The organism is Clostridia bacterium, from assembly GCA_017620395.1.
GTDB lineage: Bacteria > Bacillota > Clostridia > Oscillospirales > RGIG8002 > RGIG8002.
The window spans coordinates 1-84,005 of record JAFZQJ010000006.1; the positions used below are offsets into that span (position 1 = coordinate 1).

Sequence of the window (84,005 nt, forward strand, 5' to 3'; positions counted from 1 at the left end):
CGTGCCGGTGAAGAGATTGACGTCCTGCAGAACGATGCCGAGCGAGCGGCGCAGGTCGGCCTTCTTGATCTTGTTTATGTTGATGCCGTCGTAGCGGATCTTGCCGTCCTCGATGTCGTAGAAGCGGTTGATGAGGTTGGTTATCGTCGTCTTGCCCGCGCCGGTGGCGCCGACAAAGGCGACCTTCTGCCCGGGATTCGCGTAGACGGAAACGTCGTAGAGCACCTGCTTGCCCTCGACGTAGGAGAAGTCCACGTCGAGCAGCTGCACGTCGCCGCGCAGCGGGGTGTAGGTGAGCGTTCCGTCGCCGTGGGGGTGCTTCCACGCCCACTTGCCGGTGTGCTCAGCGGTTTCGGTGACGGAGCCGTCGGGATTTTCGACGGCGTTGACGAGCGTGACGTAGCCGTTGTCCTCCTCCGGCTCCGCGTCCATCAGGTCGAAGACTCTGCCAGCGCCGGCGAGTCCCATCGCGATGGAGCTGAACTGCTGCGTGACCTGGTTGAGGTTGCCGGTGAACTGCTTGGTCATGTTGAGGTATGAAACGATTATGCCTATCGAGAAGGGCAGACCGGAAATGCTGATATTACTCATGCCGGAGAGCAGGAAGAGCCCGCCGACCGCGGCGCATATGACGTAAAGCACGTTGCCGATGTTCATGATGACGGGGCCCATGCTGTTGGCGTACCCGTGGGCGCGGTAGGCGTCGTGATAGAGCTCTTCGTTCAACGCGTCAAAGTCGGCGTTTGTTCTGTCCTCGTGGCAGAAGACCTTGACGACCTTCTGGCCGTTCATCATCTCCTGCACGTAGCCCTCGACCTTGCCGACGGACTTCTGCTGCCGCACGAAGTACTTGGCGCTGCCGCCGCCGATCTTCTTGGAAACGAAGAGCATCGCGGCGACTCCGAGCAGAACGATGAGCGTCATATAGACGCTGTACCACAGCATGATGAATAGCACGGTGATCACTATTATGCCGGAGCGCAGTATGTTCGGCAGCGACTGCGAAACGAGCTGGCGCAGCGTGTCGATGTCGTTGGTGTAATAGCTCATTATGTCGCCGGTCTTCTTGCGGTCGAAGAAGCGGATGGGCAGCGACTGCATATCGTCGAACATGGCGCAGCGCATCTTGTTGAGGAAGCCCTGCGTCATTATCGCGGCGACCTGGCTCTGCACCGTCATCAGCACGAGCGAAACGACGTAAAGCCCGATGAGAAGGAAGACGAGGGGCAGTATCTGCGTTTTCGCGACCTCCCAGGTCAGACCGTCCTTCAGCGCCTTAACGAGTATGTCGAGCACGCGCTGCTGGAATGTGGCGGGTATCGCGGTGACGAAGGCGGAGAGCAGCACGCATACGACCGTCAGCGTCGCGTAGCCGGGGTACGCCTTGAAGAGCGCCTTGACTATCCTGCCGAAAAGCCCCTTCTGAACGGGCTGGCGCGGTCCCTGCGGACCTCTCGCGCCTCTCGGCGCGGGCATACGGGAGTTACTCATCGAGATCACCCCCGTTCGTCTGCTGCTGATAGATCTCGCGGTAGATGTCGCTCTTTTCGAGCAGCTCGTCGTGAGTGCCGACGGCGGTTATCGTGCCGCCGTCCATGATGATTATCATATCCGCGTCCATGACGGAGGCGACGCGCTGGGCGATTATTATCTTGGTAGTTTCGGGTATGTAGCTCTTGAAGCCGGCGCGTATGAGCGCGTCGGTGCGGGTATCGACGGCGCTGGTGGAGTCGTCGAGGATGAGTATCTTCGGCTTTTTCAGCAGGGCGCGGGCGATGCAAAGGCGCTGCTTCTGACCGCCGGAAACGTTCGTGCCGCCCTGCTCGATGTAGGTGTCGTAGCCGTCGGGGAAGGAGGTGATGAAGTCGTCCGCCTGCGCGAGCTTGCACGCGGCGACGAGCTCCTCGTCGGTGGCGTTTTCGTTGCCCCAGCGGAGATTATCCTTTATCGTGCCGGTGAAGAGCAGATTCTTCTGCAGCACCATCGCGACGGAGTTGCGCAGCGCGTCGAGGTCGTATTCGCGCACGTCCCTGCCGCCGACCTTGACGCAGCCCTCGCTGACGTCGTAGAGGCGGGGGATGAGCTGCACGAGCGTGGACTTGCCGACGCCGGTGCCGCCGATGATGCCGACGGTCATGCCGGATTCGATCTTCAGATCGATGTCGTCGAGCGCGTAGAGCTTCGCGGTTTCGGAATACTTGAAGCGCACGTCGCTGAACTCTATCGAGCCGTCCGGAACGTCATAGACGGGGTTCTCGGGATTGGTCACGGTGCGTTCCTCGTCGAGCACCTCGCTGATGCGGCGCGCGCTCTCGGCGGACATCGTGAGTATGACGTAGATCATCGAGAGCATCTGGAGCTGTATCAGTATCTGCATGCCGTAGGTCAGCATCGCGGTCATTTCGCCGACGTTGATGTAGCTGCCGGAGAACTTCAGCACGAGGTAGGAGCCGACGAGCAGCACGAAGATCATATTGAAATAGATGCATACCTGCATCAGCGGTGAGTTGATCGCGACTATGCGTTCGGCGCGGGTGAAGTCGCCGCGGATATCCTCGGCGGCGGCGTTGAACTTCCGCTTCTCGAAGTCCTCGCGGGCGAAGCCCTTGACGACGCGCATCGCGGAGACGTTCTCCTCGACGGATTCGTTCAGCCGGTCATACTTGCGGAAGACGCGGCGGAAGGCGGGCATCGCCTTCTTGGCGATCATGATGAGCCCGAAGACGAGGAAGGGGATTATCAGCACGAGCGACGCGGCGAGCCAGCCGCCCATGATGAACGCCATGATAATTGAGAATACAAGCATCATCGGCGCGCGGACGGCGATGCGGATTATCATCATGAACGCCATCTGCACGTTGTTGACGTCGGTCGTCATACGCGTGACGAGGGAGGAGGTGGAGAACCTGTCGATATTCGCGAATGAGAAGCCCTGAATGCGATGGAAAAGATCGTGCCGCAGGTTTTTCGAGAAGCCGGCGGACGCCTTCGCGCAGGTGAGTCCCGCAAGGCCGCCGCAGGCGAGCGAAGCGATCGCCATGACGAGCAGTATCGCGCCCGTCCTGATGACGAAGCCCATTTCGACGCCGTTCTGTATGTTGTTGACGAGCCGCGCCGTGACGAAGGGGATAATGCATTCGATTATCGCTTCGAGCACGATGAAAACGAGCGTCAGTATCGTCGGGCGCTTGTATTCGCGGATGCTTTTGGAGAGTTTTCGGAGCATCTTTCTGTCCTTTCTGTTTTTTTGCAAACGTATTACCTCATTTTTACACATCCTATATTATAGGTATATTATTTTTTAATGTCAATGAAATTTTTGTAAAAAAACGCGCCGCCCTCGCGGGCGGCGGTTGATTCCGGTTGACTCCTCGTGAAAAACAATTATAATAGAAAGTGACGGAAAAATAAGGATTTTCCGCCGCCCGTTCGTATAAGGAGTGAAAGGGCGAAGACGATTCCGATCAGAAGGAGGGCTGCAAATGGACGACTGCGCCGCCAAATACCGACGTTACCTCGAAGGCGACAGAGACGCCGCAGCCGGGATAATGGAGGAATTGTTTTTCGGCCTCGTATTCTTCGTCGACCGTTACGTTGCCGATATCCACACCGCGGAGGATATCGCGCTCGATGTTATGAGCGACCTCTTCGTTTATAAGAAGTTCAACTTCAAAGCCAGCCTGAAGACCTACGTTTATATGCTCGGCAAGAGCCGCGCCCTCGACTGCATAAGGCGCCGCAGGAGGGTAACGTTCACGGAGCTTTCCGAGGCGGATAACGCGGCGGAGCAGGCGGAGCTCGAGGAGAAAGTGCTCGCCGACGAGCGCAAGCGCGAGCTTAACGCCGCGCTCGGCAAGCTTCCGGAGGAAATGCGCGTCGCCGTACACCTCGTCTACTTTGAGGATATGACCTACGAAGAGACCGCGAAGGTGATGAAGAAGAGCAAAAAACAGGTCGATAATCTTATTTATCGCGCCAAAAAGGAGCTTCGTTCTCTCTTGGAAAAGGAGGGTAAAATACTATGAAAGATATTTCTGAATATACAAGCGAGCTTTATAAAAGGATCGACGAAAAAAACGAAGCACTGGAAAAGCGTCCGTTATTCAAACTGCGCGGGAAGGATAACGATTCTTCCGAAAAGGAGGTAAGGGTTATGTCTGTGAGAAGAAAGAGCCTGATAATCGTTACGATAGTGCTTATAGGAGCGATAGTATTGGGCGCAACGCTCGTTGTAAGCGGCAGGATGAGTATTAAGGATCCGAATTCGGAGAGAGCGTCGGACCCCGACAAAGAGTGGATCGGCAATAATGAGGCGCCGAATAATTACGATTTCGTTAAAGAAAACGTGCAGGACGTAACGTATAGGATCGACGGAAAGGATATGGTTTTCACTTATGTCAAGTCGACTTGCAGCGAGTTTGATAAGGAGTTTTGCCTTGAAGAGAATATGGAACCGCTCGTGACGGACTATTATGACAGCGCTGAGGGGTACACAGTAGTGAAATACGAGGGTTCCGAGAGGATAAGCGGATTTTATACAAACGATTATTCTCCCGTAAGAGGCGACGAAAACACCGAATTCGTGGGCGGCGGAGCGATCAAGGAAAGGGCGTTGGAAATAATAACCGGCAGCGATACGGATATGCAGGGATTGGAAAACGCAAAAGTCGCATGGGACGATCAAGGCACGAATTATTCCGTAACTCTGACTTGTAAAAGCGGAAGAGTCCATATGTATATGGCTACCAACGGCGCGTTGCAAAGTTTTTCTTTAAGTAGGAGTTCGACCGCGTCCGACGAACGCAAAGAAGCGGCACGCGAAAAACTGAGAGACAGGATTGAAGAGCTCGAAAAAGAAAACCCGCAATTGAAGTATAATTTTGAGGAAGAAGAATTCTTCATGCTGGGCGATGAAAACTATGCTATGTTCACTGTGACGTGTTATGAAAAAGAAAATGAAAGCGCATCTTATGCGATACACTCGGATGTAATCAGTTATTTCTGTATTGTCTGACGAGTGGTTATAATCAAAGAATAGGCACTAAAAAGGAGGAGACAAAAATGAAAAGGATAATATCACATATGCAGAATACAGACAGATATAGAGTGTTTTGGTGCAGATTAAAAGCCGCCTTCGCGTGAAGGCGGCTTTTGCTTATGCTTTTAGTTTTACAGCGTCGCTATCAACGCACTTACGTCTTCTTCGCTCGTCGCCCAGCTTGTGACGAGGCGGAGGGCGGTGTGCTCCGCGTCGGTGCGCTCCCAGACCTCGCAGGCGACCTTTTCGCGGAAGGCGGTTGCCGCGGCGTTCTCCATAACGACGAATATCTGATTCGTCGGCGAGTCGATGAGGAACTCATAGCCCTTTTCGCGCAGCGCCGCCTTTATCCGCGCCGCCGCGTCTATCGCGTTCCGCGCTATTTTGAAATAGAGCCCGTCGGTGAAGAGCGCGTCGAACTGCAGGCCGAGCAGCCAGCCCTTCGCGAGCATCGCGCCCCTGCGCTTATAGAGCGTTACGAAGTGAGCCGGAGCGCACTCCTTTTTGAAAACGACGGCTTCGCCGAAGAGCGCGCCGACCTTCGTTCCGCCGATATAGAAGACGTCGCAGAGGCGGGATATATCCGCGCCCGTGACGCCTCCGGCGGCGAGCCCGTAGCCGAGCCGCGCTCCGTCAAGGAAGAGCTTCATCCCGTATTCGTTGCAGACGGCGCGGAGGGCTTTCAGCTCGTCGAGCGTGTAGAGCGTGCCGTATTCCGTCGGGTGCGAGATATAGACCATTCCCGGGAACACCATATGCTCGTGCGCCTCGTCGGCGTAGAAGCCGGCGCAGAGCTTTTTGACGTCTTCGGCGCGGAGCTTGCCGTCGTGATGCGGCAGGGCGAGTATCTTGCGCCCGCAGGCCTCGACCGCGCCGGATTCGTGCACGTTGATGTGGCCGGACGCGGCGGCGACGACTCCCTGATACTGCGCGAGGACGGAGTCGATGACGATGGCGTTCGTCTGCGTTCCGCCGACGAGGAAGTAGACTTCGGCGTCGGGGCAGGAGAAGGCGGCGCGGATCTTATCCTTCGCGGCGGCGCAGAGCGCGTCCTCGCCGTAGCCGGTCATTTTCACGAAGTTGTTTTCGCCGAGGCGGCGCAGTATCTCGGGATGCGCTCCCTCGCAGTAGTCGTTGACGAATGAAAGCATGGGTTTCTCCTTTCGCGTCATATCGCGGTTTCGGCCTCCGCCTCCGCTTCACGCGGAGCCGCGTCGAGCAGGCGGTTTTTCAGTCCGGCGTGTTTATAGTAGATCAGCGTCGCGGTGCTGCATACGAGCCAGCCGGCGGGGTAGCCGAGGATTATCGGCAGTTCGGTGTATGAAATATAAGTCGAGAAAATGAAAAGATATACCTGCCGGAACAGCACGAAGGACGACAGCATTATTATCATCGGCACGCGGCTGTTGCCGCTTCCGCGCAGGGCGCCGGCGAATATCTGGTTGACGCAGCAGAGGACGTAGAAGGGGGATATCCACCGCAGCATCATCGTGCCGTATTCTATGACCTCCGGCTTGTCGTTGAAGAAGGCGGTCAGCGACGGCGCGAAGGCGATCACCGGTATCATCAGCACCGCCGTGGAGAGCACGGAGGCGAAAAGCGCGACGCGCACGCCCTTCTTCGCGCGCTCCTCGAGCCCGGAGCCGAGGTTCTGACCGACGAAGGTGGTCGACGCCAGCGCCAGCGACTGCATCGGGAGCAGTATGACCTGGTCGATCTTGCCGTAGGCGGTCCAGCCGCCCATGCAGTCGGCGCCGAAGTGGTTGATGTAGCCCTGAACGAAGACGTTGGAGAACGCCGTCACCGCCATCTGCAGCGCGGCGGGCAGGCCTACCTTGAGTATCTTCTTCATTACCTCCCTGTCGAAGTGGAACGCTTTCGCGGTCAGCTTGACGCAGGAGTCCGTGCGCGTCAGCGTCAGCAGCAGGAGCAGCGCGCTTATCGCCTGCGCGATTATCGTCGCGTAGGCGACGCCTTCCACGCCGAGCCCGAAGACGAGCACGAAGAGCAGGTCCAGCCCCGTGTTCAGCAGCGCCGACAGCACGAGGAAGAGGAAGGGGCGCGTCGAATCCCCGACGGCGCGGAGTATGCCGGAGAACATATTGTAGAGCATCAGTCCGGTGATGCCCGCGAAGTATATCGTCAGATACGCGGTCGATTCGGGCAGCACCTCCGGCGGCGTGGACATCGCCTTCAGCATCAGCGGCGTGAAGCCGATGCCGATGCCGGTGAAGACCGCGCCCATCGCCAGCGTGATTATAACGGAGGTATGCACCGTCTTTTTCACCATATCGTAGCGCTTCGCGCCGTAATACTGCGAGATGACGACTCCGGCTCCGCTGGAGAGCCCCATGAAGAAGCCGATGAGCATATTTATTATCGGGCCGACCGTTCCGACGGCGGAGAACGCCTCGTCGCTGACGTAGTTGCCGACAACCCAGGTGTCCACGGTGTTGTAGAGCATCTGGAATACGTAGCCGATCAGCAGCGGCAGGGCGAAGGTTACGAGATGCTTGGTTATCCCGCCCGTCGTCATATCGCGGTCGCCCGCGGTTATGAGTCCCTTGAGTTTCACGAAACGCCTTCTTTTTATGTCTTTGCGGGTATTGTAGCATATAAAAACGCCTATTTCAATAGTAAATGAAAAAATTGACACCGCGCGTATTATGTGGTAAAATGTATTCGTGTTAATTTGGGTAAATGTTGGGAGAAGGATTATGAAACGGTCCTGCGTAAAAGGGTTCATATCGCTGATATGCAACGTCGCGGTGGTGGCGTTCACGGTCGTATGCGTCGTGGGCTTTTTCACGAGGGGCGGCGACGGGAATATGGAGGTCGCCGGCTTCACGGCGTTCAAGTATTTCACCGTGGATTCCAACGTGCTGGCGGCAGTCGCGGCGCTTTGCATGCTGCCGTGGTCGTTCAAGACGATGCTCGGCGGGAGAAAGGCGATAAAGAAGAGCGTGCTGCTTTTCAAGTTCGTCGCCACCGCCGCCGTGACGCTGACGCTGTTTACGGTGCTGTTCCTGCTCGGGCCGAAATACGGCTACAAGGTCGGGATGAAATACGGCTACGCCCTGATGTACGACGGGAACAACATTTTCATGCACATGATATCGCCGCTGCTGATGATAATTTCCTTCTGCTTTGCGGAATGTAAGGGCGAGATGCGCTTCAGGGACACCCTCCTCGGGCTTATCCCGACTGTGGCGTACGGCGCGGTCTACACCGCCGAAGTTATGCTTTTCAAGGGCTGGGAGGATTTCTACCTTTTCAACGACGGCGGGAAGTGGTATATCTACATGCCTGCGATGATAGCGGGCTCGTATCTGATATGCGTACTGCTCTGGCTGCTGCGGCGCGTCGGAGTCGTCTTTTCGGAAAGATAAAACGGCGTTATGCCGCTGAGGCGGCTCGCCGAAAAAGGGAGATGCGGATATGCTGCTGAAGCGGCCGATGCTTGCGGCCGGAGCCGCGATAATGCTTTCGCTTCTGCTGCTGCCGGCCGGATGGCTCTGGCTCGGCGCGGCGGCGGTATGCTTCGCGGCGTTCTTCTTCTGCGGCAGGCGTTTCCGCTTCACGCTGCTCGCTCTGCTCTGCGTTTTCGCGGGCTCCGGCGCGTGGGGACTTCTGCGCGCGGAGGTCGCCGACTCCCGCGCCGCGCGTTTCGACGGCAGGACCGCCTACGTGGAAGCGTACGTCTGCGAGCTTCCGCGCAAAAGCGAATTCGGCGCGACCTATACCCTGCGCCTGCGCAGTATGACCGTCGACGGCGAAACGTACGAAACGGACGATAAGGCGCAGGTCTGGCTGAACTCTGGCTTCGAAGCGGATTATTACGACGTTCTGAAATTCACCGCGCGCGTCGACGCGATCCCCTCGCTTGAAAGCGACGGCGGCGCGCTTTACCGGCTGAACGCCTCCGAAAAGCCGCACGTCGCCGGCAAGGCGGAGCGCACGCCGTATTACTACTGCCTGACGCTGAAAAAGTATATGCTCGGCAAGCTCGCCGCGGACGGCGAAAACGAACGCTCCGGTCTGCTTTCCGCGCTGCTGCTCGGGGATAAAAGCGGCATAGACGCCGATACCGAGCTCGCCTTCCGCAAATGCGGAGTTTCGCATTTGACCGTCGTTTCCGGACTGCACGTGGTCACGGTGACGATGTTCCTGTTTGAGATAATGCGGCGGTTTACGAAAAGGCCGCCGGTGATACCCGCGCTCATACTCGTCTGGCTGCTGGCGGCGCTGACGGCGTTCTCGCCTTCGGCGGTCAGGGCGGCGTTTATGCTTTCGATCGTCCTCTGCGCGACCTTCTTCGGCAGGGAGGGCGACGGGCTGAACTCGCTCGGCGCGGCGGTTTTTGTGATGTGCGCGTTCTCGCCCTCCGTCGTGCGCGACGTCGGCTTCCTGCTCTCCGTTTCCGCGACCGCGGGACTGCTTGTCATCGCGCCGCGCATCCGCGGCAGGATGATGAAGGGGATGAAGGCGGAAGAAAGACCGCGCCCCGTGCGCGGGCTGATCGCGGGCTTTTCGGAGATAATCGCGCAGTCGGTCGCTGCGTGGCTTGCTACGCTGCCGGTGACGGTGCTGTTTTTCGGGAGCGTTTCGCTCATTTCGCCGCTGGCTAACCTGCTGGTGCTGACGCCGGCGGCGCTGACGCTCACGCTCGGGCTTCCCGCGGCGACGCTGCCGTGGATAGGCGTCGGTTTCCTGCGCGTGGCGGGGGTCGGAGCCGGCTGGCTGATATGGGTGACGAAGGCGCTCGCCTCGCTGCCGTTCTCGTATTCTTACGTCGCCTACCCGTACTTCGCGGTGGCGGCGCTCGCGGCGGTCGCCGCGTATATCGCGTTCAGACGCGGGCGGCTGCGCGGACTCACCGCGGTATCGCTTTCGCTCGCCGTGCTGCTCAGCGGCGTCTGCGCCAACGCGTACGCTGAGGAACGCTGCGTGCGCGTCGACTCGGTCTACGCGGGCGTCGGGCAGGCGGACTTCGTTTCCTGCGGAGGCAAGCGCGTGCTTTACGTTTCGGGCCTGCCCGAGAGCTCGTTTCCGGGCGTGCTGAACCGCGCGGGCTACGTCGGGGTAATCTCCGCCGACGCGGTCGTCGCGGGCGACCTCTACTCCGTCCGCGCCGCGAAGCGCCTTGCCGAGCGGCTCGGCGCCGGAGCGCCCTTCGTGCCGGAGGGCTGCGCCGAAAGCGGCGTCGCGCCGGTAACTTCAAGCGAAGCGCGGCTCGGCCCGTCTTCGCTGACCCTCGTTTCGGACGGCGGCATACTCGATATGTATCTGACCTGCGGCGGAACGCTCGCGGCCTTCACGGGAAGGAACCGCGCCCGCAATTCGCCCGACGCGGTCTTCTCCCGCCTCGGCTACGCGGGAAGTCCGGCGCTGCTCGTGACGGGGCGCCCGTCCGACTACGGCGGGGAAAAGGCCGCGAAAGCCCTTTACTCGATAGACGGCGGCGTCGTTACGCTGCTGATAGATAACGACGGTATAAGACAAGGATAAGGAACGCTTATGAGAAGGATCGACTCGGATACGCTGAAAAATCTGATCCGCCGCAAAGAAGCGGGCGGCGCGATCGTGCTCTACGGGCAGGAGGACTACCTGAAAAACCTCTCCGCCGAGCGCGTCGTTTCCGCATACGTCGAGGAGTCGGCGCGGAGCTTCGACTTCACGGAGCTTTACCGCGAGCTCGACGTCGGCCGCCTGCGCGATCTGACCATGGCGCTGCCGATGCTTTCGGAAAAGCGAGTGATACTGCTTCGCGATCCGGATATCTACTCCGGCGGCGACGAGCAGGCGGAGGCGCTCGCGAAGCTCATCGCGGAGCTTCCCGACGAATGCGTGCTGATATTCGTCTTCATCTCCGAGCCGCTTTCCTTCGAGCAGCCGAAGGGGCGTACCGACCGCAAGGTGACGCGCGCGCTGAAGGTGTTCGACGGCGCGACCGCCGTATCCTGCGACCGCCTCCCGCCGGACAAGGCGGAGGTGTGGATAACCTCGCTGCTTTCGGAACGCGGCGTAGGCATAGACAGACGCGCCGCGCGGAAGCTCGCCGAGATCTGCGCCGGCGATATGTACGCGATAAAGAACAACGCCGAGATCCTCGCCGCGTCCGGCAGGGACACGGTGACCGAGGATATGCTCTCCGTAGTCACCTACAACACCGTCGAGGAGGACTCCTTCCGCCTCGCGGACGCGATCGCGGACGCGAAGTACTCCGAGGCGTATTCGATAATAGACGAGCTCGCCGCGACGAAGGCGGACCCGCGCGAATTCATGCCCACGGTGCTCAGCGGCTTCATCGCCATGTACCGCGTCGCCGTAGCGAAGGAGAGCAAAGGCGGCTGGAGCAGTCTCGAGGGGCAGTTCACTTATATCAAATCCAACTACCCGCTGAAAAAAGCGGCGGCGCGGCTGAAGGGCAGACCGACGGAGTATTTCCGCCGCGCGATACTGCTCTGCGCCGACGCGGAACGCCGTCTGAAGCGCGATTTCGCGGGATTCGAGGTCTATTACGAGCTTATCGGCGGCCTCGCCGCGCTCGGGGAGAAGAAATGATAAAGCTGAAGCAAGCCGTCGTCGTCGAGGGGCGCTACGACAAAGCGCGCCTGGCAAATATCTTCGACGCTCCCGTCATCGAGACGGGCGGCTTCGGCATATACAAAAACGCCGCCAAGCGCGAGCTGATAAAAACGCTTGCGCGGGGCGACGGCATAGTGATAATCACCGACCCGGACAAGGCGGGCTTCCGCATCAGGAATTATATTAAGAGTTTCTGCGCCGGCGGCAAGGTCTGGGACGTCTACCTGCCCGACGTACCGGGCAGAGAGCGCCGCAAGCGCGCGCCCTCGAAGGAGGGGCTGCTCGGCGCCGAAGGGCTGGACGACGCGGTCATAATCGAGGCGTTCCGCCGCGCCGGAGTCGGCGAAGGCGAGGGAGCCGCGCCTTTCACGAAGGCGTTTCTGACCGGGCTCGGCGTCTGCGGCGGCGCGAACAGCGCCGCGCTCCGCGCTTCGCTCGCCCGGCGGCTCGGGCTGCCTGCGAACATGAACGCGAACACGCTCGCGCAGGTGCTCCCGCGGCTCGTGACGGCGGAAGAGCTCCGCGCGCTCGCCGCGGAACTCCGGAGGTAGCGTATGGCTGAGAAAAAAACCAAAACCAAAAGGAAAACCGCCCGCGCGAAAAAGACGAGAAGATACGGAACGCGTTACGCGGCCGACGGCGACACGCTGAAGGGGACTCTCCTCGGGCTTGCGATAGTGATCGCGTTCGTCGCCGTCATCGCGGGCATAATCTGGCTCTGCGGCGGCCTCGGCGGCGAAGGCGAAAGCGGCTCCGGCGGCTCCGTTGAAACGCCCGCCGCAGTAAGCGACGTCAAAGTCCACTTCATCGACGTCGGCAACGCGGACTGCGCCCTCATCGAATGCGCCGACGGCGCGATACTGATCGACGCCGTCGAATACGACGACTTCCAGAAGATAGCCGCGTACCTGAACGGGCGCGGCATAGAGCGTCTGAATTACGTTATCGCGACCCACGCCCACGGCGACCACATGGGCGCCATGGACGACGTGATACTGAAATACAAGGTCGACGAGCTGATCATCCCGACAAAAGCAGTCGATGAGAAGTTCTACAACGACGTAATAAGCGCCGCGCGGAGCAGGGGAGTGCCGTACCGCATCGCCGCGCCGGGCGAAACGCCGGCGTTCCCGACCGGAACGCTTGAGGTGCTCGACGACGGCAGCGACACCTCGGTCGACGAGAGCAAATCGGAGGAGCTCAACAACAACTCCTACGTGCTGAAGTTCACCTACGGCAAAACGTCCTTCCTCTTCACCGGCGACGCCGAGAGGAAATACGAGCTCGAGATGCTTGACAAGGGCGAGGATCTCGACGCCGACGTGCTGAAGGTTTCGCACCACGGCAGCAACGACGCGACGTGCAGCGACTTCATCAAGGCGGTGACGCCGAAGTACGCGGTCATACCCGTCGGCAGAGACAACAGCTACGGCCATCCGTCGAAAAAGACCGTTTCGCGCCTCCAAAACGCGGGAGCGAAGGTCTACCGCACCGACGAACTCGGCGACGTAGTCGTCACGACGGACGGCAAAAAGATTTCGATAACTTACGACGGCGCAAACTGAAAGGGGAGACCCGAATGAACGGAAAACCGAAGATTAGTTTGATAGGCAACGCGCACCTCGATCCCGTCTGGCTCTGGCGCTGGCAGGAGGGGCGCGGCGAGGTCATGCAGACCTTCCGCAGTGCGCTCGACCGCCTGCGCGAGTATCCGGATACGGTCTTCACCTGCTCGTCCGCGGCGTACTACAGGTGGGTAGAAGAGATCGACCCCGGTATGTTCGCGGAGATCCGCGAGCGCGTGAAGGAGGGGCGCTGGGTCCCCGTCAACGGCTGGTGGGTGCAGCCGGACTGCAACCTCCCGTCGGGCGAGAGTTTCGCGCGGCAGGCGCTGTATTCGCAGCTTTACTATTATGAGAAATTCGGCAGGATATGCCGCGTCGGATACAACGTCGACAGCTTCGGGCACAACGGAAACATGCCGCAGCTGGTGAAGCTCGGCGGCATGAGTTCATACGTTTTCCTGCGCCCCGACCGCAAAGAGAACCCCGATATCCCCTTCGCGTTCAACTGGGAGGGGACGGACGGCACGACGATTCCTGCTTATAAGGTGCTCGATCTGTACTGCGTCAGCGGAGCGGAAAATATAGACTCCGCGCTCGCGGAGCTGACGCGCATAGGCGCGGAAGGCGGTCACGGCGTTATGCTTTTCTACGGCGTGGGCAACCACGGCGGCGGCCCGACCAAAGCCGATATAGAGCACCTTGAGGAGCTGAAAAGGAACGGTTTTTCCGAGCTTGAGTTTTCCTCGCCGGAGGGGTATTTCGCTTCGCTCGGCTCCGCTTCGCTCCCGACGTGGAGGGGCGAGCTGCAGCACCACGCGAGCGGCTGCTACTCCGTGACGGGCATGATAAAGGCGCTCAACCGCCGCGCCGAGAATTCGCTTTACGCCTCCGAGGCGTTCGCGACTGTCGCGGGCGGAGCGGGCATGGGCGAAAAGACCGCCGACTACCGCGAGGCGTGGCGCGAGGTCTGCTTCAACCAGTTCCACGATATTCTCTGCGGATGCGCGATAAAAGAGGCGTATACGGACGCCGCGGATTCCGTCGGCGGCGCGGTGAACGTTTCGGAGAAGCTTTATAACGAGGCGCTGCTGCGCGTTTCGCGCCGCGTCGACACCTGGCTGGACGGCGTGAGCGAACCGCGCGAAAGGAACTACGGCAGTCCCTTCCCGCGCCCCTTCGTTGTCTTCAACCCGCTGCCGTTCGCGGTGAAAACGACCGTCCGCATAAGCGGCGCGTCCAAGCGCGTGACGGACGAAAACGGAGCCGACGTGCCCTTCGGAAGCACGCGCTCCTCGCGCATGAACGACTCCCACCTCGACACCGTCTTCACCGCCGACCTGCCCGCGCTCGGCTACGCGACCTACTGGGCGACCGCCGACGCGGAGGCGCACGCGAAAAACGAAAAGCCCGCCCGTCCGGACGAGCTGACGCTCGAGAACGAATATATCCGCGCGGTCTTCGACGAAAAGACCGGCTATATAATATCGCTCACCGACAAGGCGAGCGGCTTCGACTACGCCTCGCCGGAGCGTCCGGCCGCCGTTCCCGTCGTCCTCGACGACACGGAGAGCGACACCTGGGCGCACGGCGTCTTCAGGTTCGATAAAACGCTCGGTACGCCGGAGCTGTGCGAAATCGAGGTCGCCGAGCGTACCCCCGCGCGTGAGATCATACGCGTAAAACACGCGTTCAAGGGCTCGTCGCTGACGCAGGAATTCATTCTCGCGAGGGGCGTTAAGACGCTCCGCGTGCGCTGTAAGGCGTTCTGGAACGAGCCGCACACGATACTGAAAACATCCTTCCCGTATTCGGGGAGCGGCGCGGAGAATATCTGCGAGATACCCTGCGGCTTCATCAAGCGTCCGCCGAACGGCGAGGAATGGCCGCTGCAGAAGTGGTGCGCCGTCAGCTTCAATAACGGCGGCAGACGCACCCTCGCGCTTATGAGCGACTCGAAGTATTCCTGCGACTGCCCCGAGGGCGAGCTGCGCCTGACGCTGATACGCAACGCGATCTTCGCCGACCACTTTTCCGACCGCCCGTTCAAAGATTACGACTACACCGACGAGGGCGTCAGCCGCTTCGAATACGGCGTTTATCTTTCCGACGGCTCCGCCGAAAAAACGGAAGTAACGCGCGAGGCGCTGAAGCTGAATATCCGCCCCGTCGCGATCCCGGAGGGCTACCATAAGGGCGAAGCGCCGCGGCGCGCGTCTTTCCTTTCCGTCAGCGCGGAAAACGTTGTTATGACGGCGCTGAAACGCTGTGAGGACGGCTCCGGAGACGCCGTCATACGCCTTTACGAAACGCGCGGCGAAGCGGCGAAAGCGCATATAACCTGCGCCGCGGTCGGCGCGGATTTCGACGCCGACTTCCGCCCGAACGAGATAAAAACTTTCAGAATAAGCGCGTCCGGTCAGGCGCGCGAGACAGACTTCCTTGAAGGCGCCGTCCCCGCGGACGCGCGGAGGTGAAAGCTATGGAAGAAATGAACACGAACGCCGCATACGATATGAGCCAGCCGCTTCCGGCGCGGATGCGTCCGCGCACCGTCGAGGAGATCGTCGGCCAGCGGCACCTCGTCGGAGAGGGCAAGCTCCTGCGCCGCATGATCGAGCAGGACTCCGTTTCGTCGATGATATTCTGGGGGCCTCCCGGCGTCGGCAAAACTACGCTCGCCGGCGTCATCGCGAATCAGACGAAGGCGAAGTTCATCAACTTTTCCGCCGTCACGAGCGGCATAAAAGAGATCCGCGCCGTAATGCAGCAGGCGGAGGAAAACCGCAAGTTCGGCGAAAAGACGATACTCTTCGTCGACGAAATCCACCGCTTCAACAAGGCGCAGCAGGACGCGTTCCTGCCCTTCGTCGAGAAGGGGAGCATCATAATGATCGGCGCGACCACTGAGAACCCCTCCTTCGAGGTCAACGGGGCGCTGCTTTCGCGCTGCCGCGTCTTCGTGCTGAAGGCGCTGACCGAGGAAGACATAACCGAGCTGCTGAAGCGCGCCGTCACCGACCCGCGCGGCTTCGGCGAGATGAAGGTCGATATTTCCGACGACGTCATCCGCATGATCGCCGTCTTCGCCAACGGCGACGCGCGCACCGCGCTCTCCACGCTGGAGATGGCGGTGCTGAACGCGGAAACGGAGAACGGCGTCATAACCGTAACGACCGAAACGGTCGAGCAGTGCACTTCGCGCAAGTCCCTGCTTTACGACAAAAACGGCGAGGAGCACTATAACCTCATCTCCGCGCTGCACAAATCCATGCGCAACTCCGATCCCGACGCGGCGGTCTACTGGCTGGCGCGTATGCTTGAGGCGGGGGAGGATCCCCTTTACGTCGCGCGGCGCGTCGTGCGCTTCGCGAGCGAGGATATCGGCCTCGCGGACCCGCGCGCGCTGGAGATCGCGGTCGCGGCGTATCAGGCGTGCCACTTCATCGGTATGCCGGAGTGCAGTGTGCATCTGACGCAGGCGGTCGTCTACCTCTCGCTCGTGCCGAAGTCGAACGCGCTCTATATGGCTTATGAGACCGCGAAGCAGGACGCGATGAAGATGCTCGCCGAGCCGGTGCCGCTGAATATCCGCAACGGCGTGACGAAGCTGATGCGCGACGTCGGCTACGGCAAGGGCTATCAGTACGCGCACGACACGGAGGATAAGCTGACGGATATGCAGTGCCTGCCCGATTCGCTGCTCGGCAGGCGGTATTACAACCCCACCACGCAGGGACTTGAAACGAAGTTCAAGGACCGCCTCGAGCAGATACTGGAGTGGCGGAAGGAACATAAGAAATGAGCGTTGCGTTTCTGTCATCCTGAGCGAGCGAAGCGAGCCGAAGGATCTCACGCAGCGCAGCGGTCGGTTTGTCATCCTGAGCAAAGCAACCTAAGGTTGCGAAGTCGAAGGATCTTAAAGAAAGCGGCCTTATATAAACCAAAAGTGTGTATTCGGAGCAGACGGTAAACTGCCGATTCCGAATACACACTTTTTCTTTTATACTGCCGTTACCGACAAGATCCTTCGGCTTCGTGACGCTAAGCGTCACTCCGCTCAGGATGACAGAGTCGCCTCATTCTTCTACGCATCCGTCGCAGACCTTGACGGCGGGGCCGGTCATGATCACGCGCTCGTCGGTGTAGTTTATCGTCAGGTCGCCGCCGAGCAGGTGGACGGTGATATCCTCGCCCTTGCCGCAGAAGCCGCAGAGCACGGCGGCGACGGCGGCGGCGCAGGCGCCCGTTCCGCAGGCGAAGGTCTCTCCGCTCCCGCGTTCCCAGACGCGCATCTGCAGCTCGTTTCCGCCGAGCACGCGGACGAACTCCGTGTTCACGCCCTCGGGGAAAAGCGGCGACTTCTCGAACCGCTCGCCCTCGGCGCGTATATCCATATCCTCCACGCCGTCGCGGAAGACGACGCAGTGCGGGTTGCCCATCGAAACGCAGGTCGCATTATACTTCCTGCCGCCGATCTCGATAACGCCGTTTATCACCGGCGCTTCCGCGAGCACCGGCACGGCTTCCGGCGCAGTTTCCGCCCTGCCCATATCGACGGAGAGCGTCTTCGCTTCGCCGTCCGCGGCGTGAACAGTCAGCGTTTTTATACCGGCGAGCGTTTCAACGGTGATGACGTCCTTTTTCGCGATGCCGTTGTCATAGAGGTACTTGCCGACGCAGCGGATGCCGTTGCCGCACATCTTCCCCTCTGAGCCGTCGGCGTTGAACATACGCATCTTTGCGTCCGCCTTGTCGGAGGGGCAGATGAGTATAACGCCGTCCGCGCCGACGGAGAAGCGCCGCGGCGAAAGCCGCACCGCGAGCGCGGCGGGATCGTCCACCGTCTGCCCGAAGCAGTTGATGTAGATATAGTCGTTTCCGCAGCCCTGCATTTTTGTGAATTTCAGCATAGTATGCACCCCGCTTTGCCGCTGCATTTGAAAGATGGATCGATATTACTTATTGATGATACCGCTATGCGTTCTGCTCAAAGAATTCGCAGTTGCCGATGCGATAATCGTCGTCGTATATATCAAATCTGCGGGCGGAGATCGATCCCATCGCCTCACGCGGCTTGATGAATCTCACGTCACATGATTTGTCCTTGCGCGAATAATTCGACATAGCGACGACGTATTCGGGACGCGCGTCGTCTGCGCTTCCGTTTTCTTCGCTCGGTTTTAATATGTAAATACGATTCTCCGCAAACACGACGTTTATTTTTATGTGCGCACGGGCGACAACGTCGTCCGCGGAGTGTTGTTCGGTTCTTACGAATACTTTGTATCTGTAATCGATAAGTTTGATAATAAGATTTGAAATTACAGTTGCTGAAAGCAGCGCAAGCGCTCCGGGGAAATAATTCAGATCATTCGGTTTAATCACTATGATTACGATGCAGGTTAACGCGAAAAGTATACTCAAAACCGTGGTGATCGTATTGATCTTTTTTACGCGCGGGCTCATCCATTCAACTGCTTCTTTGCCGCAGCCGGCGCAGCCCCAATGCGTTTTACCAAACAGGCGGCCGCGCTTTTCTCCTGCCGGCTTTTTGAGGGGAGACAACGATTTTCCGCCGCAATACGGGCAGTAACACTTCTTCATTACGAGCCGTCCCTTCCGTTTCTTTCTTTGCCGCTATTATATTGCAAAAACCCGCCGCTGTCAAGTAATATCCGCGCCGGACGCGGCATAGTATTCCGCGGAGGGTGAAAACGGTATGTTTGTGTTTACGTTCAACGTCAAAAAAGCGGCGAAGTACGCTCTTATAGTCGCGCTCGCGGCGGCAACGGTGATCTTCGCGGCGGCGCGGGTGCGCGATTCGCGGGCGGTGCCCGCGGCGAAGTCCGCGTATCAGGATATCGCCGGCAACGAGGCGCGGCGGGAGTTTCTCGCCGGCTTCGGTTGGGAAACGACGGCGGAGCCGGAGGAAACGGTCGCGGTCTCCGTGCCGGAGGAGTTCGAAGGCGCCTTCGCGGAGTACGCGGAGCTGCAGCTTTCGCAGGGCTTCTCGCTCGAGAGTTTCAAAGGCAAAACGCTCACGCGCTACACCTACGGCGTGACGAACTACGGCGGCGAGCCGGAGGGGAGCGTCAAAGCCAACCTGCTTATGTCAGGCACGACGGTGGTCGGCGGCGACGTCTGTTCCGTCCGCTCGGACGGCTTCATCCACGGCCTCGCCAAGCCGCGGGAATAAAGCTGTAACGGCGAGTATAAAAGCGCGAGTTGTCTCGCGCTTTTTTGTGTGTATATTTGTCATATTGATTAATGAGTGTATAGGAATAGAATAACAGAATAAAAGAATACTAAAAAATACTGAAAAATATTGAAAAAACAGTTAATAACTAGTATAATTAATTATTGATAATATAAATGTGGTGGGGTTTCTATGAAAACAATTACGTCGAGTTTATTGTTGATAGCGGCGGATGCCAACCACGACGGCGTTGTTGACATTTCTGACGCCCAATTAATTGTTGCTGAGGACGCAGGTATTCCATCGATAAATCAGAATCCACTTACTGAGCCTGAACTTCCGGATGATGTGTATTTTGAGCTTTCGTGGCTCGACTTTGATGATTAGCGGGAGAAATAATCATTCCGGTAAGGAGATGATACTATGAAAAAATGTATAGCAACATTCTTAGCGCTTTCATTGGCCTTGTCGCTTTTCTGCGGGGCGTCTGCTTTGGCTTCCGATTTTAAGAAGTGCGGCGAGGATCTGACTTGGTCGGTCGTCGACGGCGTTCTCACAATAAGCGGTACGGGCGATATGTATGATTACAGCAGCGAAAACCCCGCGCCGTGGACGAATGTTTTGAGAGAGATCATTATCGAACCCGGAGTGACGTCGATAGGGGATTACGCTTTTCATCACGTTGAAGGCAATATTACTTTTACCAAAGATCCCGACACCGGCGAATGGATCGTCGCAAAAGGACCCGTAGAGGTCGTTTCTATCCCGGAGGGCATGAGGCGCATAGGGGAACGCGCGTTTGCGCATGTGCACATCGAAGAAATAGAAATACCGGCCACCGTTACCGAAATAGAAAGTGATGCTTTTGCAGGCTGCATATTTCTGAAAAAAGCGGTTTTTCTCGGCGCTCCGGAAACGATTGGCATCCACGCGTTTGGAACATCGGGACTGGAGGAGATAATCATTCCGGAGAGGTTAAAAACGATAGGCGACTACGCTTTTTCCGGATGCCGGTGGATCAAAAGGATATATATACCGGCAAGCGTTGAATCGATAGGTAAAGATGCGTTTTTTGGCACGGCGTCAGTCGAGAGCATAGAAGTTTCGGAGGATAATGAAAATTATAAAGCCGTCGGCGGCTGTTTGATAGAAACGGAGGGAAAACGCCTTTTGGCGGCTGCTTCGGACTGCGCTATACCTGCCGACGGCAGTGTTGAGATAATAGGCGGCGGCGCATTTGCCAACAGAACAGGTCTTGTATCTCTTGAGATCCCGGAAGGCGTGAAGGAAATAGAAGACAACGAATTCGCGTGCTGCGAAAATCTGGTGAGCGTTTTTATTCCGAAAAGCGTCGAAAAGATCGGAACGAACGCGTTCCGTTGGTGCAATTCGCTCGTCATTCGCTGTTATAGCGGATCGTTTGCACACAGATTCGCCGAAAAGAAGGGCATTGCTTTTGAGCTTGTGTACGAAGGCGATTTCGATAACGACGGAGATATCACCGTTGCGGACGCCCTGTCCGCGCTTCGCATAGCCGCGAGGTTGGCTGATCCGGTTGAAAAGTTCGGTTCGCTTGTGGGCGATATGGACGGCGACGGCGAGATCACAGTCTCGGATGCGCTTGATATACTGCGTATCGCGGCAAGATTGACGAAATAAGTTTAACACATAAAAAAAGACGCCCCGCGGGGCGTCTTTTTTTATCATTCGTTTACAATATCTATCACGGCGAATTCGCTTATGCAGCCGGTCTTGAAGGGGATGCCCCAGCCGGAGATGCCGCTGGTAACGTAAAAGTCCGTTTCACCACGTCGCTCGGAGCCGTATTCGCGGTCGTTCGAGCCGCTCCAGAGCCCGATCAGTCCGGCGGGGAAGATGTGGCCGCCGTGAGTGTGGCCGGAGAGCACGAGGTCGACTCCGCATTCCGCCTCGGCGGCGTAGTCGTTCGGCTGATGATCGAGCATTATCGCGTATTTCGTGCGGTCGAGCCCGCTCGTCAGCTCTGCGGCGGAGAGGCGGTCGCGCTCGCTGCGGTCGCGCCGACCGACGATATAGAAGCTGCCGTTCACCAGCGCCGTTTCGTCGCGCAGGACGGTGACGGAGTTCTTATCGAGCGCGTCGAGCAGCTCCTGCGTCGAGAAGTTGCGGTATTGGAAATAGCCCCTGTCGTGGTTGCCGAAGACGAAGTAGACGCCGTATTTCGACCTGACCTCGCCCAGCGCGTCGCAGGCGCGGAGCATATCCGCCTTTTCGGTGTCGTCGTCGACGAAGTCGCCGACGATTACGACGACGTCGGGTTCGACCGCGCTGACGCGCTCCATCTGCTCCGCGAAGCCCTCGCCGTCGAGCGTTATGCCGAGGTGCGAATCCGCGATCTCGACCACGCGTAGGCGCTCCGCGCCGAAGTCCTTGCCCGTCGTGAAGGTCTCGTGCGTTTCAAAGACGTGGTGCGCGAAGAACCAGCCGCAGGCGAGGTATACGACCGCGAGCGAGAGCGAGATGATACCCGCCAGATCGCCGCGCGGACGCTTCCGCGCCTTGCGGATGACAAAGCCGATAAGGTCGCCGAGCGCGAGGAAGATTATGACGTGCATCCAGACTATGATAACGGCGTAGAGATTGACGAAGAAAAACGCCGCTATCGGCAGCAGCGCGGCGGAAGCGATGAGCCATTCGAGCCACTTTCTGCCGCCCGCGAGCCGCTTGACGAAGCCGAACCTGCGGCACCGCCACACTATGTAAAAGCACCCGACCGCCAGCAACGCGGTGAGTATCGTGATTATCGTTCTGAACAAGCGGCGCGTCCTCCTTTGCGGGATTATGGAAAAAATATAGCATAATTCCCGCGTTTCAGCAAGTGAAAAATCGTTATTTCACAAAATATTCAGCGATTCGACACATATTCTGCCGCGTCCGCTTATTGACAAACCGAGCCCGTCGGGTTATAATTACTTAAAACAAACCCGAAGGAGATATAATATGAAAAAGTTTCTTTCGATACTGCTCGCGTGTCTGACGCTCGCCGCGCTCTGCGCCTGCGGAAGCGGAAACGGAAGCGGCGACGCCGAAGCCGTCAAGGGCGAAACGCAGGAATGGGGCAAGCTCTCCCTCTTCGTGCCGGACGGAAACAGCCTCGTCGGCGGCAGCCTTATCGACGCGGAGGACCCATATTCCGCGTGGATCCTGCTTGACAGCGACAATATGCACTACTACCTCGTCGGCGTTGTGGACGGCAGAGAGGCCGCCGAGACCAACCTCGCGGCGGCGCAGGAGGTCAACGACGTCAACGGCGGCGAAGGCGCCGTCACCATCGAAGTAAACGGCGTGACCTGGACAGGTTATTCCTATAAGTACAACGGCGCGGACTGCTTCCAGCTCTTCGGCGACGTTGGCGGCAAATGGGTGACCGTCAGCGCGGCATACCACGCTTATGACTCCGCCGAGACGAAGGCGGTGCTCGAATCCATCAAGGTGTTCTGACGGAGGTTGGCTTTGCTGCAGATGACTCAGGGTTTTCCGCCTGTATTCAGGATACTTCCGGTGCTGATGGTGGTGTGCATCATCGTCATGCGCCTGCTTCGGCACAGCTCCGAACGCGCCGAGGAGCGCGAGAACGCGGTGCGCGGCAACAGCTTTATGTGCGAATACCGCAAGCACGGCGGTATGGACGGCGCTTTTCTGCTGATGAAACTCGTTTCGGACGCGGACGGCGTCAAGCTCTTCGTCGGCGAGCGCCTGCCGGACGCGGAGGAGACGGAAGAGATCTACCCGCTGCCGGCGAATGCCGCGGATCCGCTGATTGATATTTACTTAGACCGCGGCGTCTTCAAGTGGGGAGAGCTGAAGCGGTCGGAGCTTATCGCGCTCGATTCATCGACCTACACCGTCCGCTTCAATACCGCGGTGGGAGAAACGCAGTTCAGTTCCAACGACGAGCTTCCTAAGAGCGGCGACGGGATTTTCGTCGACGTTTACGACTACCTGAACAGCTGGCGCAATGTTTTCCGCAACGCGCTGAAAAATGAATAATAAGCATATATATCGGGAACGCGCCCTCCGGGCGTGCAAATCAGGGATACGCCGGTCTTAAAAAGGATCTTTTCGCGCCGGACTGCGTTGAAAGCGCTCGGAATACATACAGTATTCCATCGCGCTTTCGCCTTGCCCGACACAAAAATCTCTCTTTTTAAGATGCGGAGCAGTTTTGAGCGAGATGTTTATCGTTCAGGCAAAACAACAAAACAGCGGTCATACTTGATGTATGGCCGCTGTTTTTTGTGAAGCATGGGCGGGAAACAGCCGTTCAAAACCCGACTTATCCCTAATTTGCGCGCCCTTTTGGGGCGCGTTCTTTGCGTATTCGCCGTTATCTTGTCGGGATGATCTCGAGCCAGTAGCCGTCGGGGTCCTGAATGAAGTATATCCCCATCGACGGGTTCTCGAAGCAGATGCAGCCCATCTCCTCGTGGAGCCTGTGCGCGGCGTCGAAGTCGTCGGTGCGGAACGCGAGGTGAAACTCCTCCTCGCCGATGTCGTACTTCTGCGGATGGTCGCGCAACCAGGTCAGCTCCAGCTCGAACTCGCTGCTTTCGTTGCCGATATAGACGATGATGAAGGAGCCGTCGGAGGCCTCCTTGCGGTGCTTTTCGGTCAGCCCGAGCGCCTTTTCGTAAAACTTCAGTGAAACGCCGAGGTCGGCGACGTTGTAGTTTTCGTGGATCATTTTGAACTGCATATCCGTTCCTCCTTTATATTTCCCAGTGCGTTTCGTGCGCGGTGTCGGGCACGCGCGCGCCGGACGCGATCGTATCGGGCAGTATCGCGAAGCGGCCGACGACTCCGGAGTCCTCCCAGAAGTGCATAGGCAGTATATTCGCCGGCTTGCAGAGCGAGAGGAAGAGCGACGCGCCGAGCGCGTAGTTTTCGCCGAGCCGGTCGTCAACGACGACGAAGGCGGCGTCGATGCGCTCGCCCGCGAGCTTTTCTATCTCGCGGCGGTAGTCGCGCTCCTGCGCGGCGAGCCATACCTCCGGCTCGCCCTCCCACGCCCACCAGTGCAGGTCGCCCGCGTGGTATACCGTTTCGCTTCCGGCGTCGACGAAAAAGGCGACGCCTTGGTCCGTCGAGCGCAGGGTCTTCACTCTGCCGAGCCCGCCGATCTCGTATTCGGCGTTCGCGGCGAGAAACGTCACGTCCGCTTCCGGCGGCGGCGACGCCTTGCGCCGCACGTCGTGCGAAAGCAGATACCTGACCGTCCGTCCGCCGCCCGCGAGGGAGAAGATCTGTGGGTTGAAATGGTCCGGGTGCGCGTGGCTCGCGAAGACGAAAAGCGGTTTGTCCTGCGGCTTGCCTTCGATTACCGAGAGGTCGCCGCGGAAGTAGTCGAAGAGCATCAGCGCCTTTTCCGTTTCAACGAGAAATCCGCTGTGCCCGAGGTAGTCTATTACCATAATGCCGCTCCTTCCGCGCGGCGGGGCGTAAAGCCGCCGCCGTTTTGTGTAATTATAGCATAAACCGTTCGCGGAATCAATAAAAAGCGTTTTCCTCAGCGGTAATGATTGCATTTTTCGGCAAAATCTGTTATCATAGAATCAGTGAATACGCTGACATCGACAAGGAGGTTTTCTTCATGGCGAACGGAAACGGCAACAGACCCGTCGGAAGACAGCGCGTCGGCGGAGGTATGGGCAACAGCGTCGGTACCCACGGCGGCGGGCTCGGCACGGGTCCGGTAGGCAAACAGGACGCGTACTCCGCGCGCAGAAGCGGCGGAGGCGGAGGCGGCTACGGCGGCGGAGGCGGCGGACAGCGCGGCATCGGCGGCGGAAAAGGCGGTCTGATAGGCATCATTATCGCTATCATCGCTCTGGTCGCCGGCGGCGGCACGGGGCTTTCCGCGCTCTTCGGCGGCGGGGAGGAGACTCCCTCCCAGACTCAGAACAGCGGCATAACGTCCCTCTTCGGCAGCTTCCTCGGCAACAGCTCCTACAGCGACGGCACGTGGACGGGCAGCGACAACACCGGCAAGCTCGACTCCTCGTCCGCGGCGGCGAAGCGCACCGTCCTCTACGGCGACGACCGCGACACCGTTACGGTCATGGTCTACCTCTGCGGCACAGACCTCGAATCCAAAAAGGGCATGGCGACCGCCGACCTGCGCGAAATGGCGCAGGCGGATCTCGGATCGAACGTGAACCTGATAGTATACACCGGCGGCTGCAGCCAGTGGAAGACGAGCGGCATTTCAAACACCGCGCATCAGATATACTCCGTTGAAAACGGCGGACTGCGTCTGCTCGAGAAGGACGCGGGCGGCAGGAAATCGATGACCGATCCCTCCGCGCTCTCCGGCTTCATAAGCTGGTGCGCGAGGCGCTATCCGGCGAACCGCAACATACTCGTCATGTGGGATCACGGCGGCGGCTCGGTCTCCGGCTTCGGCTACGATGAAACCAAGAAGGATTCCGGCTCGATGACGCTCTCCTCGATCGCGAAGGCGCTGAAGGACGGCGGCGTGAGCTTCGACTTCGTCGGCTTCGACGCCTGCCTTATGGCGTCGGTGGAAACCGCGCTGACGGTTGCGCCCTACGCCGATTACCTCATCGGCAGCGAGGAGACCGAACCCGGCATCGGCTGGTACCACACCCGCTGGCTGACGGAGCTCGGCAAAAACCCCGCGATAGATACCCCTTCGCTCGGCAAGATCATCGCCGACGACTTCGTGCAGACCTGCGCGCAGCAGTGCAGGGGACAGAAGACCACCCTTTCGGTGACTGACCTCGCGGAGCTTTCCGCGACGATCCCCGACGAGCTGACCGCGTTCGCGAAGAAGACCGCGGATACCATCAGCGGCAGCGGCTATGAAGAGGTCTCGAAAGCGAGAGGCGACACGCGCGAATTCGGCGCTTCCAGCAAGCTCGACCAGATAGACCTCGTGCATCTCTCCCTGCTTCTCGATACCGCCGAGAGCCGTTCGCTCGCGAACGCGCTTCTCAGCGCGGTGAAATACAACAAGGTCGGCGGCGGAGTTACCGACGCCTACGGCCTGGCGGCATACTTCCCGTACCGCTCCGCCGGCCGCGTCAGCACCGCCGTGAATCAGCTCGACGCGATCGGCTTTGACGACGACTACACCGCCTGCGTCAAGAAGTTCGCCTCGCTTGAGGTAAGCGGTCAGGCGGCGGGCGGCGGCAGCACGTCTCCCTTCGGCTCGCTGCTCGGCGGCTTGGGCGGCGGCTCCGGCTCTTCCGGCGGCGTGGCCGAACTGATCGGCTCGCTGCTCGGCGGCGGAAACGGCGGTTTCTCGCTCAGCTCGCTGCTCGGCAGCGACAGGGTCTTCGACCGCGATATCCCCGAGGATACGCTGATAGAAGTGGTGGAAGACGCCCGCATTTCCTCGCCGCTGATCTGGACGGAAAAAGACGGACGCAGCGTCCTTTCGCTGCCCGAATCCGAGTGGGCGAAGGTCGCGGATATTCAGCTCAACGTCTTCCTTGACGACGGCAGGGGCTATATCGACCTCGGGCTCGATTCGATCTTCGAATTCACCGAAGACGGCGACCTTATCGGCGAATACGACGGTAAGTGGGTAGCGATAAACAATCAGCCCGTCGCGTACTACTTCACCGACAGCGTCGAGGAGAAAGGCGCGACCGTGATCCACGGCCGCGTTCCCGTGCTTATCAACGGCGACCGCGCGGAGCTGCTCGTCACCTTCCGTAACGGCGGCGCGGAGGTCTCCGGCGTCCGCTATATCTACGCGGACGGTCAGACCGACACCGTCGCGAAGGCGGCGGAGCTGACCGACGGCGACGAGATACAGCCGATCTGCGACCGCTACGCATACGACGGGACCTATGAGGATTCCTATATGCTCGGCGGTTCGTTCACCTACGCGGGAGAGGGAAGCTTGAAGGTCTCCGACGTCACGCTGAACCCCGCGGACGGAACCCCGATCGCGGCGTATATGCTTACCGACCGCTTCGCCTACGAGCACTGGACCGAAGCGATAAAGTAAGACGCCTGATAAGCACAATTAAAGGATAAAGTAAGAAACACGGCGGGGCTTCAAAGAAGCCCCGCCGTGTTGATAAGAATGAATTGTGAATTATTTGGTTTTTATACACAGATTCTCATAAATCTCTTAAACTGATCCAGCGTTATATTCTTTTCGTTACCGTTAGCAAGCCGCGTAATATGCCATTCATCGCCTTTATATACCGGGAGATAGAAATAGTATCCCGTCAATAACGATGCTTGTTTATAGCACTTTTTCAGTTCTTCGACTTTCAGTTTATATGCGGTGGAGTCAAACGCCGCCGGTGTTGCATTTGATATGTTTACGCTTTTTACCTCAAACAAATGAATCCGGTCGAAAGAATCCTTCATGATGAAATCCGGATACGACGAATGGACGCCGCCCAAGCAGTATTCAAACTTTATTTCGGAGTTCAAAAGATAGTTTTTGCCCCACAGGTATTTCTGCGCAGCATCTATCCTTTCCGGCTCAATTTCGCCAAAAAGATTAACCTGACCAGCTTTAGGATTTTTCTTGCCCGTCAACACCCGTTTTCCAACACGCTTTCCGCTAAATCCGTCAGCATCCGAAGTAACAAGCTCTTTAATAATGCTTGCCCATTCGCGTTCAGCTTCACTATCAAATGAGAACTTGTCCTTTCCGTCTCTTCTTCTCCAAACCCAGTCGCCTATATTAACATAATTGCCATTGTCAACATAGGAAGAGGTAACGGGAAACGACACTTCACGTGTCGCGCCGGAATCATCAGTTGTCAACTCCATACTCTTCGCGTAATCGCAGGAATAACGATTGCTTTCCGATGCGATTTTCTCGGCGTGTTCGGCAACCTTCCACCATTTTTCTATGCTTTTGTCAACATAATCATAGCAGAGATCCATCGTGGCATCGTCAAGCTTCTGCATTGCCTTATAAAGCTCGAAAATGTTTGAATTACTGGATATATTCGGTTGACTCGATAAAAACGCCTCAAGATCAAAGCCACTTTTTTCCGTGAGCGGCTTCAACCGTGTGGTATGTATTTTTATAGCGTTTGTAATATCCTCCGGCTCATCCCACAAGCGAACGCCGAGCGTTTTTCTGACGTTATCATCGATATTTGCCCAAATCCACGCCGTCATAGCCAGCTCTTGCGCTTGCGGAGAAAGTCGCTCGTAATCAAGGAGTCGAGGATTTCTTCTGACTCTGCCGATAACCTGTTCTCCGAGAGTAGGGCTATGCACGTCTCTGACTTGATAAAGCATACACGCTCTCGGAATATCCCAACCTTCGGATATGACCATCTTGAAAATGATTATATCAATACCGCTTGTGTTCTCTTTTGCATAGTCTTTCCATCTGGAAACAGGAAGCTTTTTGGCTTTGAAAACGTCGTTTGTATCACAATCGGCATCCTTATCAACAATAAGCATCCATTTTAAGTCTTGATGCTCCGCTTTGTTGAGTTCCGGGAATATTAGATTGTTTAATTCATAGGTTCCTTGCTCGCCATTGGAAATCTGAATAATAAGGCAGGGATTAACGCCGAGAAGATTACGATAATTCTCCTTGACTTCTTCAAATTTGTTGATCGCATCGCCGACCGTATCGTTTTCTTCACCCTCGACAATATGTTTGATTAATTTTGCGTTTTCGGCATCGGTCGATTTAATCTCCACATCGGGGTGCTGTTCTCTGCGAAGATTAGGCGTAGCGGAAAAGTTCAGTACTTTCGCAAAATACGTATCAGACAGCGTGTCAAGGTTATTTGTTGCAATATGGCACTCGTCTTTGATGAGAAATACTTCTTTGCAGTCATCCCAAGAGTACCATCCGGTGATTTCTTGCAAAAATGCATCCATGGCGCCTTGCATCAACCTTCCGCCCTTTTTATAAAGGTCACGAGGAAGGATATACACGTTATAATCCGTGGGAATATACAACCGTTCTTCTCCGGACAATTCGGTAGAAATAAGATACGGATTCAGATGCGGGAATGCCCCTGTTTGTTGATACTCGCAAAACTTTGAATAGTTTTGTCCGGCAAGATCGCCTTTGGATAGCGAAGATACAAGAAAAACTATATCGTCATTATTTTCAAGAACACGGTTCATCAAATCCGCCATCATATAAGTTTTACCGCTGCCGGTAGGGGCTTTGAACGTGATCTCGTCTTTGTCTCGGAGTTGTTCAACAAGTTCCGAAACAGCGTTGAGTTGAAGATCTTTCGCTTCCTGTAACATTACTTATCTTCCTCCGGACGCTTTTTCCAATCGGCGTCGCTTACAAGAATTTTTTGCGTTCCTTCAAAGTTCCGGCAAACCCACTCGATCTTTTCTTTCAACGCACTGAATCGTTCTTGACCGTACAATGTTTCATCAATCACGTCAAAAGCCGTTTGCCCCGGAACACTTTCGAAATTTGCAACCTCCGCAATTTCATACACATCAAGACTGCCGCCTAACGGCGCGTTGTCTTTGATCCACTTAAAATCAGTCGACCCATCATAACAACTCCCGGTCATAGTTCGCTTAAGCCGTTTTGTGGTAACATCATAGGCAATGCCGTTTGGATTCTCAGGAGTGATCTCATTAATTTGGCATAAAATGAAACGCCTATTTCCTGGATCTTCAAGGTTTAATTTCAAGACGGCTTCTCCAGTTGTTCCCGACCCAGCAAAAAAGTCAAGGACAATCGCTTCTTTATCAGGGCAAACCATTTTCACTAATTCATAAATTAATGCAGATGGTTTCGGATTCTTAAACAGTTGACTCCCGTTCTCGAAAATTTTATCAAGTTCTTTTTTGCCGTTGTCGTTGGAATATTTGTTATCAATAAAAGATAAAGTTGTGTATGATTTTGTTGCATCTATTGTTTCTAATTCGTTTTTGCCGTTCTTTTTTCTGCAGTTAAGATACGATTTTGTATAAATACGGTCATTCTTAATTACAAACAGTTTTTGTTTAATGCCCCATTCCACTGCACTTTTTGACCATCTCCATACCCAATCGGTTTTTCCATGCTTTCCGGCGTGCCTTTCAATCATACCTGCTTTTGTTCCGCCAGGGTAAAAAGAGCGGCCATCCATTACAATTTCATAGTCCATCGTTTGACTATACTGAAGCGAATTATAATCAAGAGTTTGTGACAAGGCATATTTGCCGCGTGTTTCAACAAATTCATCTTCATATTTGTATTTCGACAGATCAGTTTTTTCTTCTTGGCTGAACTGAATATCTGTTGATAGGGTATATGCTAAAATATAATCGCTGTTTTTCGCAATTGTTTGAGTGGATTTGCCTCCTTTCTTTGTGATTCTTGATACATTGAAAAGGAAAGCGCTTTCGCCAAACACTTCATCCATTAAACATTTTACATATGCTTGATTCTTGTCATCAATACTTACAAAGATAACACCACTCGGGGATAACAACTGCTTTGAGATAAAAAGACGCGGATAAAGCATTGAAAGCAAATTGTCTCTTGTAATTGCATTCTCATAATTTGTCTGAGCAAATTCGCCCATGCTATCTTTCCCATACGGTGGATCAATATAAATAACATCAATTTTGCCCTTGTACTGAATAAGCAAATTGAGTAAAGCGTCATAATTATCGCCGATTATCAACTTATTCGGCGCGCTGTCGGAACCGTCAGAAAAACTTAAATTTTCGTTTTTCTTGAGGTATTTTATAGCATCTTTTGTAATTTCAAGCCTTTTATCAAAATGAAAGCCCGTCCGCTTATACGTTGTGCCAAGTTCGGCAATGGCAATTGCCTCTGTTAGCGTTTCCGCATTTTGAATAAGCTTTTTAAGAAGATCGGCATTGCTCTTTTCAATAATGCCATCTTCAACGCGACGATCCAATTCGTTTAACAGTTCAAGTTTGCTTTGGTCATAAACTCTATCCATATGCGTTCTCCTTTTACTGTATAAGCAATTGTTAGTAATAGATAACGATTCTTTTAATAATAATACCACATAACTGCATTTTTGTAAAGCGATGAATTCGTACCCTCGGAGTATGAAATGATATATCGCCTGACGGCGATATGATATGCTTGCTTCGCAAGCGTGATATACACTCCGCTTCGTTTCGTGTGTGATATAATATCCGTTCCTTCATACGCGAAGCGTATATCATGCCCGAAGGGTATATCACATGCCGAAGGCATATATCACCCGTTCCGCAGGGAACGGATATCATTGCAAAAGGCAGCCTTTCGGCTGCCTTTTGCATGGTGGAGGCGAGGAGAGTCGAACTCCTGTCCAAAAACCCATCCGCCGCACTTTCTACGAGCGTAGCCGGCTATTTAAAAGATTCCCTTCGTCCGCCGCCGGTCCGGCAGGCCGCGGAGTCGGGTAGCTTCATTTTTCATGACGCGCTCAAAGCTTTGCGCGTTCACGTGCACCGCTCGATGACGCCCGTTCGGAAGCCGCGGTACTCTCCCGGCGGACGGCTGCCTTCAGTTAGGCAGCGATCGCAAATTCGTTATTCGCGTTTATTGTTTTTTGCGGGTATTAAAGTGCGTCCGCAGCACTGCTCGCTTATACGGGTTCCGAATCCCTGTCGAAACCGGTGCGCCCCCGTGGGATAAACATTATAACACAACTTGCGTGAAAATCAAGTGGTATTTTGCGGTTTTTTGGAGTTATCTAATCGCGCTGTATCAACGTCACGCACTTGCTTACTTTGCGGAGCGCTTTTCTCTTAAAAAACCACTTTCGAGAAACGCTCACTCGTTTTATTAAATGCTTGTCATTCATTTTGCCGACACTCCAAATTTTGTAACGTAAAAGCGTTTCTTTATAGTATATATATTCGTACAGCAGTTCATTCTCGCTCAATCTTTTTAAGAATGAAACAACACTTGATATGTACGCGTGCTCACTTCTATAAGTTGAAGCGAAGAAACTATCGGAATCGTTACCGTATACTATTTCGATACAAGAGTCGGAAACGTCTGCGTAAAACGGAGCGTCATTACTAAAGCGAAGGGCTAAGGACGTCGGCGATTCTTCTTTGGACAGTATTCTGATGCTTGTTTGAGACTCTATTTCAGGTATCAGTTTTTCAACTAAATCGGTTTTGTTCACTGTTGAATTCCTTTATCTCAGTTTATACTCCAGCGAATCCGACAGCGCGATGAAGCTCGCCTCGATGACGTCGGCGGAAACGCCCACGGTGTTCCACGCGGAGACGCCGTCGGTGCTCTCGATGAGCACGCGGACCTTCGCGGCTGTGGAGTCCTTGTTGTCGATGACGCGGACTTTGAAGTCGCGCAGCATCACCTGCGAAATGCAGGGGTAAAACGCCGTCAGCGCTCTGCGCAGCGCGTTGTCGAGCGCATTGACCGGGCCGATGCCCTCGGCGGCGGTGACCTTGCGTTCCTCGCCGACGCGCAGCGATATCATCGCGGTGGCGGTGCAGCCCTCGCCGCGGTCGGTCTCGCCGATGATCTTGAAGTAGTCCACCTCAAACGGCTTCTTGCGGTGTCCCAGCAGCGCGAGAACGCGCAGCTCCAGACTTTCCTCCGCGCCCTCGAACTGATAGCCCTGCGCCTCCAGGCGCTTGAGCTCCGCGAGCACGGCGTTCACCTCGGCGTCGGATACGGGCGTGTCGGGCAGGATGCGCTCGAGCAGCTTGCGTACGGCGGCCCTGCCGGAAAGCTCGCTGACGAGCAGGCGGCGCTTGTTGCCGACCGCCTCCGGCGCGATATGCTCGAAGGCGGCGGAGTTCTTCAGCACTCCGTCTATGTGCGAGCCGCCCTTGTGCGCGAATGCGCTCTTGCCGATGAAAGGCGCGCGGTTGGGGATCTTTATGTTGAGATATTCGGCGACCTTGCGGGCGACGGGGGTGATGCGTTCGAGTTTGCCTTCCGGCAGGCATCTGAAGCCGCATTTCAGCTCGAGGTCGGGTATGACGCAGGTCAGGTCGGCGTTGCCGCAGCGTTCGCCGACTCCGGAGAAGGTGCCCTGTATCTGCTCCGCGCCCGCGAGCGCGGCGGTTATCGTGGAAGCGGCGGAGAGTCCGGCGTCGTTGTGGCAGTGGATACCGATAACGGCGTCCGGCAGGCGCTTCTTCGCGGCGGCGACTCCTTCGCCGACTACGTGGGGGAGGGTGCCTCCGTTGGTGTCGCAGAGGATCACGCGCTCCGCGCCCGCTTCGTGCGCGGCTTCGATGACGGCGAGCGCGTATTCCGCGTCGCCGGCGAAGCCGTCGAAGAAGTGCTCGGCGTCGAAGAAGACGCGCTTGCCCGCGCTTTTCATGAAGGCGACGCTGTCGCGCACCATCGCGAGATTCTCGTCAAGGCCGGTGCGGAGGACTTCGGTGACCTGCCTGTCCCACGCCTTGCCGTAGAGGGTGACGACCTTCGTGCCCGCGCCGGCGAGCGCGGCGAGGTTTTCGTCCTCCTCCGCCTTCAGCTCCTTGCGCCGCGTCGCGCCGAAGGCGACGAGCTCGGCGTCGGTGCTGACGTCCGCGAGCGCGCGGAAAAGCTCCTCGTCCTTCGGATTCGAGCCGGGCGTGCCCGCTTCTATGTACGAAACCCCGAGCGAGTCGAGCGCCTTTATGACCGCGAGCTTATCAGAGACGGAGAAGGAGAGCCCTTCCGCCTGCATGCCCTCGCGCAGAGTGCAGTCGTATATCTCAAGCATTTTCATCGCTCCTTTCGCCCGCCGCGATAATGCGGTTGACCGCGTTGACGTAAGCGAGCAGCGAAGATTCGATAATGTCGGTGGAGAGTCCCTTGCCTATGAACTGCCTGCCGTCGCAGGTGACGCGGATGCTGACTTCGCCGAGCGCGTCTCCGCCTTCGGAAACGCTGCGTATAGAGTAGTCGTCAAGCTTCATCTTCAGCCCCGTGACGCTCTCGACCGCCTTGAAGGCGGCGTCGACCGGTCCGTCGCCCATCGCGACGCCCTCGCGTTTTTCGCCCTGCCTGTCCAGCGTGACGGTGGCGGTGGAGGAGATGACGTTGCCGCTGTTTACGACGAACGCGGAGAGCGTGTAGGTCTCCGGTATCGCCGCGGCCTTGTGCATGATTATCGCCTCGATATCGTCGGAGGAGATCTCCTTCTTGCGGTCGCAGAGAAGCTTGAAGTCCGCGAAGAAATCGTCCACGCGCGCGGGGTCGAAGGCGTAGCCGAGCGACTGCAGATACTCCTCGAAGGCGTGCCTGCCGGAGTGCTTGCCGAGCACTATGCGCTCCTCGCCCGCGCCGACGTCGGCGGGGGAGATGATCTCGTAGGTGCGGCGGTCGGCGAGCATCCCGTGCTGATGGATGCCGGATTCGTGCGCGAAGGCGTTCGCGCCGACGATGGCTTTGTTGGGCGGCACCGGAATGCCGGTGATGCGCGAAAGCGTGCGGCTCGCGCGGCATATCTGCTTCGTGTTCACGCCGGTCTCGACGCCGAAGACGTCGGCGCGGGTGCGCAGCGCCATGACTATCTCCTCGAGGGCGGCGTTGCCGGCGCGTTCGCCGATGCCGTTGACGGTGCATTCGACCTGCGTCGCCCCGGCGCGTACCGCGGCGATGGAGTTCGCGACCGCGAGCCCCATATCGTTGTGGCAGTGGGCGGAGAGCCCCTTGCCCTCCAGCTCCGGAACGGCGCCGCGCAGATAGCTTATCAGCTCCGCCATCTCGGCGGGCACGGCGTAGCCGACGGTGTCGGGCACGTTGACGGTGGAGGCGCCCGCGTTCAGCGCGGCGCGCACGCACTGCGCGAGGAATTCGCGGTCGCTGCGGGTGGCGTCCTCGAAGGAGTATTCCACGTCGCCGCAGAGCGAACGCGCGTAGGCGGCGCTCTCGGCGATCGCTTCAAGCACCTGCTGACGCGTCATGCGCAGCTTGCGCTCCATATGCAGGTCGGAGGTGGAGATAACGACGTGAAGCAGCGGCGCGGCGGCGTTTTTCAGCGCCGCGTAGGAGGCGTCGATGTCGTGCCTGTTCGCCCGCGCGAGCGAAGCGACGGAAACGTCCTTCACCCTCGCGGCGACGGCGGCGATCGCTTCGGCGTCGCCGGGCGAGGCCGCGGCGAAGCCCGCCTCGATAACGTCTACTCCGAGGCGTTCGAGCCGGTGCGCCATTTCGCATTTTTCTTCAACGTGCATCGAGCAGCCGGGAGCTTGCTCCCCGTCGCGCAGCGTCGTGTCGAATATCCTTATCCTTCTCATAGCGACACTCCCCATTTTAGTGTCATAAATATACATAATAAGAATAACCTCAAAACCTGATTATGTCAAGAAAAATCGCCGCCGTGTCCGCGAAAATCGCGTTTTTGCGGGCAGAATAGAATAACGGGAGTGGTGTGTATGGAAGTGATACGGCTTGAAAACGCGTGGAAAATATACGGCGGCGACGAGCGCGAAGTCGAGGCGCTGCGCGGAGTTTCGCTCTCCGTGCGGGAGGGCGAGTCGGTCGCGATAATCGGCAGCAGCGGCAGCGGAAAATCCACGCTGATGAACATAATCGGCTGCCTCGACGTGCCGACGCGCGGGAGCTTCGCGCTCTGCGGCAGGGAGGTCGCCCGCCTTTCGGAAAAGAAGCTCTCCGCGATACGCCGCGAGCGCGTCGGATTCATATTCCAGGGCTTCAACCTCATACCGACTTTGACGGCGCTGGAGAACGTGGAGCTGCCGCTGCTTTACCGCGGCGTTCCGCGAAGCCGCAGGCGCGAGCTTGCGCTCGCCGCGCTGGACGCGACGGGGCTTTCCTCGCGGCGGGAGCACAAGCCCGCGGAGCTTTCCGGCGGACAGCAGCAGCGCGTGGCGATAGCCCGCGCAATCGCGCCTTCGCCGCCGATAATCCTCGCCGACGAGCCGACCGGAAACCTCGACAGCCGCACCGGCGCGGAGGTGCTTTCGCTGCTGCGCGAACTGAACTGGAAGGGGCACACTCTGGTGGTCATAACCCACGATATGAAGGTCGCCGCCGGCGCCGGAAGAATTATTGCGCTTTCCGACGGAAAAATTGTCGAAGACGCTTGATATTTCGTGATTGTATGTTATAATATAAATATCAAGTTGACAATTCGTTCCGAAGGGGCGAAAAAACGAAAAAATCGGGGGTGCCGCGAATGTCGCTGACGTCGCAAAAAGTGCTGAAACTGCTCAAAGAGGCGGGCGGAGAATACGTCTCCGGCGAAAAAATAGCGCAGCAGCTGGGAGTTACCCGCTGCAGCGTCTGGAAGGCCGTCCTGCAGCTTAAAAAAGAAGGGAATATGATCTATTCCGTCACGAACAAGGGCTATTGCCTCAACTTTTCCCCCGACCTTATCGACGCGGAGGGCATAAAGGCGAATCTGCCGCGCGAATTCGCGGGGGTCGATATCAGGCTCGTCGACAAGACCGGCTCGACCAACGCCGTGCTCCGCGCGCTCGCGGACGAGGGAGCGCCCTCCGGCACCGTCGTCATCGCGCGCGAGCAGACCGCCGGCAGAGGCAGGCAGGGCAAGAGCTTCGAGAGCGAACGAGACTGCGGTATCTATATGAGCCTGCTCATCCGTCCCGCGCTCGAGGCGAACGACGCCTCCTTCGTGACCACCCTCGCGGGAGTCGCGTTCTGCAAGGCGATCGCCGCTTCGACTTCGCTGAAGCCCGCGATCAAGTGGACTAACGACATAGTTTCCGGCGGCAAAAAGGTCGGCGGCATACTCACCGAGCTGACGATGAATATGGAGGCGGGCTGCCCCGCGTACTGCATAGTCGGCGTCGGGATAAACACCGTAACGCCTCCCGGCGGCTACGACGCGTCCATCCGCAATATCGCCGGCTCGATAGAGGAGCTTACCGGCAAGGCGCCGGAGCCGAACGTCCTCGCGGCGTCGCTCATCGAGCACTTCTACGCCGCCTACTTCGGCAGCGCGCAGGTGAAGTTCGGGCAGTCCGACGCTGTCGAATGGCAGCGCGGCTACATAGTCGACGAGGCGCGCGACCTTTCCGCCGTCATCGGCCAGGAGGTCGAGGTCGTCACCGTCAAGGAGTCCTTCCGCGGCACCGCGATCGACATTTCCGACACCGGCAGTCTGATCGTCGCGTCCAACGGCGAATACAGGGAGTTCCGCTTCGGCGAAGTGCATATAATTCTTTGATAATTGCGAAATAACGAACGGAGGCGAATGAAATGATAGAGCTTATGCGCACCTCGGTTATGAACTTCGAGAACGCGATACGCGGGGCGCGAAACCCGCTCAACAGCTGGGCGCGAAGCGACAGCTATTATGACGAAAACGGCAACTACGTCCTGGGCGAAAACGACCTTTCCCTCGCCGTCCGCCTCTGCAAGAGCGGCAGCGACCACCGCAAGTTCGTACGCCAGATATTCGTTTCCGTGGACATCAACGCGCCGCTTTACTGGTGGAAGGAATACGATACTTACAAGGTCGGCACCGTCGCCAACTCCTGCAGCACGATGCATAAGATCCACAGCAAGCCCTTCTCGATGGACGATATGAGCGTCGACCGCATGGACGAAGCGAGCAAGGCGGTTATGCAGCAGGTCGTCGACCGGCTGGAGGCGCTCCGGCTCGAGTATAACGAAACGAAGGATAAAGCCCTCTGGTACAGTATGATACAGCTGCTCCCGTCGAGCTATAACCAGATGCGCACCTGCACGCTGAACTACGAGACGCTGATAAACATCCACCACGCCCGCCGCAGCCACAAGCTGGACGAGTGGCACGTCTTCTGCTCCTGGATAGAGTCTCTGCCTTACGCCAAAGAGCTCATCACCGGCATTTACGACGGGGAACAGGAATAATAACGCAAGCGTTTATGTCATCCTGAGCGAGCGCGAAGCGCGAGTCGAAGGATCTTAAAGACGAGCTATCCTTTTCGGCGTAACGCATTGAAAGAAAACGAACACAAAAACCAAAGCGGCTTCCGGTCGGAAGCCGCTTTAGCGTATTCAGTTGACCTGATACATACCGTTGACGCTCATATAGTCGTAGAGCGTTTTGCCGTGGTTCTGCTCCTGCTTCTGGATGGCGTTCAGCACGTTGCGGACGCCCTCGTCACGGAACTCGAAAATGCAGGTGTCATAGAGCGAGGACGTGTGCTTCTCTCCGGTCAGCAGGTCGGTGCAGAGGTAGCAGTCGTCGTGCTTCTCCGGCGATTCGGAGGCGTAGCATTGAGTGAAGCCGGAGGGGATGCTGCCGCCCGCGGCGCTGACCTGCGGGATCCTGCCCTCGCCGATCTGGTCGAGGTAGCTTAAATGCTGTCCCTCGGCGGAGGAGAGCTGCGTGAAAAGGTTTTTGAGCTGTCCGTCGTGGGCGCATCGGGCGTGCTTGTCGTATTTCTCGATGCAGAGCTTTTCCTGCTCCTTCATCTCGTTGAGCAGGGAGGATTCTTTTTGAGATAACTGCATAATTTCACCTGTCCTTTCGCGCTTATTATGCGCGCTCAAGGCGCGAATATGCGGAATGTAAGAATAAAAAAAGAACGCCCGGCGGGCGTTCTTTTTTTATTCCGTTCTATTGCTTTTTCCTTCTCACTGCCCGCTTTATTCCCGCGGCGGCGCAGAAGCAGCCGAAGACGGCGAGCTCGGTGAGCACTATCGCCGCGCCGTAGGGGAGCTCCAGCGCGTAGGAGACGACGCTCCCGATAAAGAAGCTGCACACGCTCATTACCGCCGCCGTGGCCGTTACGCTGCGGAACGTGCCGAAGACGCGCATCGCGGAGAGCGCGGGGATTATCAGCAGCGCGGAGATGAGCAGCGCGCCCATCAGCCGCATCCCGAGCACTACGGTGACCGCGGTAAGCACCGAGATCAGCGCGTTTATCAGCCCCGTCCGCGCGCCGGACGCCTTCGCGAAGGTCTCGTCGAAGGTGACGGCGAAGACGCGGTTATAGAGCAGTATGAAGGAAACGATGACCGCTGCCGCGAGCGCGATGCTCGCCGGCAGGTCGGAGGATTTGATGAAAAGCGCACTGCTTCCGAAAAGATAATTCGAAAGCTCGCTGTTTGAGTTGCCCGAAAGATAGGAGATCACCACGCCCGCGGCTAGCGCGCCCGCGGAGATCAGCGCGATGGCGGCGTCGCCCTTGATGCGCCTGCTGTTGCCGAGCCGGAGCAGCAGGAACGCGGCGGCGACGGTGACGGGTATCGCGACCGCGAGCGGCGCGGCGTTCAGAGCGGCGGCGACGGCGAGCGCGCCGAAGCCGACGTGAGAGAGCCCGTCGCCTATCATCGAGAAACGCTTGAGCACGAGCGAAACTCCGAGCAGCGCGGCGCAGAGCGAAATGAGCGTGCCGACTATGACGGCGCGGGTCATGAATCCGAGCGAGAACATCTCGCGTATCGTGTCAATCATGGCGGTGCTCACCTCCCGAGAAACGGCGGCAGTCGTCGCATTCGAGGTAGTCTCCGGTCGGGCCGAAGAAGTTGTGGTTGTCGTGCAGGTGGAGCATATGCGTCGCCTTTTCGAGCGCTTCGCCGACGTCGTGGGTGACCATTATGACGGTGATGCCCTTATCGTGCAGGGTGTCTATGACGGAATAAAGCTCGCGGGTGACTATCGGATCGAGTCCCGCGGTCGGCTCGTCGAGCAGGAGCAGTCGCTCCGTGCCGCAGAGCGCCCTCGCGAGCAGCACGCGCTGCTGCTGACCGCCCGAAAGCTCGCGGAAGCTGCGCCGCGCGAGGCCTTCGATGCCCATCAGCTTCATATTGTCCGCGCAGCGCGCCTTCTCGCGCTTCGTGTGAAACGGCAGGCGGCCGCGGCAGCCGGAGAGCACTACCTCGCGCACGCTTGCGGGGAAGTCGCTCTGCGCCTCCGTCCGCTGCGGGAGGTAGCCGATCTGCGTGGGCTTCAGCCCGTCGCCGAACTCTATGCTCCCGCGCTGCGGCTTTTTCAGCCCGAGCAGCGCCTTGACGAGCGTCGATTTGCCGCTTCCGTTCTCGCCGACGACGCAGAGGAAGTCGCCTTCGCCGACGTGGAAGGTGAGGCCGGAGAGCACCTGCCGCCCTTCGTATTCAAAAGAAAGATCTTCGCATTTTATCAGCATGGCGTTTCTCCCGTTCAGTCGGAGTTTTTCAGCGTTTCGAGGTTCTCGCGCATGAAGTCGAGGTAGCCCCTGCCGGAGTCGAACTCCCTGCGCGTGACGCGGTGGCAGGAGTGTAGCAGGGCGGTTTCTCCGCCGACCTCGTCGGCTATGCTTTCGGCGGCGGTCGTGTCCGCGCCCTCGGCGTAATAGATGGTCCTGACGCCGTTCGCCTTCGCCTTTTCTATCAGCGTTTTTATCGTTTTCGCGCTCGGCTCGGTGTAGTCGGCGCAGCCGGGGAAGGCGGCGTAGTATTCCACGCCGTATTCGGCGGTGAAGTAGCGGAAGGGGAAGCGGTCGCCGAATATCAGCGGCTCCTTATGCTCCGCGAAGTACGCGGCGAAGCCATTGTCGAGCTTTTCGAGCTCGAGTTCGTAAGCGGAGCAGAGCGCGCGGTTGAAGCCGGGTACGATGTCGGAGGCCGCGTCCGCTATCGCCTCGCAGATGCGCCTCGCGTTGGCGGGGGAGGTCCAGATGTGCGGATCCCAGCCGCCGTCGGCCTCGCCCTCCATGCCCTCGACGAGCTGCTCCTTCAGCGGCGCGACGAAGTCGATGAGCTTCAGCGCGTTGACCTGCGCGTCGGCGGAGTCGAGAAGCTGCTGAAACGCGCCGTCCTCCTCGCCGCCTGTGTAGACGAAGAGCGCGCATTCGTTGACGAGCTTGACGTCCTTCGGCGTCGGCTCGTAGGAATGGCTGTCCGATCCGGGCGGCACGAGCAGGACTACGTTCACCGCGTCGCCGCAGACGTTCTTCGCGAAATCGTAATAGGGGAATATCGTCGCGACTACCGTCGGCTTGCCGTCGTCGATCTCCCTTTCGTTTACCGTTTCGCCGCAGGCGCAGAGCCCGAGGCAGAACGCCGCAGCGAGCAGCAGCGCCGTCAGCCGGAGCGCTCCGCGCCGTCCCGCGGGCCGCGTGTTTTTTTTTTCGTTTCCTCGTTTCAAAGTATCACTTCCGAAAATGAAAACTATTTTCATTTTGTGATTTTATCACCGCTTTCCGCTTTTGTCAAGCGCAAAAGGGGAGAAATAACGCGCCGCTATTGCATTTTTCGGAAAAAAGTGCTACAATAGACCGTCAGAAATAAAATGAGAGAGGTAAATATCATGAGCGAAACAAAAACTGCCGCGAAATCGTTCAAGTGGGACCGCATCATAACCGGAGTTCTCGCGATAATCATCGGAGTACTCTTCATTATTTTCAACAAGGAATCCGCTAACGTGCTCTGCATCATTTCCGGTATAATCCTGCTTCTTATCGGAGTCGTCGCCGCCGTATCGTCATTTTCAGACGGCGCCATGCTCGGCAGGTATTCGCTGATGCTCGGCATCGCGCTCGCGCTTGCCGGCGCGCTCTGCATCCTTCGACCGACTATGATAACAAACGTTCTCAGCGCGATCTTCGGCATAATAATCGCCGTTGACGGCGCGTTAACCTTCATCGACGCGATCGACTGCGCCAGAGCGAAGATGAAGGAGTGGCGCATACTGATGCTCATCTCTGTCGTTTCCATAGCGCTCGGCGCGGTGATAATGTTCGTCGAGAGCACCGCGATAATGATCCTCGCCGGCGTCTTCCTCATCATCGAAGGCATAATCGACATCGTGATAATCAGCCTGTTCGGCAAGAAGATCAGGAGAGCGAAGAAGATAGTCGCCGAGGTCGTCAGCGTCGAATCCGCCGAAGCCGAGCCCGTCCGCGCCGAAGCCGCGCAGGTCGCCGAGGCGAAGACCGAGGCCGAAGTCGACGACGTCATCAGCGACGTTCCGAAGGTGGAGGACTGACCACGCGTAAACGTTGAAAGCGCCGCGGAGTCCGCGCGCCGTCCCATCCCGGCGGAGGGGCAGGCGGAGAAGCGGACGCGGCGCCGGACGTATATTCACACGCCGCATCCCGCAGGGAGCGACAGTAAGGAGTAAATTATGAACAAAAACACAAAGCGCATCAGAAACCTTGTTTTGCTGGCGATACTCGCCGCGCTCATCGTCGGCCTGCAGTTCATCGGCGGGATCAGCATAGGTCCCTTTTCGATAACGCTGACGCTGATACCGATTGTCGTCGGCGCGATACTGCTCGGGCCGGTGTTCGGCGCGGTTCTCGGACTGGTTTTCGGGCTGATCGTCTCGATTTTCTCTATCACGGGCCGCGATCCGGGCGGACAAATGGTTTTCGCCGCGAGCCCGGTGATCGCTTGGGCGCTCTGCCTGCTGAAAGGCGCGGCGGCGGGTTTCCTGCCCGCGGTCGTCTACCGCGCGGTGAAGCAAAAGACGCTCGCCGCGTATCTCGCTTCGATGACCGCGCCGGTCGCGAATACCGGCATATTCATCGTCGGGATACTGCTTTTCTTCCGTCCGCTGCTTGAAACCTGGGCGGGCGGTCAGAACGCGCTTGTCTACGCGATAACGGGCCTCGCCGGAATAAACTTCCTTATCGAATTCGCCGTCGCGGTGTTATTTGCCCCGGCGGTAGCGCTCGTCGTCAAGAGCGTGGGGAAGTCGTATTTTGAGTAACGCTCACGGAGGTGACGCATGAAGCTTGTCGAAATGAACTGCCCGAGCTGCGGCGCGGACCTGAAGCTCGACGCGGACTGCGCCAAAGCCGTCTGCGAATACTGCGGCGCGTCCGTGCTCATCGACGGAGCGGAATACCGCGACGCCGAGCTCGAGGGTTACGCCTTCGAGAAGGGCAGACAGCGCGCGATGGCGGAATACGAGCCGCCCCGCCGCCGCATAACCTGGCTCTGGGTGATCGGCTGGATATTCATGTTCCCCGCGCCGATAACGATCCTCGTCACGCGCAGCAAGACGCTGAAACAGTGGCAGAAGGCCGTTATAATCGCGCTCGCCTGGGGCGCCTATCTCGCGATAGGGCTTTTCGGAGGCAAGAAAGAGCCGGACAAAAACGCCGGTGCTCCGCAGGCTTCGGTATCAGCCGCCGCTGACACGTCATCCGATGATTCCTCCGCAATCGAAACGCCTTAACGCGCGGAGTGGATTATGAATACTATATACGGGGCATGCCGCCGCACGCCCCGTAAAAAAAGAACCGCGGTTAGCGCAGACTAACCACGGTGCAGGAAACGGAGGTATCGCATGAAAGAAACGCTTTTCGGACTGCTGATACCGTTTATAGGCACCGCCGCGGGCGCGGCGTGCGTCTTCTTTATGAAAAAGGAGCTCGGCGCGGGCGTGCAGCGCGCGCTGACCGGATTCGCCGGAGGAGTTATGACCGCCGCGTCCGTGTGGAGTCTGATCATTCCGGCGATAGAGCAGTCGGCGCACATGGGGCGCTGGTCGTTCGTTCCCGCGTTCGCGGGCTTCTGGCTGGGAGTCCTTTCCCTTTTGTTGCTCGACCGCGTGATACCGCATCTTCACAGAAACGCGAATCAGGCCGAAGGGCCTAAAAGCCGTCTGGCGAGAACGACTATGATGGTGCTCGCCGTGACGCTTCATAATATACCGGAGGGAATGGCGGTAGGCGTGGTTTGCGCGGGACTTCTGAACGGCTCGGGGGATATAACCGCCGGCGGAGCGATGGCGCTCGCGATCGGCATCGCGATACAGAACTTCCCGGAAGGCGCGATAATCTCGATGCCGCTCCACGCGGAGGGCAAGAGCAAGAGCAGGTCGTTCGTTTACGGCGTGCTTTCCGGCGTCGTCGAGCCGGTTTTCGGCGGGCTGACGGTGCTTCTCGCGGGGCTGATAGTGCCCGCGATGCCGTATCTGCTTTCCTTTGCGGCCGGAGCGATGATTTACGTCGTTGTAGAGGAGCTGATACCGGAGATGTCCGCGGGCGAGCACTCGAATATCGGCGTGGTGCTTTTTTCGGTCGGCTTCACGGTAATGATGGCGCTCGACGTGGCGCTGGGATAGAGGTAAAATATGGGAGATTCAAAAAAGTTTTTCAACCAGACGAGAAAGCCGGAGGGACGCCTCGGCAGAAAAATGATAAAGCGCATGAACGCCGGCCACGACCTTATGGCGAAGTGGGGGATGTCCCGCGCCGAAGGGTACGCGCCGGAGAATATGCTTGAGATCGGCTGCGGCGGCGGCAAGCACGCCGCGGAGCTGATGGAGAAGTACCCGTCCGCGCATATGACCGCGGTCGACTATTCCGAGCTCAGCGTGAAGACCGCCGCGAAGCGCAACCGCAAGATGATAAAGGCTGGCAGATGCGCCGTCGTGCAGGGCGACGTGTCGAAGCTGCAGTTCGCGGACGGAGAGTTCGATTTCGCCTCCGCGTTCGAGACGATATACTTCTGGCCGGGGCTGGAGAAATGCTTCGCGGAGGTCGCCCGCGTGCTGAAAAGCGGCGGCGTTTTCATGATCGTCAACGAGTCGGACGGCACTGACGAGCGGAGCCTGAGTTACGAGAAGATAATCGACGGGATGAAAAACTACACCGCCCCGCAGATCGAAACCGCGCTGAAGGCGGCGGGCTTCGCGGAGGTCAAGAGCTTTCATCACGAAGCCGAGCCGTGGATCGCCGTCTTCGCGAAAAAGTGAATCGACTGAACGAAACGAGCTGAACGAATTTCGTTCGGCTCGTTTTTGACGTTGTTTTTGCCGCTTTTTCGACAAAAACGGGCGTTTTGTCGAAAAATGTCGAACGAATTACGGCGGAAAATGTCGGGAAATGATTGAAATAGTATGAAAAAAGGAGTATAATTCACAATATAAGGAGCCTGACATCTGAGGAGGTTAGCGCGGTGGAGTACAAAGTATTGATAGCCGACGATTGTTTCGGGAGCGTTGAAGACGCGGAACGCACCGTCACGGGTTACGGTATGCGGGCGTTTTTCTGCGAACGCGACGGAGATGAGCTTATCAGGCGTATAGATGAGCTGAAGCCGGACGCTGTCGTGATGAACGTCGCGATGCGCGGAACGGACGGGTTCGGCGTTCTCGCCCGAATGAATGGTGACGCACGCGCTCCGAAGTTCATTTTGACTCACCTCGGCGGCAGTACCGCCAAAGTCATGGAGGCTATGGAGCTGGGCGCTTCATACTGCATCGAACTGCCGATAGACCGCCATCTTCTCGCGGACAGGCTCGATATGCTGCGCTACAGGGCGGAGTGCGCCTCCGTTTCCGCAGCGGCGAAGCCGAAACGCGATACGGAAGCGGTAATAGCGGATGTGCTGCACGAGCTTGCGGTTCCGGCGCACATAAAGGGGTATCAGTACCTGCGCGAGGCGGTTTCGCTTTCTCTGCGCAGCGCGGCGCCGGTCAGCTTCGTGACGAAGGAGATATATCCTGCGGTCGCCAGACGCTTCGGCACGACAGTTTCCTGCGTCGAACGCGCGATAAGACACGCGATAGAACTCACGTGGGACCGCGGAGACGTCGACGTGTTGAACGGGTTTTTCGGATATACCGTCCGAGCGGATCGCGGAAAGCCGACGAACAGCGAATTCATCGCCATCGTCGCCGAAAAACTGCGTACGGATGTGATGTAGAGCAAAGCGCCCCCGGCGCTTTGCTGCCGAACCCCGCGTCGCTTTGCTCGCGTCGTTCTGAGCTCGTATTCAAGTCCTCTTATCCGAAAAAAACGGGCTGAATGTGACGTTCCGAAAAGCGTATTGCAAGCCATCGTGGATGATATGCTTCCCGATATCCGCGCTTTCTTTGAATCCGAAGAAGGCAAACGCGAGTTTGAGGAATGGAAAAAACAGCGTGAAAAGAAACCGGCTGAGGGAGAAAAAGAACGTAAGGAAAAATGATTTTTGCCGCCGGAGCAATTCGGCGGCAAATTGCTATTATACTATATTCTGTTTTTAATTCTTGCTTAACCGCCGTTCAGAACGGCTTTCTTGTCTTGGCTTGGAAATTGGGTATAATAGAATCAGAAAGCACATTTTAGGAGGGAAAAATGAATATTGGTTCGATTATTAAAACAAAAAGGCAGCAAAAGGATTTGACACAAGAACAGTTTGCTGAGTATTTTAATGTTTCAATTTCAGCAGTTTCTCAATGGGAGAGTGGAAAGACGGTACCGGACTTTTCGCTGTTAATTCCGCTTTCGGAGTTTTTCGATATCACGCTTGATGAACTACTCGGCAAAACACCGGGTGAAAAGAAAAAAGCGATTGAGGAATACGATAGACTGAACGGCGAGCTGACGAATAAGGGCGAGGTTGATGCGGCGATTGAGCTGTGGCGCGAAGCGCTTGCGCGTTATCCGGGGGATTTCCATTGTATGCATATGCTTCAGTCAAACCTTTTCTTGTCATATTGTGCCAATCACGGCAACGAGGCTTCGGAAAAAAAGGCACAGGAATGTGTTTCCCTCGGTGAGCGAATTTTGCGCGATTGTAAAGAAGATGAGTGTAGACAAGGCGCTATCCAGATTTTGACATACATCTATTCTTTCAAAGATCTTCCTTTCTCCGACGAAGGCAAGGCTGTAAGCTATGCAAATATGGCAGGCGACGCTTCTGTTTGCCGTCAGCAACTGCTTGAACACGCATATTTTTCAAAAGAAAGCAAGAATAAAAGGCTTGAGACCAAACATTATAATCGCTTATTCTATGCCGAAAGGCTGACGCAAAGTTTGGTTTATGACGATGATATCCCCAAGGGATACTATCTCAAAGCTCTGGAAACGGCGCTCAACATATGGAAACAGCTTATTTATGACGAAAACTATTTGTTTTATCACACAAGAGTTGCGGAGATTTACTCATATATTGCTTCTATACACGCTGGGAACGGAGAAAAGAAAGAAACGCTTGAAGCGCTCGAAAGAGCCCTTGAACACTCACACAAATACGATACGCTTCCGCCAAAAGAACAAAACTATACGAGCGTTTTAGTCTGCAACGCTTCCTCCGATCCGTCGAAATTCTCAAAAAACTATACGGAGACCCATACTCAGCTGGTTTTGGATCGTATGAAACAAAAAGAATTTGATTTTTTACAAAAAGATTCTGATTTTTTGGCATTGATAAGAAAATATGAAACAGTATAAGGAAATGCGGCGGGGAGTTGATCTCCCCGCCTTGTGCGTTTATCGGTATATGATTTCGTTCAGAACGACCTCTTCGGCGCGGTTGCGGATGTTGTTCATCCGGTTCACCCAGCCCAGTTGATCCGTGCGTTTGAAGGATTCTGTGACGCCTTCCGCTGTTGCGTATTGTCGGACGAGTGATTCAAGCATTTCCGTTGCTGCTTGGTTGACCTCTTTGAGATACCCTTCAAGTGTTCCGTTCATGCGCATAACGCCGACGGTTGACGGGCGGTTCTGCTTAAGAAACTCATAGTGCCTAAAGCCCCATACTCCGATGTTACCGATGTTCAGATTCATTTTCTTGACCTCCGTTTTTCAATTTGGTTTTTTCTTGCTTGAGGTCAAATTCAGATCGCCGAAATAAATGACAAATCCGAACCCTTCGCCAATCGGCCTTGGGTTCGGATTTGTACTGTTTGGTGCGGATAAGAGGACTTGAACCTCCACGAAGTTGCCCCCACTAGAACCTGAATCTAGCGCGTCTGCCAATTCCGCCATATCCGCGTATGCTTCTTTCGGAAGCGCAAGAGTTATTATACCGCCCGCAGGGGTGTTTGTCAAGCATAATTTTCACGCATTTGCGAAAAAACAGGAACACTTTTGCGAAAAAAATTGCTTTTCTGATACGAAAAGTGTGGACTTTATCTGAAAAGTGTGTTATAAATATGTTATATAGGAAAATAGCGGATTATATGTCGTGAACAAATCCGTGCGTCCGGCGCCGTCCGGACGTGATGGGAGGCGGAATAAATGTCAAAATCCAACCGCGCGTTCGTAGCGCGTTGCTTCGCGGTCGCGGGACTTATCATCGTCGCCGTGTTCTGCCGCGGAGTAGCACGCGGAGCGGGCAGCGACTTTCTTGCGGAATTCCTCAAATTCGTCAGCACCTTCATCTATATAGGTATGCTGACGGCGTGGGGATTCTCCGTAGCGCGCCGTGTGGTGCAGAAGCAAACGAGACGTCTGCTTACGTTTGCGGCGGTCGCGGGAGTGTTCCTGCTCGCAGCCACTGAGTTCGTTTCGCTCTTTTTGCTGAACGTGACCGCGGCTAAGATTCTTTTCTATCTTTGCTGCGCCGCCGCGCTTGCGGTTCCGACCGCGGCGCTGCTTACCGCGTTCTGCGTCGGCAAGCCGGACGGATACCGTCTGCCGAAAAGCGCGTATCTGATATGCATACCCGCCGCGCTGATAGCCGCGTTCGTCGCCACGAACGACCTGCACGGTCTCGTCTTCACCGAGCTTCCGCTGCGCGGAGCGGATGAAGCTGCGTACGGCGCCGGTTTCTACGCGGTTGCAGGATGGGCTGCCGTCTGTATGCTCGCCGCGCTGATAATAACGCTCGTCAAGAGCGGCAAGCGCAAGAAGGGCAAGTACCTCTGGCTGCCGCTACCGGTCGCGATTTCCGCGACCTACATAATCCTCTACGCGATCGGCGCGCCGTTCCTTCGCGGCAACTTTGCCGACGCGGCGATGTTCCTTTGCCTCGCGTTCGCGGCCTTCTTCGAGAGCTGCATGCACTACGGTATGATACGTTCCAACGCGCTCTACGGCGATATGCTCCGTGCGGCGCAGGATATATCCGTCCGCCTTGTCGACGTGAATTATGAAGAGCTGTGCGCTTCCGTCGACGTCGACCCGATGAGCCGCGGTGAAATGATGACCGCGTTCGAAAGACCGGTTCGCGTGCGCGGCGGCAAGACGCTTTACAGCGCTCCCGTCGGCGGCGGCTATGCCTTCTGGACCGAGGACGCGAAAACGCCGGACGTTTCCTTTGAGGAAGGGGGTGCGGACAGATGACACAATTCTCTCTGCTCGCTCCCGAATGGCGTCTGCTCCTCGCCGGACTGCTTTTCATAACGGCCGTCGCGGAACTCGCGCTCTGCATCTATCAATACGTTTCCACGCATAAGATAAGGCATTGCATAAAGGACGCGATTGTATTCGTTCAGTTGCTGCTGATGCTCGCGCTGATAACAGCGGAGGGGAGCCCGGATCTCGTCGGAGATACGATCAAGCTGCCGTGGCTCATATTCCCGGCGGTCGCGATAGCCGTGTTCGTTCGCTTGTATTTCGGCTTTAAGCATGAGAAGAGGCGCGACGAAAGACGGCTTACGCCGTTCGCGGTCAAGCAGGCGCTTGACGGACTTGCCGAAGGCGTATGCTTCGCGGATACAGACGGCAGACTGCTGCTTGTCAACGCGAAGATGGAAGCGCTCGCCCGCGAGCTCGTGGGACACGATCCGAAGCTTATCGGAGATATCGAAACCGCTGCCGCAGATGCTAACGGATACTTCCGTTCGTCCGACGGCAAGGAGTGGAGCTTCAAGTTTACGCCGCTTTACGGCGAAAACGTCGAGGGCTTCACACAGGTGACCGCGGTTTGTATCACCGAGGGCAAGTTCTGATAAACCGTTCATACGAAAAGCGTCTCCGCTGAGCGGAGACGCTTTTTTGCGTATTATTCAAATATTCGGGCGATTATTCAAAAAAACTCTTGACAAAGGGGAAAAGACGGGTATAATAATAATTGAACTCAATCAAATTGAGACAAATTAAAAAAGGAGGGCAACAAAATGTCTATCTATGATTTCAAAGTCAAAACAATGGATGGCGGCGAGGTTTCGCTGGCGGATTACAAGGGGAAGGTACTGCTTATCGTAAACACCGCGACGGGCTGCGGCTTCACCCCGCAATATGACGCGCTGCAGGATCTTTACGAGGCGCATCAGGCGGACGGTCTGGAAATACTCGACTTCCCCTGCAACCAGTTCCACGAGCAGGCGCCCGGCGACGACGAGGATATCCACAGCTTCTGCACCGGCCGCTACGGGATAACCTTCCCGCAGTTCTCGAAAATCGACGTCCTCGGCGAAAATGCCGACCCCCTCTTCAAATACCTTTCGGAGAACACGCAGTTCGAGGGCTTCGGCAAGAGCCCGATGACTCTTATCCTCAAAGCGGTCGTCAAAAAGATGGATAAGGATTATAAAAAAAACGGCAACGTGAAATGGAACTTCACGAAGTTCCTGATAAGCCGCGAAGGCGAGATCATCGCCCGCTTTGAGCCGACGGCCGATATGAAGGACGTCGCGGAAAAAGTCAAGGAGGCGCTCTGATGCGTTACGATTACAAAACCGAAAACGTCTGCTCTCAGGTCATCAGCTTTGACATCGACGGCGACGTTATCAGCAACATAGAGTTTTACGGCGGATGCAACGGCAATCTAAAGGCGATCAGCAAGCTCGTCGACGGGTGGACGGTGGAGAAGATCGAGCAGTATCTGCTCGGCAACACCTGCGGACGCCGCCCGACCTCCTGCGCCGATCAGCTCGCGAAGGCGGTCAGAAAGGCCTATAACGAAACTCACGCCGCGTAAGGAGATAATACTATGAAAACAGCTGTATCGTATTACACCAGATCCGGCAACACCCAAAAGCTCGCGGAAGCGATCGCGGCTGCGCTCGGCGTTACGGCCCGCCCCGTCGCCGACGGGATCGAGGACGAAACGGAAATACTTTTTCTCGGCAGTTCGCCGTACGCCTTCGACGTTGACGGCGCGATAAAGGAATTCGTCGCCGCCTGCGCCGGCAAGGTCGGCGTTATAGTCTGCTTCGGCACCTCAGCTTCCGGAATGTCCACGCGCAAAAAGATAAAAGCGGCCGCGGATAAGGCGGGCGTAAAGGTGTGTGAAGAATATTTCAACTGCCCCGGCCGTTTCAAATTTATGCACAAGGGACGGCCGAACGACGGGGACGCCGCGGCCGCGGCGAAGTTCGCCGTTGATATTCGGGATAAGCTTGCGTCCGGGCGGTAGCTTTCGGAGGATATTATGGATAAATACGACGCGCTCAGGCTTGAAAATCAAATATGTTTCCCGCTTTACGCGGCGTCGCGCGAGATAATCAAGAAGTACACGCCGTATCTCAGGGAGCTCGATCTGACCTATACGCAGTATATCGCCATGATGGTGCTCTGGCAGGAGAAAGAGATAAGCGTCAAGAACCTCGGCGCTAAACTTTTTCTCGACAGCGGCACGCTGACTCCGGTACTGAAATCGCTTGAGGAAAAGGGCTACGTAGCACGCCGCAGAAGCGAAGACGACGAGCGCGTGGTGATGGTTGCGGCAACCGAAGCGGGCGCCGCGCTGAAGGAAAAAGCCGTTTTCGTGCCGGAAAGCATGGCAGGATGCGTGCGGCTTGAGCCTCGGGACGCCGCGAAACTCTACGAGTTACTTTATAAGCTCCTCGCTTCGCTGAATTGAAAAACACGCTCCGTACGGCGTACGGAGCGTGAGTTTTTTCTTGCGGAAACGGCCGGGGGATGCTATAATTGTATTCGCGAAACGGAGGGAAGCGAAAATGGCGAACGAAAGCGGCGAATGGGTGGCGCGTGCGTTGAGATATGACGCGCCGGAAAGAATAAAGACTCCCGCGGAGCTGACCGCGCTCGTGAAGCGAAACGGCTTTCTGCCGCTTTTCGCAAACGGCGTTGAGGGCTTCTCGGTCGAGGAGCGCACCTTCGTTTTCGACTGGTGGAGCGACGATCCCGCCCGCGATCCGTGGGAGTGGCGCAAGCTGCTCGCGGACGCCGGAGAGGTCGCATACGGCAAGTTTTTCGCCGGAAAAGCGGGCTTCGTTTCGCTTGAATGGCTGCCGTTTTTCGCGAATTGGCGGCGCGACGGCTACGACTTCGACGCGCTCTGGAGCGACGGCAAGGCGGACCGCCGCGAAAAGCTGATTATGGATCTTTTCGCGGACGGCGGCGAGCTTTTCTCGAACGAGATCAGGCGCCTCGCCGGTTTCGGCAAGGGCGGCGCGAAAAACTTTGAAGGCACGCTCACCGCGCTTCAGCACAAGTTTTATCTTTCTGTGCGCGATTTCCGTCAGCGGCGCAGCCCCGGCGGCGATTCCTACGGCTGGCCCATCGCGGTCTATTCGCCGCCGGAGAGCCGCTGGGGATACGGTCTGCTTTCGTCGGCGTACTCCGAGCCGCCGGAAAGGTCGCGCGAGCGCGTTTTCACCCGCGTCCGCGAGCTTTACCCGAACGCGACTGAAAAGAGCGTTAAAGACATATTGAAATAGAAGACGGTAAGAAAAAGGACGGCCATCTGCGGATGGCCGTCCTTTCAGTGCGTTTTATTCCTTTGCGACGTGCTCGAGGAAGACCTCCGCGAGTTTCGGATCGAAGTGTGAGCCGGATTCATCGCGGATGATTTTCAGCGCCTCGTCGACCGGGATCGCCTTCTTGTAGCAGCGTTCGGAGATCAGCGCGTCGTAGACGTCGGCAATCGCCATAATTCTCGCGGCGAGAGGTATGCTTTCTCCCGAGAGGCCTTCCGGATAACCGGTTCCGTCCCAGCGCTCGTGATGATAGGTCGCGATATCGGAGGCAAACTTCAGATATTCTTCGTCGGTGACGCCGCTGAGGGTCTGCCTTATGACCGTGCCGCCCTCGGAGGCGTGGCGTTTCATCTGCTCGAACTCATCGGGCGTCAGCTTGCCGGGCTTCTTCAGTATATCGTCCGGAACGACTATCTTGCCGACGTCGTGCATCGGCGCGAGCGCGTACAGCTCGGAAACGAAACGGTCGTCAAGCTTGTCGGCGTAGACTCCGTCGTTTCGCGCGCTTTCGGCAATGCTCTTGACGAGGTTGCTCGTGCGCGAAACGTGCTCGCCGGTTTCCGCGTCGCGGCTTTCTATCAAGCTTGCCATTCCGGTTATGATGTTTTCCTGCATGCCCGACAATACTTTCTGATCCGCGAGCAGCTTCGCCTTGGCGTCCTGCTGGACGAGGTCGTTATAGTATATGTAGCAGAGGCTGGCGCAGACGCCGATGGCGATGTAATCGGTGTAGACCTTAAAGAAGACCAGCGGTATGATGCCCGAAAGCATTACTATCGGTATCATAACGATGGTGAAGACGTCTCTGCGTTTGAAGCGTCTGCCGACCATTATCAGACTGCCGATGAGGAAGAGCAGGCTGACGATATAGAACGCCTCGTAGATTATATAGAGCTTGCCGCGGAAGTAGGTACCGCTGTCGTCGAAGTAGAAAATCCAGCCGAAAAACAGCGATAGGATCTCGAGCCCCGCGTGTATCAGCAGCAGTATACCCGATACCTTTATCATACGGCGCATACCGAGCGCGCCCGCGAAAAAGACGGGCAGCATAGGAGTCAGCGAGAACTGTATCGCCGTCAGTATCGAGAGCGGCACGGCGACGATTTTGCCGTACCCGCTGAATTTCAACGCCAGAACCTCGGCCGCCGCGCAGAGCATGACGGCTAGGAAGGTGCAGATATACCAGCGCTTCTGCTCCTTAGTGAACGCCGAATAAGTTGCGACGTGGATAAGCATCGCGAGCATCAGCAGCTCCGTGATAACTATGGCGAAGATGTAAAAGTTAAATTCCATCAATCGGCTTCTTCTTTCGAGAACGGATAATACTTGAGGAAGATCTCCGCGAGCTTCGGGTCGAAGTGCGAACCGGATTCGAGGCGTATCGTGGCGAGCGCCTTGTCGACGGGCATCGCTTTTTTGTAGCAGCGCTCCGAGACGAGCGCGTCGAATACGTCGGCGATCGCCATTATCCTCGCGGAAATCGGGATATCTTCGCCCGCGAGCCCCTCGGGGTATCCGGCGCCGTCCCAGCGTTCGTGGTGATAGGTCGCGATGTCGGAGGCGAATTTGAGGTATTCCTCGTCGGTGATACCCTTGAGTATCTGCCTTACTACGTCGCCGCCCGCCGAGGCGTGAGTCTTCATTATTTCGTATTCCTCGTCCGTCAGCTTGCCCGGCTTGCGGAGTATACTGTCGGGAACGATTATCTTTCCGACGTCGTGCATCGGCGCGAGCGTGGTGAGCAGGGATATGAAGCGCTCGTCGATTTCCTCAGGATAGATCCGCTCGATCATCGCGTTCTCGGCGATCGCCTTGACGTAGGCGCCGGTGCGCGAAACGTGCTCGCCGGTCTCGGTATCGCGGCTTTCTATAAGGTTCGCCAGTCCGGATATCGTATGCTTCTGCATATCGGTTATCTTTTCCTGATTGGCGATCAGCTCGGCGTGTATATCCTCCTGAACGAGGTCGTTATAGTAAATGTAGCAGAGGCAGGCGGCGATACCGATGCTGATATATGCTATATGTATTTCCATCAACGTCATCGGGATAATGCCCGCGATGAGTATTACGAGCACCATTCCTATCGTAATAGTGTCTCTGTGACGGAACTTCCTGCCGACCACGATCATGCTTACTATCAGATAAAGCAGCGCGAGGAAGTAGCAGACGGTGTAGATAATAAAAAACTTTCCGCGGTGATACCCTTCTGCGTCGAAATAAAACACCCAGCCGAACGGCGCGGAAACTATCTCGATCACCGCGTTTATCATAAAGAACCGCACGGCCCTTTTCGACTCCTTATGCTGACCGAGCGCGCCGGAAAAGAAGACCGCCAGCAGCGGCGAGGCCGAGAACTGGATGACGGTTATTATGGTCAGCGGTATCGCCCACGAGGGTTTGTAATACCCGCAATGGACGGCGAATTCGGCGGCGGAGCACACCATAACCGAGGCGAAGGTCATAATGAACCAGGCCTTCTGCTGACGCGTGAAGCCGGAGTAGTTTATCACGTGCAGCGTCATGGCTATCATAAGCAGCTCTATGAGGATTGTAGCGCTCATGTAAAAGGTCATATCGTTTTCCTTTCGCGGTTACGGCGCGAGCTCCATCGGGGATTATTCGTCGATGATTTCCGTATTGCCGTCGCTTTCTTCCGGTTCCTCTTCATTCTTCTTGACGGCGGAGTCGATGGACTTGCCGAAGACGAAGAAGCGCTGGAACAGGAACTCGGTAACGAGGTTGATGAACATATTAATAAATGTGACGAGGTATTCGTTCCACCCGAGCGTCATCGTCAGATAGTGCTCAAGCATTGTGGAGAGCGGGGTGAACACGGCGTAGTATCCGGCGACCTTGAGCATCGCGATCGGCACGTTGTTGGCGGATTTGAAGGTGAACTTGCGGTTGAGCGTGAAGTTCCACAAAACCGAAAGGACGAGCGCGATCAGGTATGATACCCAGTAGGGGAAGTGCCAGACCTCGTTCATCAGAGTGAAGCTGCCGATTTGTATGATTCCGGCGCTTATAGAAAACAGCATGAACTTGATCGTGCGCACGAATTCTTTTTTGCCTTTGCTTTCCATTCTCTGCCTCTTTTCAAAAATATATAGACAAATTATATCACAAGTCGCCGCGTTTTTCAACAATAATCTTACGGCGCCGCGTTTTCGTTTCGCCGCCGCGCGCCGGCGAAAAAGTTACAAAAAGGTTACAAAACTGTAACTAATTTGTAACCGTTTTTTTCCGTCAACCGTGCTATAATGATAGCGTAAGATGAACGAAGGGAAGCATTTAAGATGAAACGCGTTATTGCATTGATAATACTCGCCTGTATGGCGGTCGGTCTCTGCGCCTGCGCGCCGAAGAAGGAAAACGGCTTCGTGAAGCTGGAGCTCGGCGACCTGACGAACTACGGCGTGAACTCCATTTCCGTTTGGGGCGACGAGGCGCTGATAATGCTATACAACAACGCCGCCGACGCCGAAACGCCTTATGAGCTGCGCCGCTGGGATCTGAAACGCAACAGGCTCATCAACGAGATGAAGCTCGCGTCCGACAACGGATACGGCTGCTCCGCCGCCTATGACGACGCCGGCGTCGTTATTATTACGTATATGCGCGGCGAAGACCGGGAAGTCACGGTCGGTTACGACCGCGACTTCAACAAGCTCGACAACTACGTTCCCGAAAAGGTCGATCCCGAGGCGCGCTACAAGGCGCTCGGCGTGACCGATTTCTGGCAGGAAGACTGCTGCGCCTTCTACGACAGCGGCAACAAGCGCGCGATGATATTCTACGACGACCCGAGCAGGATATACTTCGTCGAAACGGACGCCGAATACGGCGCCGCGAAGTACGGGATGAAGATCGCGTACTGCAAAGACGGTGAGGATAAAAACTCATTCCACCTGACCGATTTCGCAAAGGGCGGGATAATCAACCGCGCCGATATTTCCACCGTGCGCGAGGGATATTACAACGCCTACGCCAACCAGACGGTCATGAACGACAAATACGTGCTGACGGTGCTGGAGTTCGAAAAGGAGAGCGACCGTCCCGAGCCCGACTATGACGGCGATGACTTCTCCTCGGAAGAGGAATGGAGCTCAGAAGAGGAGAGCTCATCCGAGGAATCGGAGAGCAGCGGCGAAAGCTCAGAAGAGGAGAGCTCGTCCGCGTTCTCCGACAGCGCGGAAAGCGAGCCGCCCGAGTCCTCCGGAAGCTCCGAGCCGGAAAGCTCGTCCGAGCCGGAGAGCGTCGAGCCCGAAAGCTCCGCCGGCGAAACCTCATCCGAGCCGCAGCCGAACGCCGCGGACGTCATCGAGCTTGTCGATGAGGAAGAGGACTGCGAGGGCGCGGGCGAGGAGTATGAGGGCGAGGACTGCAACTGCGGTTACGACGGCGACTTTCAGGCGGTCGAGACCGCTATCGACGTCTACGTCTGGGACTTCACCGTCGGCGCGTACGAGACCGCCGACAGCGCCAACGTGACGTCCGTGAACTTCGGCGAGATTGAGGAGAAGGCGAAGGCGCGCGCCGACGAGATCGGTGAAAAGTACGGCGTCAAGATCATCATCAACCCCGAGGAGCGCACCGACGAGAACGGCATCGCCGACCTCGAGAACAACGACACCTTCGTGCCCGGCTATATGAACCTCGATATCCTCGACGAAACGCTCGGAAAGTTCCCGCAGGGCATCTTTACCGAGATGCTGAACGACGGTATGTTCGATGAGTTCCGCCTCTATATCGCAAAGCGTATAAACGACGATTTCTCCGCCGCTTACGCGAACAACTGCAACGGCATACTCTATATCGCGCTGACGACCTCGTTCTTCAACGAGTCCAACATCGCCCACGAAATGATGCATTCGATGGAATACCGCATGGACGATATATGGGACAGATGGCAAAAGCTCAACCCGAAGGGCTTCGAGTATTACGGCGATCCGCGCGAGGCGAACGACACCGACTATGACGAAAACTACTTCGTCCGCGGCTACGGGCAGGCGAATCAGCTCGAGGACCGCGCCACGGTCTTCGAGGAGCTTTTTATCTCCGGAGACAACGAGGATCTCGAAAGCTGGTGGTATGCCGACAAGCCCGGCGTCGTCGCGAAGGCGAAGTTCCTCTGCGCCGAGATACGCAAGGCGTACCCGAGCGTCGCGGCGGTCGACGAGGCGGTCTGGGAGCGCCGGATCAGAGGGCTCTGATAATGAAGAAGATACTGTTCGTCTGCCACGGCAATATATGCCGCAGTCCGATGGCGGAGTATATTTTCCGCGATGAAGCCGGCAAAGCGGGGCTGGAAGCGTACGCCGAGTCCGCCGCGACAAGTTCCGAGGAGATATGGGGCGGCGTGGGCAATCCCGTATATCCGCCGGTGAAAAAACTGCTCGCGGAGCGGGGCATAGACTGTTCGGATAAGCGCGCCCGCCTGCTGACGAGGCGGGACTACGCCGGCTTCGACCTCATCGTCGTGATGGACGGCGCGAACCTCCGCAACACGCTGCGCGTATTCGGCGGCGACCCGGAGGGAAAGGTACGCAAGCTGCTCGATTTCACGGGCAGGGGAGGCGACGTCGCGGACCCGTGGTACACCCGTGATTTCACCGCCGCCGAGCGCGATATCGACGACGGCGTCCGCGCGCTGATCGGGTGTTTGAAGAATAACGCATAAGCGTACACAAAAAGCAAAAGACCTGCCGGATCCGGCAGGTCTTGTTTTATTATTCAGTTATCACTGCAGTTTGCTTATTGCGCGTTCTATCGCTTCGCGCTCCTCGCCGCTGACGATGCCCCATTCCTCTTTCATCAGACGCAGGGCTTCGCGGTACGCGCCGACGGCTCCGGCTTTGTCGCCGCGTATCTCGCATATATGCGCGATGCTCACCGCGCTGTCGATATACTTCGGCGACGGCTGAGCTTCCTGTCCTTTGCGATACCACGCGACGGCTTTGTCGTATTCCTGACGCTGCGTGTATATATCGCCAAGCGTGAGCGCCAGACACCACTCCCGGTCGTCCGTGCTTTCGAGCTCGCGGAGCAGTCTTTCGCTTTCGTCTTTATCGCACGCAGCCGCGGCTATGAGATAGCGGTACATAGGCGTGCGGAAGGTGCCGTCTATGGCTGCGAGCTTGTCGAGCCACGCGCGCGCCTCGTCGAGGCGGCGGTCGTCTATGAGGTTATCCAGCAGCCACATCAGCGCGGCGCGGTTAGTCGGATTGCGGCGGCAGTAATCGCCGAACCACTCTATGAGCTCGTGGTGATTGCGCGCGTTCCAATCGGGTATATAGCTGCCCCAGGCGTTCGCCAGCTCGCTGACGGCCTCTCTGTCGCTGCCGGTTTTCTCGACCGCGCGTCTGCCGAAATCCGCCGCTTTGAGGCGGAACTGCTCTGCCTGATTGTTATAAAGCTTTGTCATTAGCAGCAGCGCCCTGCCTTCGAGCTCCGGATCCTCGGCGAAGGCGGCGAGCTGCCGCTCGATCTGCTTCAGCTCGGCTTCGTCGAACATACCGCGGCTGTAGATATGATTCTCTATGCGTTCCATCTGCTGATCGGGAGTCATGGCGAAAAGCTGATCGATCGTGACGCCGAAGAAGACGGCGATCTCCGGCAGCAGCTGAACGTCGGGTATGCTGTTGCCGCATTCCCATTTGCTGACGGTCTGCGCGGTCACGTTAAGTGCTTCCGCGAGCGCTTCCTGCGTGAGCCCTCTGCCGTCGCGCAGACGGCGTATTTCTTTTCCGATTTCCATATTCGGTTTCTCCTTTGCTTTTGATGATCCGATTATAGCAGACCGAAAAGGAGGATTCCAGCGACCGCCGCGCGAGGCGACTGTCGCGTCGGTTGAGTTCTCCGTAGCGGCGGAAGTCACTTCTTCTCAGGCGCAATCGTGAAGCCGAAGGAGAAGCGCTTTTCGGTGAAGCGGTATTTGTCGAGCAGGCGCGGGCCGCAGCTGTTCGTGCCGATGCCGCCGAGCGCGCCGTCTACGGTGAGCACGGAGTGCTTTGGCGCGGGCAGCTCCCACGCGTGCGCGGCGGCTTCAAGCTCCGAAACGTTCCAGCCGAGCAGCGAGAAGGCAAAGTCCGCGTCCGCGGAAACGTTCAGCGCCGCGCCTTCGCCGCGGACGGTCAGCTCGCGGACGTTCATGCGCTCGCCGCAGTCCTGCGGCTTGACGCTGTAATCGAAGCGTTCGGGCAGCGCCGCCTCGAAGCGGCCTATCCGCGTCGCGAGCGTCTTATCGGGATAGCTTTCGCCCGCGCCGCGCCCGAACCACGCGTATTCGCGGAAGTCCTTTTTCAGCGGCAGTGCGAGCCCGAAGCGGGGGAGGGACGGCGCGCCTTCCGCGACCTCGACTTCGGCGCGGAAGCCGCAGCTCCCGTCGGTGAAGAAGCGGTATTCGAGCGCGACCGCGAAGGGCGGCGCGACGACGTCGCCGCCGAGCGTGATCCGCGCTCTGACGGCGTTACCGACGGCGCTTATCTCACGCGCCGCGGAACGCATATCGTAGAATCCGGCTTTGCGCCACTCTTCCTTTTCCCAAACGTCGTTATCCGTCGCGGCGCGCGCGGCGCTGAAATACGCCGGCTCCGCGAGCAGCTCCTCGCCGCCCGCCTTAATCGAAACGGGCAGGCCGGAGAGCTTGGATATGATATATTCCGCCTCGCCGGCGGTTATTCTTATTTCGGTATCGCTTTCCGCGATCGCGTCCGCGCCCTCGGCGCCGGAACGCGCGGGGAGCGCGTATTCGCCTCGCGTGAACTGCTTGAAGCAGACCTCGTTCATATTCCGGTCGAGCACGGAGAAGGTGACCGCCGCGAGGCCGCCGCCGTCGGGGAAGCGGAGCGGTATGACCGCGCTGCCGAGCGGCTCGATGCGCGGCATCGCCTCGGCCTTGAGCGAAACGCGCCTTCCGTTCAGTTCGCCGAGCGTTTTCAGCAGGTACCCGTCCGACGGGGTGAACGAAAGGCGGCTCGTTATCCTAACGCCGCCGTCCGCCTCCTCGAAGGCGAATGGCGCGTACGCCTGCTTCAGCTCAAGCAGGCCCGAATGCGGCTTGCGGTCGGCGGAGACGAGCCCGTCCATGCAGAAGTTGCCGTCGTGATACGCTTCGCCGAAGTCGCCTCCGTAGGCGAAGCGCGGGGAGCCGTCGGCGTTTTCGCCGGTCTTTATCCCGTGGTCGCACCATTCCCAGACGCAGCCGCCGCACATGCGCGGCTCGGAGTATATCAGCTCCCACCAGTCGGCGAGCTCGCCGTTGCTGTTGCCCATTGCGTGATTGTATTCGCAGAGGAAATACGGGCGTGAGTCGGGGCGCGCGAGCTGCCGTTTTATATCATCGAGCGAGGGGTACATACGGCTTATGAAGTCGACGCCGGCGGGGTAGTCGCCCTCGGGCGTCATATCCGCGGAAGCGCCCTCGTAATGCACCGGACGCGTTGCGTCGAGCTTATGCAGCAGGTCGGCGCAGGCGATGAAGTTCCCGCCCCAGAAGGATTCGTTGCCGAGCGACCATATCACGACGGAGGCGCGGTTTCTGTCGCGCGCCCACAGCCGCGTTTCGCGGTCGAGCAGGGCGTTTTTCCACATCGGCTTTTCGGCAATATCCTTCGTCAGCGCGTAGTCCGGCGCGGCGGTGAGTACACCGTGCGCCTCGACGTCCGCCTCGTCGATAACGTAGAAGCCGTATTCGTCGCAGAGCTTGAGAAAGCGCGGGTCGTTGGGATAGTGCGAGGTGCGTATCGCGTTGACGTTGTGCGCCTTCATCAGCTCGAGGTCGAGTCGCATATCGTCGGTCGTGACGGCGCAGCCGCGCTCCGGGTGCGAATCGTGGCGGTTTACGCCGCGCAGCTTGACCGGCGCGGAGTTGACCTTGAATACGCCGCCGTCCGTGGCGACGCTGCGGAAGCCGACGCTCTCGTATATCTTCTCGCCCGCGGCGGATATTTCGAGGGTGTAAAGCTCCGGCGTTTCCGCGGTCCACAGCCGAGGCGAAGGAACGCGCAGTTCCGCGCTTCCCGCGCAGTCGGCGGAGGCGATCACGCTTTCGCCGTCGAGCAGTCGGAGCTTGCAGGGCGCGTCGCCTTCGAAGCGGAGCGCGCCGTCCGCGCCCGCGGTAACGGTGTAGTCGCGCAGGTGTCCCTCGCTCCGCGAGAGCAGATAGACGCGGCGGAAGATACCGGAGGTGCGCCACTTGTCCTGACATTCGAGATAAGTCCCGTCGCACCATTTCAGTACGAGTATCGCGAAGCGGTTGCGCCCTTCGCGCAGGTATTCGGTTATGTCTATTTCGGAAGTCGAGTGCGACACCTGCGAATAACCAGCGAAGCGGCCGTTCACCCAAAGGTAAAAGCAGGAGTCGACGCCCTCGAGGTTTATGTAAGCGCGTCCGCGCGGAGTCAGCTCGACGTCGCGCAGATAGAGCCCCGCGGGGTTTTCGCGCGGAACGAACGGCGGATCGTAGGGGAACGGGTAGCGCACGTTGATATACGCCGGCTTGTCGTAACCGTTCAGCTGCCAGACGGAAGGCACGTTCAGCGTCGCTTCCGGCAGCGGATAGTCCGCGCCGACGGCTTCTTCCGGCACCGCCTCGGGCGAAGCGTAAAACGCGAAGCGCCACTCGCCGCAGAGCGACGTGAAAAGCGACGACGCGCCGCAGTCCGCGAGCGCGGAAGCGGCTTCGCGCGGAGTCACGCGGTCGCTCCCGGCGTAGGGGATGTAATACGCCCTCGGCGCCTCGCAGCCGATATGCAGTTTTTCGGTATCCTGATGGTATTTCAGTTCCATACTCCCACCGCCTTGATGATTTATCTCAACCCGATATTATTGTTGTAAACAAAGAAATGCGCGTAGCCAGCGTTCGACTGCGAACTGTATATCCCTTCCCAAATGCCTTCCCACGTAGCCGTGGGGTCGTCGACCAGCACGTAGGCGTCGTAGGTGTCGTAACGGGCTGTAGGCGGATTATCGCCGCTGAAATGCAGCAGGTATTTGAAGCTGCCCTTGCGGTCGGTCTCCATGCCTTTGCTGTCGCGCACCGTGAAGGAGTATTCCTCGCCGTCGAACTCGACGAGGCAGAAGAAAAGCACCGGGTAATTATCCTTTTCGCGCGCGTAAAGCTCGGAGCTTACGCTTTTATCGTCAAGAGTGTAATACTGCGCGAGCAGGACCGACGCGGGCGTGTTTTCGGCGACTGCGGCATAAAAATCGTCCCATACGCCTCCGCCGGAGGTGAGGGCGCCGCCCTCAAAGACGACCGTATCCGTGTCCTTCGCCCACTCCAGCGCCTCGTCGGCGGAGCAGACTTTAAGCGCGTAACGCTCGGCGGGGCTTAAGCTTTCGCCCTCCGCACCGCACGCCGCCGCCGTCAGTCCGACGGCGATCAAAAGCAAAACAGCGATTATTGTTTTCATATCTTACCTCCCGAACGGCTGCCGCAGTTTTTTAATGACAAGCCGTTTCATAAATAAGACACGGGAAAAGGCGAAATCTTACATAGGGTTTTTGTCGGCGATACCGTTCGCCTGCTATTGAATTATACCAGAAATCGCGGCAAAAATAAAGAGCAAATAAAAAACGCCTCGAACGAGGCGTTCAAATATTTCAAAGCTGTTTCTTTATCTCGTTCAGGGCGCTTTTTTCGAGGCGGGAGACCTGCGCCTGCGAAATGCCGATCTCGGCGGCGACCTCCGTCTGCGTCCTGCCCTTGATATAGCGGAGCGAAAGGATGTGCCGCTGCCGCGGGGAGAGATTGTTTATCGCGTCCTTCAGCATTATTTCCTCTATCCAGTTCTCGTCGCTGTCGCGCGGGCTGCTTATCTGGTCCATAACGAGTATCGCGTCGCCGCCGTCGTTATAGATCGGCTCGCTGAACGAAAGCGGATCGACTATCGCCTCCATCGCGATAACGACCTCCTCGCGCGGAACGTTCATCTTCTCCGCCAGCTCGGTGACGGAGGGTTCCCTGCCGAGCTTCGTCAGCAGCTCCTCCTTCGCGCGCAGGGCGCGGTAGGCGGTGTCGCGTATCGACCTGCTGACGCGGACGGCGGAGTTGTCGCGCAGGTGGCGGCGCACCTCGCCGATTATCATCGGCACAGCGTAGGTCGAGAAGCATACGCCGTGCGACGGGTCGAAGTTGTCTATCGCCTTTATCAGCCCGATGCAGCCGACCTGAAAGAGATCGTCCGGATTTTCGCCGCGGTTGGTGAAACGCTGGATGACGCTGAGCACGAGCCGCAGGTTGCCGCATACGAGCTTGTCGCGCGCGGATGCGTCGCCCCGGCGTATCCTTTCGAGCAGCTCGGTCTTCTCGGATTCCTTCATCAGCGGAAGCTCCGCGGTGTTCGCGCCGCATATTTCGACCTTGTTCGTCATTGCCGTACCTCCCGTAAATTACGCTTACGGAAAAAGTATCGGCAGATATAATCTTTTTTATTCAGTGTACTGTTTATGGGACTTTAGTTGAATTATAATATCCTCACCAAAAAACGGGAGGAATCAAAATGGGGTTTGAAATCAAATCCGGAATTCTTATTGAATACGAGCCGGAGCCGGGAGTAACGGAGGTTGAAATACCGGAGGGCGTAACGGAGATAAAGGAGTTTGCTTTCGCGGAAGACTGCGAGAAGATAAAGTCGATCGCAATCCCGGAAAGCGTCACGCGGATCGGCATATTCGCGTTCGCCGGTTGCAAGGGCCTGAAAAGCATACGGCTGCCGCGGAACGTCAGGAAGGTCGAAAAAAACGCCTTCGCCGCGTGCTACGGGCTTAAAGAAATACTCGTCGACGAGCGCAACTCGCGTTATGCGTCCGTCGACGGCGTGCTTCTGACGAAGGATATGAAAGAAATCGTAATTTTCCCGTGTGGAAAGCCGGGGCATTACGTTGCGCCGGAAAGTGTGTCGCGGATACGCTCGAGGGCGTTCAGCAGATGCCGCCGGTTGCTTTCCGTAACTCTGCCGGGGAGGATCAAAAGCATCGATTTTGAGGCGTTCGACAGATGCAAAGAGCTTGAATTCGTCGATATACCGAACGGTGTCGAAAAAATAGAAGGATACGTTTTTTCGGATTGCAAAAAACTGCGCCGCGTCACGGGGATAACGGAGGATACGGAATTATCCATGACTGTGTTCGACAGATGCCCGGGTATGGCGGACGCGGACGGATTCATTATAAGGAACGGAGTGCTTTACGAATACTTCGGAGAAAGCGAAACCGTAACGATACCGGAAGATGCAAAAGAGATAGGTCGCTATGCGTTTCAGCAGCATGCCGAGATCAAGAAGATCGCAATTCCGGAAAGCGTGCAAAAGATCGGCAGCGGTGCGTTCTGCGGGTGCTGCGGGCTTGCCGACGCGGACGGTTTTGTCGTGGTAAAGGGCGTGCTTTACAGTTATCACGGCAAGGGAGGCGCGATCTCCGTCCCGCGTACCGTAACGGAGATCGACGATATGGTGTTTTGCGAATGCGATGACGTCGAATCGATAGTTATACCGGAGACCGTGAAGAAGATCGGCTCCGGCGCATTCGCGGGATGTGGCGACAGTTGCTTGAAGGAGGTTACCTTTTTGGCGGACGATCTTGAATTCGATGAATTCAAAAACGCTTTTTACGGCGACGAATGCGTACGCATCCGCGGCCGCGAAGGTTCGACCGCGCAGCAATACGCTCTGGAATGCGGGATACCGTTTGAAATCATGGAATAAACGCCGCAAAGCCCTCCGGATACTTCCGAAGGGCTTTGCTTTTACACCAGACTTTCCAGCTCGCTTTTGAGCCGCGAGAGGATGCGTTTTTCAAGCCGCGAGATGTAAGACTGCGAAATGCCGAGCTTGTCGGCGACCTCCTTCTGCGTCAGCTCGCGCCTGCCGCAGAGGCCGAAACGCAGCTCTGTAATCTCGCGTTCGCGCGCGCCGAGGCGCGAAACGAGCTCGGCGAGCACCGTGCGCTCGGCTTCGCTTTCAACGCCGCGTCCGATCTCGCTTCCGTCCGAGCCGAGCACGTCGGAGAGCAGCAGCTCGTTGCCGTCCGCGTCGGCGTTCAGCGGCTCGTCGATGGAGACCTCGGCGCGCAGACCGCTTATCTTGCGCAGATACATCAGTATCTCGTTCTCGATACAGCGCGAGGCGTAGGTCGCCAGCTTTATGCCGCGGTCGGGTTTGAAGGTTTCCACCGCCTTTATCAGCCCGATGGAGCCGATGGAGATCAGGTCTTCGATGCCCGCTCCGCTCGTTTCGTATTTCCGCGCTATGTAGACGACGAGCCGAAGGTTGTGAACGATCAGCGCGTCCCGGGCGGTCCTGTCGCCGCCGAGCCGCGAAACGTATTCCGCCTCCTCCTGCGGCGAAAGCGGCGGCGGCAGGGTGTCCGGCCCGTTTATGTAAAAAACCTTCCCGAAGAATCGGGCGAGGCGCTCTTTCAGCCAAATCAGGAAGTTCATATCTCCGCTCCTTTGCGCTTCTTTTTGCTTGTTTGCGGCAATCCGCGGAGCAGCTCCGCGCCGACCAGAGAATCGTATCTCCCGTCGGACGAAAGCGGCCCCGCGACGACGGCGACGAAGACGTCGCCGGTCTCGTATTCCGCGCCGCCGGAGATCACTCTGACCGCGTCCGGACGGAATGCCGGCAGCGCCGCCCCGCCTCCGAAGGCGCCGCGCGCGGAGATGAGGCGGTAGCCGTGCCCCCATTCCGCCGCCTCGCGGCAGGGGCGTCCGCGGAACGCGGGGCGCGCGGGCTTCGGTATCAGCCGCGCGACCGCGGCGTACTCCGCGACGAGCACCGGCGCGCCGGAGACCGGCTCGGTCAGCCCGTTTCCGGAGTCGTAGAGCGCGTTCAGCGCCGCCGTCCGTCCGCCGACGCGGAGAAGCACCCGCGCGTGACTTTCGCTCCGCTTCGGCAGCAGGCGGCTGAATATCCACACCGCGCAGTAAGAGCCGCCGATGAGCATGAAAAGAAAAAGCGGGTCGACGTCTATATAGATCGCGTCGCCGCTTATGACGACGCCGTCCGGCTTCAGCAGCGTGTACGCTCCGAAGGCCACGCCGCCGAAGCCGAAGCTGACGGCGTAAAACACTCCCAGCGCCTTGAAATATCCCGCCGCGGTGCGCGCTCCGAACGCCGCCAGCGCGAGCACGGCGGAGAAGAGCAGCTTCACCCCCGCCGTCGCGAGCAGCGTAAGGTTCGGAAAAAACACCGCTACGGAGTATGCGGCTCCGAGCGCGGCGCATACGGTCAGCCGCAGTCCGGAAAGGCGGCGTTTCAGTATCCTCGCGGTGACGGCGAGCAGAGCGAAATCGATAAAGAAATTGACGCAGAAAAGCACGTCGGCATATACCGTTTTCATTCGCTCCACCCCCGTCCCGCGCTTTATATTATAGCCGCCCCGTCCTGCGAGAAGAGGTCGAAAAAAAGGCGCGGAAAAACATTTTCCCGCGCCGCCCGTAACGCCGTGAAAAAAGAAGGGGTTGAATTTTTTTCGATTATGTGATAAAATTCAGCGTAACGGCGGCATTGGCGCCGTATCCCATTCACGGGAGGAACGAATAATGAAAGCGAAAAAACTTCTCATATTACTGCTCGCGGCGCTTATCGCGCTGTTCTCGCTCTGCGCCTGCGGCGGCGACGAAACGAAGGGCGATCCCGACAAAAGCGGCTCGGTCGACGACAGCTACGCCGCTTCGTCGGACGAAACGCAGGACTCCGGCGAAAGCTCCGGCAGCTCGCTGAACGATAACTACTTCCAGTCCTCCGTGATGCTCTGATATGAAAAAGCCGCTGGGGATCTACGTTCATATTCCGTTTTGCGTGAAAAAATGCGGTTACTGCGACTTCTGTTCGGTAACCGATTTTTCGCTTATTCCGGCGTATATTTCGCGCCTCTGCGCCGATATCCGCGCCGCGGGCGAAGCGCACGGCGGCGAATACCGGGTCGACACCGTCTATTTCGGCGGCGGCACGCCGTCCTGCGCCGGAACGGAGCTGATAAAGGCGCTGGACGCGATCCGCGCCTCCTTCGACGTCGACGCGGACGCCGAGATCTCGTTTGAAGCCAACCCCGCCACCGCCGACCTGCCTCTGCTGAAGTCGCTGCGCGAAGCGGGCTTCAACCGCCTCTCCGTCGGCATCCAGTCCGCCGATGAAGGCGAGCTGAAAAAGCTCGGGCGCATCCACACCTTCCGCGACGCCGTGCGAACGGTCGCTGAGGGCAGAGCTGCGGGCTTCGGGGACGTCGGCGGCGATATGATGCTCGGCATCCCCGACCAGACCGCCGCGTCCATGCGGCGCACGATATACTCCTTCGCCGCGCTCGGCCTCGACCACGTCAGCGCGTATATGCTGAAGATCGAGCCGGATACCCCGTTCGGCAGAAACGTCCCGTCCGGTCTGCCGGACGAGGAGCAGACCGCCGAAATGTACCTCGCCGCTTCCGGCCTTCTCCGCGAGCTCGGCTATGAACGCTACGAGATAAGCAACTTCGCGAAGCCCGGCTTCGAATGCCGCCACAATATGAAATACTGGTCGCTCGGCGACTACCTCGGCTTCGGTCCGACCGCGCACTCCTGCTTCGGGGGCAGGCGCATCTCGACAGAGGGGAGCGTCGCCGACTACGCCGCCGGCAGAGCGTATAAAAAAGACCGCGGCGAATGCGGCGGCGCGGACGAGTATATAATGCTCGCGCTGCGCACCTCCGGCGGCATAGACCTCGCGCTCATGCGCGAACGCTTCGGCCTGCGCTTTGCGCCGAACGCCGTCACCGCCGAACTCGAAAAGCGCGGGCTGATCCGCGTTTCCGACCGCATAACGCTTTCCGACGAGGGAGTGCTCCTGTCGAACTCCGTCATCACGGAACTCACGGACGCGTTTGCGGAGGTTGAATAATATGAGCGATATTCATATCGATGCCTGGTTTTCGGCCTTTTGCACAAAATAATATATCGATTTTTATGCAACTTGACGAAGAAATTGTCGCATTTTCGTCTTTACAAATCGGAAAAACTGATATATAATATACATCACGTTAATTCGAGGCGTGAGCGCACGTGTCTCCATGATCGGTGACACTGTATTTTTTTCACACTTTTCACCGAAAGACGCAAGAACCGCAGGGAAGGAGGAAGAACGCTTGCAGACGAACGATTTCGCGCGGGTCATAACCTTAATCAGAAAAGAAAAAGGCATCAGCCAGAAGCAGGCCGCGGCGGAGCTCGGCGTTTCTCAGGCGTTGCTTTCCCATTACGAAAAGGGCGTGCGCGAATGCGGGCTCGATTTCGTTCTCCGCGTCGCGGATTACTACGACGTTTCCTGCGACTACCTGCTCGGCAGGAGCGCCGACCGCCTCGGCACGACCATCAAGGTCGACGAGATCCCCGAGGAAGAGGGCGGCGACAAGGCGCTGCGCGGAAGCGTGCTTCCCACCCTCAACAAGAAGCTGATAGTCAACTCGCTGAACGTCATCTTCGATATCCTCGCGGAATGCGACAACAAGACGCTCGTCGTCGAGATGTCCGATTACATCATGGACGTCGTCTACAAGGCGTTCAGGTATATCTATTCCGCGAACGCGGGCAACACCGCCGCGATGTTCAAGCTTAACGAGGAGATATTCCCGGAGCTCATCGCCGCCGATATGCTCATCCGCGAGACGAAGATAAAGGCCTGCCTCGGCAAGGCGCACGTCGAGGGCGTTACCGCCGCGGAGAAGGCGAAGGAGCTGAAGCTTTCGCCCGAGAAGATAAGCAAAAACTGGCCGTCGCTTTCCGGCTCGCTGCTGAACCTTATCAAGACGGTCGAGAACGAACAGGAAGCCAAATAATTTTGCTATGGAACGGTTGGACGGATACGTATCCTCACGCGCGAATATCACGCGCCGGGACGCGAAAGCCGCGATAAAGCGCGGCAGGGTAGCCGTGGACTGCGCCGTCGAGCTTTCTCCGGAGCGGAAGATAGATACCGAAACGGTGAGCTTCGACGGCAGGGAACTGCCGCGGAGCTCTTTTGTTTATATCATGATGAACAAGCCCGCCGGCGTGCTGAGCGCGTCGGAGGACAGGCGGCAGAGCACGGTCGTGGATCTGCTTCCCGAAAGCCTGAAGCGGCGCGATATTTTCCCGGTCGGCAGACTTGACAAGGACACCACGGGGCTGCTTATTATAACGAACGACGGAGCCACCGCGCACCGCCTGCTCGCTCCGGCGTCGCACGTCGACAAGACGTACGTCGCTCAGCTGGACGGAACGCCGACCGCTGCGGACGCCGCCGCCTTCGCGGAAGGGATGGAGCTTGCGGATTTCACCGCGCTGCCCGCGAAGCTGGAGCCGCTCGGCGGCAACCTCGCCCGCGTGACGTTGCGGGAGGGGAAATTCCATCAGGTCAAGCGTATGTTCGCCGCGCGCGGTCTGACCGTGCTCGCGCTGAAGCGCGTCGCCTTCGGCGGCGTGACGCTGCCGCCCGACCTTGCGGAGGGCGAAGCCCGTCTGCTCACCGCAGCCGAGCTCGCGAAGCTCGGGGTAGAGGAGTAAAAAGCGCGCCTTCCGGCGCGCATAACATAATAACATATTAGTTTAAATTATTGTTTTGGAATGGGGGTGTGATTATGAACGGAGAGAATTGTACTCACAATAAGGGTAATGTAGTCAATGAATGGCTTACTGGTGATGATGAATGCAATGCTTATTCAAAAGAATATGAATGTGGCGGTGTTTATAATAATAACTATATGGATATTATTGGGTGCAGAGACCACGATTGCTTTTGGAATTGTTCTAAATGTAAATATCAGAAAAAAGATTCATAATATAACTACCAAAGCGTTTTTTAAAAATGCAAGGTGATTAATAGTTTTATGTCAATTACCCAAAAAGTTTTATGCACCATTTGGAAAGTACCCTTCCGGCGTACATAACAAAAAACAGACGGATTGCTCCGTCTGTTTTTTCGTTTTCAAAAACCGGAAACTTACTCGGCCTTCTCTTCAACGGCCTCGGCAGCCTCTTCGACCTTCTCTTCGACGGTCTCGGCAGCCTCTTCAGCCTTTTCCTCGACGACCTCTTCGACCTTCTCAGCCTTCTCTTCGACGACTTCGGCGGCCTTCTCGACCTTCTCTTCGGCGGTCTTGGCGGTCTTCTTCGCGGCCTTCTTGGTTTCCTTCTCGATAGCCTTCGCGTCCTTCGCGGCGGCCTTGGAGACCTTCTTCTCTTCCTTCTCGGCGGCCTTGGCTTCCTGCGCGGACTTCTCGACCTCTATGATCTTCTTGCCGTCATAGTAGCCGCAGTTCTTGCAGACTCTGTGGGACAGCTTGAGCTCATGGCACTGCGGGCACTCGGCCATGCCGGGTACGCTCGCCTTCCAGGTATTCGCGCGTCTGCTGTCGCGCTTCGCTTTTGAAACTTTTCTCTTCGGTACTGCCATCAGTACGCACCTCCATATGTAAAGGGTTTTTATCCACTCAAAAGGACACTTGATATATTTTATATGAAACCTTGCGGTTTGTCAACAAAAACTTTTTCAAAATTGCGATTTTTTTGCAGTTTCACGCCTTCGCGGCAAAAATCGAGGAATGAATCTCCGTATAAACGAAGCTTCCGGGCGTCAGCGCGCGTATAACGTATACCGCGAGCAGCGCGATCCCGAGCGCGGTGGCGACGGCGATCGCGGCGCGTTTTCCGCCGGGGAGTTTCCACGCTTTCCTGTGTATCAGATAAAGCAGCGGCAGCGGCAGAAAGAAGACCAGCGGATGATAATACCACGCTCCCGCGAAGTCGAGCTTCACAAGCGAAAACAGAGCCCTGCTCATCCCGCAGCCGGGGCAGGGAACGCCCGTAAGCCTGTGTATCGGGCAGCCTGTCAGAAAGAGCCACAGCGCGAAAAGAGCGCCCGCCGCGAGATGTAACAGCAGCGCGCGTATCAGCCGTTTGCGTTTTGAAACGTCCTTTTCCATGCGTGTATTATACCACGCCGCGGGTTCGCGGTCAATAGCACGATTTCGCTTGACAGGCGCGTAAAACGGTGATATAATACGGTCATTCGTCAGGGGCGTAGGCTCTTATGAGTCTGCTGAGATTGTACCCTTTGAACCTGTTGGCTCACACCATCGTAGGAAGACGAGACGGCGCGGATACGCGGCGTTCCTGCGGGAGCGCCGCTTTTCTTTTTTACCGTCCCTCCCCGCGAAACCACAAGGAGGAAAACAAAATGAACGAAAAAACAAACGCGCGCAAGCTGATCGAAGCTTCGCTTATGATCGCGATAGCAACTGCGCTGTCGCTGCTCAAGCTGCTGGAGCTGCCTTACGGCGGGAGCATAACGATGGCTTCGATGCTGCCGATAGTGATAATCGCCTGCCGCAACGGAGTCGGCTGGGGTCTCGCCGCCGGCGCCGTTTACGGAGGCGTACAGCAGCTGCTCGGTCTTAAGGTGCTGTCGTGGGTCACGTCGTGGTATTCGATACTCGCGGTGATAATCCTTGATTACGTCCTCGCCTTTGCGGTGATCGGCTTCGCCGGCGTTTTCAGGAAGCTCGAGAAGCAGAATACCGCGCTCGCGCTCGGAGCGCTTCTCGGATGCCTGCTGCGCTACGTCTGCCACGTTATATCCGGAGCGACCGTCTGGGCGGGACTCTCGATCCCGACTGCCGCGGCGCTGATCTATTCGTTCGCTTATAACGCGACCTATATGATCCCCGAAACCATCGTACTCGTCATCGCGGCGTATTACATCGGATCTCTGCTCGACTTCCGCTCCGTCGAACCGGTCAGGCTCGTGCGCGGCGAAAGCGGAAGCGTGAGCGGCAGGATCTACAAGCTCATCGGATGGCTGCTTATCGCGGGCGCCGTTGTTTTCGACGTCGTCAGCGTTTTCGGCAAGCTTCAGAACGCCGAGACGGGCGAGTTCGATTTTTCCGGTTTGTCGGCGCTGACGGGCGGAGAGATAACCGCCATGGCGTGCGTCACCGGCGGCGCCGTCGCCGCCGCCTGCGTGCTGTTCGTTATCGCGGCGAAGAAGAAAAAGGCGTCTGCGGTCGCGCGGCCGGAGGAATGATATGAAAACCTGCTTTATCGTCGGCGCGGGAAGCCTTGCGGAAGGCGACCTCGCGTTTGAGAAAGGCGCGGACGGCCTCGTTATCGCCGCGGACGCCGGATACGTTCCGCTCTTTGCCGCGGGTATCGTTCCGGACGTGATCGTCGGGGACTTCGACTCCGCCGCGAAGCCGGATTTCGACGGCGAGATCATCACGCTGCCGGTCGTCAAGGACGACACCGACGTCGGCTTCGCGCTGAAGGAGGGGCTGCGCCGCGGATACGAAAACTTCGTCGTTCTCGGCGGGCTCGGCGGGGAGCGCGTATCGCATTCGCTCGCGAATATCCAGCTGCTTTCCTACGTCCGTTCGCGCGGCGGCCGCGCCGTGCTAAAGCGCGGCGGAACGCGCGCTTTCATCATCGACGGCGCGTTTGAATTCGGCGCCGGCGAAACCGGCTCGATCTCGCTTTTCGCGCTCAGCGACGGCGCGGAAGTCAGTATCCGCGGCACGAAGTACGACGGCAAAAGCGTTTCGCTTTCGCGTTCGTTCCCGCTCGGCGTCAGCAACGCCTTCGCCGGAACGGGCGGGCGTATAGAGGTGCTTTCGGGCGAAGTCCTTGCCGTTACTGAACAATAAAAAAGTCTCCCGCACCGCGGGAGACTTTGCCGTTTTTTCGCTGCTTATCAAAATATCATTCCGAAATAGATAAACGGCATAAGCGTTCCGAAGAATATGCCCGCCCAGACGATATACCTACCGCTTTTTGCGGGCAGGGTGAAGCGCCTGAAGCGCAACGCTATAAGCAGGAGCGGCAGCAGCGGTATGAAGTACCTGCCGCACACGCCCTCGATAACGCCGGACGAGACGGGTGTCCACGTCAGCAGCATAGCCGCCATCACGGCGGCGGCGGAAACGATCCAAATCACGAGAGCGGAAATCCTGCTTTTGCCGGTGAGACTCCCGCGAGGCTCGTCTTCCGAAGGCAGTAAGGACGCGAAAAGCAGCGCGAGCGCCGGCAGCCAGACATAGAACGGCATCGCGAGCTGATGCCAGCCCGTATGCGAGCAGGTCATGGAGGCGAGATAGAAGCCGCCCTTCTTTGCTATCGTCCCGAAGAGCATCCCGAGGGACGCGAACGGATGCGCGAACACGTCAGAGAGTGAATAAAGCCGTCCGTCCGTCCATGTGCATTTTCCGCCGCCGAACGCGCTGAAGAGGCTGCCGCCCTGGATCAGCAGCAGCGCGGCCGCGCCGAGCAGTACCACGCCCACCTTAATCGCGGCCGAGACGCGCTTGTTTGCGTTGAGCTTGTCGGAAGGGATGATGAAAACGAGGAACAGTAGCGGGAAATATACGAGTTTCGACGGAGCGAGAAGCACCGCCCAGAGGGCGCAGAGAAGGATATCCTTAGCGCTTGCTTTTTCCGGCTTTTCGCGCATATAGAGCACCTGCGATACGAAGAGCAGCGCGAGCGCAATCACCGACGGATCGTACGAATACGACGCCGCGAGGTGTATCGCCATAGGCAGGGAAGCGATGATGAAAAACGCGGTCTTGCCGTAGGGAACGCGCTTGATCGCGAAGCGTACCGCGAGGATATACAGCGCGAGATTCGCGAGCCTGCCGATATAGAACGTGGGTACGGCTCCGAAGTGAAGCATACGGCCCAGGGATATCCCCAAAGCCGACGCTATGTACCCGAACGGCGCGGCGGAAACGAATTCCGCCGGAATGAAAGACGCGCCCGCGCCGGAAACGAAAAAATCACAGCCCTTCGCGACGCTCGCGTAGTATTCCGGCGAAAGCCTCGTGCTCCTCAGCGAGGCGAAAAGCTCGAGGTCGGCGTTCCTGATGAGCAGCCGCCCGTCGCCGAACTGGTCGAAATTCAGCGTCAAATAATTCGAAATACGGTAAGCGGATAAATAGTGAGCCGGCTCGTCCGGAACGGTGAACGGCAGGAATACGACCGTATAAACCAAACCGGCGGCGATCATGAAGACGGTGAAGATCCTTTCCGGCTTCATATCGCTTTTTGAGACGGCGAAGCGGAAGCAGACGAGTCCCCCGATCGCCAGGCAGGCAGCCGAAATATATATGACGGCAGTTGTTGTGGCAGGGATGCCGGCGCCGCTTCGCAGTATTCTGAAGAAAAACAAAAGCGCGGTCAGTGCGAAGAGCGCCAGCGCAGCCGCCGTCGCTATATTCTTTCCGTGCTTTCCGAGAGTTCCCCTTAGCTTTCCGCGTTCCATTCTGCGCTCCTTTATGCCGCCCCTCCGGTTCTGCGTCCGGCGGACGCGGAGAAGCGGTATTATGACGATATACGTGTATTATATCATTAAACGGCGAAAGCTTCAACATAAAAAATGAATTTGCAAACGATTGACTTTTTGCGGCGGCCGCACTATAATCAAAGCGTAAGACGGCGGACGCCGCAAAAGGAAAAGGAGAAATAATATGAGCAAGATAGGCGATTTTCTGAAAGCGACGGGAACGTTTTTCCTCGCGACCGAGGACGGAGACAGACCGCGCGTCCGTCCGCTCGGGCTCTTCATCGAAGAGGGCGGCAGGGTGATCTTCGGAGTCGGCAGCTTCAAGGAAGTGTATAAGCAGCTCTGCGCGAATCCGAACGTTGAGATCGTCGCCTGCAAGCAGGACGGCCACTGGCTCCGCTACAGCGGCAGAGCGGTTTTCGAGACCGACCCGAAGTATGAGGAGGCGGCGCTTGAGGCGGCTCCGAATCTGAAAAACGTATACAACGAATCGACCGGCCATCGCCTGATGATGTTCCATCTGGAGGACGCGACGGCCTTCGATATCCCCGTTATGGGCAAGGGCGAAAGCCTGCTCTGAAAAAACGCGGCAAAAAATCGGGAAGCAGATTTGCTTCCCGATTTTTTTCATGTTGCCGCGTCAGAAAATCTTTTTCAGAATCGCCGTCAGCGGGTTGAAAAGGTGGAGATGGAGCTGCAGTATGAGGAGCACGACGCCGACGATGACGATTTTGATAACCGTCGCTATCAGCGCGGCTTTCGCCCAGACGCGCATAGACTCGGTCTCTTTTTTGCCGAACGCCCACATGCACAGCAAAACGACGTAGATGATAATGCCCGCAAAGGGAATTATCGGTATGCAAAGGCGCCACAACCATCCGGTGACGGTCATTTCGCCGTCGGATACGGACTTGCCGTTCTCTTCGGGCGTTTCTTCGGCTTCCGCCGTTTCCTCTTCGGAGGAGATCAATTTTTCGTCGCGTTCTTCCATAAGGATCACTTGCGGGTGTATTCGGCGGAACTGCCGTTGGTATCGGTCAGCGTGAGGGTGTCGCCGTTGACCTCGAAGGTGTATTCAAGAGTAGTGTCGTAGCCCATGACCTCGTAGGTGATCGTGAGATGATCTCCGTCGACTTCATAAGTGCCGCTGAAGGTCATGCCGAGCGCGCCGATCTCGCAGTCGCCGTCGTCGAACTCATAGGAGGAGAGGCCGTATTCGTCCTCCCATCTGCCTTCGAGCTCGTCCTCGTCAAAGCCGGGGAGGTTGGGTCTGTCGCCGCTGTCGTTGCCGGAGGGCGCCGCGCCCTGACGCTTGAAGCTTACGGCCACGTCGTCATCGCCTTCGATGTAGAAGGTGAGCTTGTCGCCGTCGAGTTCATAGTTGTAGGTCATGGTCATGCCCTGGCGCGTCATGGTAATCTTGTCGCCGCTTAAGCTGTAGGTGAAGTCGTCGCCGTCGAGCGTGCCCTTGCCGCCGTCGAGGACCATTTGCTCACCATAGTTACTGAGCCACGTGCCGTCGAGCTTTCCGTTGCCTTTGAGGAAGCCGGGCCAGACGAAGAGCGCGATCGCCGCGAGTCCGAGCACGAGGATTATCGCGATAACGGCGATGAGACCCTTCTTGCTCTTCTTGGGCGTCTCGGAGAATCCGGTGTAGCCGGTCGGATACGGCTGCTGATACTGGGGCTGCTGGGGGTAGCCCTGGGGCTGCTGATACTGGGGCTGCTGAACGGGCGGCTGCGCGTAGACGGGTTGCTGGACCGGTTGCTGATAAACCGGCTCCTGAACGGGCTGTTCAACGGGCGCGGCCTGAACGATGGGGGTGCCGCAGCTCGTGCAGAACTTCGTGCCGTCGGGATTCTGTGCGCCGCAGTTGGTGCAGAAAGATGCCATAAAACAAAACTCCTTTCGGTTATATCTGTACTGATTAGAATGATATCATAGCGCGATATTTTTGTCAACATAAATATTGACGTGTTTCCGCATTGAAAAACGCGCGCGGATATGCTATAATGACCGTGCAGAGAGGTGAAACCATGCCGATAAGTCAGAAAAGTTTGGATTTCCTCGCGGAGAACCGCTTCCGCAACAGCAAAAAGTGGTACGACGAACACCGCGCGGAATATCTTGAATTCGTCGTCGAGCCGCTCGCGGCGATAGTCTGCGACCTTTCGGAAACGATGCGCGCGATCGACGACCGCATCGTCTGCCTGCCGAAGGTGGGCGGCAGCATATCCCGTCTGCGCCGCGACACGCGCTACTCGAACGACAAATCGCTCTACCGTCAGAACGTCTGGCTCTACTTCGGGCGCAAGGACGCGTCCCGCGTCGAGCACCCCGCGTTTTACGCGGATATCTCGCCGGACGGCTTCTCCTACGGCTGCGGTTACTACTGGGCGGGAGCCGACGTGTGCGCCGGGCTGCGCAGTCTGGTGCTCGCCGACGACCCGGCGTTCAAGGCGGCGGCGAAGGCGTTCGAGGGGCAGTCGGTCTTCTCCTTCGGGGGCGAGACGTATAAGAAGCCGCACTACCCGGACGAGCCGGAGCGCAAGCGCCTCTGGCTTGAGAAGCGCAACTACTTTTTCTACCGCGACTGCGGCAAAGACGTTATGTTTTCGCCCGATCTTTCGCGGATACTCGCGCACGATTTCCCGCTGCTCGCGCCGGTATATAAGCTGCTGCTGAAGGCGGAAACGCCGCGCGCCGAGGCGCATTCCGCGCGCCCCGAGTTCGAGTTTTAGGAGGAGCATATGGATATTCTCGAAATTATGGAACAGCGCCATTCCGTGCGCAAATATCTCGACAAACCGCTCACGGCGGAGCAGATCGAAACGCTCGAAGCGGAGATAAACGCCTGCAATTCCGAAGGCGGCCTGCGCATAGCGCTCGTGACGGACGAACCGAAGGCGCTCGGCGGCTTCAAGGGAAAGATCAGCAGCTTCCGCAACGCGGTCAACTATTTCGCGATGGTCGGCCCGGACGAAAAACTGCTTGACGAAAAGTGCGGCTGGTACGGCGAACGCCTTGTGCTGAAGGCGCAGGAGCTCGGGCTGAACACCTGCTGGATCGCCGGCTCCTACAGCGGCGGCTGCCGCGCTCTCGCGGGCGAAGGCGAACGCCTGAGCTGTATTATCAGCGTCGGCTTCGGCGAAACGCAGGGCGTTCCCCACAAAAACAAGCCTGAGGAGCCCCGCTTCGCCGTCGAGGGCGAGGAGCCGGAGTGGCTGGAGCGCGGCAAGCGCGCCGTCATGCTTGCGCCGACTGCGATAAATCAGCAGAAGTTCCGTTTCACGATCCGCGGCGGCAGCGCGACCGCCGAAGAGACCGGCGGCTTCTACTCAAATATAGACCTCGGCATCGTGAAATATCACTTCTTCGCCGCGACCGGCGTCGACTGCCGCAGGTGGAACGAATAAAAACGCGAAAAAAACGACCCCCGTATCCGCGGATACGGGGGTTTTCATTTTTATCACGGAGTTCGCGAGAACATCCGCTTGATCCAGGCGCGCAGCGGAGCGTTCTCCGGCTTCTTCAGCTGCGGGTCGTCCTCAAAGGTCTTTTTCGCGCAGGCGAGCGTGTCGTAAAAGACGTTCATATCGCGCTCGAGGTCGGCGATCTCAAACTCGGGCAGACCGTGCTGGCGTTTGCCGATGAGGTCGCCAGGGCCGCGCAGCTCGAGGTCCTTTTCGGCGATCTTGAAGCCGTCGGAGCTCTTCGCCATAAACTGCAGGCGCTCGGCGGCGGACTCCGCGTCCGAGATCAGCACGCAGTAGGAATCCCACCTGCCGCGCCCGATGCGCCCGCGCAGCTGATGAAGCTGCGAGAGGCCGTAGCGCTCGGCGTTTTCGATCACCATGACGTTGGCGTTCGGCACGTCCACGCCGACCTCGATAACGGTGGTGGAAATGAGTATCGAGATATTGCCGTCGGCAAACGCCTTCATCGTCGCGTCCTTCTCGCGCGGCGGCATCTTGCCGTAGACGAGCCCGACGGAATAGCCGCGGAAAACTCCCTGCGCGAGCTGCTCGTAATACTGCTTCGCGGAGGCGGCGTCCACCTCCTCGTTTTCCTCGACGAGCGGGCAGACGAGGTACGCCTGCCGCCCCTCGTCGACGTTCTTCTTGATGAAACTGAAAATGCGGGTGCGGTATGTGCCGTCCACGGCGTAGGTCGAGATCTTTCCGCGTCCGCGGGGGAGGGAATCGAGAACGGAGATGTCGAGGTCGCCGTACATTATCAGCGCGAGCGTGCGGGGGATCGGCGTCGCGGACATTATAAGAACGTGCGGCGAACGGCTCTTTTCCGCGAGCGCGGCGCGCTGGCGCACGCCGAAGCGGTGCTGTTCGTCGGTGATCGCGAGCCCGAGCGAACGGAAGACGGTGTCGTCGGTAATTACGGCGTGGGTGCTGACGAGCATATCGACGGAGCCCTCCGCGAGCCGCGCCTTTATATCGCGTTTCTTCGCGGCGGAAGTGCTTCCGGTCAGGAGCTCGACGGATACGCCGAGCGGCTCGAAGAAGCCGAGCAGCGTCCTGTAATGCTGGGCCGCGAGTATCTCGGTCGGCGCCATCAGCACCGACTGGTATCCGTTCCCGCGCGCGAAGTACATCGCCGCGGCGGCTACGGCGGTCTTGCCGCTGCCGACGTCGCCCTGAAGCAGGCGCTGCATCGGGCGGCTGCCCTGCATATCGGCGGTGATCTCCGCGACTGCGCGTTTCTGCGCGTCGGTCAGTTCAAAGGGGAGGGAGCGCGTGAAGGGGGTTATGTCGGTCTCGCCCATCGGCGTGCCGGTCAGCCCGCGGTTGCGCCCCTTGATGAGCTGCAGGCCGAGCTGGAAGAGGTATAGCTCCTCGAATACGAAGCGGCGTCGCGCGACCGAAACGTCGTTGTAATCTTTCGGGAAGTGTATGGCGCGGTAGCATTTCGCCGCGGGCGCGAGCCCGTTTTCCGCGCGTACGTCTGCGGGCAGGAGGTCTTCTATCCCGTCGCCGACGGCGTCGAGCACGTTCTTTACGCAGTTTGAAACTATGTTGTGCGTCAGCCCGCCGGTCAGCGAATAGAGCGCGCGCATCCCGCCCGCCTTTGCGACGGGCAGAACCTCCGGCGAGGACATACTGAGCGCGCCGCGGTCGAACTCGACCTTGCCTTTGAAGAGGAACTCCTTGCCGTATTCGAGCGACTCAGCGGTGTATTTGCGGTTAAAAATCGTTATTTTTATCCGTCCCGTGTCGTCGGCGGCGACGGCGGTGAAGACGGTCATATCCTTGCGGATATAGCGTCCCGCGGCGGGAACGACGACGCGGGCGCGGATGAGCGCCTCCTCGTTTTCGCGCAGGTCGCGAATGAACTTTATTTCGTTCAGATCCTCATAAGCGCGGGGAAAATGGCGCAGCAGGTCGAGCGCGGTGTTTATGCCGAGCTTCGCGAAAAGCTTCGCGCGGGCTTCTCCGACTCCGCGCACCTGCTTTATGGGCTTGTTCAGGTCGAAACGCTCCATACCGCGCCTCCCTTCGCGTTTTTTCAAGAAGATTATAACACAGGGCAAAATAAAAGTCACTATATAATTTTAGCAGATTGACAACTCTATTTCAGGATGCTATAATCAAAATGTATTATTAGGTAAAATGGGAGTGAGTATAATGTCGCTCAGCGGAAAAACCGCTTATATAACCGGCGCGTCGGGAGGTATAGGCGGCGAGATCGCGAAAAAATTGCACGCCGCCGGATGCCGCGTCGCGCTGTTTTGGCACAGCGACGAAGCGGCCGCCGCGCTCGCGGAAACGCTCGGCGAAGGCGCCGCCGCGTTCCGCTGCGACGTCGCGGACTTCGCCTCCGTCGACTCCGCGTTTGCGGAAGCGGAAGCGGCGCTCGGCGCCGCGGATATCCTCGTCAACAACGCCGGAGTCGCGCTTTTCGGACTGCTCCAGGACTGCGCGGACGCGGACTTCGACCGCGTCGTCGGCGTGAATCTGAAGGGCGTTTTCAACTGCTGCAAGCGCGCGCTGCCCGCGATGATCTCCGCCAAAAGCGGCGCGATAGTCAATATCTCGTCGATGTGGGGAGTCGCCGGCGCGTCATGCGAGGCGGTCTACTCGGCGTCGAAGGCGGGGGTCGTCGGGTTGACGAAGGCGCTCGCCAAGGAGGTCGGCCCGAGCGGCATAACGGTCAACTGCGTCGCCCCCGGCGTCATAGATACGAAGATGAACGCGCGTCTTACCGCGGAAACGAAGGCGTCTCTCGCCGCGGAAACTCCGCTCGGCCGCATCGGAACTCCGGCTGACGTCGCGGACGCGGTCGCGTTCCTCGCGGACGCCGCCTTCATAACGGGGCAGACGCTCGGCGTCGACGGCGGATTCATTCTGTGAAACGTGCGGAGACTGCTCCGCATTCATGATAAACCATCAAACTTTTAAGGAGGGGTGCGTGCCGGAGTATCCTCCGCGCACGGCATACTATGCTCGAAAAGAACGATCTCATCGAATTGACGGTAGAAGGCGTAACGTCGGACGGCAGCGGGGTAGCCCGCGCCGACGGCATCGCCGTGTTCCTCCCGCTCGCCCTGCCGGGCGACAAGGTCGAAGCCCGCATCGTGAAGACCGCGAAAAACTGCATATACGGAAAGGTGGAGCGCGTTATCACGCCCTCGCCCGACCGCGTCGAGCCGGACTGTCCGGTCTTCGGCAAGTGCGGCGGCTGCGCCTACCGCGACGCGGAATACGCCGCGGAGCTGCGCTATAAGAAGGATAAGATGACCGCCGCGCTCCGCCGCATCGGAGGCATAGATATCGAGGTGCCGGACGTCATCGGCTGCGCCGGGTCCGACCGCTACAGAAACAAGCTTATGCTGCCCGTCGGCGTCGACTTCGACGGCTACCCGCGTTGCGGCTTCTACGCCAAACGGAGCCACCGTATCGTGCCGAGCGACGACTGCGCGCTGCATCCCGAGGTTTTCATGCGGATAGCGCATTTCACCTTTGACTATCTTATCGCGAAGGGCGTCACGGCGTACGATGAAACTGTCGGCAGGGGACAGCTCCGACATATCTATATCCGCCAGGCGCCGACGAGCGGAGAGATAATGCTCTGCGTAGTGATCAACGGCGACAAGCTCGACTGCGGCGCGCAGTTCGCCGCCGAAGTCACGGAGCGCTTCCCGGAGATCAAGTCGGTCGTTATGAATATCAACCGCGCTGACGGCAACATAATCCTCGGCGCGAAGTGCGTCACCCTCGCGGGCTCGGACTATATAAACGGCACCCTTCGCGGAGTGAATATCCGCATATCGCCGCTCTCCTTCTGTCAGGTCAACTCCGCGCAGACGGTGAAGCTTTACGACGTCGCCGAGGAGTTCGCGGAGCTGACTCCGGAAACGCGCCTGCTCGATCTCTACTGCGGAGCCGGACTGATAGGCCTTTCCATGGCGAACAAGGTCAAGGAACTGATAGGCGTCGAGATAATACCCGACGCCATCGAGGACGCGAAGGTGAACGCCGCCGCGAGCGGCATAACGAACGCGGAGTTCCTCTGCGGCGACGCGCCGGTAGCGGCCGAGAAGCTGCGCTGCGCGGGCAGGGAGCCGGACGTCGTCATCCTCGATCCGCCGCGCGCGGGATGCGCGCCGGCGCTGGTCTATTCGGTCGCGGATATGAAGCCGGAGCGGGTAGTATATATCTCCTGCGACGTCGCCACTCAGGCGCGCGACCTGAAACTTTTCGCCGAGCGCGGCTACAAGACCGTCAAGGCGCAGGGCGTGGATATGTTCCCGCGCACCGCGCATGTCGAGACCGTCGCGCTGCTGACGAGAAGGGACGCGAACTAACGCTTTTTAAAAAAGCATAACGGTATATCGCAAGAGCGTCAAACTCTAACAGGGGGATTGTAATGAAACGAACGATCGCGGCATTGTCGGTTGCTTGTATATTGTTTAGCGTTTTGGGTGGTTGCGGATCGCAGCCTTCAATCGAATATGACGCCAAAGAACAGAGGATTTACGTAACGGGAACAAATGACTACGCGGCGATTTCGTTTCCGGATGAGATAAAAGACGCGCGGTCGGTGGACGTTGAAGGCGACGGGTTTAAGTTCCACGCCTATCTCGTCTTATTGCGGCAGTTGGGCGTGGACGAACAGACGGAATTGCCCGGCCTTATCGACAGGACGGCGAAAAGCCTCCGCTTTATCCGGCAGTATCTGAGCGAAAACGCAGGCGCCGCGTATCCGTCCGAACTCGCGGAGCTTCCGGTCGTGATCAGGATCGATAATCTGTATGAGTATCAGACGGATGAGGATAAGATCACGCTTAAGTATAACGAAATCGGAACACACAGAGAGTTTCTGTATCTGCTCGCCCTGATGAACTGCAAAGCCGTCGGTTGGGAGCATCTCGGTTACGCGTGGTACGTCGGCACCTGTATCGATCCGTATACCGAAGTTATCGATCAGTGGCCGCTCATTCCGGAACTCCCTTATTATTCGCTGTGCATAGCCGCAGGCGCAGATCCGGCGAATATGACTGCCGCGGATTATCGCACGGTCTATGACGCCTGCGCACGGGTCTGCTTTGAAAAAGGCCTGACACACTGGGGCAGTTACTGTGAGAGTCTGCCTGTTACAAAAGAACCCGACTTTACGAGATTCAAAGACAAAGAATCGGGAGATACCCTGCTGACGGCGTTCACGGCGGCGTCTTTCCTCGCCTGGCTGGAAGATACATACGGATTTGAACAGATCAGTCTGTTCTGCTTCGGACAGAAGACGTTTGAAGAGGCGTTCGGTAAGAACTTCAGCGTCGCATACAAAGAGTGGCGCACGTGGATAACGGAGAACTATCCCGCCGACTGACAGAACGGGATTTACGGAGGTAAACATTATGATACATCTTGAAAAGCTTACCTATGAGAACTTTGACGACGTCTTTGAACTCAAGGTAAAAGAGGTTCAATACCCCTTTGTGGCGAGCAACTGTTACAGCGTTGCCGAAGCGTATGTTACCATGATGTGCGGCGGGCATGTATTTCCTTTCGCAATCTACAATGACAAACGGCTTGTCGGCTTCATCCAGATAGGCTACGGTGAGAACGCGGATCAGGACGGAGTGAGCGTCGAAAAAGACAATTACGAGATCTGGCGTTTTATGATCGACAAGCGTTA

At 57.5% G+C, this 84,005-nt stretch carries 80 protein-coding genes, 1 tRNA gene, 1 other RNA gene, 3 pseudogenes and 1 riboswitch; of the genes and pseudogenes, 50 read left to right on the top strand and 35 right to left on the bottom strand.

The genetic code is table 11. The features are described from left to right. Together J5441_00815 and J5441_00820 are read right to left on the bottom strand one after the other, a co-directional pair. Positions 1–1,491: ABC transporter ATP-binding protein (locus J5441_00815; protein ID MBO4933700.1), on the bottom strand; the 1,491-nt coding region annotated here is incomplete at its 3' end. After that, positions 1,484–3,226, bottom strand: a complete 1,743-nt coding sequence (locus J5441_00820; GenBank protein MBO4933701.1) for an ABC transporter ATP-binding protein — start codon at positions 3,224–3,226, stop codon at positions 1,484–1,486. The genes J5441_00815 and J5441_00820, both read right to left, overlap by 8 nt. A gap of 256 nt (positions 3,227–3,482) precedes the next feature. On the opposite strand from J5441_00820, the gene J5441_00825 reads away from it, so the two are divergent. Both J5441_00825 and J5441_00830 read left to right on the top strand, forming a co-directional pair. Continuing rightward, the gene (locus J5441_00825; GenBank protein ID MBO4933702.1) at positions 3,483–4,025 is read left to right on the top strand and encodes a sigma-70 family RNA polymerase sigma factor; all 543 of its coding nucleotides are present in this window, start codon (positions 3,483–3,485) and stop codon (positions 4,023–4,025) included. A gap of 128 nt (positions 4,026–4,153) precedes the next feature. Further along, positions 4,154–5,014, top strand: coding sequence for a hypothetical protein (locus tag J5441_00830; protein MBO4933703.1), 861 nt, complete (start codon positions 4,154–4,156; stop codon positions 5,012–5,014). 155 nt (positions 5,015–5,169) lie between these two features. Here the strand turns inward: J5441_00830 and J5441_00835 are convergent, their stop codons facing one another. Both J5441_00835 and J5441_00840 read right to left on the bottom strand, forming a co-directional pair. Next, positions 5,170–6,189, bottom strand: coding sequence for a low specificity L-threonine aldolase (locus J5441_00835; protein ID MBO4933704.1), 1,020 nt, complete (start codon positions 6,187–6,189; stop codon positions 5,170–5,172). Between the two features lie 17 nt (positions 6,190–6,206). Then, positions 6,207–7,574 (bottom strand): MATE family efflux transporter, encoded by a 1,368-nt coding sequence (locus J5441_00840; protein MBO4933705.1) that lies wholly within the window; start codon positions 7,572–7,574, stop codon positions 6,207–6,209. Between the two features lie 181 nt (positions 7,575–7,755). Between J5441_00840 and J5441_00845 the strand changes: the two genes are divergently transcribed. From J5441_00845 to J5441_00875, 7 genes are read left to right on the top strand one after another with little or no spacing between them, the layout of a single operon-like run. After that, positions 7,756–8,427 (top strand): hypothetical protein, encoded by a 672-nt coding sequence (locus J5441_00845; GenBank protein MBO4933706.1) that lies wholly within the window; start codon positions 7,756–7,758, stop codon positions 8,425–8,427. 49 nt (positions 8,428–8,476) lie between these two features. Beyond that, positions 8,477–10,546 (top strand): ComEC/Rec2 family competence protein, encoded by a 2,070-nt coding sequence (locus tag J5441_00850; protein MBO4933707.1) that lies wholly within the window; start codon positions 8,477–8,479, stop codon positions 10,544–10,546. A 9-nt stretch (positions 10,547–10,555) separates the two neighbouring features. Next, the gene (holA, locus tag J5441_00855; protein ID MBO4933708.1) at positions 10,556–11,602 is read left to right on the top strand and encodes a DNA polymerase III subunit delta; all 1,047 of its coding nucleotides are present in this window, start codon (positions 10,556–10,558) and stop codon (positions 11,600–11,602) included. Continuing rightward, positions 11,599–12,177 (top strand): DUF4093 domain-containing protein, encoded by a 579-nt coding sequence (locus J5441_00860; GenBank protein ID MBO4933709.1) that lies wholly within the window; start codon positions 11,599–11,601, stop codon positions 12,175–12,177. The genes holA and J5441_00860 overlap by 4 nt, the downstream gene beginning before the upstream one ends. A 3-nt stretch (positions 12,178–12,180) precedes the next feature. Further along, on the top strand, positions 12,181–13,191 hold the full coding sequence (locus tag J5441_00865) for an MBL fold metallo-hydrolase (protein MBO4933710.1): 1,011 nt from the start codon (positions 12,181–12,183) through the stop codon (positions 13,189–13,191). A 14-nt stretch (positions 13,192–13,205) separates the two neighbouring features. Further along, on the top strand, positions 13,206–15,665 hold the full coding sequence (locus J5441_00870) for an alpha-mannosidase (protein MBO4933711.1): 2,460 nt from the start codon (positions 13,206–13,208) through the stop codon (positions 15,663–15,665). 5 nt (positions 15,666–15,670) lie between these two features. Further along, the gene (locus J5441_00875; protein ID MBO4933712.1) at positions 15,671–16,993 is read left to right on the top strand and encodes a replication-associated recombination protein A; all 1,323 of its coding nucleotides are present in this window, start codon (positions 15,671–15,673) and stop codon (positions 16,991–16,993) included. Between the two features lie 274 nt (positions 16,994–17,267). On the opposite strand, the gene J5441_00880 is transcribed toward J5441_00875, so the two are convergent. Further along, positions 17,268–18,101, bottom strand: coding sequence for a diaminopimelate epimerase (locus tag J5441_00880; GenBank protein MBO4933713.1), 834 nt, complete (start codon positions 18,099–18,101; stop codon positions 17,268–17,270). A 64-nt stretch (positions 18,102–18,165) separates the two neighbouring features. Further along, positions 18,166–18,795, bottom strand: a complete 630-nt coding sequence (locus J5441_00885; protein MBO4933714.1) for a hypothetical protein — start codon at positions 18,793–18,795, stop codon at positions 18,166–18,168. Positions 18,796–18,910: 115 nt separating this feature from the next. Between J5441_00885 and J5441_00890 the strand changes: the two genes are divergently transcribed. The 3 genes from J5441_00890 (at position 18,911) to J5441_00900 (ending at position 21,046) form a co-directional block, all read left to right on the top strand. Continuing rightward, positions 18,911–19,387, top strand: coding sequence for a DUF4830 domain-containing protein (locus tag J5441_00890; protein MBO4933715.1), 477 nt, complete (start codon positions 18,911–18,913; stop codon positions 19,385–19,387). A gap of 192 nt (positions 19,388–19,579) precedes the next feature. After that, positions 19,580–19,774, top strand: coding sequence for a hypothetical protein (locus J5441_00895; GenBank protein MBO4933716.1), 195 nt, complete (start codon positions 19,580–19,582; stop codon positions 19,772–19,774). Between the two features lie 105 nt (positions 19,775–19,879). Then, the gene (locus J5441_00900; protein MBO4933717.1) at positions 19,880–21,046 is read left to right on the top strand and encodes a leucine-rich repeat protein; all 1,167 of its coding nucleotides are present in this window, start codon (positions 19,880–19,882) and stop codon (positions 21,044–21,046) included. Between the two features lie 44 nt (positions 21,047–21,090). On the opposite strand, the gene J5441_00905 is transcribed toward J5441_00900, so the two are convergent. Next, positions 21,091–22,182 (bottom strand): metallophosphoesterase, encoded by a 1,092-nt coding sequence (locus tag J5441_00905; protein ID MBO4933718.1) that lies wholly within the window; start codon positions 22,180–22,182, stop codon positions 21,091–21,093. A gap of 184 nt (positions 22,183–22,366) precedes the next feature. Between J5441_00905 and J5441_00910 the strand changes: the two genes are divergently transcribed. Next, complete coding sequence (locus tag J5441_00910; GenBank protein MBO4933719.1) at positions 22,367–22,867, top strand: hypothetical protein; 501 nt, start codon at positions 22,367–22,369, stop codon at positions 22,865–22,867. Positions 22,868–22,879: 12 nt separating this feature from the next. Then, positions 22,880–23,416 carry a hypothetical protein gene (locus tag J5441_00915; GenBank protein MBO4933720.1) on the top strand — a complete coding sequence of 179 codons (537 nt, stop codon included), beginning with the start codon at positions 22,880–22,882 and terminating at the stop codon, positions 23,414–23,416. 337 nt (positions 23,417–23,753) lie between these two features. Here the strand turns inward: J5441_00915 and J5441_00920 are convergent, their stop codons facing one another. Next, positions 23,754–24,122 (bottom strand): VOC family protein, encoded by a 369-nt coding sequence (locus J5441_00920; GenBank protein MBO4933721.1) that lies wholly within the window; start codon positions 24,120–24,122, stop codon positions 23,754–23,756. Positions 24,123–24,135: 13 nt separating this feature from the next. Further along, positions 24,136–24,837: an MBL fold metallo-hydrolase gene (locus J5441_00925; protein ID MBO4933722.1), complete on the bottom strand. Its 702-nt coding sequence runs from the start codon at positions 24,835–24,837 to the stop codon at positions 24,136–24,138. Positions 24,838–25,484: 647 nt separating this feature from the next. Here J5441_00925 and J5441_00930 point away from each other — a divergent pair. Continuing rightward, positions 25,485–26,222: pseudogene (locus J5441_00930) on the top strand (peptidase C11). Between the two features lie 1,283 nt (positions 26,223–27,505). Here the strand turns inward: J5441_00930 and J5441_00935 are convergent. From J5441_00935 to J5441_00955, 5 genes are all read right to left on the bottom strand, one after another. Next, positions 27,506–29,644: a DEAD/DEAH box helicase family protein gene (locus tag J5441_00935; GenBank protein ID MBO4933723.1), complete on the bottom strand. Its 2,139-nt coding sequence runs from the start codon at positions 29,642–29,644 to the stop codon at positions 27,506–27,508. Next, a complete protein-coding gene (locus tag J5441_00940) occupies positions 29,644–31,314 on the bottom strand; it encodes a site-specific DNA-methyltransferase (GenBank protein MBO4933724.1) in 1,671 nt (556 codons plus the stop codon). The genes J5441_00935 and J5441_00940 overlap by 1 nt, the downstream gene beginning before the upstream one ends. A gap of 327 nt (positions 31,315–31,641) precedes the next feature. Continuing rightward, positions 31,642–31,991, bottom strand: a transfer-messenger RNA (tmRNA) gene (ssrA, locus tag J5441_00945). A 520-nt stretch (positions 31,992–32,511) separates the two neighbouring features. Beyond that, complete coding sequence (locus tag J5441_00950) at positions 32,512–34,065, bottom strand: citramalate synthase (protein ID MBO4933725.1); 1,554 nt, start codon at positions 34,063–34,065, stop codon at positions 32,512–32,514. Then, positions 34,052–35,578, bottom strand: a complete 1,527-nt coding sequence (locus J5441_00955; GenBank protein MBO4933726.1) for a 2-isopropylmalate synthase — start codon at positions 35,576–35,578, stop codon at positions 34,052–34,054. The genes J5441_00950 and J5441_00955 overlap by 14 nt, the downstream gene beginning before the upstream one ends. Before the next feature lie 138 nt (positions 35,579–35,716). On the opposite strand from J5441_00955, the gene J5441_00960 reads away from it, so the two are divergent. The 3 genes from J5441_00960 to J5441_00970 all read left to right on the top strand — a co-directional run bounded on the left by J5441_00960 (position 35,717) and on the right by J5441_00970 (position 38,162). Continuing rightward, positions 35,717–36,391 (top strand): ABC transporter ATP-binding protein, encoded by a 675-nt coding sequence (locus J5441_00960; GenBank protein ID MBO4933727.1) that lies wholly within the window; start codon positions 35,717–35,719, stop codon positions 36,389–36,391. Positions 36,392–36,480: 89 nt separating this feature from the next. Then, positions 36,481–37,494, top strand: coding sequence for a biotin--[acetyl-CoA-carboxylase] ligase (locus J5441_00965; protein MBO4933728.1), 1,014 nt, complete (start codon positions 36,481–36,483; stop codon positions 37,492–37,494). Positions 37,495–37,526: 32 nt separating this feature from the next. Beyond that, on the top strand, positions 37,527–38,162 hold the full coding sequence (locus J5441_00970; GenBank protein ID MBO4933729.1) for a hypothetical protein: 636 nt from the start codon (positions 37,527–37,529) through the stop codon (positions 38,160–38,162). A 147-nt stretch (positions 38,163–38,309) separates the two neighbouring features. Here J5441_00970 and J5441_00975 read toward each other — a convergent pair whose 3' ends face one another. From J5441_00975 to J5441_00990, 4 genes are all read right to left on the bottom strand, one after another. After that, the gene (locus J5441_00975; protein ID MBO4933730.1) at positions 38,310–38,768 is read right to left on the bottom strand and encodes a spore coat protein; all 459 of its coding nucleotides are present in this window, start codon (positions 38,766–38,768) and stop codon (positions 38,310–38,312) included. A 106-nt stretch (positions 38,769–38,874) separates the two neighbouring features. Further along, positions 38,875–39,714 carry a metal ABC transporter permease gene (locus tag J5441_00980; GenBank protein ID MBO4933731.1) on the bottom strand — a complete coding sequence of 280 codons (840 nt, stop codon included), beginning with the start codon at positions 39,712–39,714 and terminating at the stop codon, positions 38,875–38,877. Then, complete coding sequence (locus tag J5441_00985; protein ID MBO4933732.1) at positions 39,707–40,405, bottom strand: metal ABC transporter ATP-binding protein; 699 nt, start codon at positions 40,403–40,405, stop codon at positions 39,707–39,709. The genes J5441_00980 and J5441_00985 overlap by 8 nt, the downstream gene beginning before the upstream one ends. A gap of 14 nt (positions 40,406–40,419) precedes the next feature. After that, positions 40,420–41,385, bottom strand: a complete 966-nt coding sequence (locus tag J5441_00990) for a zinc ABC transporter substrate-binding protein (GenBank protein MBO4933733.1) — start codon at positions 41,383–41,385, stop codon at positions 40,420–40,422. A 162-nt stretch (positions 41,386–41,547) separates the two neighbouring features. Here J5441_00990 and J5441_00995 point away from each other — a divergent pair, with 162 nt between their 5' ends. The 8 genes from J5441_00995 (at position 41,548) to J5441_01030 (ending at position 47,410) form a co-directional block, all read left to right on the top strand. Next, positions 41,548–42,225, top strand: coding sequence for a DUF308 domain-containing protein (locus tag J5441_00995; protein ID MBO4933734.1), 678 nt, complete (start codon positions 41,548–41,550; stop codon positions 42,223–42,225). 138 nt (positions 42,226–42,363) lie between these two features. Beyond that, entirely contained in the window at positions 42,364–42,951 is a 588-nt protein-coding gene (locus J5441_01000; GenBank protein ID MBO4933735.1) for an ECF transporter S component, read from the top strand. An 18-nt stretch (positions 42,952–42,969) separates the two neighbouring features. Next, complete coding sequence (locus J5441_01005; GenBank protein ID MBO4933736.1) at positions 42,970–43,422, top strand: hypothetical protein; 453 nt, start codon at positions 42,970–42,972, stop codon at positions 43,420–43,422. A 111-nt stretch (positions 43,423–43,533) separates the two neighbouring features. Further along, positions 43,534–44,313, top strand: coding sequence for a ZIP family metal transporter (locus J5441_01010; protein MBO4933737.1), 780 nt, complete (start codon positions 43,534–43,536; stop codon positions 44,311–44,313). A 9-nt stretch (positions 44,314–44,322) separates the two neighbouring features. After that, positions 44,323–44,946: a class I SAM-dependent methyltransferase gene (locus J5441_01015; GenBank protein ID MBO4933738.1), complete on the top strand. Its 624-nt coding sequence runs from the start codon at positions 44,323–44,325 to the stop codon at positions 44,944–44,946. Positions 44,947–45,149: 203 nt separating this feature from the next. Continuing rightward, complete coding sequence (spo0A, locus tag J5441_01020) at positions 45,150–45,899, top strand: sporulation transcription factor Spo0A (protein MBO4933739.1); 750 nt, start codon at positions 45,150–45,152, stop codon at positions 45,897–45,899. Positions 45,900–45,980: 81 nt separating this feature from the next. Then, entirely contained in the window at positions 45,981–46,163 is a 183-nt protein-coding gene (locus tag J5441_01025; protein MBO4933740.1) for a hypothetical protein, read from the top strand. Positions 46,164–46,312: 149 nt separating this feature from the next. After that, positions 46,313–47,410, top strand: a complete 1,098-nt coding sequence (locus J5441_01030; protein MBO4933741.1) for a helix-turn-helix transcriptional regulator — start codon at positions 46,313–46,315, stop codon at positions 47,408–47,410. 39 nt (positions 47,411–47,449) lie between these two features. On the opposite strand, the gene J5441_01035 is transcribed toward J5441_01030, so the two are convergent. Both J5441_01035 and J5441_01040 read right to left on the bottom strand, forming a co-directional pair. After that, entirely contained in the window at positions 47,450–47,746 is a 297-nt protein-coding gene (locus tag J5441_01035) for a TnpV protein (GenBank protein ID MBO4933742.1), read from the bottom strand. Between the two features lie 120 nt (positions 47,747–47,866). Next, positions 47,867–47,953: transfer RNA gene (locus J5441_01040), tRNA-Leu, on the bottom strand. A 246-nt stretch (positions 47,954–48,199) separates the two neighbouring features. On the opposite strand from J5441_01040, the gene J5441_01045 reads away from it, so the two are divergent. The 7 genes from J5441_01045 (at position 48,200) to J5441_01075 (ending at position 52,530) form a co-directional block, all read left to right on the top strand. After that, on the top strand, positions 48,200–49,246 hold the full coding sequence (locus J5441_01045; protein MBO4933743.1) for a hypothetical protein: 1,047 nt from the start codon (positions 48,200–48,202) through the stop codon (positions 49,244–49,246). Beyond that, entirely contained in the window at positions 49,243–49,854 is a 612-nt protein-coding gene (locus J5441_01050; protein ID MBO4933744.1) for a hypothetical protein, read from the top strand. The genes J5441_01045 and J5441_01050 overlap by 4 nt, the downstream gene beginning before the upstream one ends. 168 nt (positions 49,855–50,022) lie before the next feature. Beyond that, entirely contained in the window at positions 50,023–50,565 is a 543-nt protein-coding gene (locus tag J5441_01055) for a glutathione peroxidase (protein ID MBO4933745.1), read from the top strand. Next, a complete protein-coding gene (locus J5441_01060; protein ID MBO4933746.1) occupies positions 50,565–50,825 on the top strand; it encodes a TIGR03905 family TSCPD domain-containing protein in 261 nt (86 codons plus the stop codon). The genes J5441_01055 and J5441_01060 overlap by 1 nt, the downstream gene beginning before the upstream one ends. Before the next feature lie 12 nt (positions 50,826–50,837). Beyond that, on the top strand, positions 50,838–51,263 hold the full coding sequence (locus tag J5441_01065; GenBank protein ID MBO4933747.1) for a flavodoxin family protein: 426 nt from the start codon (positions 50,838–50,840) through the stop codon (positions 51,261–51,263). A 15-nt stretch (positions 51,264–51,278) separates the two neighbouring features. After that, positions 51,279–51,710 (top strand): MarR family transcriptional regulator, encoded by a 432-nt coding sequence (locus J5441_01070; protein MBO4933748.1) that lies wholly within the window; start codon positions 51,279–51,281, stop codon positions 51,708–51,710. A 97-nt stretch (positions 51,711–51,807) separates the two neighbouring features. After that, a complete protein-coding gene (locus tag J5441_01075; GenBank protein ID MBO4933749.1) occupies positions 51,808–52,530 on the top strand; it encodes a hypothetical protein in 723 nt (240 codons plus the stop codon). A gap of 54 nt (positions 52,531–52,584) precedes the next feature. On the opposite strand, the gene J5441_01080 is transcribed toward J5441_01075, so the two are convergent. The 3 genes from J5441_01080 to J5441_01090 are packed head-to-tail and all read right to left on the bottom strand — an operon-like array spanning position 52,585 to position 55,652. Beyond that, the gene (locus J5441_01080) at positions 52,585–53,862 is read right to left on the bottom strand and encodes an HD domain-containing protein (protein ID MBO4933750.1); all 1,278 of its coding nucleotides are present in this window, start codon (positions 53,860–53,862) and stop codon (positions 52,585–52,587) included. Next, a complete protein-coding gene (locus J5441_01085) occupies positions 53,862–55,142 on the bottom strand; it encodes an HD domain-containing protein (protein MBO4933751.1) in 1,281 nt (426 codons plus the stop codon). The genes J5441_01080 and J5441_01085 overlap by 1 nt, the downstream gene beginning before the upstream one ends. Before the next feature lie 42 nt (positions 55,143–55,184). Then, the gene (locus tag J5441_01090; protein MBO4933752.1) at positions 55,185–55,652 is read right to left on the bottom strand and encodes a GtrA family protein; all 468 of its coding nucleotides are present in this window, start codon (positions 55,650–55,652) and stop codon (positions 55,185–55,187) included. A gap of 213 nt (positions 55,653–55,865) precedes the next feature. On the opposite strand from J5441_01090, the gene J5441_01095 reads away from it, so the two are divergent. Together J5441_01095 and J5441_01100 are read left to right on the top strand one after the other, a co-directional pair. Next, positions 55,866–57,782, top strand: a complete 1,917-nt coding sequence (locus J5441_01095; protein ID MBO4933753.1) for a hypothetical protein — start codon at positions 55,866–55,868, stop codon at positions 57,780–57,782. A gap of 2 nt (positions 57,783–57,784) precedes the next feature. Further along, positions 57,785–58,249 carry a low molecular weight phosphotyrosine protein phosphatase gene (locus J5441_01100; GenBank protein MBO4933754.1) on the top strand — a complete coding sequence of 155 codons (465 nt, stop codon included), beginning with the start codon at positions 57,785–57,787 and terminating at the stop codon, positions 58,247–58,249. A 60-nt stretch (positions 58,250–58,309) separates the two neighbouring features. On the opposite strand, the gene J5441_01105 is transcribed toward J5441_01100, so the two are convergent. From J5441_01105 to sigG, 4 genes are all read right to left on the bottom strand, one after another. After that, positions 58,310–59,326, bottom strand: coding sequence for a helix-turn-helix domain-containing protein (locus tag J5441_01105; protein ID MBO4933755.1), 1,017 nt, complete (start codon positions 59,324–59,326; stop codon positions 58,310–58,312). Positions 59,327–59,442: 116 nt separating this feature from the next. Further along, positions 59,443–62,358, bottom strand: a complete 2,916-nt coding sequence (locus J5441_01110) for a glycoside hydrolase family 2 (GenBank protein ID MBO4933756.1) — start codon at positions 62,356–62,358, stop codon at positions 59,443–59,445. 20 nt (positions 62,359–62,378) lie between these two features. Beyond that, positions 62,379–62,984, bottom strand: a complete 606-nt coding sequence (locus J5441_01115; GenBank protein MBO4933757.1) for a hypothetical protein — start codon at positions 62,982–62,984, stop codon at positions 62,379–62,381. Positions 62,985–63,174: 190 nt separating this feature from the next. Beyond that, the gene (gene sigG / locus J5441_01120) at positions 63,175–63,945 is read right to left on the bottom strand and encodes an RNA polymerase sporulation sigma factor SigG (protein MBO4933758.1); all 771 of its coding nucleotides are present in this window, start codon (positions 63,943–63,945) and stop codon (positions 63,175–63,177) included. 128 nt (positions 63,946–64,073) lie between these two features. On the opposite strand from sigG, the gene J5441_01125 reads away from it, so the two are divergent. Next, positions 64,074–65,276, top strand: coding sequence for a leucine-rich repeat domain-containing protein (locus J5441_01125; GenBank protein MBO4933759.1), 1,203 nt, complete (start codon positions 64,074–64,076; stop codon positions 65,274–65,276). Between the two features lie 41 nt (positions 65,277–65,317). Here J5441_01125 and J5441_01130 read toward each other — a convergent pair whose 3' ends face one another. Then, positions 65,318–66,010 (bottom strand): sigma-70 family RNA polymerase sigma factor, encoded by a 693-nt coding sequence (locus J5441_01130; GenBank protein ID MBO4933760.1) that lies wholly within the window; start codon positions 66,008–66,010, stop codon positions 65,318–65,320. Then, positions 66,007–66,912, bottom strand: a complete 906-nt coding sequence (locus J5441_01135; GenBank protein MBO4933761.1) for a sigma-E processing peptidase SpoIIGA — start codon at positions 66,910–66,912, stop codon at positions 66,007–66,009. The genes J5441_01130 and J5441_01135 overlap by 4 nt, the downstream gene beginning before the upstream one ends. A 202-nt stretch (positions 66,913–67,114) precedes the next feature. Between J5441_01135 and J5441_01140 the strand changes: the two genes are divergently transcribed. The 5 genes from J5441_01140 to J5441_01160 all read left to right on the top strand — a co-directional run bounded on the left by J5441_01140 (position 67,115) and on the right by J5441_01160 (position 70,362). Next, on the top strand, positions 67,115–67,330 hold the full coding sequence (locus J5441_01140) for a hypothetical protein (protein ID MBO4933762.1): 216 nt from the start codon (positions 67,115–67,117) through the stop codon (positions 67,328–67,330). A 1-nt stretch (position 67,331) separates the two neighbouring features. Continuing rightward, complete coding sequence (gene hemW, locus J5441_01145) at positions 67,332–68,447, top strand: radical SAM family heme chaperone HemW (GenBank protein MBO4933763.1); 1,116 nt, start codon at positions 67,332–67,334, stop codon at positions 68,445–68,447. Positions 68,448–68,616: 169 nt separating this feature from the next. Next, a complete protein-coding gene (locus tag J5441_01150; GenBank protein MBO4933764.1) occupies positions 68,617–69,381 on the top strand; it encodes a helix-turn-helix transcriptional regulator in 765 nt (254 codons plus the stop codon). 7 nt (positions 69,382–69,388) lie between these two features. Then, positions 69,389–70,087: a pseudouridine synthase gene (locus J5441_01155; GenBank protein MBO4933765.1), complete on the top strand. Its 699-nt coding sequence runs from the start codon at positions 69,389–69,391 to the stop codon at positions 70,085–70,087. Between the two features lie 74 nt (positions 70,088–70,161). Further along, a complete protein-coding gene (locus J5441_01160) occupies positions 70,162–70,362 on the top strand; it encodes a hypothetical protein (GenBank protein ID MBO4933766.1) in 201 nt (66 codons plus the stop codon). Positions 70,363–70,796: 434 nt separating this feature from the next. Here the strand turns inward: J5441_01160 and rpmF are convergent. Further along, positions 70,797–70,976 (bottom strand): annotated as a pseudogene (gene rpmF / locus J5441_01165) (50S ribosomal protein L32). A 121-nt stretch (positions 70,977–71,097) separates the two neighbouring features. Then, complete coding sequence (locus J5441_01170) at positions 71,098–71,505, bottom strand: DUF2752 domain-containing protein (protein ID MBO4933767.1); 408 nt, start codon at positions 71,503–71,505, stop codon at positions 71,098–71,100. 81 nt (positions 71,506–71,586) lie between these two features. Next, positions 71,587–71,684: riboswitch (TPP riboswitch) on the top strand. A gap of 75 nt (positions 71,685–71,759) precedes the next feature. Here J5441_01170 and J5441_01175 point away from each other — a divergent pair. Then, complete coding sequence (locus tag J5441_01175; GenBank protein MBO4933768.1) at positions 71,760–72,605, top strand: energy-coupled thiamine transporter ThiT; 846 nt, start codon at positions 71,760–71,762, stop codon at positions 72,603–72,605. Position 72,606: 1 nt separating this feature from the next. Next, complete coding sequence (locus J5441_01180; protein ID MBO4933769.1) at positions 72,607–73,221, top strand: thiamine diphosphokinase; 615 nt, start codon at positions 72,607–72,609, stop codon at positions 73,219–73,221. A 47-nt stretch (positions 73,222–73,268) separates the two neighbouring features. Here J5441_01180 and J5441_01185 read toward each other — a convergent pair whose 3' ends face one another. Further along, a complete protein-coding gene (locus J5441_01185) occupies positions 73,269–74,834 on the bottom strand; it encodes a DUF2142 domain-containing protein (GenBank protein MBO4933770.1) in 1,566 nt (521 codons plus the stop codon). Between the two features lie 205 nt (positions 74,835–75,039). Here J5441_01185 and J5441_01190 point away from each other — a divergent pair, with 205 nt between their 5' ends. Further along, a complete protein-coding gene (locus J5441_01190; GenBank protein MBO4933771.1) occupies positions 75,040–75,435 on the top strand; it encodes a pyridoxamine 5'-phosphate oxidase family protein in 396 nt (131 codons plus the stop codon). Positions 75,436–75,495: 60 nt separating this feature from the next. On the opposite strand, the gene J5441_01195 is transcribed toward J5441_01190, so the two are convergent. Together J5441_01195 and J5441_01200 are read right to left on the bottom strand one after the other, a co-directional pair. Further along, on the bottom strand, positions 75,496–75,846 hold the full coding sequence (locus J5441_01195; protein MBO4933772.1) for a hypothetical protein: 351 nt from the start codon (positions 75,844–75,846) through the stop codon (positions 75,496–75,498). A 791-nt stretch (positions 75,847–76,637) separates the two neighbouring features. Further along, a pseudogene (locus J5441_01200) lies at positions 76,638–76,748 on the bottom strand (zinc-ribbon domain-containing protein). Between the two features lie 119 nt (positions 76,749–76,867). Here J5441_01200 and J5441_01205 point away from each other — a divergent pair. Together J5441_01205 and J5441_01210 are read left to right on the top strand one after the other, a co-directional pair. After that, a complete protein-coding gene (locus J5441_01205; GenBank protein ID MBO4933773.1) occupies positions 76,868–77,596 on the top strand; it encodes a DUF2461 domain-containing protein in 729 nt (242 codons plus the stop codon). Positions 77,597–77,605: 9 nt separating this feature from the next. Beyond that, positions 77,606–78,271: a nitroreductase gene (locus J5441_01210; GenBank protein MBO4933774.1), complete on the top strand. Its 666-nt coding sequence runs from the start codon at positions 77,606–77,608 to the stop codon at positions 78,269–78,271. A 53-nt stretch (positions 78,272–78,324) separates the two neighbouring features. On the opposite strand, the gene recG is transcribed toward J5441_01210, so the two are convergent. Next, positions 78,325–80,352 (bottom strand): ATP-dependent DNA helicase RecG, encoded by a 2,028-nt coding sequence (gene recG / locus J5441_01215; protein ID MBO4933775.1) that lies wholly within the window; start codon positions 80,350–80,352, stop codon positions 78,325–78,327. 142 nt (positions 80,353–80,494) lie between these two features. On the opposite strand from recG, the gene fabG reads away from it, so the two are divergent. The 4 genes from fabG to J5441_01235 form a co-directional block, all read left to right on the top strand. Next, positions 80,495–81,220 carry a 3-oxoacyl-ACP reductase FabG gene (gene fabG, locus J5441_01220; protein ID MBO4933776.1) on the top strand — a complete coding sequence of 242 codons (726 nt, stop codon included), beginning with the start codon at positions 80,495–80,497 and terminating at the stop codon, positions 81,218–81,220. Between the two features lie 89 nt (positions 81,221–81,309). Further along, positions 81,310–82,674 (top strand): 23S rRNA (uracil(1939)-C(5))-methyltransferase RlmD, encoded by a 1,365-nt coding sequence (gene rlmD / locus J5441_01225; GenBank protein MBO4933777.1) that lies wholly within the window; start codon positions 81,310–81,312, stop codon positions 82,672–82,674. A 62-nt stretch (positions 82,675–82,736) separates the two neighbouring features. Continuing rightward, entirely contained in the window at positions 82,737–83,696 is a 960-nt protein-coding gene (locus J5441_01230) for a hypothetical protein (GenBank protein ID MBO4933778.1), read from the top strand. A gap of 28 nt (positions 83,697–83,724) precedes the next feature. Then, positions 83,725–84,005: GNAT family N-acetyltransferase (locus tag J5441_01235; GenBank protein MBO4933779.1), on the top strand; the 281-nt coding region annotated here is incomplete at its 3' end.

Bases quoted from the DNA above. Each gene is read 5' to 3' on its own strand.
- J5441_00820 (MBO4933701.1), bottom strand. From the start codon at position 3,226: ATGCTCCGAAAACTCTCCAAAAGCATCCGCGAATACAAGCGCCCGACG.
- J5441_00825 (MBO4933702.1), top strand. From the start codon at position 3,483: ATGGACGACTGCGCCGCCAAATACCGACGTTACCTCGAAGGCGACAGA.
- J5441_00830 (MBO4933703.1), top strand. From the start codon at position 4,154: ATGTCTGTGAGAAGAAAGAGCCTGATAATCGTTACGATAGTGCTTATA.
- J5441_00835 (MBO4933704.1), bottom strand. From the start codon at position 6,189: ATGCTTTCATTCGTCAACGACTACTGCGAGGGAGCGCATCCCGAGATA.
- J5441_00840 (MBO4933705.1), bottom strand. From the start codon at position 7,574: ATGACGACGGGCGGGATAACCAAGCATCTCGTAACCTTCGCCCTGCCG.
- J5441_00845 (MBO4933706.1), top strand. From the start codon at position 7,756: ATGAAACGGTCCTGCGTAAAAGGGTTCATATCGCTGATATGCAACGTC.
- J5441_00850 (MBO4933707.1), top strand. From the start codon at position 8,477: ATGCTGCTGAAGCGGCCGATGCTTGCGGCCGGAGCCGCGATAATGCTT.
- holA (MBO4933708.1), top strand. From the start codon at position 10,556: ATGAGAAGGATCGACTCGGATACGCTGAAAAATCTGATCCGCCGCAAA.
- J5441_00860 (MBO4933709.1), top strand. From the start codon at position 11,599: ATGATAAAGCTGAAGCAAGCCGTCGTCGTCGAGGGGCGCTACGACAAA.
- J5441_00865 (MBO4933710.1), top strand. From the start codon at position 12,181: ATGGCTGAGAAAAAAACCAAAACCAAAAGGAAAACCGCCCGCGCGAAA.
- J5441_00870 (MBO4933711.1), top strand. From the start codon at position 13,206: ATGAACGGAAAACCGAAGATTAGTTTGATAGGCAACGCGCACCTCGAT.
- J5441_00875 (MBO4933712.1), top strand. From the start codon at position 15,671: ATGGAAGAAATGAACACGAACGCCGCATACGATATGAGCCAGCCGCTT.
- J5441_00880 (MBO4933713.1), bottom strand. From the start codon at position 18,101: ATGCTGAAATTCACAAAAATGCAGGGCTGCGGAAACGACTATATCTAC.
- J5441_00885 (MBO4933714.1), bottom strand. From the start codon at position 18,795: ATGAAGAAGTGTTACTGCCCGTATTGCGGCGGAAAATCGTTGTCTCCC.
- J5441_00890 (MBO4933715.1), top strand. From the start codon at position 18,911: ATGTTTGTGTTTACGTTCAACGTCAAAAAAGCGGCGAAGTACGCTCTT.
- J5441_00895 (MBO4933716.1), top strand. From the start codon at position 19,580: ATGAAAACAATTACGTCGAGTTTATTGTTGATAGCGGCGGATGCCAAC.
- J5441_00910 (MBO4933719.1), top strand. From the start codon at position 22,367: ATGAAAAAGTTTCTTTCGATACTGCTCGCGTGTCTGACGCTCGCCGCG.
- J5441_00920 (MBO4933721.1), bottom strand. From the start codon at position 24,122: ATGCAGTTCAAAATGATCCACGAAAACTACAACGTCGCCGACCTCGGC.
- J5441_00925 (MBO4933722.1), bottom strand. From the start codon at position 24,837: ATGGTAATAGACTACCTCGGGCACAGCGGATTTCTCGTTGAAACGGAA.
- J5441_00935 (MBO4933723.1), bottom strand. From the start codon at position 29,644: ATGTTACAGGAAGCGAAAGATCTTCAACTCAACGCTGTTTCGGAACTT.
- J5441_00940 (MBO4933724.1), bottom strand. From the start codon at position 31,314: ATGGATAGAGTTTATGACCAAAGCAAACTTGAACTGTTAAACGAATTG.
- J5441_00950 (MBO4933725.1), bottom strand. From the start codon at position 34,065: ATGAAAATGCTTGAGATATACGACTGCACTCTGCGCGAGGGCATGCAG.
- J5441_00955 (MBO4933726.1), bottom strand. From the start codon at position 35,578: ATGAGAAGGATAAGGATATTCGACACGACGCTGCGCGACGGGGAGCAA.
- J5441_00960 (MBO4933727.1), top strand. From the start codon at position 35,717: ATGGAAGTGATACGGCTTGAAAACGCGTGGAAAATATACGGCGGCGAC.
- J5441_00965 (MBO4933728.1), top strand. From the start codon at position 36,481: ATGTCGCTGACGTCGCAAAAAGTGCTGAAACTGCTCAAAGAGGCGGGC.
- J5441_00970 (MBO4933729.1), top strand. From the start codon at position 37,527: ATGATAGAGCTTATGCGCACCTCGGTTATGAACTTCGAGAACGCGATA.
- J5441_00975 (MBO4933730.1), bottom strand. From the start codon at position 38,768: ATGCAGTTATCTCAAAAAGAATCCTCCCTGCTCAACGAGATGAAGGAG.
- J5441_00980 (MBO4933731.1), bottom strand. From the start codon at position 39,714: ATGATTGACACGATACGCGAGATGTTCTCGCTCGGATTCATGACCCGC.
- J5441_00985 (MBO4933732.1), bottom strand. From the start codon at position 40,405: ATGCTGATAAAATGCGAAGATCTTTCTTTTGAATACGAAGGGCGGCAG.
- J5441_00995 (MBO4933734.1), top strand. From the start codon at position 41,548: ATGAGCGAAACAAAAACTGCCGCGAAATCGTTCAAGTGGGACCGCATC.
- J5441_01000 (MBO4933735.1), top strand. From the start codon at position 42,364: ATGAACAAAAACACAAAGCGCATCAGAAACCTTGTTTTGCTGGCGATA.
- J5441_01005 (MBO4933736.1), top strand. From the start codon at position 42,970: ATGAAGCTTGTCGAAATGAACTGCCCGAGCTGCGGCGCGGACCTGAAG.
- J5441_01010 (MBO4933737.1), top strand. From the start codon at position 43,534: ATGAAAGAAACGCTTTTCGGACTGCTGATACCGTTTATAGGCACCGCC.
- J5441_01015 (MBO4933738.1), top strand. From the start codon at position 44,323: ATGGGAGATTCAAAAAAGTTTTTCAACCAGACGAGAAAGCCGGAGGGA.
- J5441_01030 (MBO4933741.1), top strand. From the start codon at position 46,313: ATGAATATTGGTTCGATTATTAAAACAAAAAGGCAGCAAAAGGATTTG.
- J5441_01035 (MBO4933742.1), bottom strand. From the start codon at position 47,746: ATGAATCTGAACATCGGTAACATCGGAGTATGGGGCTTTAGGCACTAT.
- J5441_01045 (MBO4933743.1), top strand. From the start codon at position 48,200: ATGTCAAAATCCAACCGCGCGTTCGTAGCGCGTTGCTTCGCGGTCGCG.
- J5441_01050 (MBO4933744.1), top strand. From the start codon at position 49,243: ATGACACAATTCTCTCTGCTCGCTCCCGAATGGCGTCTGCTCCTCGCC.
- J5441_01055 (MBO4933745.1), top strand. From the start codon at position 50,023: ATGTCTATCTATGATTTCAAAGTCAAAACAATGGATGGCGGCGAGGTT.
- J5441_01060 (MBO4933746.1), top strand. From the start codon at position 50,565: ATGCGTTACGATTACAAAACCGAAAACGTCTGCTCTCAGGTCATCAGC.
- J5441_01065 (MBO4933747.1), top strand. From the start codon at position 50,838: ATGAAAACAGCTGTATCGTATTACACCAGATCCGGCAACACCCAAAAG.
- J5441_01070 (MBO4933748.1), top strand. From the start codon at position 51,279: ATGGATAAATACGACGCGCTCAGGCTTGAAAATCAAATATGTTTCCCG.
- J5441_01075 (MBO4933749.1), top strand. From the start codon at position 51,808: ATGGCGAACGAAAGCGGCGAATGGGTGGCGCGTGCGTTGAGATATGAC.
- J5441_01080 (MBO4933750.1), bottom strand. From the start codon at position 53,862: ATGGAATTTAACTTTTACATCTTCGCCATAGTTATCACGGAGCTGCTG.
- J5441_01085 (MBO4933751.1), bottom strand. From the start codon at position 55,142: ATGACCTTTTACATGAGCGCTACAATCCTCATAGAGCTGCTTATGATA.
- J5441_01090 (MBO4933752.1), bottom strand. From the start codon at position 55,652: ATGGAAAGCAAAGGCAAAAAAGAATTCGTGCGCACGATCAAGTTCATG.
- J5441_01095 (MBO4933753.1), top strand. From the start codon at position 55,866: ATGAAACGCGTTATTGCATTGATAATACTCGCCTGTATGGCGGTCGGT.
- J5441_01100 (MBO4933754.1), top strand. From the start codon at position 57,785: ATGAAGAAGATACTGTTCGTCTGCCACGGCAATATATGCCGCAGTCCG.
- J5441_01105 (MBO4933755.1), bottom strand. From the start codon at position 59,326: ATGGAAATCGGAAAAGAAATACGCCGTCTGCGCGACGGCAGAGGGCTC.
- J5441_01110 (MBO4933756.1), bottom strand. From the start codon at position 62,358: ATGGAACTGAAATACCATCAGGATACCGAAAAACTGCATATCGGCTGC.
- J5441_01115 (MBO4933757.1), bottom strand. From the start codon at position 62,984: ATGAAAACAATAATCGCTGTTTTGCTTTTGATCGCCGTCGGACTGACG.
- sigG (MBO4933758.1), bottom strand. From the start codon at position 63,945: ATGACGAACAAGGTCGAAATATGCGGCGCGAACACCGCGGAGCTTCCG.
- J5441_01125 (MBO4933759.1), top strand. From the start codon at position 64,074: ATGGGGTTTGAAATCAAATCCGGAATTCTTATTGAATACGAGCCGGAG.
- J5441_01130 (MBO4933760.1), bottom strand. From the start codon at position 66,010: ATGAACTTCCTGATTTGGCTGAAAGAGCGCCTCGCCCGATTCTTCGGG.
- J5441_01135 (MBO4933761.1), bottom strand. From the start codon at position 66,912: ATGAAAACGGTATATGCCGACGTGCTTTTCTGCGTCAATTTCTTTATC.
- J5441_01140 (MBO4933762.1), top strand. From the start codon at position 67,115: ATGAAAGCGAAAAAACTTCTCATATTACTGCTCGCGGCGCTTATCGCG.
- hemW (MBO4933763.1), top strand. From the start codon at position 67,332: ATGAAAAAGCCGCTGGGGATCTACGTTCATATTCCGTTTTGCGTGAAA.
- J5441_01150 (MBO4933764.1), top strand. From the start codon at position 68,617: ATGATCGGTGACACTGTATTTTTTTCACACTTTTCACCGAAAGACGCA.
- J5441_01155 (MBO4933765.1), top strand. From the start codon at position 69,389: ATGGAACGGTTGGACGGATACGTATCCTCACGCGCGAATATCACGCGC.
- J5441_01160 (MBO4933766.1), top strand. From the start codon at position 70,162: ATGAACGGAGAGAATTGTACTCACAATAAGGGTAATGTAGTCAATGAA.
- J5441_01170 (MBO4933767.1), bottom strand. From the start codon at position 71,505: ATGGAAAAGGACGTTTCAAAACGCAAACGGCTGATACGCGCGCTGCTG.
- J5441_01175 (MBO4933768.1), top strand. From the start codon at position 71,760: ATGAACGAAAAAACAAACGCGCGCAAGCTGATCGAAGCTTCGCTTATG.
- J5441_01180 (MBO4933769.1), top strand. From the start codon at position 72,607: ATGAAAACCTGCTTTATCGTCGGCGCGGGAAGCCTTGCGGAAGGCGAC.
- J5441_01185 (MBO4933770.1), bottom strand. From the start codon at position 74,834: ATGGAACGCGGAAAGCTAAGGGGAACTCTCGGAAAGCACGGAAAGAAT.
- J5441_01190 (MBO4933771.1), top strand. From the start codon at position 75,040: ATGAGCAAGATAGGCGATTTTCTGAAAGCGACGGGAACGTTTTTCCTC.
- J5441_01195 (MBO4933772.1), bottom strand. From the start codon at position 75,846: ATGGAAGAACGCGACGAAAAATTGATCTCCTCCGAAGAGGAAACGGCG.
- J5441_01205 (MBO4933773.1), top strand. From the start codon at position 76,868: ATGACCGTGCAGAGAGGTGAAACCATGCCGATAAGTCAGAAAAGTTTG.
- J5441_01210 (MBO4933774.1), top strand. From the start codon at position 77,606: ATGGATATTCTCGAAATTATGGAACAGCGCCATTCCGTGCGCAAATAT.
- recG (MBO4933775.1), bottom strand. From the start codon at position 80,352: ATGGAGCGTTTCGACCTGAACAAGCCCATAAAGCAGGTGCGCGGAGTC.
- fabG (MBO4933776.1), top strand. From the start codon at position 80,495: ATGTCGCTCAGCGGAAAAACCGCTTATATAACCGGCGCGTCGGGAGGT.
- rlmD (MBO4933777.1), top strand. From the start codon at position 81,310: ATGCTCGAAAAGAACGATCTCATCGAATTGACGGTAGAAGGCGTAACG.
- J5441_01230 (MBO4933778.1), top strand. From the start codon at position 82,737: ATGAAACGAACGATCGCGGCATTGTCGGTTGCTTGTATATTGTTTAGC.